This window comes from Methylosinus sp. PW1, assembly GCF_000745215.1.
In the GTDB taxonomy this organism is placed as follows: Bacteria; Pseudomonadota; Alphaproteobacteria; order Rhizobiales; family Beijerinckiaceae; genus Methylosinus.
This window is the reverse complement of the sequence record NZ_JQNK01000002.1, coordinates 507,402-600,655: the sequence shown is the minus strand read 5'-3', so window position 1 is coordinate 600,655 and position 93,254 is coordinate 507,402. Positions and strand designations below refer to the sequence as shown.

Sequence of the window (93,254 nt, the reverse complement as noted above, 5' to 3'; positions counted from 1 at the left end):
ACTGCAAGCGAGGACTCCGACAGGAGGAGGCGGAGGAGGGGCGGCGTCAGACCGAGAAGCTGGAGCCGCAGCCGCAGGAAGCGGTTGCGTTGGGATTCTCGACGCGGAACGACTGGCCCATCAGATCCTCGACATAATCGACGCGCGCGCCGGCGATATAGGCGGCGGAGATCGAATCGACGACGAGCCGCGCCCCGTCGCGCTCGACGACGATATCGTCGGCCTTGGGCTCGGTCTCGACCGTATAGGCGTATTGCAGGCCAGAGCAGCCGCCGCCGTCGACCGAAAGCCGCAGCGCCTTGGCTTCGGCCTCGCCGGCGAGAATGGCGTGAATGCGCTCGGCCGCGCGCTCGCTCATCTCGATCTTCGCAATCGTCGCCGTATCGGTCATTTGGGCGCGCCTTCCTCTTTTTTGGCTTTTGTCTCGCCGGCCTCGTCGCTTGCGCTCCCCGGGGCGGGCGGGATATGCGAAGCGAAAATATGGCCGCCCGCGTGACCTTGCAATGACAGGAGAGACGATTGGCGATCGAAGATCCCGGCGTCCGTGGCCGCGCCCCTCACGCCAGCGACCCTTCGGCGTCGCGCGGGCGCCTCTTTCCCGAATCGGCCTCGCCGACGCGCAGCGAGTTCCAGCGCGACCGCGACCGTATCATCCATTCGACGGCCTTTCGCCGCCTCGCGCATAAGACGCAGGTCTTCGTGCCGCTGGGCGGCGACCATTTCCGCACGCGGCTGACCCATACGATAGAGGTGGGGCAGATCGCCCGCGCGCTCGCCCGCGCTCTGGCGCTGGACGAGGACCTCGCCGAGGCGGTGGCGCTCGCCCATGACCTCGGCCATACGCCCTTCGGCCATGCCGGGGAGCATGCGCTGCAGCGATGCATGGAGGCCTATGGCGGCTTCGACCATAACGCCCAGGCTCTGCGCGTCGTCACTTTGCTCGAGCGCCGCTACGCCCGCTATGACGGGCTGGACCTCACCTTCGAGACGCTGGAAGGCCTCGTCAAGCACAATGGACCTTTGCGCGGCCCGCGCTCGCATCGCGCGCTCGCTCCTTATGTGGCGGAGTTCGACGCGCTGTTTCCGCTCGAGCTGGACACATTCGCCGGGCGGAGGCGCAGGCGGCCGCGCTCGCCGACGATATCGCCTATGACGCCATGACATAGACGATGGGTTGCGCGCCGGCCTGTTCTCGCTCGAGGATATCGAGGCCGTCCCCTTCATCGGCGTGATGCTGGACGAGATTCGCGCCGTCTATGGCGCGCTGGAGCGTTCGCGCGTCATTCACGAGCTCGGCCGGCGGGTCATCACCCGCTTCGTCGAGGACGCCATCATCCAATCGGAGAAGCGCCTGCGCCTCGTCGGAGCGAAAAGCGTGGAGGATGTCCGTCGCGCCGGCGTGGCGACGATCGCCTTCTCGCCGCCCATGGCCGAGGCGGACCGCTCGATCAAGGCCTTTCTCTTCCCCAAAATGTATCGGCACGAGAAAGTCGTGGGCGTCTGGGATCGCGCCGAGCAGGTGATCTCGCGGCTTTTCCCGGTCTATTTCGACGATCCGGCGCAAATGCCGCCGGAATGGGCCGAGCTCGCCCGCGCCGAGGAGGGCGCCTCCCGCGCCCGCCATGTGGCCGATTACATCGCCGGAATGACCGACCGCTATGCGCTCGAATATCGCAAGCTGTTCGGGGAAAAGATGTCGCTGGGCTGAGGGCGGACCACAGCGCGCCTTGACGGAGCCCCTTGCGCGCCCGACCTGCTGGTTCTGACCCGGGAGGCTCCCATGCTCGTCATCGAATTCGTCGGCGTCGCTCCAGAGGGAATGACCGCGCAGGTCATCGATCGGATGAACACCGACATCAGCGACGTGCGCAAGGCCGTCACTCACGCCAAATCACTGTTCTCGAATGTGATCGTCCAGCGCAAGCATAAGCCGCTACCGCATGGCTTCCGCATATTGGACGGCGACGGGCGGGAGGTCGCGAGCTGGAGCATAGACGAGTGAAAGGGCGAGCCTGAAGGCTCGCGGTCCAAGGGCAGCGGTCGGACCGCGAGCCTTCAGGCTTGCAACCCGATCGGCCGCGGCTGTCGGGAAGGATGCGTTCCGCTCCCCATTCTGCTAAACCCCCGGCCGCAATCGCCCCCGGCCCGGACATTCGATGAACATCTTCTCCGACTTCCACGTCGCCATCGCCGCCATTCTCGATTCGATCAAGGCCTCCGGCCGCCTGCCGGAGACGCTGGATTATTCGCGTTTCGTCGTGGAGCCGCCCAAGGACGCCGCCCATGGCGATCTCGCCACCAACGCCGCCATGGTCTTCGCCAAGGAGGCCAGGCCAATTTCGCCAATCCGCGCGCAGCTCGCGGTGGAGATCGCCGCTGCGCTCGCCGATCTGCCCAATGTGGCCGAGGCCGAGGTCGCCGGACCGGGCTTCATCAACATCCGCCTGAAGCCGAGCCTCTACGCCGATGTTCTGCGCGCCGTGCTGACCGATTGCGAAGCCTACGGAAGGCCGCAGGGCAGGGGAGCGCTCGCGGGCAAGATCAATGTCGAATATGTCTCGGCCAATCCGACCGGGCCGATGCATGTCGGCCATGGCCGCGGCGCCGTGTTTCGGCGATGCGCTGGCCAATCTTCTGGCCTTCGCCGGCGCGGAGGTCACGCGCGAATATTACATCAATGACGCCGGCGCTCAGGTCGACGTTCTCGCCCGCTCGGCCTTTCTGCGCTATCGCGAGGCGCTCGGCGAGACGATCGCCATTCCAGAGGGGCTCTATCCGGGCGACTATCTCAAAAGCGCCGGCGAAGCGCTGGCGAAGCAATATGGCCGCGCGCTTTTGGACAAGAGCGAGAGCGAATGGCTGGAGCCGGTCAAGGGCGCGGCCATCGACGCCATGATGGCGATGATCCGCGACGATCTCGCCGCGCTCGACATTCGCCATGAGGTCTTCTTCTCCGAGCGCTCGCTGCATGAGAAGATCAATGGTCTGTCGGAGATCGACAAGGAGATAAACGAGCTGCGCGCGCGCGGCCTCGTCTATGACGGCCGCCTGCCGCCGCCCAAGGGCCAATTGCCGGATGATTGGGAGGATCGCGAGCAGACCTTGTTCCGCTCCACCGATTTCGGCGACGACGTCGATCGTCCGCTGAAGAAATCCGACGGCTCCAACACCTATTTCGCGGCCGATATCGCCTATCACAAATCCAAGATCGACCGCGGTTTCACCACGCTCGTCGATGTGTGGGGCGCGGATCATGGCGGCTATGTGAAGCGCATGACCGCGGCGGTCGCCGCGCTTTCGGACAATAAGGTCACGCTCGATGTGAAGCTCTGCCAGCTCGTCAAGCTGATGCGCAATGGCGAGCCGGTAAAAATGTCGAAGCGCTCCGGCGATTTCGTCACTCTGCGCGAGGTGGTGGACGAAGTGGGCGTCGACGCTGTGCGTTTCATGATGCTCTATCGCAAGAATGATGCGCCGCTCGAATTCGATCTCGCCAAGGTCATAGAGCAGTCGAAAGACAATGCGGTCTTCTATGTGCAATACGCCCATGCGCGCGCCAAATCCGCCGTGCGTCAGGCGCTCGGCGCTTTTCCCGATCTCGATCTGACGCCCAACGCGCTCGCCGCCGCGCCGCTCGATCTGCTGCAGGACGAAGGCGAGATCGCGCTCGCCAAAGCCATTGCGCAATATCCGAGGTTGATCGAATCGGCCGCCGCGGCGCATGAGCCGCACAGAATCGCCTTCTATCTCTACGATCTCGCCAGCGTCTTTCATTCGCATTGGAACAAAGGCAAAGATCGGCCACAATTACGCTTTGTTAATGCAGATGATAGAAATTCGACCTATGCGCGGATGGCGTTGGTCGTTTCTTTGACTTGCGTCCTGGCGTCGGGTTCGAGACTCCTAGGCGTGAGCGCCCCCGACGAGATGCGGTGATCGCGGCCGGCGCTTTGCAAGAGCGCGGCGCGCGCTCGCATCCGGGAATGGCGACGTCGCGTCCGTCGGGTAGTGAGCAGGAAGGTGCATCATGCGCGAGGCGACGGCCCGAGGGCCTTCCATCGACATCAGCGAGTTCGAGCGGCGCCTGCGTGGCGGCGAGCCGCAGGAGAATCAGCCGGGCAGGGGCGAGGCGAAGACCGATCCGCTCGCCGAGCTGGCGCGTCTGCTGCATGGCGATGAAGCGGCCGCCGCGGCCGACCCTTACGGGCGAGTCTTCGCCGACCAGCAGCGCCGGGAGCCGTCCGTGAGCCAGAGAGACAGAGACGTTTTCGATACGGCCGAGCTGCGCGGCGCCTTGCCGCCGGTTTCGCCGTCGCAGAGGTCGCCTTCGCCCATGTCGCCGCCGCCGCTTTCTCCGGCGGCGCAGCAGCAGTCGCAGTCCGACGACTATTACGCCGTGCGCTCGCCCGACGAGGGTCAGTGGGCGCATCAGGATCAGCAGGATTATCTCGATTATGGCGTCGAGGACGAGCCCTATGACGAGCCGCGCGAGCGCAGGGGCTTTTTCGGCGCTTTGCGCGATCGGCTGCGTCCCTGGCATGCGGTGGTCGCGCTCGCCGGCGTCGGCGCGGTGAGCATCGGCCTGGCCTTGGGCCATCGCGGCGGCGTCGTGGCCCCGCAGGAGCTGGCCACCATCAAGGCGCCGGAAGGACCGGCCAAGGTGCAGCCCTCCACCGTGGCCGAAGCCGCTGCGCCCCAACGCGGCGCGGCCGTGCTCGACCGCAATCAGACCGCTCCGGTCAAGAAGGTCGTCTCCAGGCAGGAGCAGCCGGTCGATCCGGCGGCGGCAATGCGCGTCGTCAAGCTCGGCGACGGACCGGTCGATGCGCCGCACGAGGCCGCCCCGGCCGGCGGCCCCAATAATCCCTATGGCGCGGAGCCGCGGCGGGTGAAGACCGTCTCGGTCCGGCCCGACGGCACCGTCATCGATCATGACGCGCCGACGCCGGCGATCGCTCGTCCCGTCAATGTCGCGCCCCCGGCGCGGCCGCCGTCCCTCGCCGCCCGGCCGAGCGCCGTCGACGCCGCGGCCGAGCCGCCGACCGCGACGCCCAAGGGTCCGGCCAAGCCCGCCACGACCCCCAAGGTCGCGCAGCCGCCGCGTCCCAAGCCCGCCGCCCCGGCGGCCGCCGCTCCCGAGCAGACCGCCGCCCTCGAATCGGCGCAGCCGGAGGCCGCGACCGGCGGCGATGGCGGCTTTGCCGTGCAATTCGGCGCCGCCGGCTCCGAGGACGAGGCGCGCCGGCTGATGCAGACGGTGAACTCCAAATACAGCGCCCAGCTCGGCGGCAAGCGGCTCGGCTTCCGCCTCGCCAAGGTCGGCGAGAAGAGTGTCTATCGCGTCCGCGCCGCCGGCATGAGCCGCGAGGCCGCGGTCGGCGTCTGCGAGAAGGTCAAGGCCTCCGGCGGCTCCTGCTTCGTCGCCGCCAATTGATGGAGACAGCGGCTCCGTGACGCGCGCTTTCATCTGCGGCTGCGCCGGCCTCGCGCTCTCGCCGGAGGAGAAATCCTTCCTGCGCGAGGCGCGGCCCTGGGGCGCGATCCTGTTCAAGCGCAATGTCGCCTCGCGCGAGCAGCTTTCCGCTCTCACGGCGGAAATTCGCGATGCGCTGGGGACGGACGCCCCCATTCTCGTCGATCAGGAGGGCGGGCGCGTCCAGCGTCTCGGTCCGCCGGTCTGGCGCGCCTATCCCTCCGCCGCCGCCTTCGAGCGGCTGGGGCTTCCGGCCGAAGAGACCGCCGCTCTCGTCCGGCTCGGCGCGCGGCTGATCGCCCATGATCTGCGCGAGGTCGGCATCGACGTCGATTGCCTGCCGGTGCTCGACACGCCGGTGGACGGCTCGCACAATATTATCGGCGACCGCGCCTATAGCCGCGTTCCCACGGAGATCGCGCGGCTCGGCCGGGCGGCGGCGGAGGGGCTGCTCGACGGCGGCGTTCTGCCGGTCATCAAGCATATCCCCGGCCATGGGCGCGCGCGGGCGGACAGCCATCTCGAGCTGCCCGTCGTCGAGGCCTCCCGCGCCGAGCTGGAGGCGCAGGATTTCATTCCCTTCCGCGCCGACGCCGATCTGCCGCTGGGCATGACCGCCCATGTCGTCTATCGGGCCATCGATCCCGAGGCCCCGGGCACGCTCTCCAAGGCCGTGATTGAAGGGATCATTCGCGGCCTCATCGGCTTCGACGGCCTGCTGATGACCGACGATCTCTCGATGAAGGCGCTCTCCGGCGGCTTCCGCGCGCGCGCCGAGGGGGCGATCGCCGCCGGCTGCGATGTGGTCCTGCATTGCAACGGCGATCTCGCCGAGGCCCGCGCCGTGGCGGAAGGGGCGGGCGATCTCGCCGGCCGGGCGCTGGAGCGGGCGCGCGCCGCCAAGGCGAAAATCGCCGCGCCGAAGGAATTCGATCCTGTGGACGGCGCCCGTCAGCTCGACGCGGCTCTTGCGGCCGGCGTCTGATCGGCCCAATCTCTCGCCTTCCCGATGGGCGGAGGCGTGAGACGACGCCGTGAGGCGATATGGCGCAGGATTTGGCTTTCGACATCGCCGGAGAACATGAGCGCGCGGAGGCGGAGCCCGCCTTCCTCGTCGATGTCGACGGCTTCGAAGGCCCGCTGGACCTGCTGCTAGAGCTCGCCCGCCGCCAGAAGGTCGATCTCGCCCGCATTTCCATTTTGGCGCTGGCCGAGCAATATCTCGCTTTCGTCGAGGAGGCGCGGCGCGTCCGGCTCGAGCTCGCCGCCGATTATCTGGTGATGGCCGCCTGGCTCGCCTATCTGAAATCACGCCTGCTGCTGCCGGAGCAGCCCAAGACGGGGGAGGAGCCTTCGGCCGCAGAGCTGGCCGCGGCGCTCGCCGATCGTCTGCGCCGGCTGGAGGCGATCCGCGCGGCGTCCGACAAGCTTCAGGAGCGCGCGCGGCTCGGCCGCGACATGTTCCTGCGCGGCGGGCCGGAGGGCATAGAGACCAAGACGAACTCGACCTTCACGGCCAGCCTCTATGATCTTCTGTCGGCCTACGCCCGCCAGCGGCAGAAGCAGGCGATCTCCAAGGTCACGCTGCGCCAGCGCAATGTCTGGTCGTTGGCCGAGGCGCGCGAGACGCTGGAGCGGCTCGCTGGAATCGCGGCCCAATGGACCGCGCTCGACGATTACCTGCTGGATTATTGTGTGGATATTCAAACCGCGCGCACCGTCCGCGCCTCGTCTTTTTCCGCTTCGCTGGAAATGGTGCGGGAAGGGCGGTTCGACATTCGCCAGGACCGCGCCTTCGCGCCGATCTGGCTGCGTCGGCGCGATACGGAACTAGACCGCGAGCCTTCGGGCTCTTTGAGCGAAGCCTCGGAGCCGTGAGCCACAGGGCTCATGATCCAAAGGCGAGGGAGAGAAATTTGGCGCGAGCCTTGCGACCCGTCGAGCTGTTCCAGGACGACGCCGCCCCCGATGAAGAGGCGGCGGCGCTGCGCGAGGCCTCGCGCATCGCCGAGGCGCTGCTTTTTGCGGCCAGCGAGCCACTCGAGGAGACGGAGATCGCCCGCCGCCTGCCGGACGGAATGGACGTCGAGGCCGTGCTGACCAGGCTGAAGCAGGATTACGCCGACCGCGGCGTCACGCTGACGCGCGCCGGCCGCAAATGGTTCTTCCGCACCGCCGCCGATCTCGGCTGGGTGCTGGCGCGCGAGCAGGTGGAGCAGAAGAAGCTCTCCCGCGCCGCGCTGGAGACGCTCGCCATCGTCGCCTATCACCAGCCGGTGACGCGCGCCGAGATCGAGGACATAAGAGGCGTCGCCGTCGCCAAAGGCACGCTGGACGTGCTGCTGGAGACCGGCTGGATTCGCCTGCGCGGCCGCCGCCGCGCGCCGGGGCGTCCGCTCACCTATGGCACGACCGATGCGTTCCTCATGCAGTTCGGCCTGGAGCAGATCGGCGATCTGCCCGGCCTCGACGAGCTGAAAGGCGCCGGCCTCTTCGACGGCCGTCTGCCCAAGGGCTTCGACGTGCCGCAGCCGACCGACGACGCCACGCTCAAGGAGGACGAGGATCCGTTGGAGGGCGACGCCGAGGCGGCGCTCGAGATGGATTTTCTGCAGGAGCCCGACGCGCCGGAGGAGCCCGAGCCGATAGAGGAATAGGGCGCTTTTGCCCAGTCTCGCCCGGGCCAAGTCGAAATCCTACCTAAAGCGTCGGAGAATTCGACGCAGGGCGTCTCATCCAACTTGTTTTTGCGCGTCCGGCGTCCTAGGTTCCGAGAAGTTTCGGCCGGCCTCGCCGGTCCACGAAAGACGAGTGGGAGGTTCACGCCATGGGCGGTCTGTCGATCTGGCATTGGATTATCGTCGGCGGCGTGGCCTTCATATTGTTCGGCGGCCGCTTCAAGATTTCCGACGTCATGGGCGACGTCGCCAAAGGCATCAAGGCCTTCAAGAAGGGCCTCGCCGAAGACGACACCGAGGCGAAGGCCGAGGAGCCGGCGAAATCGCTGGAGCATCAGCCGCTCGCGAGCCAGACGACGCTCCACGCCGATAAGACGGCCGAAGCGAAAAAGGCCTGACGCCACCCTTGTTTCGCCTGCCGTGCGCAGGCTCTCGAGAAGACCATGTTCGATCTCGATCCCGGAAAGCTGATCGTCATCGGCATCGTCGCGCTCGTCGCGATTCCGACCAAGGACCTGCCGCGCGTGTTGCGTCAGATCGGCCAGATCACCGGGCGCATGCGGCGCATGGCGTCCGAGTTCCAAGGCCAGTTCATGGATGCGATGCGCGAGGCCGATCTCGCCGAGGTTCAGAAAAATTTGAAGAACGAGGTCGATTCGGCCTTCACTGGCGTCGGCGATGTCGCCTTCGATCCGCTCAAGCAGGCCCGCGAGCAGATCGTCGGCGCGATCGAAGGCCCGCCCGCTCCGCCGCAAGATGGTGAGGCCAAGGCGGCCGAGAGCAGCGTTGTCGCTGAGAGCGTCACGGCCGAGAGTCATGCGGCCGCGCCGGCGCCGGCCGTCGAAGCGCAGGCCGATGTCCACGCCTCCAGCGAGCCGGCCGCGAGCGAGCCCGCGGCGACGACGAGCGGGGCCGAGACGACGCCCGAAAGCCAGCCGATATGACCGACGCCGATATCGACGCCACCAAGGCGCCGCTCCTCGAGCATCTGATGGAGCTGCGCGAGCGGCTCATCCGCGCGCTGATGGCGTTTCTGGGCGCCTTCATCCTGGCCTTCTTCTTCGCCAAGGACATTTATAATTTGCTGGTGGTCCCCTATACGATCGCCGTGGGTCCAGATGCGACGCTCATCTATACCGCGCCGCAGGAATATTTCTTCACGCAGATCAAGGTGGCGATGTTCGCCGCCGCTTTCGTCTCCTGTCCGATCGTGTTCGGGCAAGTCTATGCTTTCGTCGCGCCCGGCCTCTACAAGCACGAGCGGGCCGCCTTTCGGCCCTATCTCTTCGCCACGCCTATTTTCTTCGCGCTCGGCGCATTGGTCGTCTATTTTCTCGTCATGCCCAATCTGCTGCATTTCTTCATCTCGATGCAGCAGGCCAACGAGCCCGGCAAGGCGAAGATCGAGCTGCTGCCGCGCGTCTCCGAATATCTCTCGTTGATCATGACGCTGGTGCTCGCCTTCGGCGTCGTCTTCCAGCTGCCGGTGGTGCTGACGCTGCTCGGTCAGATCGGCATCGTCTCCTCGCAATTCCTGGCCGAGAAGCGCCGCTATGCGATCGTCCTCGTCTTCATCGTGGCGGCGGTGCTGACGCCGCCGGATGTGTTCAGCCAGCTGGCGCTCGCCATACCGGGGCTGCTGCTCTACGAGGCGTCGATCATTTCCGTGCGCTGGATCGAGAAGAAGCGCGCCGCGGCCGAGGAACAGCAAGCGGCGGGTTGACCCTTCGTTCCGCTCGAGGGACAAGGACCCTCATCCGACCCTCGCTGACGCGAGGGCCACCTTCTCCCACGAGTGGGAGAAGGATTCGCGCCCCTCGTTTTCGCGCAACGTCGGCCACTCCCTTCTCCCGCATGCGGGAGAAGGTGGCCCGGCGTAGCCGGGTCGGATGAGGGCACGCACCAGTCGTCGGATCGATTCTCATGCATGACATCAAATTCATTCGCGATAATGCGGAAGCTTTCGACAATGGCCGCCGCCGCCGCAATCTCCCGCCTCTGTCGGAAAGCCTCTTCGCGCTCGACGACGCGCGCCGCGCGGCGATCGCGGCCTTGCAGGCGGCGCAGGAGCGTCGCAACGCGGCCTCCAAGGAAATCGGCCTCGCCATGCGCGAGAAGGACGCCGCTCGCGCCGAGGCGCTGAAGGCGGAAGTCGCGAAGCTCAAAGAAGACTTCCCACAGCTCGAGCAGGCCGAGCGCGAGGCGAGCGCTGCGCTCGACAAGGCGCTGTCGGAAATTCCCAACACGCCGCTCGACCAGGTGCCGGAAGGCAAGGACGAGCACGACAATGTCGAGGTTCTGCTCTGGGGCGAGCCGCGGCAGTTCAACTATCCGCCGAAAGAGCATTTCGACATTGGCGAAGGCCTGAAGCTCATGGATTTCGAGAGCGCCGCCAAGCTCTCGGGCGCGCGCTTCGTCGTGAACAAGGGCGGGATCGCGCGGCTCGAGCGCGCGCTCGCGCAATTCATGCTCGATCTGCATACGGGCGAGCACGGCTATACCGAGGTCGCGCCGCCGCTGCTGGTGCGTGACGACGCAATGTTCGGCACGGCGCAGCTGCCGAAGTTTGAAGAGGATCAGTTTTACGGTCTGTCAATAAAAATCGAGCCTCCTTCCGCTTCAACTGTAAGTGGACTGGCTGATGTAGAGTCGGATTACAAATTATCCGTTAGCGGTGGTGTAGCGAGCCTCGACGACATAATAATCGGCCTGGAGACGTCTGATATCCCTATAGATGTCAAATGGGAAAGTTCGCTTAAGGTTTTAAGAAACACCGCGGAGCTCCTTCGGGCATCGACGACCTCTGCGACGGAGCTGCTACGTTTCATCATAGAGAGCGAAGCTGGCATCAAAGCCAGTCGCCGCTGGCTCATCCCCACCGCCGAAGTCCCGCTCACAAACCTCGTGCGCGAATCCATCCTCGACGAATCGCAGCTCCCTCTGCGCTTCACCGCCGGCACCTATTGCTTCCGCGCCGAGGCGGGCGCGGCGGGGCGCGACACGCGCGGCATGATCCGCCAGCATCAGTTCTACAAGGTCGAGCTCGTCTCCATAACGACGCCCGAGCAATCGCTCGAGGAGCATGAGCGCATGACCGGCTGCGCCGAGAAAGTGCTGCAATTGCTCGAGCTGCCCTATCGCAAGGTGACGCTCTGCACCGGCGACATGGGCTTCGCCTCGCAGAAAACCTATGACCTCGAGGTGTGGCTGCCGGGGCAGGGGAAATATCGAGAGATTTCCTCCTGCTCGGTCTGCGGCGATTTCCAGGCCCGGCGCATGAACGCCCGTTTCCGCCCCGCCGAGGGCAAGGCGACGCGCTTCGTGCATACGCTCAACGGCTCCGGCGTCGCCGTCGGCCGCGCTCTGGTCGCGGTGCTGGAGAATTATCAGGAGGCGGACGGCTCCGTCACAGTGCCGACGGTCCTGCGCCCCTATATGGGTGGGCTGGAGCGAATCGCCGCGGCGCGGTAGCTGGGGCGTGACCCTTCTCCCGCGTGCGGGAGAAGGTGGCCCTCGCGTTAGCGAGGGTCGGATGAGGGTCCTTCCGCTTTGCGCATCGCTTCGTGTCCTTCGACTCACTGAAGGCATGGACCCTCATCCGACCCCGCTTCGCGGGGCCACCTTCTCCCACGAGTGGGAGAAGGACTTGCGCCCGCCGATTGCTATAGTCCTTCGAGAATGAGTGACGATGCGCATCCTCATCACCAATGACGACGGAATCCATGGCGCCGGCCTCGCGCTGGCCGAGCGCGTCGCGCGCAGCCTCACCGACGATGTCTTCGTCGTCGCGCCGGAGAGCGAGCAATCCGGCGTCGCGCATTCGCTCTCCATCAATGATCCGCTGCGTCTGCGCGAAATCTCCTCGCGGCATTTCGCCGTCAAAGGCACGCCGACCGATTGCGTCATCATGGGCGTGCGCAAGCTGCTCGCCGACAGACCGCCGGATCTCATTCTCTCCGGCGTCAATTCGGGCCAGAATCTCGCCGAGGACGTCAGCTATTCCGGCACCATCGCCGGCGCCATAGAGGGCACGCTGCTCGGCATTCCCTCCATCGCGCTGTCGCAGGTCTATGATTTCTTCGCCGGGCGCCGGCACATCCACTGGGATTGCGCGGAGACGCATGCGGCCGACGTCATTCGCAAGCTGGTCGCGGCCGGCATTCCGCCGGGCGTGCTGATGAATGTCAATTTCCCCAATTGCACGCCGCAAGAGGTGAAAGGCGTCGCCGTCACCATGCAGGGCCAGCGCTCCAATGATCTGATGCATATCGAGGATCGCAAGGACGGTCGCGGCATTCCCTATTATTGGATATGCTTCCGGCGTGGCAATTTCACGCCGGGGCCGGGCACCGACCTCGAGGCGGTGGAGGCGAACAAGATTTCGGTGACGCCCCTGCGCCTCGATTTCACCGACCATCCGACCTTGACGCGGCTCTCCGCCGCTTTCGAATAGGAGCCAAATGGAGGAGCGTGCGGACGAGGGACAGTCGATCGAGGCACGCGCGGCGCTTCTCCTGCAATTGCGGCGCGCCGGCGTGCGCGACCTCTCCATCATGCGCGCCTTCGAGACGACGCCGCGCGAGCTGTTCGCGCCGCATCGCTTCCGCGATCTCGCCGCCCGCGACATGTCGCTGCCGATCGGCTGCGGACAGACAATGCCGGCCGCCGCCGCTCTCGCGCGCAGGCTCGAGGCGCTGCGAATCGAGCCGAATCATCGTGTGCTGGAAGTGGGGACGGGCTCCGGCTTCGGCGCGGCGGTGCTGTCGCGGCTCGCGTGCGAGGTGGTGACGATCGAGCGTTACGAGACCTTGGCGATAGAGGCGCGGCAACGCCTCGCCGAGCTCGGCTGCGCCAATGTCGAGGCGCTGTTCGGCGACGGGCTCGCCGCCGATGAGACGCGCGGATATTTCGACCGCATCATTCTCCATATGTCTTTTCACGAGCAGCCGCCGCATGCGGTGATGGCCGCGCTCGCGCCGGGCGGGGCGGCGATCTTCGGACGCTATGCGCCGCCGGCTTCCGAGGATGCGCGGCCGTCGGAGCGGCTCGCGCTCTCGCATCGCGACGGCGAGGCGCTGTGGACGACGAGCGATCTTTGGTCCTGCCGGCTCGGCTCGGCGCTCGACGGGCGCGCGAAAGCTCTGTGAAGGCTCGAAATTTACCTAAAATCCGCGTCGCGTCGCTGAACCCGCATTCATCTTAAACGCTCCCTTAACCGGGCTGTGGCTAAATGACCACAGTGAGGATAGCGTTCGAGTGTAGGTCGCGTCATGGCAATTGAGCGTCGTGTTTTTCTGTCGCGAGTCGCAAAGCGGCTCATGTTCGCCGCCGGCGCCGCCGGCCTGCTCGCCGGTTGTTCCGACGCTTCCCGTTTCTCCGATCCTTTCACCAATCCTTTCCAGGATTCCGCGCCGACGAGCCGCGTCGATCGCGCGCCGACGGGCACGATCTCGCAGCCCGTGCGCCGCAGCGTCGTCGAGCGCCAGCCGCTCGCTCCGCCGCCGGCCGTGAGCCAGCCCGCGCCCGTCGCCGCCGCTCCTGCGCCGGTTCGGGCCGCTGCGCCGGCGCCTGCGCCCGCCCGCGTGGCCGGGGCGTATAATCATTGGAGCGCCGAGGGCGGCACGCCCGTGGTCGTCGCCGACGGCGAATCGGCCGGCGTGATCGCGACGCGCTATGGCGTGCCGCTCGACGCGCTGCTGCGCGTCAATGGCTATGGCAAGCCGGCCGAGGTGCATTCCGGCTCGCGGCTGGTGATCCCGATCTATCGCGCTTCCGCCGCTCCGGCGGCGCCCGTGGCCGCAGCGCCGGCTCCTGCGCCCGTCCATGTCGCCGCACAGCCGAAGCCCTTGCCGCAGCCTGCGGCCAAGACGGCGGATGTGCGTGATCGCAAGACGGAGAAGAAGGCCGCCGCTCCCGTCGAGCCGAAGAGGAAGACCTCCAGCGTCGAGCCCGAGCAGGAGCCCGCGCGCCCCATCGTGGCCGAGCGTCCGCATGCCGCGCCTGTCCGCCAGGCGCAGATCGAGGCGAAGCCGGCCAAGGCGGCTCCGGTCAAGCAGGTCGAGGCGCAGCCCGTGCGGCTCGCGCCCAAGCAGATGGTCGCTCAGGCGCCCGTGCTGAAGCCGACGCCCGCGCAAAAGCCGCAGGCCGAGGCGCATCCGGCCCGCGCGCAGCTCGCGCAGCGGAAGGAGCCCGAGCCCGCGAAGACGAAGGCTGAGCCGCAGCGCAAGCTGGCTCAGGCCGAGCCCGCTCGCAAGCCGGAGCCCGAGGTCCGCGCCGAGAAGATCGCCAAGAAGAAGCCCGAGCCGGCTCAGCCGAAGGAGATCGCCCGCGCGCCGCAGGCCGAGAAGCCGCAGCGTTTCGCCGAAGCCGCGCCGGCCCCGCAGCCGCAGGCTCAGCGAAGCATCGACAAGACGCCGACCGCCTCGATCCCGCCGCAGGCGCAGCCGGCCGAGGAGAAGTCCGCCCCCGCGGCTTCCGCCGACGCTCGGCCGGAGTTCCGCTGGCCGGCGCGCGGCCGCATTATCCAGGGCTTCAACACGGGCGGCAATGACGGCATCAACATCTCCGTGCCGGAAGGCACGCAGGTGAAGGCGGCCGAGGGCGGCGTCGTCGCCTATGCCGGCAGCGAGCTCAAGGGCTATGGCAATCTGGTGCTGATCCGCCATCCCAATGGCTTCGTCTCCGCCTACGCCCATAATGGCGAGCTCGATGTGAAGCGCGGCGATCAGGTGAAGCGCGGCCAGACGATCGCCAAATCCGGCCAGTCGGGCAATGTCGGCTCGCCGCAGCTGCATTTCGAGCTGCGCAAAGGCTCGACCCCGGTCGATCCGACGGGCTATCTCGCCGGGCTGTGAGCCGAAGGAATCTCAGGCGTTCGCGAGACACTTGCGCCGGAGTGGGGCGACGGGCGGCACGACGCGCCCGTCGCCCGTTTTCTTTTCCGGCGGGAGCCTCTATAGGGACGTCCGGGTTGGGCGATAGGGGAAAATTCGGCAGTGAAACGTCTCATCTCTCTCGCGGCGGCCATTCTTTTCGTCACGCCGGCGCTCGCTATCGATCCCACCGGAATTCCAGTCTGCGACGCATTCTTGAAGCGGTATGAGGAATGCTCGGTCGAGCTGCCGCGCGCCAATATCCACGCCGCGCAGAAGGAGCTGCTCGAGGGCGCGATGAGCCTGCGCGCCAACGCCTCCAATCCCGAGCTGCGCCCGACATTGGAGAAGTTCTGCGCCGACACATTCGAGGCGATGAAGACCTCGAGCGACATCAAGGCCTGCATGTCGAAGTGAGCCGCCATTCAATGGATCGGTATGGTGATCGCATTGCGCAGGGCGGATTCGGCGGCGAAATAGCCGTAGCATTCCGCCGTGTGCAGAGCGGTCCAATTGTTGACGGTGAGGAAATTCGCCTTGGTGTCGTAAGTGTGGTCGCCGATGCGATCCGGGCTCCTCACCCCGGGGCCGACGAAATGCGCCAGCTCGTGAATGATCGTCTCGAGCATGAAATTATCGGTCTTCGTCAATAGCTGTCCGACCGGAAAGAAGATCGTGTCCTCGCGCAGATTCTTGGCGCCTTTGTAATTGTCGTCTCCGGAGAGGCGCGGCTTGCCGTCCGGGCGGCGCGCCTGCCAGCCGCCGTAGAATGTGTAGGCGACATAATCGAGCGCTGCGATCGTGCCGTCGGCGGGGTCGGGCTGGAAATAGCCGACGCCCCAGCCGAACATCGGCGCCTGCAGCAGCGAATGGGTGATGACGGTGGTCATCGAATCATAGAGCCGCTTGGCGCGCTGCAATTGCGCCAGCTTCGTCGTCGTCGGCTCTTTCTGCGTGTGGAAATATTTGTCGAACAGAGCGAGCTGCCCTCTGCCGATGTCGTGCAGGGAGGGGAAGGGATCGTTGCGCCCCGCCGGCGCGCGGCGCAAATAGTCCGAAGCCATGTCGATATTGAGCTGCGCCATGGAGATCCAATGGCGCGCGCGCGGCAGCAGCGAGCCGATGCGCTCGACGAATTGGGCGTTCTGCTGCGCCGTGGCCTTGGGCGGCGCCGCCTTGGGGCCGGCCTTGGCGGGCGCGGCCTGTCCGCCGCTCTGGCCGTTCAGCGCGTGAATGGTCGGCCCGTCGGGATCGACTCGTCCGTCCGACCAGCCGAGCTGGCGGTTCTGATATTTCTCTATCGCGGCGATGGTGATCGGCCCGACGATACCGTCGACGTCGAGCTTCAAGATCGGCCCGCCATCTGCCGGGCAGACGCCATTGAGCGCCGATTGAATCGTTCGCACGTCTTCAGGCCGATTGCGGCCGCCGCGGCCGACAGAGCCGCCGATCGAAAAGCCGGGCGCCGGCGGCGGATCGCAGCTGGAGCAGCCGCCATTCGATAATTTCATGAGAATTTGCTGGGCCATGGGTCAATTCCCTGCAGGAGCGCTGGATCGAAATCGCGAGCGGCGCCGTGGCGTCACTGACCTCGACATTAGCCGGGCTGGTCTTCGCGTCCTGTGCGCGCGCTCACAGTCGCGACGGCGGCGCCATTCGCGCGACGCGCCTGCGGACATCTGCGGATGCGCCCTAGCGCCGAGCCCTCGGCGCGCCAAATAGTAAGGTCATGCGTTCTCTCTGCCTGCGCTGGCTGCCGAATTTCATCACCATCGGGCGTCTCGTGCTGACGCCGGCCGCGATCGACATGATCGTCGGCGATCATTGGCGCGCCGCCTTCGCGATCTTCGTTCTCGCGGGAGCGTCGGACGCGCTGGATGGCTGGCTGGCCAAGACCTTCGATCTGCGCACCGAGCTCGGCGCCGTCCTCGATCCCATCGCCGACAAGGCGCTGATCGTCTCCATCTACGCGACTCTGGCGATCAAGGGCGTGCTGCCGCCATGGCTCGCTCTGCTGGTGATCTCGCGCGATGTGATGATCGTCGGAGCGGTATTCGTCTCCTGGCTGATGGCTCGTTCGATAGACCTCAGCCCCTTGCCGGTCTCCAAGGCCACGACGGCGGCGCAGCTTTTGCTCGCGGCCATTGTGCTCGCGGGCGAGGCCTTCGCTATTCCGCTCCATGGCGTGGACAGCCTTGTCATGGCCGCGGTCGCGGCATTGACCGTCGCTTCCGCCAGCGTCTATCTCTGGCGCTGGGTCAAGCTCATGGGACCAGACGATGTCGGAGCGTGAGATGGAGGAGGCGCGCGTTCTGAACGGGCTCGACCGGCGGCTCGCCTTTTGGACGGCGGCGATTCTTCTCGTCTTCGCGCTGTTCTATTTTCTGAGCCCGGTTCTCGCGCCGTTTCTGGCGGGGCTCGCGCTCGGCTATCTGCTCGATCCGGTCGCCGATCGGCTGCAGACGCTCGGCCTCTCACGCCTCGGCGCCTCTTTTGTCATTTTGACCGTGTTCGTCGTGCTGACGGCGACGATCGTGCTGCTGGTCGCGCCGGTGCTCACGCGGCAATTCAGCGAGTTCCTCGAGAGCCTGCCCGGCTATCTCACCACTCTGCAGGGGCTGCTCACGCGCGTCAGCCGCGAGGCCACCGGCGATTTCATGCGCAGCGTCTATGAGAAGCTCGGCCTGCCGGTTTCCGACGCCTCGCTCGACACGCAGAAATATGTGAACGACCTCGCCAGCGAGGCCGCGCGCATGGGCGCCGCCTTCTTGAAATCGCTGGTCTCCGGCGGCGCGGCGCTCGTCAACATGGTCTCGCTGGTGGTGATCACGCCGGTCGTCGCCTTCTACATTCTGCTCGACTGGGACGATATGGTCGCGACGCTCGATCAGCTGACGCCGCCGCGCTATCGCGACGATGTGCGCGCCATCGCCCGCGACATAGACAGAGCGCTGGCCGGCTTTCTGCGCGGCCAGGCGCTCGTCTGCCTGTTCCTGGGCCTGTGGTACAGCATCGGCCTATCGCTCATCGGCCTGAATTTCGGCTTTCTCATCGGCGTCAGCGCAGGCGTGCTCAGCTTCGTGCCCTATGTCGGCTCGATCACGGCTTTCGTCCTGTCGATCATCGTCGCTCTGGTGCAGGGCTGGCCGGATTGGCGCCTGCCGGCCATGGCGGTGGCGGTCGTCTCCACGGGCCTCTTTCTCGACGGCAATGTGCTGTCGCCGCGCCTCGTCGGCGGCTCCATCGGCGTGCATCCCGTGTGGCTGATGTTCGCTCTGCTCGCTGCGGGATCGCTGTTCGGCTTCACCGGCCTGCTGCTGGCGGCGCCGGTCGCGGCGGCGCTCGGCGTCATTCTGCGCTTCGCCGTGCGGCGCTATCGTCAGAGCGCGCTGTTTCTCGGCCCGGCCGCGCCGGGGGAGAGCTGAGCCCATGCCGGAAGGCGATTCTCGCCGCGGGTCCGCCCAGCTCTTCTTCGATCTGGCCGGCGAGCCGCGCTATGGCGAGGCGGATTTTCTGATCTCCCCCGCCAATCGCGCGGCCTATGAGATGATCTCGCGCTGGCCGGACTGGCCCGATAGCGCGCTGCTGCTCGTCGGCCCGCCGGGATCGGGCAAGACTCATCTCGGCGCCATTTTCGCGCGTCGCAACGACGCCGTTCTCGTGTCGCCGACCGAGATTCCCGAGCCCGGCCGGCTCGCCGGCGCCGCGGCGATGCTCGACGGGCTAGAGGCGGTGACGGATGAGACAGCCTTGTTTCATTTGATGAATTTTCTACGGGAAAGCGGCGGGTCGCTGCTCGTCACCTCGCAGCGGCCTCCGTCTACACTGAAAATCGCGCTTCCCGACCTATTGTCGCGTTTGCGTCGTGCGCCGGTCGTAGAAATCGGCGCGCCGGACGATTCTCTGATTCGCGCCGTGCTGGAAAAGCTGTTTCGCGACCGTCAGCTGGCGGTCGAGGCGACGCTGGTCGACTATGTCGCGCTTCGGCTCGAGCGCTCGCTCGAGGCGGCTCGCGCCTTTGTGCGCATGCTCGACGAGGAGGCGCTGGCGCGCGGCCGTCCGGTCACGCGCGCGCTCGCGGGCGAGCTTCTCCAGCTCATCGACGCCTCGCGCGGCGCGTGAGGGCTTTCGGATGGTGGAAAATCTGTCAGAATCGCGCCGGCGGGCGAGAGGTGGAAAAAGCATGACGAAGCACATCCAGGACAATCTCGAGGCCGAGCGCACCGGGGCCGATATTCCCGTCATGGACCAGCCGGGCGAGATTCTGGAGCGTCCCGAGGAGCTCGCCGCTCTGCCGCAGCGCTTCATCAATCGCGAATTGTCCTGGCTCGAGTTCAACCGCCGCGTTCTCGAGGAGGCGTCCAATCGCAATCATCCGCTGCTGGAGCAGCTGCGCTTCCTCTCCATCTCCGCCAATAATCTCGACGAATTCTTCATGGTGCGCGTCGCCGGCCTGCGCGGCCAGGTGCGCACCGGCGTCGCCACTCTTTCGCAGGACGGGCTGACCCCGGCCGAGCAGCTGGTGAAGATCAACGAGCGCGTGGCGCTGCTCACCACGGCGCAGACGCGGCGCTGGCGCGAGCTGCGCCGCGAGATCGAGGATGTCGGCATCGTCATCGTGGAGCCGGGGCATCTCTCCAAGGGCGACCGCGAATGGCTGGAAGACCATTTCCTTTCGCGCGTCTTTCCGGTGCTGACGCCGCTCGCCATCGATCCGGCGCATCCTTTCCCCTTCATTCCCAATCTCGGCTTCACCCTCGCGCTGGAGCTGGTGCGTCCGGGGGATCGCAAGACGCTCCATGCGCTGGTGCGCCTGCCGCCCAAGATCGAGCGCTTCGTGCGTCTGCCGAGCGCGGGCGGGCAGGGGCGCGAGCGCTTCATGCTGCTCGAGACCTCGATCGCCATCAATGCGCAAAAGCTCTTCCCCGGCTATCAGCTCAAGGGGCAGGGCATTTTCCGCCTCATTCGCGACAGCGATCTCGAGGTGGAGGAGGAAGCCGAAGATCTGGTCCGCCTGTTCGAGACGGCGCTGAAGCGTCGCCGCCGCGGCTCGGTCATTCGTCTCGAGGTCGCCTCGGACATGCCGGAGGCGCTGCGCGCCCTCGTCGCCGAGGAGCTCGATGTCGGCGATGACGAGATTTTCGTGCTCGATGGAATGCTGGCGCTGAACGATCTCTCCGAGGTGGTCGCGCTCGATCGGCCCGATCTCAAGTTCAAGCCCTACACGCCGCGCTTCCCCGAGCGCGTGCGCGACAATGGCGGCGATTGTTTTCTGGCCATCAAGCAGAAGGACCTCGCGGTCCATCACCCTTACGAATCCTTCGACGTCGTCGTGCAATTCCTGCAGCAGGCGGCGCGCGATCCCAATGTGGTCGCGATCAAGCAGACGCTCTATCGCACCTCCTCCAACAGCCCCATCGTGCGCGCGCTGGTGGAGGCGGCGGAGGCCGGAAAGTCGGTGACGGCGCTGGTCGAGCTGAAGGCGCGCTTCGACGAAGAGGCCAACATCCGCTGGGCGCGCGATCTCGAGCGCGCCGGCGCGCAGGTCGTGTTCGGCTTCATCGAGCTGAAGACGCATGGCAAGCTGTCGATGGTGGTGCGGCGCGAGGGCGGCGGCATCGTCACTTATTGCCACGTCGGCACGGGGAATTATCATCCGGTGACGGCGCGCGTTTATACCGACATCTCGCTCTTCACCGCCGATCCGGCGATCGGCCGCGACGTCTCTCGCATCTTCAATTTCATCACCGGCTATGCGGAGCCCGCCGGGCTCGAGCGCATGGCGGTGTCGCCCATCTCGCTCAAGACGCGGCTGCTCGAGCATATCGAGCAGGAGATCGGCTTCGCCAAGGCCGGCAAGCCGGCCGCGATCTGGGGAAAATGCAACGCTCTCGTCGATCCCGAGATCATCGACGCGCTCTATCACGCCTCGCAGGCGGGCGTGTCGATCGAGTTCGTCGTGCGCGGCATCTGCTGCCTGCGGCCGGGCGTGCCGGGCCTTTCCGACAATATCCGCGTGAAATCGATCGTCGGGCGCTTCCTCGAGCATGCGCGCGTCTATTGCTTCGGCGGCGGCCATACGCTGCCGCACGCCAAGGCCCATGTCTATATTTCCTCGGCTGATCTCATGCCGCGCAACCTCGACCGCCGCGTCGAGGTGCTGATGCCGATCACCAATCCGACGGTGCATCAGCAGATTCTCGATCAGATCATGCTGGCCAATCTCATCGACAATGAGCAGAGCTATCGAGTCTTGCCGGATGGCTCTTCGTTACGCATAACACCCCCGGAGGGCGAAGAGCGGTTCAACGCCCATAAATACTTCATGACCAACCCGAGTCTCTCTGGCCGTGGCAAGTCTCTCAAGGAATGGCGCCCGCGATCGCTCCTCAAGCCGCGTGAGGAATGACGCGGCGGAGGTCGAGGCCGCGGCGCATGCGGAAGCAGCGCAGCGGCCTGTCGCGATCGTCGACATCGGCTCGAATTCTGTGCGCCTCGTCGCCTATTCGGCGTTGGGGCGGGCGCTGACGCCGATCTTCAACGAAAAGGCCATGTGCGGTCTCGGGCGCGGCGTCGTCACGACGGGCCGGCTACCCGATGACGCGATTCGCAAAGCGCTCGCGGCGCTGCGGCGCTTTCGCTCGCTCTGCGAGATCATGGAGATAAGCGACGTAGAGGTGATCGCGACCGCGGCCGCGCGCGACGCCGTCAATGGCGCCGCCTTCCTCGCCGCCGCCCAGGAGGCGATCGGCCGCGAGATTTCGCTGTTGTCGGGCCGACGCGAGGCGGAGCTTTCGGCGCTCGGCGTCATCTCCGCCATACACGAGCCGGATGGCGTCGTCGGCGATCTCGGCGGCGGCTCGCTCGAGCTCATCGATCTGCAAGACGGCGAGATGGGCGAGGGGGTCACGCTGCCGCTCGGCGGCCTCGCGCTGATGGACGCCGCCAGCCGTTCGACCCGCCAGGCGGCGCGCATCGCCCGCAAGGCGATCGACGAGGCGCTGCCTCTGCAGCGGCTCAAGGGGCGGACCTTCTACGCCGTCGGCGGCACATGGCGCGCCTTGGCGCGGCTGCATATGCGCCAGCGCAATTATCCGCTCGACATGATGCATAATTACCGCATCCCGACCAGCGATGCCGCGGAATTCGCCAGCCTGCTGGAGCGTGTCGACAGCGAGGCGCTGGCCGATATCGCCGCGGTATCGGCGGCGCGCCGTCCGCTGCTGGCCTATGGAGCGATCGTGCTCGACGAGGTGATTCGCAAGGCCCGGCCCAAGGAGATCGTCATCTCCGCCGCCGGGGTGCGCGAGGGCCTGCTCTATGAGCGCCTGTCTCCGCAGCAGCGCGCGGCCGATCCGCTGGTCGCCGCAGCGCGTGAATTGGAGCGCGCCATGGCGCGCGCGCCCGGCTATGGCGATGAGCTCATCGCCTGGACCGATGCGCTGTTTTCCTCCTCCGGCCTGCCGGAGACCGAGGATGAGGCGCGGCTGCGCCACACGGCCTGCTTTCTGTCGGATGTCAGCTGGCGCGCCCATCCCGATTATCGCGCCAATCAGGCGATGAATGTGATCGCCAATTCCGCCTTCGTGGCTGTCGATCATCCGGGCCGCGCCTTTTTGGCGCTGGTGGCGGTGCTGCGCCACGCCGGGCCGGACAGCGAGGGCGCCCTGCCGGTGCGCGGCCTGCTGTCGCCGCGCCTGCTGGAGCGCGCCCGCGTGCTCTCGGCGGCGCTGCGGGTCGCTTATCTGCTGACCGCGGCCATGCCCGGCGTCTTGCCGCGCACGCCGCTGGTCACGCATGAGGGGAGATTGATTCTGTCGCTGCCGCCGGAATTCGCCGATCTCGTCAGCGAGCGGCTGGCCAGCCGGTCCAAGGCGCTCGGCCGTCTCATCGGGGCCGAGGCGGTCATAGAGGCCGCCGCCCCCGTCCTCTGACGGAGGCGGCGCCCTTCATCAATAGGCCGCGCGGGGCGCGACGCGCTCGCTCGTGCTCACCGTGACGGCGCCGGCGTCGGCCGAGCAGGAGAAGCGCAGCGTCTTGGCGACGGCGGTGTCGAGATTGGCGGACGAGCCGCTGGAGATCGGCACAATGAATCGCGTCGTCGCCGTGCTGGCGTTGGCGGCCTCGAGCGTCGGCGCGTCGAAGACGATCACCGTCAGCCGGCAGGCGCCGTCGCCGCCGACGAAATAGCTCAGCACATGTTTCTGGCCCGCGTCGAAGCTGGCCGCGGCGAGCGGCTTCAGCGTGACGGGCGCAGCCGCCGCGCCAAAGGGCTCGGCGTGCAGGGCCACGCCCGCCGTGAGGCTCAGCACAGCGGCGAGGGCCAGAGCGAAGATGCGTTTGCCTGCAGTCATCATGGTCTTGTCCTTCCTCGAAATCAGCGGCGGCGCTGGAAAGCGCCTCCTGCGACCGCCGCTCCTCGACCGCGCCGAAGCCGCGTCGAGCTCACGTTGCGTCGCAACATGATCGTATGTTGCGCCGCAGCAGCAAAAATTCAAGGCGCGGTTTGTCGCAGGGCTGCTTCTATAGAACCATTCGATTTGGCAATGAATTCAGCTCTAAAGATGAGTTGTGCGTCGCAAAATGGATGGGTTCTTACGGGCTGGATGGGTTGGCAAAGAGCCACCCATCCCTATCCGTCAGGATAGGGATGGGAATAGGTGAAAGAATGGGGAGTCTGCCTACCCCGAGGCGGGCTTCAGCGCGTGGCGCTCTCGTCCAGCTCTTGCCAGTCGAGGGTGACGACCCTGCCTTTTTCGACCGCGAGGGCCAGCCGTCCAGCCTTTAGCTGCAGGGCCTTGTCGCCGAAGATCGCCCGCCGCCAGCCGGACAGGGCAGGGACATCCGCCCCATCGTCGGCCGCCATGGCCTCGAGGTCTTCGACGGTGGCGATCATCTTGGTGGCGACGCCCGTCTCTTCGGCGACCTGCCGCAGCAGCACCTTGAGCAGCTCGACCGTGGCGCCGCTGGAGCTGCCGCGCTTCTCGCGCTCTATGCGCGGCAGGGTGGCGGGGTCGCGCTCCAGCGCTCTTTCCACTGCGGCGACGATTTCCGCCCCCGAGCGGGAGCGCTCGAGCCCACGTGGGAAGGCGCGCAAATTGCCCAGAGCCTCCTGCGTGCGCGGGGCGGCGAGGGCGATCTCGATCAGCATATCGTCCTTGAGCACGCGCGAGCGCGGCACGTCGCGGCCCTGCGCCTCGGCCTCACGCCAGGCGGCGAGCTCCATCAGCACGGCGAGGTCGCGCGGCTTGCGCACGCGATGCCGCAGCCGCTCCCAGGCGTTCTCCGGGCTCTGCTCATAGGTCTCGGGCGTGGTCAGCGTGCGCATCTCGTCGACGAGCCAGTCGAGCCGGTTGGAGCGCTCGAGCCGCGCGCGCAAATGCGTATAGATCTGCCGCAAATGGGTGACGTCGGCGATGGCGTAGTCGATCTGCGCCGTGGACAAGGGCCGCTTCGACCAATCGGTGAAGCGGGAGGATTTGTCGAGGCTCTCCTTGGCGATGGCTTTCACCAGCTCGACATAGGAGACCTGATCGCCGAAGCCGCAGACCATGGCCGCGACCTGCGTGTCGAACAAGGGCGCGGGAATCAGCCGCGCCAGTCGCCAGACGATCTCGAGGTCCTGGCGCGCGGCGTGGAAAACCTTGACCACGCGCTCATTGGCCATCAGCTCGAAAAAGGGCGTGAGGTCGAGCCCCTCGGACAGGGTGTCGACGGCGAAGGCCTCCTCGGGCGAGGCCAGCTGGATGACGCAGACCTTGGGCCAGAAAGTCGTTTCCCTCAAAAACTCCGTGTCGACGGTGACGAACGGATGTCGGGCGAGACGGGCGCAGGCGGCGGCGAGATCTTCGGTAGAGGTCAAGAGGCTCATCGACATGCAGTCTTAGAGTACTTTTTTGTGGTCCTGAAGGGCTTGCGTGCATGTTTTCGCATTCTTGCCGCATGTTTTCGACTGATTTTCCCGGCGGACCGCCCGAGCTCCCGCTTCTCGCGGCAGCCCGCGGAGGGCGCTCGACGACGGCCAATCTGTTGAGCCGTTTCGGGAAATGATCTATCCGGGAGGGGATGAGGACGTCTCTCCTCCCATTCTATGCGCCCAGCCCGAGCGGCGCGCGTCGCGATGCGCAGTTTTTCCGATTGCTCTCGAAGCGGCGAAATGAAATCATAGTGAAATAGTCAACTATACGGAGCCCTCGGCCACATGGCGCCCCTCGCTTTCGTCTCCACCTCGTTTCAGTCTCCGCTTCGGCTCGCTCTGGCGGCGGCTTTCTCCCTCGTCTGCGTCGCGGCCGAGGCCAAGGGCGACGCCTGGGCGTCCTGCCGCGCCGCCGATCCCGACAAGCGCATAGAAGGCTGCGGCGAGGTCATCGCCCGCGGCGACAAGGAGACCAAGCCGAACCGCGTGGCGGCCTATGTCAATCGTGGCGGCGCCTATCACGCCAAGGGCGATTTCGAGCGCGCGCTCGCCGATTTCGACAAGGCGCTGGAGATAGACCCGTCCTCCTCCGTCGTTCTCGCCGATCGCGCCGCCGCCTATCGCGCCAAGGGCGATTTCGACCACGCCATCGCCGATTACGACAAGCTCCTCGTCGCGCAGCCGAAATCGGCGGCGGCCTATCTCGGCCGCGGCGGCGCCTATCAGGGCAAGGGCGATCTCGACAAGGCGATCGCCGATTACGACAAGACGCTGGAGCTGGACAAGAAATCGGCCGCCGCTCTGGCGGGTCGCGGCCGCGCCTGGCGCGCCAAGGGCGATCTCGACCACGCGCTCGCCGATTTCGACGCGGCGATCAAGCTCGAGCCCAAATCCGCGCAGGCCTATCTCAATCGCGCCGCGCTCTATCAGGCCAAGGGCGATCTCGACCATGCGCTCGCCGATTACGACAAGGCGATCGCCAGCGACGGCAAGCTCGCCATCGCCTATAATAATCGCGGGCTGACGCTGCACGCCAAGGGCGATTTCGACCGCGCCGTCGCCGATTTCAGCAAGGCGGTCGGGCTCGATCCCAAATATGCGCGCGCCTATCTCAATCGCGCCAACGCCTATCGCGGCAAGCATGATCTCGAGCACGCCAAGCCCGATCTCGAGCAGGCGCTGACGCTCGATCCCAATCTCGCTGCAGCGAAAAAGGGGCTGGACGAGGTGACGAAGCAGCTCGCCGCCCGCGCCGCGGCCGCGCCGGCGCAATAATCCTGCGATGCGCTCTCGTCGTCAGCGCGACGGCGAGGGCGCCTCGTCTATGGCGAGGAAGAGCCGCTCGACGCCGGTCCCGGCGATCGGCGGCGATCGATGCGGAAGGGCGCGAAGCTCGGCGCTCGCCGCCTTTTCGCCGCGCATGATCGCGACCCAGCCGCGCTCGAGCCGCCGAATCGAATTCTCCGCGAGCGGATCGGCGTCCGGCCCCGGCGCGACCCATTGCGTACCCGGACCGCGATAGGTGGTCACGAGCCGAAAGCGCACGAAATCGACGTGGAACAGCCGGCAGGCGTCATCCGCGATCGTCTCCAGCCTTACGCGCAGCTCTCCGGCCCGCGTCGCCTCACGATAGAGACGCGCGAGGCGCATAACGTCGCTCGCCAACCATTCGGCGAGCCACTTCGGCGCGAGGGCCGCCTCGTCGAGAGCGTCGAGGAGCGCGCGCGGCAGCGTCTCCTCCGCGCCGGTCACGCGCAACCGCAGAGGCTGCGCGAGACTCATCGCATCCAACGCTTCGGCGATCCGCGGCTCCAATTCTCGCGGCAATAGGCAGATGGAGCGGGATTGCATCAGTCGGCGAGCGGAGCTGGACGGCGGCGCGGCCGCCTCGTCACGCAGCATCGGCGCTCTCCCAAGCGGGGAAGGGATCGACGAGCGAGCGATAGGCGGAGGCGTCGAAACGCTTCGGCTTTTGCGGCCCGACGAGGCAGGCGTCGAGCGCGGCGCGAATCGCGGCCTCGTCCATGCCGATTCCGATGAAGACCAGCTCCTGCCGGCGATCGCCCCAGACCTCGTCCCAATTGCGCTCGAAATGGCGTTTCCAATCGGGGTGGTCGGGCCAATGCTGCTTCGGCACGGCGATCCACCAATAGCCCATGGCCGTCACGCGGGCGATCACGCCGGCGATCGAGAATTCGCCGACCCATTTCGGCCGGGTGGCGAGCCAGAAATGCCCCCTGGCGCGCACCAGTCCCGGCCAGGTCGCATTGATGAAAGCGTTGAATTTTTCGGGGTGGAACGGACGCCGCGCCCGATAGACGAAGCTCTCTATTCCATATTGCTCAGACTCCGGCGCATGCTCTTCCGGGCTGTAGAGCGCCTTGCGCCATAGCGGATGGCGCTCCGCCTTCTCCTCGTCGAAGAGGCCGGTGTCGAGAATGGCGTCCATCGGCGCCGCGCCGAAATCTGTCTCGACGATGCGCGCGTCGGCGTTCAGCGACTTCACCACTTTGCGCACCAGCGCCAGCCGCTCGTCCGACACCGCCGAGGCCTTGTTGAGGACGATGACGTCGGCGAATTCGATCTGCTCGACGAGGAGATCGACGAGGGTGCGGTCGTCGTCCTCGCCGGCGACCTCGCCGCGGTCGCGCAGAAAGTCGTTCGATCCATAGTCCTGCAGCAGGCTGGCCGCGTCGACGACGGTGACCATCGTGTCGAGCCGCGCGAGATCGGAGAGGCTGGCGCCATTCTCGTCGCGAAAGGAGAAGGTGCTGGCGACCGGCAGCGGCTCGGCGATGCCCGTGCTCTCGATCAGCAGATAATCGAAGCGGCCTTCCTCGCCGAGGCGCCGCACCTCCGCGAGCAGATCGTCGCGCAAGGTGCAGCAGATGCAGCCATTGGTCATTTCGACGAGCTTCTCGTCGGTGCGCGACAGCTCTGCGCCGCCTTCGCGGATGAGGTCGGCGTCAATGTTCACCTCGCTCATATCGTTCACGATGACGGCGACGCGCCGGCCCTCGCGATTATTGAGAACATGATTGAGCAGCGTCGTCTTTCCGGCCCCGAGAAAGCCGGAGAGGACGGTGACGGGGAGGCGAAGGTCGGGGTTCTGAGCCATGGCGCGCCATATGTTATGTTATAACATATAGAGGCGTAGCTGAGCGGGATAGCGGCGTCAAGCGGAGGCGAGGATGAGCCGGGGATTCGCCTATGTTTCGTCTATGCACGCCTACATATGCATGTTATATACGAATATTAGCATGTAATTTTAGGAGATACGCATAGAAAATAAGCTTCTAGACATGTTTGACGAGGGTTACCGAGAAGCCGGCATATCTCCTTCCGTTCGCGCCGAGGCTTTCGATGATTTCCTGACGATGAAGTCGATTGCCGCTAAGCGGACATGGACCTTCGGGAATGGTCTGGGCGCGAACGCCGGCGCCGTTTGCATGGGAGGCCATTCCAAGGAACTGGTTCGCAATTTGTGCGTCCGCATCGACGCCCTCACCCTCGCGCAACTCGATGCAGTCACAGACGTGATGGAGTGCTCGAAGCAAGAGTTCGTCTTGGAAGCCGTGTCGAGCGCAATAGCAAAGGCTACAACTAATCTGCGCGCGCAAGGCCTCTCTCAGCCATTGGAGCAATCGCTGCGGACTCAATTAGAGAAAGCCGAGTTGAGCTACGAATTTTCCGATGACGCCAAAGGCGGAGCGCTGCGCTATCGCGGCGAACTTATTCTCAATCGGGATTCTCGAAAGCATGAAAATACGGTCAATGCGGTCAGAAATCTGATCGCGAACGGCGAATAAGTCGCGCCAATTCGCTAGAAGGCGTAGTCCGCGGTGGCGGAGTGCGGACTACGCCGAATGTTCGAGCCCGGCTCGTCGTGGAAGTCTCGAGCCGGCTAGACCTCAGGCGCCGAGTGGTGGGCGTAGGGCCTACTTCCCCTTCGCCGCCACCAGCACCTCGGCCGCATGGCCGGGCACTTTCACCTTGCGCCAGATTTTCTCGATCTTGCCATCCGGGCCGATCAGAAAGGTCGAGCGCTCCACGCCCATATATTTGCGGCCATACATGCTCTTCTCCACCCAGACGCCATAGGCGGAGAGCATCTCCTTGCTCTCGTCGGAAGCGAGCGGGAAGGTCAGCTCATATTTGGCGCGGAACTTGTCGTGCTTGGCCGGCGAATCCGGCGAGACGCCGACCAGCGCAGTCTTCGCCTTGGCGAAATCCGCCTTCAAAGCGTTGAATTCGATCGCCTCCTTGGTGCAGCCGGAGGTGTCGTCCTTAGGGTAGAAGTAGAGCGCCAGCTTCTTGCCGGAAAAGCCGGAAAGAGAGAGCTTCTCGCCGCCGGCGCCCGGCAGCTCGAAAGAGGGGGCGGCGTCGCCTTCGCGCAAGCCTGTGGATTTCTTCGCTTCGGTCACCGCGCCTTCCTTTCGTCTCATCCGCCGTTACAATCGGCAGCATGCAGAGGATGGCGCGCTCCGCAAGGGATTCTGGTGAAAATCCCCAGTTGCGCGCCATTCGAGTTGTGATCTTCTCGACGCCGTGCAGATTCGGCGCCGGCGCGCGCGGAGCGGCGCGGTCGAACCGAAGGGCTGGCGCTTGACGCAGAGGATAGACGAGAGTCCGGCGGTCGGAGCGCGGGCGCCGCGCTTTTTATTGGGATTTTTCCAGCGCGGCTCGACCGCGGTTCGGCTGCGGGGCTTTTGCGTGGTGCGTAGCCTTTCCATCGTGGCGGTGACGGTGCTGCTCGGCATCGTGCTCACTGTCGGCGCTTTTTTCGCCGCGCTCGCCCGCGGTCCCATCGCCTCCGACTGGCTCGCGCCAAAAATCGTCGAGGCGCTCGACGATCTCTATGTGCATCGCTACCAATTCGGGCTCAGCTCGGTGGCGATCGCCAGCACGGATCACGGCCTCACCTTCACCGTGAACGGCCTCGCCGTGAAGAGTGGCGAGCGCACCATCCTCGCGGCGCCGCGCGCGCAATTGTCGGTGGACCCGCGGGCGCTGCTCATCGGCCGGCTGACGCCGCGCCGGCTGGACGTGCTGGACCTCGAGCTGAGGCTCGAAGTGCTGCCCGACGGCGTGGTGGCGATCTCTGCGCCGGGCGCCGATCCCGTCGCCATACCGCTCGACGCGCCATCACCGGCGGAGCCCGCCGCGGAGGCGCAGGCGGCGCCTGTCGTCCCATCGCTGCGGCAGGCGGCGGGCGCCTTGCGCGCGGTGATGAATTTTATCGTCGATCCCGAGAGTCCGGTCGCCGCCATCGACAAGATCGGCGTCTCCAACGCCCGCCTCGTGATCGACGATCGCACGTTGGAGAAGACGATCGTCTATGACGATCTCACTTTGAGCTTCGACAAGATCGCCGGCGCGCGGCGGCTGCGCCTCGGCGCCACCGGCTCCTCCGGCCATGTCGGCGCCGAGGTGGAGGCCAAGGGCGGCATGGGCGAGCGGCGCACGCTGGACGCGCGCCTGCGCAGCCTCTCCATGGAAGAGATCGCGCTGGCGGCGGGAGCGCGCGCTCTGCCCTTCGACACAGACGCGCCTCTATCGCTCGATCTGCATTTCGCTCTGGCGGACGACGGCCGCGTCATCGAGGCGAGCGGGAAATTCGCCGTCGGCGAAGGCTTCCTCCGCCTCGAGGAGCCGGACGCCGAGCCTTTCATGCTGCAGGAGCTGTCCATCTCCGGCCGCTGGGACATGGAGCGCCGGCTGCTCGCCATAGAGCCGGTCGAGATCCGCACCAGCGTTGCGCGGCTGAGCTTCAAAGGCGCGCTGACGCCGCCGGCGGAAGGGTCTGGCGTCGTCGGGCTCTCCTTCGTTCTCGCGCGGCCGGGCGCCTTTCTGCCGACGCGCCATGGCGAGTCGGCGCTCGTCGTCGAGAACGCCGGCCTCACCGCGACGCTCGATCTCCTCGCCAAGAAATACAAGGTCGAGCGCGTCTTTCTGGACGGGCCGGAGGTGCACGCCACGGCGACCCTCGATGTGGATGGCGCGCAGCCGGATGGGACGCATCTCAAATATGCGATCCATGCGACGCAGACGCCGCTGCGCTCCGTGCTGCGCATCTGGCCGACGCAGGTGGCGGCGCCGACGCGCATGTGGATGGACGAGCATATCACCGCCGGCGTGATGCGCAGCGGAACGCTCACTGCCGATCTCGATCAGCAGGCGATGACCGCCGGGCGCTATGAGCGGCCGCCGCCGGACGCCGCCTTGCGCGGCGATTTCGATCTCGACAATGCGACGCTCGTCGACGCCGTTCCGGGCCTGTGGCCGATCAACGGCATGAACGGCCATATCGCGCTCACCGGCCGCACCGTCTCCTTCGTCGCCTCCTCCGGCGTTATGGAGAGCGCGCCGGGCCGCAAGCTCGCCATAACGGAAGGCGTGTTTCGTGCGCCCTCGCTCGGCTTCGATCCGGCGCCCGCCTGGATCGAATTGAAGCTCGCCGGCGGCGTGGAGGCGGTCGCCGATATTCTCTCGCTCAAGAGCGTCGCTCCGGCCGCCAGCCTGCCCATGGACGCCAATCAGCTCAAAGGGCAGATCGAAGGCAAGCTGCGCATCGATTTCGAGCTCGGCCTCGCGGCCAAGGAAGAGCATACGCGCATCACGGTCGACGCCGAGACGAGCAATCTCACCATGGAGCGCTTCATCGGCAAGGAGCGGCTGGAGGGCGCGGCGCTGCGGCTCGTCTCGGATCGTGAGGGGCTGCGCGTCACCGGCGCCGGCCGCGTCTTCGGCGCGCCGGTGACGCTCGATCTGCGCCGCGCCGCCGGCGAGAAGGGACAGGCGCAGGCGCAATTGTCCTTCTCGCTCGACGACGCCGCGCGCCTGCGCGCCGGCTATGGATTTGCCGGCGTCTCCGGCGTCGTCGGCGTGCAGGTGCAGACGAGGCTGCCGATCGAAGATTCCGAGTCGCAATTCGAGATCGACTTCTCCAAAGCCGCGCTCGATCATCCCTTGCCGGGCGTGACCAAGCCGCTCGGCAAGCCGGGCCGCGCCAGCTTCACTCTGGTGAAGCGGCCGGACGGCTCGGCGCTCGAGCAATTGCAGGCGGAGGCGGGGCCGCAGCAATTTTCCGGCGTGGTGGAGCTCGGCCGCGACGGCGTGCTGCGCTCGGCCAAGCTCTCACAGGCGAAGCTTTCGCCCGGCGACGATATGCGTCTCGAGATGACGCGCGGCGGCGATGCGCTGAAGCTCGTCGTGCGCGGCGCAAATATCGATGCGCGTCCGCTGCTGCGTTATCTCTCGCAACCATCCTCCGAGCCGCAAGGCGCAGCGGCGGCGGGCAAGCCGCCGACCTCGGACGATTTCGATCTCGATCTCAAATCGCCGATCGTCACCGGACACGGCAAGCAGATCCTCTCCAATGTCGATCTGCGCTTCGAGCGGCGCGGCGGCAAGCCGCGGCAATTGTCGCTGACCGGCAATTTCGGCCGCGAGCCCTTCGCGGCGATGCTGACGCGCCATCCGAGCGGCGCGCCGCAGATCGATCTCTCGACCAGCGACGGCGGCGCCTTTCTCTCCTTCCTCGATCTCTATCATCGCATGGAGAGCGGCGCGCTGTCGGCGACGCTATTGCTCAATCCGGGCCGCTCCGACGGCACGATGCGCATTCATGATTTCTATCTGCAGAACGAGCCGGCCATTCGTCAGCTCGTCATGCAGGGCGCCGCGCGCACGGATGACAAGGGCGCCGCGCATTTCGATCCAGACTCGGTGAAATTCGCGCGCGTGCAATCCACCTTCACCTGGGCGAATGGCCGCCTCACCCTGCGCGACGCTGTGATGTCCGGGACAGAAATCGGCCTGACGGTGGACGGCTATATCGACATGGCGCGCGATCGCATCGACGTGTCGGGCTCTTTCGTGCCGGCCTATGGGCTCAATAATCTCGTGTCGAATATTCCGGTCATCGGCTTCATGCTCGCGGGCGGCCAGCACGAGGGCGTCTTCGCGGTGAGCTTTCGCGTGAGCGGCGCCTTCAGCGCGCCGGTGCTGACCGTCAATCCGCTATCGGTGATCGCGCCGGGCCTGCTGCGCAAGGTGTTCGGCATAGTGGACGGCACGGGGACGGGCCGCCTGCCGGAGAGCGCGCCGGCGCCGCGGTAGAGGGCGCCGCGAGAGCGGCGTCATCTCGCATGGCGGCAGATCGGTCCGCCGGGCTCCGGGGCGTCTCGCAGCGTCGCCATCAACGCCGAGACGCTGCCGCAGGCGAGGAGCAGGAGAAGCGCGAGCCACGCTAGGGCGGCTCGCGCGTGGACGGGCGGGGCGCTCCACATGCGCTTAGTGGTGATGGCCGCCGCCGCCGCCGCCCACCGCGCCCACCGCCTCGTCGTCTGACGGCAGCTGGCCGACGCGCTTGAGAAAGGCCGCATGCTGCTCGGGCGTATGGTTGGCGTGGACGCCGCCGAGCTTCTTGTAATCCTCATTGGCGGCGACGGCGGGCTTCGGTGAACTCGTCGAATTGCAAGCGGCGAGCATGAGCGCGCCGCCGATAACGACGATAGAGAGTGACGCCTTCATCGTTTCTTTTCTCCGGTAATTATTTCGTAGCCTCAAAACGTGATCGACGAGGTGACGCCGAATGTGCGCGGCCCTTGCGTCGATATTCCGACATTGGTCGGCGAGGTGGATGAGCCGAGCGAGATGCTCCGCCAGGGACGGTTGTCGAAGAGATTCTTGCCCCAGAGCGTGAGGCTGTATTTGTTGTCGCTCGTCTTCAATCCGAGCCCGGCGTCGAGCATCACATAGTCGGGCTGCCAATACTGTACGATCGAACGCGGATGAGTGAGCTGCGACTTGTCGAACCAGGAGGCGTTCAGATAGGTGAAGGCCGTGATCGGCTGGTTTCCCCAATCCCCGACTCCCGCGAAGACGTTTCCGATCGAGCGCTCATAGCTGTAGCCGCCGTTGATCTGCCATTTTGGCAGCTGGTTGATGCGCGTGTTGCTGAGCGACATCGTCGCGGGGCCGCCAGAGAAGGCCCAATCTTCGGGCGTGGGCGCCTCCGCATAGCTCACGAAGCGCGCCTCCGTGTAGGCGCCCGAGAGGTTGAACGTCAGCCCATCGAACGGGCGCCATTGCTCGACGAATTCGACGCCGCGCAGCCGGACATGCGGCGCATTGCCGAGATAGGCGACGGTGATCGTGGCGCCGTCCGCGAGCGTCTGAACCTGCGATTGGCCGATCTGGAAATCGTAGAGATCGTTCCAATAGAGATTGACGTTGGAGATGAGCGCGCCGTCGAACCAGTTGGTCTTCGCGCCGATCTCATAATCCCAGGACGTCTCCGCCTTGTTGAAGGCGGGCTTCCATCCCAGAGGGGTCACCGAGAGCGTTTTCGAGTCTCGCCGATAGTTGGGGGTGTTCTGCGTGTTCACCGCGGGCTGCTTGTCGCCACGGCCGATCAGAGCGTAGATCTGCACATTCTCGTTGACCTGATATTTCGGATTGATGATGCCGATGACCGCATTGTGGCCCTTGGTCGCGCCTCCCGAGTCGGACCAGCCGTAGCTCGCGTGGTAGGCGAGGGCGCGGTCCTGCTCGGCGATCGAGACCGGAACATAATAATTGTAGGTGGGGCGGAACTTGTTCGACGAATATCGCAGGTCCCAGCTGTCGCGCAGGCCGAAGGTGAGATCGAACTGCTCGGTCGCATGCCAGGTCGCCTGCCCGAATGCAGCCTGCTGAATATCCCCCGCCTTGTTCAGCCACCAGGAAATATTGCCGGGTATCGCTGCGGGATCATTATACCATTTCGGCGCGTCGTAGCCGAATGTCGAATGATGCATGCGGTCCTGGAGGAATTCCCAATAGGTGAATGTGCCGACCGTCCATTCGAGCTCCTGCTCTTTGGGCGAGGACAGCCTGAATTCCTGAGACACCTGCCAGCCGAATGTGTCCATATCGTCGCTGCCGATATTGAGCAGCTGGTCGTCCTGCGAAGCATAGTTTTTGAACGAGCCGAAGCCGCCAGCGGTGATCGACGTAAATATGTAGTCGCCGACGGCGACATTGAGCTCGTTGGAGGCCATGCCCACATGGGTCGGATTGCGGTTCATGGCCGCCCGGTACGGCGTGTTGGGGTCGATCGTCCAGATCGGCTTTCCGAGGCGCTGCTGGACTCTTTGAAAATATGTCTGAGCGGGCCGGGTCCCATTCGCATAGACGAGGGAAGTGTCGCCGATCGCCGCGGTGAGATAGCCGTTCTGCTCGTTGGAGCCGTTGTAGGTCAGGCTGAGCCGATCGCTCCAGCCGTCGCCGACGCCGAAGAGCTGAAAGTGGACGCCGAGACGGTTGGTGTCGAGATAGGTCGTGCCGGACCTCGCGTCCCGAATCCAGCCGTCGCCCTTGTCGAGGTAGAAAGCCAGCCGGTAGGCGAGCGCATCGTCGATGAGCGGGCCAGTGGAATTGATGGTCTGCCGGATATGATTGTAATTGCTGTAGCTCGTTCGAAGCGTGGTCTTCGGGACGAATGACGGCAATTGCGTATGCATGATGATGGAGCCGACATTGGTGTTTTTCGTTCCCGCCGTTCCCGTCGGGCCATAGAGCACCTCGACGGAGGAGAGGTCGACGAACTCACCCCATTGAAAGCCGGCGAAGCTCCAATAGACATTGTCGACGATATAGCCCGTGTCGGAGGGCGAGCCCGTTCCCGCAGAGGCTGCCGCTATGCCGGCGCCGCGGATCGTCATGCGCGACTGTCGTGGCTGGACCAGGTTCGGGCGATAGCCGGGAACCCTTCGGGAAATGTCGGTCACCGTCTCGATCTGCTGCTCCTCGATCACCTTGTCGGTGACGACGGTTCCCGATCGCGGCGTCTTGATCAGCACCTGCTCCTGGAGCTTCTGGGCGGCGGCCTCGGCTCCGAGCACTTGCACGTCTTGAATCTGGGCGGAGAGGGGTCCACCGTCGCCCTGGCTCGGCGCCGCCGCCTGTTGCGCAGCCGCCGCGGGCGCTTGCGCGAACGCTTCCTGGACCGGGACGCTTGCGGAAATCCCCACCAGAAGAGACGCCAGTGACACGCTGGACGTCAGACGTCCGCGTACAAATTCTCCCCGAAACCACATTGTGCTCATCCCCTAGCGTTGTGACGAGGATCGAGCTCCCCCGAGCGCGATCCTCCTTCGTGCGCCGCGTCCGAGGGCCTTCTCCCAAGGCCATCGGTCGCTTCGTACGATGTCTTACCTAGTAAGGGGAATTACGCATTATGTCTATCGACTTAATGTGATTTTGGCGAGCAAAGGCGAGCAGGATTCGAATGCGCGTCAGCAGCGCGCCGTGAATCGCTATGATTGCAGGCTTTTGACGGACATCCCGCACGGGCCGCGAGTAGATAAATCTATCTTATGGATAGATTTATGTGTGTGTCGACGAAAAATAGGAAGATCTACTCCGCGACCCGCTCCAGCAGCACATGCTTCTTCTTGCCGAGCGACAGCTTGGCGACGCCTTCGACGAAATCCGTCTCGCCGAGCACAGCCTTCTCATCGGTCACAGGAGCGTCGTTCACGCGAAGTCCGCCGGCCTTGATCTGCCGCCGCGCCTCGCCCGTGGAGGCCACGAGCCCCGCTTTCACAAAGGCGGTGAGCACGCCAATGCCCGCCGCCGCCTCGCTCGCCGCGACAGCGATCTTGGGCAGGGAGAGCGCGAGCGCGCCTTCCTCGAAAGTGCGGCGCGCGGTCTCGGCGGCGAGCTCGGCGGCCTCGCGCCCATGCAGCAGAGCGGTCGCCTCTGTGGCGAGAATCTTCTTCGCCTCGTTGATCTCGGCTCCGCCCAGCGCGCCGAGCTTCGCGATCTCGTCCAGCGGCAGGAAGGTGAACAGCTTCAAGAAGCGGACGACGTCCGCATCCTCCGTATTGCGCCAATATTGCCAATAATCGTAGGGCGCGAGCATCGACTCGTCGAGCCAGATGGCGCCCGCCGCCGTCTTGCCCATTTTGGCGCCGGAAGAGGTGGTGAGCAGCGGCGCGGTCAGCGCATAGAGCTGATGCGTCCCGAGCCGACGGCCGAGATCGACGCCCATGACGATATTGCCCCATTGATCGGAGCCGCCCATTTGCAGGCTCGCGCCATAGCGCTTGGCGATCTCGGCGAAATCATAGGACTGCAGGCACATATAGTTGAATTCGATGAAGGACAGCTCCTGCTCGCGATCGAGCCGCAGCTTCACCGAATCCATCGACAGCATGCGATTGACCGAGAAATGCCGGCCGACATCGCGCAGAAAGTCGATGTAATTGAGCTTGGTCAGCCATTCGGCGTTGTCGAGCAGAATGGCGTCGGTCTCGCCGTCGCCGAAGCGGAGAAATTTCGCGAAGGTCTTTTGGATCGCCGCCTTGTTGGAGTCGATCGTCTCTATGGAGAGAAGCTTGCGGCTCTCGTCCTTGCCGGAAGGGTCGCCGACGCGCGTGGTGCCGCCGCCGACCAGCGGCAGCGGCTTGCCGCCCGTGCGCTGGAGCCAGGACAGCAGCATGATCGACAGAAGGTTGCCGATGTGCAGCGAGGCCGCCGTGCAGTCGAAGCCGACATAGGCGGTGAGTTCGCCGGAGCGCGCCTTTTCATCCAGCCCCTCGAAATCGGAGCACTGATGCACGAAGCCGCGCGCGATGAGCGTCGCGAGGAATTCTGATTTGGGGCGGAATGCGTCGGACATGGGGGCAGGGTGTTACGGGGAAAGGGGGCGGGGCGCAAGATAGAGCGTCGCGAGCCCGCAGCCGAGGCGTCGATCTCGCCGAGACGGCCCTTCGCGCGCCGAGCATGGCATAATTCATATTATATCTGTGCGATTTTATGACGCCATTCGTGGCGATCGTCCGCCGGCCCAGAGTAACAGAATGTATATTTTCCCTACAAAACATGCGCATTTGTCGTCCGGCGCGCTGTGTCCAGGCTGTTGCATATATTTATAATTTCTATCATATTAATATTGTTAAAGGGCGGGAATGACGAAATGCGAACGATCGGCGCCACCAGAAATCTACGGACATGGCTTTGTTCCTCGGCGTCGCCTGCGCCGTTGCTGCTCGGGCCTCTGCTCGCTTTCATGGCTCCTTCCGGCGCTTTCTCGCAGGACGCGCAGATCGAGGATGTGCGGGTCGGCGGCCCGGCGCAGGAGGGGCTGTCGCGGCAGGAGGAGCGCGTCCTGCTGAAGGCGCCGCGCTCGGCGGCGATCATCAATGGAACGCGCGCGACGGAGGAGCATCTCGATCGCCTCTCCGATTTCTCGCAGCTGGCTCCCAACTATCGCCCCAATATCGCCAATCCCCAGACGGGAACGCCGGCCCTGCGCGGCGTCGGCGTCGGCGCCGGAACCGGAAATGGTGCGGAGTCGGAGACGGGATTCATCGTCGACAATGTGTTTTTCAAGAATGTCGGCTTCCAATGGGCCGATTTCGTCGAGCTCGAATCCTTCGAGGTCGGCCTCGGCCCGCAAGGAACGGCGGGCGGCAAGAACACGACTGTCGGCAACATCATCATTCGCACGCAATTGCCGTCCTTCGAGCGCAAGGCCACTCTGGAGACGTCTTTCGCCAATTACAGCCATGTCGTCGAGAAGCTGAATGTCACCGGCCCGATCATCGACGACAAGCTCGCCTATCGCTTGACTGCCTATTTCGACAAGGGCGATGGCTGGATCAACGACAAGGTGACGGGCGCCGGCTATCTCAACAACGACCGCTGGGGAATTCGCGGGCAGCTCTATTATGTCGGCGACGATATCACCGATCGTGTGATCTTCAGCTATGGAACCTCGCACGAATATATCGGCGCGAATCACCATACGGGCGTGATCGGCAATTCCGTTCCGATCTATGCGAACGGCACGGTCGGCGCGTCATTCGCCCAAAACTTGTGGAACCGGCTTCATCTCGTCATGACGACGGTCGATCCTTATTCGCCGGAGTTCACGCACAGCGCCGCCTTCAGCCAGCAGACCGTGAGCGCCTCCAATGAGCTGAACTGGCGTATCGGCGACAATACGCTGACCTCCATCTCGGCCTGGGCCTTCTATGTCGATCATCCCAATTACACCTACAACAACGAGAATGAAGAGCTCGAGCTGACGAGCGGATTCAGCGACCCGCATGTCGCGCAATATTCCCAGGAGCTGCGCCTCGCCTCGCCGAAGGAACAGACGCTGGAATGGCAGTTCGGCCTCTTCACCTTCTATGAGCGAATCTGGTCGTTCAGCCGGACCGATTTCGGCAGCAACGCCGCGCGATGGTTCGGCACGACGACCACGGATCCGCAATTGCTCAATCGCGTCGAGCAGCACACCGATGGCGCGTCACGCACCTTCCAGGCGGCCGCCTACACGCAGGAAACTCTACATGTCGACGATCGCCTCGCGCTGACCTTCGGCCTGCGCGACAGCTATGAGATCAAGGAAGGCTCGGTCTTCGCTTGGGAGAAATATTGGAACACCGCCTACACCATCGCTCAGACCGATACGGCGGTGCGCGGCGGGGGCGGCGGCGGATATTACGACACCGGCGGCCAGACGCGCGCGCGCAACATGCTGACCGGCGTTTTCAACCCGTCCTATAAGGTCGACGACAATATTCTGCTGTTCGGCCTGATCGGCCGCGGCGAGAAGGCGTCGCAGGTCAATGTCTCGGCGAGATCGGTGTGGTCCGGCGCGAATTTTCTCGGCTGGCAGCCGCTCTTCACCAAGCCGGAGCAGAATTGGGATTACGAGATCGGCGTCAAGACCAATTGGCTCGACGAAAAGCTCATCGCCAATTTCAATTTCTATTGGACCGACATCTTCAATTTTCAGTCCAATATGGTCGATACGAGCTTCATTGCGTCCAATGGCCAGCCGCTTCGCCAGACCTATCTCGGCAATGTTCCGCATGTGCGGCTGAGAGGCTTCGAGTTCACGGGCCGGTGGAGCCCGATCGAGCGTCTCTGGCTGCGGTTCAACGGCGCTTACACCGAAGCGCGCTATATCGATTTCGCCAAAGCCGCGCCGCCGTCCGATTGGGTATGGCCGACGCCCAGTCCCGCGCCGGCGGGCTTCCTCACCGCGCCTCTCACTCTATCGCGATCGAACACGCGCTGGGAGCTGCTGCCGAAATGGGCGGTGAATGTCGGCGCCAATTACGAACATCCGCTCGGTGCGATCTTCAAGGATTTCGGCGGCTTCGATCAGCCCGTCACCGCCTTCGGCTATTTCAATCTGGCTTGGCAGGATCGGATGCAGATGACCGATCCACATTCCATCATTCAATATTGGCAGCCGGCCTATTCGCTCATCAACGTCGGCCTCGGCCTGCGCACAGACGACGGCCGCTACAGCTTCCAGCTCTGGAGCAAGAACATCACCGATCAGAGATGGATCAAGACCTGGACCGCGGGCACGCCGACGGCGCCTGCCACCATGCAGATACAGGATTTCCCGAGGACCTTCGGCGGGACGCTGCTGGTCAAGCTCGAATGAGGACGGAGCCGCTATGCGCAAAAACGCGAGCGGCGCGCCTCAACGGCGCGCCGCTCGATTTATCTCGATGGCGATTACACGTCGAAGCCGCCATCCCCGCCGCCGTCGTCGAAGCCGCCGGCGTCCGTGTCGTAATCGGCGCTCTGCACATCGGGGCCGCCGGGGTCGGGGCTGTCATAGCCGGCGTCGGGGTAGGGTTGGCTATTGCCGCCCTGATCGCCGTAATAATTGTTGATGATCGTGTCGCCGCCGCTGCTCGCGTGGTCGAAGCCCGAGCCTATGCCGAGATTGCTCCCGGCTCCGCCGGCGCCGCCATGGAACAGGCCGCGGATCGAGTCGGCGAGCAGCACGCCGCCGGCGACGCCCGCCGCCGTGCCCAGCGCGCCCTTCAGAAAGCCGCCGCCGGGGGCGGCCGCAGCTTGCTGGGGCGGATAGCCTTGCGTGGCGTAGCCGGGAGGCGGGGGCGGAGCATAAGCGGGGCCGCCGGCCGGGGCCGCGCCCCAGGGACCGCCTTGCTGCTGCGGATAGCCGGGCTGCTGGCCATAGCCGGGAGGCGGGGCCGGACGCGGCGGGGGCGGAGCTTGGCGCTGAGCGCCGCCGAACAGACCGCCCAAAAATCCGCTGGACGGCTGCGGACGGCTCTCGAGGTCGCGCACGCGGCCTTCCAGCTCCTGCAGACGTTGATTGGCCGCCTGCAGCGCCTGATCCTGCACCAGAACGGTCTGCGCCAGCAGATAGGGCGCGCCCGGCTGCGACTTCAGCTGCTCGGCGATGAAACTCTCCGCCTCCTGATCGCGCTGAGCGCCGGCGGCGCTGCGCGTACGCTCGAACAAACCGGCGAGCAGTTGGCGTTCTTCGGGTGACATAGGTCTCTCCCAGTTGGAACCAGCCCTCTTCGCGGGCGTGGCGCCCGTGATATGGGAGCGCGATTTCGCTCTGCCAAGGTCTGCCGCTACGTTCCCGCCCATGTTTTACGGGGCCGCGAACGCCCCGAGTCAGTCGCCGGCGAGCGCCATGTCGTCGCGGTGGATGATCTCGTCCGGGCCTTTGAAGCCGAGCAGCCCCTCTATGTCGCGGGACGAGCGGCCAATGATGCGGGCGGCGTCCAGCGCGTCGTAAGTCACCAGGCCGCGGCCGATTTCGCCGCCCGAAGGATTGCGGATCACGACGCAATCGCCGCGCGCGAAGCCGCCTTCCAGCGCGGTGACGCCGGCCGGCAGCAGGCTCTTGCCGGAGAAGAGCGCGCGCGCCGCGCCTTCGTCCACATGCACGACGCCCTTGGGCTCGAGCGAGCCGGCGATCCATTTTTTTCGCGCCGTCACCGGCGAGGAGGGGGTGAGGAACCAGCTGCAAGGCCCGCCTGCGGCGATTCGCGAGAGCGGCGCCTCCACGCGTCCGTCGGCGATGACCATATGGGCGCCGCCCGTGGTCGCGATCTTGGCCGCCTCGATTTTGGTGCGCATTCCGCCGCGGGAGAATTGCGAGGCCGCGCCGCCGGCCATCGCCTCCACCTCGGCCGTGACCCGTGGCACCACCTCGAGCAGCTTCGCATTCGGATCGCTCGCCGGCGGAGCGGTGTAGAGCCCATCCACATCGGAGAGCAGCACCAGAAGATCGGCGCTCGCCATCGTCGCGACGCGCGCGGCGAGGCGGTCGTTGTCGCCGTAGCGAATCTCGGAAGTCGCGACCGTGTCGTTCTCATTGATGACCGGCACGGCGCGCAGCGCCAGCAGCCGGGTCAGGCATTCGCGGGCGTAGAGATAGCGGCGGCGCTCCTCCGTATCACCGAAGGTGACGAGAATCTGCCCGGCGGTGACGCCGAGCTCGCCGAGCGTCTCGGCCCAGATGCGGGCGAGGGCGATCTGCCCGACGGCCGCGGACGCCTGGCTGTCCTCCAGCGGCAGCGCGCCGGAGGGCAGGCCGAGCACGCTGCGTCCCAGCGCCACCGCGCCCGAGGAGACGACGAGAACGTCGGCGCCGCGACGGTGCAGAGCGGCGATGTCCGCGGCGAGCCGCGCGAGCCACTCGCGCTTCACCTTCGCCTCGCGCGGATCGACGAGCAGCGAGGAGCCGACCTTGACGACGATGCGGCGGAAGGAATCGAGGGAGGGACGTTTCACGGGCGATCGGCTCATTCGAGATGCGGGACGGTGGGACTTATAGCCCGTCTGCGCGGAAAGCCCACCCCGCGCCGCATGGCGAGAAGAAACGGGACCGAAACGCGCGAGAGATTTTCCGCCGCGCATCCGACACCGGGCCGTTTCATTCTGCGCGCTCTGACGAAGACCAAGGAAATTCCATGCCTGACAAAATTGCTTTGACGCGACGCGGCCTCGTGGCTGTTGCGCTCGCCGGCTCGGCGACCGCGGTCCTGCCGGATCCCGCCGCTCCCGAGCCTGCCCCCGGGCCGCTGACGGCGCCGGCGGAAGAGGGGCCATTCTATCTCGATCTCGATCTCCAGCGTGCGGACATAGCCGAAGGGCTCGCCGGCGTGCCGCTGGACATCGCCTTCGCGGTCCAGGACGAGACCGGCGCGCCGCTGCCGGGCGCCCGAATCGATGTTTGGCATTGCGATGCGCAGGGGCGCTATTCCGGCTTCCCCGGCCAGGGCGAGGACGGGCGGCTCGATCTCTCGGGCAAGACCTTTCTGCGCGGAAGCCAGATCGCGGGGGCGGACGGACGCGCGCGCTTTTCCAGCGTCTATCCGGGCTGGTATCCCGGCCGCACCACGCATATTCATTTCAAGATCATCGATGGCGGAACGGCGCGTCTCACCTCGCAGATTTTCCTGCCGGATGCGCTGAGCGAATTCCTCTACGCCAATCTCGGCGATTATGCGCGCGGGCGGCTGCGCGACACGCTGAACTCGACCGACGGCATAGCGCTCGCCGCCGGCGAGACGACGCGTGGCGAGCTGCGCGAGGCGGCCGGCCGCTATGTCGTGTCGCTGCGCGCGCGGATCGACCGCAAGACGGTGCGCGCCGTGCCGACGCCGCCCTTCATGCCGCCGCGCGGCGATCGTTTCGCCGGACCGCCGCCGGGGGGATTTCCGCCCGGTGGCCCGCCGCGCCGTCCGGCGCCGCAAGGGGCGGAGCGTCTGCGCGGGCTGCTTCCCAAGGCGTGAGCCGATCGCTCATGGCGCAGCGCGATTGCGCAGGAACACCACATAGCCGAGAAAATTCGGCCGCGTCGCCAGCGCGGCCGGAGGCGCCCATCGCGCCCCTTCGGCGAGGCCGAGCCGGAAGGGAATGCGAAGCCGCGAGAGCCGCGCCAGATAGGCGTCGATATTCTCGACCGTCTGCGCGCCTTTGTAGGTCTGGAAGACCAGCTCGTCGACGCTTCCCGAAAGCGCGTTCAAATCCTCGGGCGAGGCCCGCGACGCCCAATCCATGAGGCCGGTCACGCCGAGCGCGCAGCCTCGAGGCAGCTCCCGCCGCAGCGCGCGCAGGAAGGCGGCGTAACTCTGCAAGCCGCGCGTCGCCGCGTCGAAATCGATCTGCACGCCGGCGACGCCGCCCGGCTGCGCGCGCCAGGCGTCCAGCCGGCGGCGAATCTGGGCGACGATCTCCGGCGGCCAATCGAGGCTGCGGACGCGATAGGCGAGCCAGAGAGCGGCCGTGTGCGGGCCGGGCTCGACCCCGCCTTGCGCCTTCATGCGGATGAAGCCGTCGCGATCCGGCCCGATCTCGCCCGAATGGAGATAGATGGTTTTCGCCGTGGCGAGCTCGGCGCGCCTTTTGACGCCGGCCCAGAGCCAGAAGGCGTCATGATCCGCCGCCTGCACCAGCGGCTCGCCGATCGCCGGAAAGGCGCAGAGCAACGCGCAGAGCGCGAGGAGAAGAGCCCGCGCTCTCACCAGTAATATTGCAGCCCGCGCGCCCATTGCGTCGCGCCATAGCGTGATTTCAGCGTTTGAAACCAGGTCTTTCGTTGCGTCTTGTCGACATCCTTGCCGCCGCAATCATTGCTGCCCGCCGGGGCGTAGCAGTTGATGGCGCGATAGAGCGCATAGGCTCGGTCGGCGTCCTTGGTGGCCGGATCGGCGATCAGCCGCTGATAGACATCGCCCCGCGAGAAAGGCTCGCCGGGGAAGATGGCTTTGGCGCCGCCCAGCTCGTCCGCCGCCGGACGCCATGCGTCGAAACGGGCGAAACCGGAGTGACGGACAAAATCGCCGAGGCAGAGCTGCCCATGCGCGGAGCGCGGATCGGCGGCGAGCTCCGCCACCACCGCCTTGGGCGCTGGGCATTTATAGGGCTCATTGGCGGGCGAGGAGAGGAAGATCGCCGATTTGGGGAGATCGGACACTTCCGGCGCCTCGGCGTCGTCCTTCGCGAGGCCTTCGGCCGTAAAATCGCGCAGGAAATTCGCATATTGGCCGCGCGTCGCCTCCTTGTAGAGCAGGAGGAAGCGGGCGAGCTTGCGCTCCTCCGCGCTCGCCTGCGGATCGGCCACGGCCATGCGCAGCAGGATCGGCCCGGCCGTGTGGCGCAGCAGAATCGCGCGAATGCGCGGCGAGGAGAGCCGCGTCTCCGGCAGGAAGACCTTGTTCGCCATGCCGGCGCGCTCATAGCTCAGGGCGAGGCCCAGCTCGACCGCCTCTTTCCACAAGGGATTGGAGACGGTTCCGCGCAGCTTCGCCCAATGCTCGATCGCCTGGGGATATTGGCCAGAGGCCATCAGCGCCTGGCCGCGCAAGGTCTCGCGGCTGAAAGCGAGATAGGAGCGCGGCGCCGCGATGGGAGCGCCGAGCGCTTGCAGCGTCGCCGCGAAATCGGCGTCGGCGTAATAGGCGCGCGCAGCTTTCAGAAAGCCGAAGAGATCCTCGCGTCCGGCGAAGGCCTGCGCCTGCGCGTCCAGCTCCGCGGCTGCGAGATGCGTCTCCTTGCCGTCGGAGCGCAGCTTCATCAAATCCTGCGTCGCCAGCAGGAGCGGCTCGCGGCTCGCATGGTCTTTGGCGGTTGTCAGATATTTGGCGTCGATCTCCTGCGCCAGATCGACGCCGTCGAGACCGACCTTGGCGCCGCTCCCCTGCGCGATCTGCCGGCCATATTCGGCGGCGAGGCGCTCGTCATCCGCCGCCAGCCAATAGACGCGCCGCAACAGTCCCTGCGCCGAGGCGGCGTAGCGCCCCGTGGAATAGGATTTCAGATAGGTCTGAAAGGCGGCCTGAGCCGCGGTGAGCGTCGCGCGATCGGTCACATTGGGCGTCGCGGTCGCGTCGAAATCGGCGAAGGCGCCGATTTGCGCCTTGTTGAGCAGAGCGCGGGCGGTCATGTAGCGCGCCGCCTCGCGCAGCCAGGCGTTGCGCGCCGAGTCGAGCTTGCCGAAGCGCTCCAGCGCGCGATCGAAATCGCCTTCGTAGAAAGCGTCGGCGCCGATCAGATAGGACGCGAACTCCTGCCCGGCGGCCGAGGGCGCGACTTGCGCGAGCGCTTTTTGCGCGGCCGCGTCGGCTTTCTCATTGCGGCAGGAGGGAGCGATCTTGTCCCGCGCCGCCGTCAGCGCACGGCGCTCTTCGGCGGAAAGCGCGGGCTCCGCCTCGACCGCGGCCGTGAAGGCGGCCCGGCCGGAGTCGAGCGAGACGCAGCGCGTTCCCTCGCCATCGGCGAAAGCGCTCGCGGCCTCGTCCTTGCGGTCGCGCGCCGCCGCGCCTTTCCGGCAGGCGTCGGTGAAATCGGGCCGAAAGAACAGCACAGAAGAATAGAAGTCGAGCTTCTCCTCGCCCTTTGAAATCGCCTCGTCCTTCGGCCGCAGCGCCGGATCGGCGTCGATCATCAGAAAGAGGAGATTGAGACGTGTGTCATTGCCCGGATCGAGGAAGGGCATGCCATTCTGCTCGGCATAGCTCTTTTGATCGAGCGCCCAGCGTCCGGGCGTCGGATCGCCGCCGCCACAGGCGCGCGCCGTCCCGGCGGAAATCAGAAATGCGAGAATGGCGGCGCCGGCGAGCATGGAACGCATCGAAACATCCCGATCACGAAATGCACATCGATATCGCGCTTCGCCGAAAGCCCGGCTGCGCGATCTTTGTTGGGCTGAATTTTGGGAGGAGCTGGCAGGAGTGGAGGGACTCGAACCCCCAACCCCCGGTTTTGGAGACCGGTGCTCTAGCCGATTGAGCTACACTCCTGCGGTGACGGCGCGCCGTCGGGGCTCTCAATGCCGCATCGCGGCCGAGGATGCAAGCGCCGGGGAGGGGCCTCGGCGCATTTTGCGGGTCAAGAATTGCCGCCCGACAGCACGGTGACGGCGCGGCGGTTCTGCGACCAGCAGGAAATATCGTCGCAGACCGCGACCGGACGCTCCTTGCCATAGCTGATCGTGCGGATGCGGCCGGCGGAGAGGCCGCGCGAGGCGAGGTAGTTCTTCACCACCTCGGCGCGGCGGGCGCCGAGCGCGAAATTATATTCGCGCGTGCCGCGCTCGTCCGCATGGCCCTCCACGGTGAAGGAATAGCGGCCGTAGCGCTGCAGCCAGTCGGACTGCTTGTCGAGCGTCGCCTGCGCGGTGGGCGTCAGCTCGCTCGAATCGGTCTCGAAATAGACGCGGTCGCCGACATTGACGACGAAATCCTGCGGGCTTCCGGGGGCGGCGTAGCCGCCACGTCCATTGGCCCCGCCGGCGAGCGCTGCGTTCTCGTCCTCGGCGTTTTTGGCGCAGGCGCCGAGCGAGACGGCCGCCAGAACGGCGACGGCGAAGCGCAGGGCGCGCGCGGCGGAAAGCAATGCCATTTCCTCTAAGCTCCTCTGACGACGGGTCTCTGCTGTCGCCAGTCCTATCTGCGCAGGGGTTAAGCGAAGGTTCCGTCAACCTTGACGAAAGCTTTGCGCGCCTCGATGCGGCGCGCGAAAGCGCGGTAAGGTTAACGTGAGCTTGATCGTCGACGCGGTCCGTGGCGGCAGTGAGGCGAAAAGGCGGCGCGAAAGGCGATGCGCCTTGTCCCACAGGGAATTGCGTATGGGGAATGCGGGGGCTGGACCGCCGCCCGGATCATTGTTAGCACTTTCTTCATCATGAGGCGGAGGGTGCTGGAGACGATGCGCGATCTGAAACGCTCCGCCCTTCGCTTTTTCGGGCCGTTCTGCGCGGCGATCGGCGCGCTGATGCTCGCCGGCTGCGTCGATACGGCGGTCGAGATCGGCCATCCGCGGGCCGAGCAGCTCGCCCAGCGGCAGCATCCGGCGCCGCGGCCCGGCGTCAGCCCCATGGCGCGCCCGTGGCGCTCATCAGCCTGGAAGGCGCGCCGGAGGATGCGCTGGCGCGCTTCCGTCCGGCCTTCGCCCGCGCGACGGAGAGCCGAGACATCGCCGCTTCCGAGGAGCCGGCGGCCGCCTATCGCCTGCGCGGCTATCTCACCGCCTATGCGAGCGCGGAAGGGGCGACGCGCTTCGCCTATGTCTTCGATGTCTTCGACCGCAATGGACGACGCGCCCGCCGCCTCACCGACGAAGTGGCCGTCACCGGCGCCGGCGATCCCTGGACGCTGCTCGACGATCGCGCGTTGGCCGCGGTCGCGGCGCGGGGCGCCGACGAGCTCGCCGCCTTTCTCTCCGATACGCCGGAGGCCATAGCCGCCGCGGCGGGCGCCGAATCGGGCGTGACGATCGCCGCCGCGACGCGGGGCGAGCCGACCGCCGCGCCGACTGCCGCCAGGCCGTTGGGCTTCGCCGAAATCAAGTGAGGCGGTGTCTGCTGGGCCGATAAGTGGCGCCGAGGCTTTCACCAGACTTTCATCCAGGCGCATTGACGACCCGACCAGGCTTATGTATCGAATTAGCTACATAAGGCCGCGAGGGCGATAGCCCGCGCGCCAGGGGATGGGGTGCCCCCTACAACCGCCGAAGAGGCTGATGACTCCTGCTCGATGCCGATGATCGGAAGATCATCGAACAAGGGCGCTTGCGCGCTCGCAATGCAGGAGGAAGCAGATGAATCAGGATCTCTCGGTTTTCGTCACCCCTTTCGCTCTCGTCATCGGATGCGCGCTGATCGCCGCCGGCGGGCTCTACTTCATCGAGATTCAATTTCTGAAGTCGCGCGTCCAGGCGATCGCGGCGCTCGTCGCGGGCTCAATCGTTCTCGCCGCGCTCGAGGTGGTGCTCGCCGGCAGCAGCGTCTCCTTCTTCAAGGCGCAGCAGGTGCAGACTTCCGCCTGTGAGCTCGAGGGCGAGTCGGCGCATCCAGAGGCGCGCCTCGGCGTGGATGTCAATGTCATCCACAAGCATATTCTCGGCTGCATGCAGGAGGCCGGCTATGAATGGGCTCCCGCGCATCGCAATTGCAAGGATGCGCCGGTCGCAACCAATGCCTATTGCTATCTGCCGGCCACCGGCTTCGAGCGCGCGATCACCGCGTTTCAGCTGAGATTCGAATAGCCCGACCGCGGCGGCGAGTCTAAGCTCGCCGCTCGCCTCGTGCGGGGCGCTTGCCGGTTGGAGGGCTTGCTCCATTTGACCTCGAGACTGAGGGGAAGGCGGCGCCCCGTCGGGAACAGACGGGAGACGTGCCGATGAATGAGGATATCGCCGCCTTCGTGGCTCCGCTGACGCTCATGCTCGGCGGCGGATTGCTGGCGCTGGGCGCTCTGTCCTTCATCGGCATCGATTATTTCGACAGCAAGTTCAAGGCGCGCGTCGCTTTCGCCGTCGGTCTCGCCTTTATCGTCGCCACCGAATTCGTCTTCGTCACCGGCAGCAGCAGCGGACGCTATTTCGCCGGGCTGAAGATCGACGTCACCGATTGCGAGCTCGACGGCGAGAGCAAGCTCCCGGAGGAGCGGCACAAGAACAGCCGAGTATTGCACGATCATATCGTCGCCTGCATGGAGCGGCTCGGCTATGAATGGAACGCCGAGCACGAGCACTGCAAGGAGGCGAAGATCGCCACCAACTCCTTCTGCTATCTGCCGACGCGGCCGGTGGCGCGGGCGATCGTGCGCTTTCAGACCGCCTTCGAGTGATCGGAAGCGCTCAGGCGCTGTCCACCGCCTCGCCGGGAACGAAAGCGTCGAAGGCCGCCCAGAACTGCTCGCGCAATTCGTCGCGCTCCATCAGCAATTCGTGACGCGCGCCGGGAACCTCTATCAGGCTCGCGACCGGCAGCCGCTGAGCGAATCGCTCGATCGCGCGGGAGGAAATGATGCGGTCGCGCCCGCAGAGAAAGGCCATCACCGGCGAGCGCACGGCGCGGGCGTATTCGGGCGCGGCGAACTGCTTCATCAGCCGAAAGGCGGCGTTGACCCAGCCGACCGTTGGATCCCCTATGGCGAGATGCGGCGCGGCGCGCACGATGTCGGCGTTGCGGGAGAAGCGCGCGGGATCGGAGGTCAGACGATTGCCCTCGAAGGGCAGCTCCTCCAGCGATTTCGGTCCGCCGCCCGGCACATACATGGCGCCGAGCCCGAACATGTCGAGCGTGTCGGCGATGGCGCGCGCGCCGATCGGAAAGCGCAGCCCTTCGAAATCGACCATTGGCGCGGCGACGATGACGCGATCGAAAGGCGAGCGCGCCGAATGGACGCGATCGAGCAATATGGCGCCGCCCATGGAATGCGCCAGCGCATGCCAGGGGGAGGGGCATTCGAGCGCCAGGACGTCGGTGATGAAGGCGTCGAGATCGCGCTGATAGAGCGCGAAATCATCGACATGGCCCTTGCGCGGATCGGAAAGGTCGCGCTCCGAGCCGCCCTGTCCGCGCCAATCCAGCGTCACCACATGAAGGTCGCGGGCGAGCAGATCATTGATCGTCTCGAAATATTTTTCGATGAACTCGGCCCGGCCCTGAAACAGCGCCACTGTGCCGATCGCCCCACGCGGCGGCGCGAAGCTCGCCGCGCGCAGGCTGCGTCCGTCCGCCGTGCGAATGGCGTAGACCTTCGCATTGGGCGGCACGGGATTGTCGGGCGTTCCGATGAGCTGCGATTCGGTGAGCGGCATGTCGGGCGATCCTGCTGCGGCGGGAACGAAAGGCGCTGCCCGCGCCTCTCGCCCCGTCTATCGCATGTCTCGCCCGGCCGCGCAAAAGGCGAAGCTCAGAACTTCACCGTCAGCCCCGCATAATAGGAGCGGCCTTGTCCCGGCACGGCGCCGAAGACGCTCGTCTTCTTGTAATCGGCGTAGTCGAAGCCGCCGAGCGGCGAATAGTAGCGAACGTCGGCGATATTGGTGACGCCGAGATCGATGCGGAATGCGTCCCATTCATAGGCGGTGCGCAGATTGACGAGGCCATAGGAGGGCGTCTTCAGCTCGTTGCGCGCTGTGCTCACATGCGTCTTGCTGTCGACCAGCTGCAGCTCGACGGCGCTGCTCCAGCCGCCGAGCTTGTGCTCGAGAGCGAAGCGGGCGTTGAGCGGCATGATGTGATAGAGCCCGTCGCCGCGATCGAGATTCTCGCCATAGACATAGCCGATGACGCCGGAGAGCGTGAAGCTGCCGACATCGGGCGCCTCATAGAGCTTGCCGCGGCCGGAGAGATCGAAGCCATAGAGCTCGGCCTTGTGATTGCGGAACTGCAGAATGGGAAACCAGCGTCCATTCTTGTCGCTGAAGCCGCCGATGCGATCGGCGTCGATGAAATTCTCGACATAGCTGAAATAGGGCGTCGCTTTCACCTCCCAATCATGGGCGACGGGATCGCGCCAAGCGGCCGTGAAGCTCACTGTATGCGCGACCTCGGGCTTCAGATCGAGATTGCCGACATAGCCATTGGCGTCGCCGAACCAGCCGATCATGCTGCTCGCCATGCCGCCGACGCCGAACACATAGCGCTCATAGAGATTGGGCGAGCGTGTCTTGCGCGAATAGCCGAGCTCATATGTGCTCGTCTCGTCGGCCTGGTAGCGGACGAGCGCGGTCATGTCGAAATTCACGTCGGTGCGCGCATGGCTGCGGGCGTTGAAGAAACGCGCCGCCGTCGCGTCTGGATTGGCCATGCCCATGCCCATGCCCATCATACCCATCATGCCCATGGGGACGGGATTGCGCGGATCATAGGCGCTGGCGTCGCCCGTGCTCATCCATACGATATCATTGCGCACGCCGAGCGATGTCGTCCATTGCGGCGACCATTTCGCCTCCCATTCCGCGAATGTGCCGATGCGGTCGCGCTGGCCGCCATTGATGTTCCAATAGGTCCCCGGACCCATCATCATGCTGCCGATGATCGGCGGCCACCAGTCGTTCAGATGATAGCCGTGGAACTCGTTGCCGATGCGCAGAAGATTGGAAGAGTCGAGCGGAATATCCGCCTTGACCAGATATCCATAGTCCGTGCCGGAAGCGTCCATCGGCATGTTGGCGGGCTGCTTGTCGTAGAGAAAGCCCATCTTATGCGCCGTATGATGCCAGAAGGCGCGCGCCTCGAGCTTGCCCCATTCGAACGCGCCCTCATAGCCGGCGTCGACCGAATAGCCGCGATTATAGATCATATCCATGCGCTGATTGACGAAGCCCTGATAGGGAATGTTCTGGTATCCGCCGCGCAGCGTGAAGAGATGTCCGTCGTTCTGATAGGCGAGAGTCGCCGAATGATTTTCGGAGATGAAGCCGGTGGAGAGGACCTTCGGTCCATTGTCGCCGGCGTGATAATCGGAGCCGCGCGTGTAGCCGCCATTGTAGAGCAGGCTGAAATGCTCGGTGGCGACATTGGCCGTGCCGGAGACTCCGAAGCTGCTGTTGGAGCTGCGGAAGAAGCCCGAGATCGATCCCGAGGCGAGAACGCCGGGCGCGACCGATGGAACGAGGCCGGGCGCCGAGGCGACGCGCGGATTGGCGAAGATCGGCGGCTTGGGCGTCACTGATATCGTGCCTGCGATCGAATCGCCGCCCTTGCTCACCGGCGTCACGCCGGAGAGCACCTCGATCTTTCCGACATTGTTCGGATCGATATAAGAGAGCGGCGGATTCATGTGATTGGCGCAGGCCGAGGTGATCTCGACGCCGCCGAGCAAAATCTTGATGCGATCGTCGGCGAGGCCGCGCAGCGTCGGCAGGCGCGACACGCCGCCCGCCTCGTAGAGGTCGACGCCCGGCGCCGAATAGAGCAGTTGCGCCGTGTCGCTGGCGTTGGCGCGCTGCGTATCCAGCGCTTCGCCGCTGATCTCTGTCGCGCCGATCGGCGTGAAGGGGCCGTCGGCGTGGCGCGCTGCGGCGCGGAGCGCGCGCGCGCGCTCCGCCGCCACGTCGATCGGCGGCAAGGGAACCGCTCCGGCGTCATTGCGCGTGGTCTCGTTCTGCGCGAGCACGATGGCGACGCTGCGTCCGTCGCGCGTGAGGCGATAGCCTATGCCCGTGCCGGCGAGCAGACGATCGAGCGCGTCTTCCAGCGTGAAGGCGCCGGTGAGGCCGTGTGTCGTCAGATCGCGCGTCAGCCGCGATTTATAGACGAGCTGCGCGCCGGTGGCGTCGGCGAGGCGATTGAGCGCGGCGGCGATGGAGCCCGCCGGAATCTCATAGCTGCGCACTGCGGCGGCGAGCTCCGCCTCCGGCATTGCGACATGCGCGACGGCCGGCTCTTGTCCGAAGACGAGAGCGCTCAGCGCCGTCGCTATGGCCGTCGCGCCCATGTTTCTATTCTCGAGACGAAAAAATCGCCGCTGCATCCGCCCTTCTCCGAGTTTTTATCGGGAACGAAAACGTCCCTCTATGAACTCTGACGAATGGAGCGCGCGAACACGCACGTCCGTGCGACGAAAAAATGCGGGCGCATGGTGCGGCTTTCTGTCTCATCCGCGCAGCGCCACGAGATAATCGCCGATGTGAATCGCATCGAGCGCGAGCGAAGCCTCGATCGCGCGCAAAGCGCCGATCGGATCGGCGGCGTCGAACACGCCGGTGACGCGCAGCCGCCGCGTGGAATCGCTCGCCACGATGATGTAGCCGCGGTGATAGCGTGAGAGAATATCGACGACTTCGCCGAGCGGACGATCGACGAAGATGAGCTTGCCGCGTCGCCAGGCGGTGGCGTCCGGCACGGCGACGGGGATGGGCGCGCTCGTCGGCGTCGCTGGGCCGAAGTCGCATTGGCGTCCTTCCTCGACGATCGTCTTCTCGCCATGGCTTGCGACAGCGACCTTATGCTCGGCGACCGTCACGCGGGCGCCGTCATTCTCGAGCGCGATATCGAAAGAGGTGCCGAGCGCCGTCACCGATCCGCCCGCCGCCGTGACGACAAAGGGCCGCGCGGCGTCCGGCGCGACATCGAAAAACGCTTCGCCTTCGAGCAGCGTGAGCGCGCGCTCGCCGGCGGCGTAATGGACGGCGATGGCAGATTTTCCGCCGAGCTGGATCTTGGAGCCGTCCGCGAGCGCGACCATGCGCGTCTCACCGGCGGCGGTGCGGAAATCGGCGCTCCAGAGCAGGCGCAGCGTGTCGAAGCTCGCCACGGCGGCCAATGTCGCGGCCAGCGCGACGGCGTAAGCCATGCGTCGCCGCCGCCGCGCCGCCATCGCGTCGATACGGCGCGGCTTCAGCGCTTTCACCTCGCCGCAGAGCGCGCAAATATAGGCGAAGGCCGCGGCGTTGGCCCGATCGGCGATCCAGGCCTCGAAGGCTGCGATCTCGGCGCTCGACATGTCGCCGGCGTCGCGCCGCACCCACCAGGCGACGGCGGAGTCCTGCGAGGCGCTCTCCTGCGGCGCGGGATATTCGTGGGCGGCCATAGATCGAAACTCGCTCCTCACACATACAGACGAACGACGGCCGGAATCGCGGATGCCTCGCCCGGGAATTTTTCTACTGCACCGCGCTTCGGCAGCGCTTAATGGCGATGCGCAAATGCCGGTCCACCATATTGCGGGAAATGCCGAGCCGCCGCGCGATCTCGTCCTGCGGGACGTCGTGATGCATGCGCAGCACGAAGACCTCGCGACATTTGGGCGGCAGCGTCTCGATCGCCGCCGTGAGGTTCTGCGCGCGGCGGCCGGCTTCCAAAGCCTCGTCGGCGGAGGGCTCGTCCGAGGGCGCGTCATAACTTTCCGGATCGGCGACGAAGAGCTTGCTCTCGAGCTTGCGCCGGCGCGAAAAATCCATCGCCAGATTGACCGCGGTGCGGCGCAGATAGGCGGGCGGATCGGCGATCTCCTCGGTCATGTCTCTATGCATGACGCGCAGAAACGCCTCCTGGACGATGTCCGGGGCGTGATCGGGACCGACCCGCCGCGTCAGCAGCCGCGTCAGGTCGCGTTGGGTGCGCGCGAAGAGCTCGCGCAAAATCGAAAATCTCGTGTCGGGCATCGGCGCCATCCGTCGCGGCGTCGCCCGGGCGCGGGGGCGTCCGGTGCGTCGATCGGCGTATCGAAACGGCGGCCGCGATCGCGGCGCGCCGCGCGATCAGGCGAGGGGAGGGGCGCGGGACGACCAGGAGCTGGCCCAGCCGACGGGTCCGTGCTGCGGCGGCGCTGTCGAGGCGTAGGCGACGAAGGCGAAAGCGACCGGCGCCGCGAGGACCGGCTCCTGGGACGGCGGTTCGGCGAGGCTCGGCAGATCGCGGCCGGAGACGCAGAGAATGCAGCAGGGCGCATGATCGCGCTCTGCCGGCGGCGCGCCGTCTCTGTGCGGCTCGCAATAGGCGGAGGCCGAGACGCCGCCCGCCAAAGGCGCGTCATGCGCTCGGACCAGCGAGGCGGCGACGAAAGCCTGGAGCGCGAAAAGGCAAAGCGCCAGCGCCGAGACGAACGCGCGTCTCGCCGCGGAGACGTCCGACCAGCGCCGTGACCTCAGCTTCGCCATGAGTGAAACTAGCGCCGGGAAATTTCCGCGGTCAATGCGATCGTCGCGCTCGCGGCGAAAACTCGGGGCCTGTCACAAAATTGCGACACCCGCGCCGGCGCCTCTTGCAGGCCGCAAAAGGCGCTCCCACATGGAATTCAGCGCGGGCCGTAGCGGACGCGCTTCTTCCCCGGCGCGAGCGGGGACGAGCATCCCGATCGCGCTTCCACTGTCGCTTCTAGGAGGACAATGACATGCGTCACTTCGATCTTTCCCCCCTCTATCGCTCGACCGTCGGCTTCGATCGTCTCTTCTCGTTGCTCGACCAGGGGCCGGGCGCGGAGACGGCGCCGACCTATCCGCCTTATAATATCGAGCGCACCGGCGAGAACGACTATCGCGTCACCTTGGCCGTCGCCGGCTTCGCGCGCGAGGATATCTCCATCGAGACGCGCGAGAACACGCTGACCATCAAGGGCGCGAAAGATCCGCAGCCCGAGACCGGCGGCGTCAAGCGCGAGATGCTGCATCAAGGCATCGCCGCCCGCGCCTTCGAGCGCCGCTTCCAGCTCGCCGACCATGTCGTCGTGACCGGAGCGACCCTCGCCAACGGCTTGCTGCATGTCGATCTGGTCCGCCAGATTCCCGAGGCGCAGAAGCCGCGCCGCATCGAGATCGGCGGCGGCGTTCCGGCGCAGACGATCGACGCCAAAGCCGCCTGACCGCAGGCCGCATCCCTCGCTTGCAAAAAATCGAGGCGTCCCGAGAGGGACGCCTCTTTTTCGTTCAGCCGCCCGGAGTCGGCTGGGCTTGCTCGCCCGCGGGCGGCGCCTTGGATTGCTCCGCCGAGACCGGATTGGCGGGAGCCGCAGGGGCGGGCGGCGGCGCGGCCGGCGTCGCTGGAACAATGATTTGAGGCGCCGGCGCCGCCTGCTGATGGCCGACGGCGGCAGGTTCTGGCGCCGCCGCATGCGGCGGCTCGGGAGCAGCTTGGACCGGCGCGGCGGGGGCGGCGGCTGGCGCAGGGGCCAGCGCCGGAGCCGCGCCTTGCGGCGGGGTCGGCCCGGATTGCTGCTGCGCGGGCGCCTTGCGCTCGGCGGCCGGCTTCGCGGAATGGGGAGCCGTCGGACGAAGCTGCGGAGCGGCGGCGCGCGCCGGCGGCTTGGTCGCCTCGGAGGGCGGCGAATGGGGCGGGCGCTGCGTCTCGGCGTTCTCCGGCCGGACGGCGGCCACGCCATTGGGCGCATGGGCGCGCGAAGGCGCCTCCACGCGTCGCGCCGGACGGCGGGGCTCGCCGCCGAGGCCGGGCACGACCAGAGGGTCTTCCGCGGCGCCGGCGCGCGGCGCGTCATAGGGTTCCGGCCCTGGCGGTCCGCGATAGGCGGCGGGCGGCGCTTCGACGAAGCCCGGTCTGACTTCCTCCGGCCCGATGCGCCAGGACCGCAAAATCTCGCCCTCATAGGGGTCGATCAGAAAGCGCCGATAATGGCCGCGGCGATCGACGCCGGTCGCCACCACCTGATCGCCGCGCCGGCCGAGCCCGCCGACGAGACGAAATCCCTCCTCGCCCAAAATGCCGGCGATCGCGCGAGGCGTGGCGTTGGGCGCGGGCTCCGGGATCGGCTGGTGAAAGGCGTAGCCGAACGGACGAAAGAAGAAATCCGCCGCGGCCGGCGTCGGCGCCGCCATCGGCGCGAGGCTCGCCATCGCGAGCAAGAGCTTCGGCCGCAGTCTCGATAGCGTCATGAACCGCTCCACATCCATCTCATCGTCTGGCCCCGTCTCGATTGCCGAGCTTGGGCGACCATTGCGGCGAGCTTTGGACGCAAGCGGCGCGCGCCGGCGACGGAATGCGCCGGGAATTCGGTTTTGTAGCGGCAGATTGCTTGTGCGGGGGACGCAAATCTGGCAACAATATTTCCCGCCGATATGTCAGCCATGCTGACCATTCTGCGCCAATGTCGCTCGCGGCACCCTGCGAGCGACGCTATGATTTCGACGACCAAGGACGGGGGAGCGGGCGCGGCGATCGGGCCGGGCGGCCCCCGGACTCGCCCGGGAGACGCCGCCATGACCGCGATCGACGCCAGAGACCCCCTCCTGCCGCAGGCTCAGGGCCTCTACGATCCGTCCAAGGAGCACGACTCCTGCGGCGTCGGCTTCGTCGCCAATCTGCACAACGCCAAGAGCCACGAGATCGTCGAGATGGGTCTGCAGATCCTGCTCAATCTCGATCATCGCGGCGCCGTGGGCGCGGACCCCAAGCTCGGCGACGGCTGCGGCATTCTCGTGCAGATTCCGCACCAGTTCTTCAAGGACGAATGCGCGAAGCTCGGCTTCGCCCTGCCGGAGCCCGGCCATTACGCCATCGGCCAGTTCTTCCTTTCGCGCGATGACGCCGAGCGCGCCAAGGCGAAGGAATTCATCGAGGCCGCCGCCGCCGCCCAGGGCCTCGTCGTGCTCGGCTGGCGCGACACGCCGGTCGATTCGAGCGACCTCGGCGCGGCGGTGAAGGCGGTCGAGCCGGTTCACGGGCAGGTCTTCATCGGCCGCGGCCCCTCTGTGACCGACGACGTCGATTTCGACCGCCGCCTCTATCTCGCGCGCAAGACCGCCTCCAATGAAATCTATGCGCGTGGGCCGGCGGCGCGCGAGCATTATTCGGTTTCCGTGTCCTCGCAGACGATCGTCTACAAGGGCATGGTGCTGGTCTCGCAGCTCGGCGAATATTTCCTCGATCTGAAAGACCCGCGCTTCATCAGCGCCATCGCGCTCGTGCATCAGCGCTTCGCGACGAACACTTTCCCGTCCTGGCGCCTCGCGCACCCTTACCGCTTCGTCGCGCATAATGGCGAGATCAACACGCTGCGCGGCAATCTCAACTGGATGGCCGCACGTCAGGCTTCTGTCGCCTCGCCGTTGTTCGGCAATGACATCGAAAAGCTGTGGCCGATCTCCTATGAGGGGCAGTCGGACACCGCCTGCTTCGACAATGCGCTCGAGTTTCTCGTGCAGGGCGGCTATTCCCTCGCCCATGCGGTGATGATGCTGATCCCGGAGGCCTGGTCCGGCAATCCGCTGATGGATAACGACCGCAAGGCCTTCTACGAATATCACGCCGCGCTGATGGAGCCCTGGGACGGCCCCGCCGCCATGGCCTTCACCGACGGCCGTCAGATCGGCGCGACGCTGGACCGCAACGGCCTGCGCCCGGCGCGCTATCTCGTGACCGAGGACGGGCTCGTCGTCATGGCCTCCGAGATGGGCGTGCTGCCGATTCCGCAGGACAAGATCGTGCAGAAGTGGCGCCTGCAGCCGGGCAAGATGCTGCTCGTCGATCTCGAGCAGGGACGCATCGTTTCCGACGACGAGATCAAGAAGGAGCTCGCCTCCTCGCATCCCTATAAGCAATGGCTCGAGCGCACGCAGATCGTGCTCGAGGATTTGAAGCCCGTCGAGCCGCGCGCCTCGCGCGCCGATGTGTCATTGCTCGATCGCCAGCAGGCCTTCGGCTATTCGCAGGAGGAGCTCGATCTCCTGCTCTTCCCCATGGCCGTCACCGGCCAGGAGGCGGTCGGCTCCATGGGCACGGATACGCCGATCTCGGCGCTCTCCGACAAGCCGAAGCTGATCTACACCTATTTCAAGCAGAACTTCGCGCAAGTCACCAATCCGCCGATCGATCCGATCCGCGAGGAATTGGTGATGAGCCTCGTCTCCTTCATCGGCCCGCGCCCGAACATCCTCGATCACGAGGGCTCGGCGAAACGCAAGCGGCTCGAGGTGCGCCAGCCGATCCTCACCAATGAGGATCTCGAGAAGATCCGCTGCATCGGCCATATCGAGGACAGCTTCGACACCAAGACGCTGGACATCACTTATGACGCCGCGACCGGCGCCGCCGGCCTGCGCGAGGCGCTGAACCGGCTCGGCGAGCGCGCCGAGAAGGCGGTGAACGGCGGCTATAACATCATCATCCTCTCCGACCGCATGGTGGGGCCGGATCGCATTCCGATTCCGGCGCTGCTCGCCACGGCGGCCGTGCATCATCACCTCATTCGCCGCGGATTGCGCACCTCGGTCGGTCTCGTGCTCGAGACGGGCGAAGCGCGCGAGGTGCATCATTTCGCTCTGCTCGCCGGCTATGGCGCGGAGGCGATCAATCCTTATCTCGCCTTCGAGACGCTCGAGGCTTCGACGGCGGAATTCCCCTCCGACGTCGATGGGCCGACGGCGATCAAGCGCTTCATCAAGGCGGTCGACAAGGGCCTGCTGAAGGTCATGTCCAAGATGGGCATCTCGACCTACCAGTCCTATTGTGGCGGGCAGATCTTCGACGCCGTGGGCCTCGCGCAGAGCTTCATCGACGAATTCTTCTGCGGCACCACGACGCGCGTCGAGGGCGTCGGCCTCGATGAGATCGCGGCCGAGACGGTGCGCCGTCACAAGGACGCTTTCGGCGACGTCGCCATCTATCGCGACGCGCTGGATGTCGGCGGCGATTACGCCTTCCGCATTCGCGGCGAGGCGCACAGCTGGACGCCGCATACGGTGTCGCTGCTGCAGCATGCCGTGCGCGCCAATGCGCAGGACAAATATCGCGCCTTCGCGCAGCATTTGAACGCGCAGGACGACAAGCTGCTCAATCTGCGCGGCCTGTTCCGCGTCAAGACGGCGGAGGAGGATGGACGCGCGCCCGTGCCGCTCGACGAGGTCGAGCCCGCGAGCGAGATCGTCAAGCGCTTCTCCACCGGCGCCATGTCCTTCGGCTCCATCTCGCGCGAGGCGCATACGACTCTCGCCATTGCGATGAACCGCATCGGCGGCAAGTCCAACACGGGCGAAGGCGGCGAGGAGCCGGAGCGCTTCAAGCCGCTGCCCAATGGCGACAGCGCGCGCTCGGCGATCAAGCAGGTCGCTTCTGGACGTTTCGGCGTGACGGCGGAATATCTCGTCAATTCCGACATGATCCAGATCAAGATGGCGCAGGGCGCAAAGCCCGGCGAAGGCGGCCAGCTGCCCGGCGACAAGGTCGATGCGGTGATCGCCAAAGTGCGCCATTCGACGCCGGGCGTCGGCCTCATCTCGCCGCCGCCGCATCACGATATTTATTCGATCGAGGATTTGGCGCAGCTGATCTTCGATTTGAAGAATGTGAATCCGCGCGCCGACGTCTCGGTGAAGCTCGTCTCCGAGGTCGGCGTCGGCACGGTCGCCGCCGGCGTCTCCAAGGGCCGCGCCGATCATGTGACCATCTCCGGCTATGATGGCGGGACGGGCGCCTCGCCGCTCACCTCCATCAAGCACGCGGGCAGCCCGTGGGAGATCGGCCTCGCCGAGACGCATCAGACGCTGGTGCTGAACAATCTCCGCGCGCGCATCGCTGTGCAGGTCGACGGCGGCTTGCGCACGGGCCGCGACGTCATCGTCGGCGCGCTGCTCGGCGCGGACGAGTTCGGCTTCGCGACGGCGCCGCTGATCGCGGCGGGCTGCGTGATGATGCGCAAATGCCATCTCAACACTTGCCCCGTGGGCGTCGCGACGCAGGACCCTGTGCTGCGCAAGCGCTTCGTCGGCCAGCCCGAGCATGTCATCAACTTCTTCTTCTTCGTCGCCGAGGAAGTGCGCGAGCTGATGGCGCAAATGGGCTATCGCCACTTCGACGAGCTGATCGGCCAGATGCAGATGCTCGACAAGGAGAAGGCGCTCGCCCATTGGAAGGCGAAGGGACTCGACTTCTCCAAGCTGTTCCACAAGCCGGCGGGCGAGGGCGCCGCGATCCGTCACAGCCTCACGCAGGATCACGGCCTCGACAAGGTGCTCGACAACAAGCTCATCGAGGCGGCGCGCGCCTCGATCGACCGCGGCGCGAAGACCTCCATCGAGACGGCGATCCGCAATGTCGATCGCTCGACCGGCGCCATGCTGTCGGGCGAGGTCGCGCGCGTCTACGGGCTCGCCGGCCTGCCGGAGGACACGATCGACATTCGCGCCGCCGGCACAGCGGGACAGAGCTTCGGCGCCTTTCTCGCGCGCGGCGTGACGCTGCGTCTCGAGGGCGAGGCGAACGACTATGTCGGCAAGGGACTCTCGGGCGGCAAGGTCGTCGTCTATCCTTCGCGCGAGGCCAAGCAGATCGTACCGGAGAAGTCGATCATCGTCGGCAACACCGTGCTCTATGGCGCCGTGGGCGGCGAGGCCTATCTGCGCGGCGTCGCCGGCGAGCGTTTCGCCGTGCGCAACTCCGGCGCCTATGCGGTCGTCGAGGGCGTCGGCGACCATGGCTGCGAATATATGACCGGCGGCGTCGTCGTCGTGCTGGGGCCGACAGGCCGCAATTTCGCGGCCGGCATGTCGGGCGGCGTGGCCTATGTGCTGGATGAGGATGGCGGCTTCGCCGAGCGCTGCAATCTCTCCATGGTCGATCTCGAGCCGGTGCGCGACGAGGAGACCGCGATGACGCAGGCCTATCATCAGAGCGGCGATCTCGAGCAGCATGGCCGCGTCGATGTGATGAGCGACATGACGCGCTTCGACGCCGAGCGCCTGAAGCATCTCATCTCCAATCATCTGCGCTACACGGGCTCGACGCGCGCGCGCGCCATCCTCGACGATTGGGAGGGCTATAAGCCGAAGTTCCGCAAGGTGATGCCGGTGGAATATCGCCGCGCGCTCACCGAGCTTCTGGCGCGCAGCCAGAGCGGCGAGAAGCTGAAGGCGGCCGGCGAGTGAGGCGAACGCGCCGGCGTCACGCCGCCGGCGCTTCGACTCTTATGTGAAGGACTTCCGGCGGCGCGCCGAAGCGGACCGGAAGCGCCGTGCATCCCAATCCGCCGGAGACGATGAGATGCCTCTCGTCCTCGACGATATGTCCATGGACATAGCGATTGCCATAGAAGGACGGCACGATCGGCGCCCAGCCGAAGATCCGCACCTGGCCGCCATGCGTATGGCCGCAGAGCGTCAGCGCGACACGCTCGGGCACGCGCGGAAAAATGTCGGGCTCATGCGCCAATAGGATCACCGGATCGTCGGTCGTCACCTCGGCGAGCGTCCCCGGCAGATCGTCCAGCCCATTCCATTTGCGCCGCCCGGCGGGTATCGCGAATTGGTCGGCCAGTCCCGCGAGCCAGAAGGGGCGAGCGCCGCCGGTCAGACGCACCGCCGCATTCTCATAGACAGGAATCCCATTGTCCTCGAGCGCGGCGCGGGCGGCCGTCTCGTAGCGTCCGCGATGCTGCACGGTTTCGTCGTCCCACATGTCGTGATTGCCGAGAATCGCATGGACGCCGAGCGGCGCTCTGAGCCGTGACAGCGCCCGCGCCCATTGCGGCGCCGGAATCGACGTCGCGAAATGATGCAGCCCGGCGACATAGTCGCCGAGCAGCACGATGACGTCGGGCCGCAGCGCATTGATGCGATCGACGATCGCATCAATGCGCTCGATCGACATCCATGGCTCGCAGGCGTGCAGATCGGAGAGCGCCGCGATCTCGAGGGCGAAGCCCTTCGGCCAGACGCGCGGCGCAATGTGATAGCGAGCGACGCGCGGCGCCATCAGCGGCTCATAGCCGAAGGCGTAGGCCGCTCCCGCGAAGGCGGAAGCCGCCCCGGCGATCGCGCCTCTCAGAAAGGCGCGCCGAGTCAGCATGAGCATTGCAATTCCCTCATGAGCAGTCGCGCGACATTGAAGCCGACGAATGCGTCGGTTTCGAGTCGCGCCGCTCTGGCGCCGATCGGCTCATCGCGCAGGGAAGGGGCCTTCGTCGAGGAAATAGCCATAGGCCTGCGTGGAACGCTGCGGAATAGGATCGACCGCAGTATAGGCGCCGGGCCGATAGGCGCGATCATAGGGATTGCCCGCATGCGGATAATAGGCCGACCGCACATAAGGCGTGGGAGCGATGTCGCTCGCGCGATAGCGGATGGGCTGTCGCCATTGCGTCGCCTCTTCCGTGGCCACGTGGTAGCGTTGGGGCGCGACGGAGGCGCGGGCGTCGTCCTCATGCGGATAATAGGTCGTCGGCTCGGCATAGGCGAGGGGAGCGACTTCGCCGCCGCGATGGCGAATGGGTCGCCGCCATTGCGTCACATCTTCCGTCGGGACGCGATAGCGCTGCGGCGCGACGACGGCCCCTGCGTAATTCTCTTGCGGATTATAGGCCGGCTCCGCATAGGGGACGGCCGCCGCCTCAGTGGCGCGATAGCGAATGGGCTGCGGCCATGACGTCGCTTCTTCCACGGCGACTCGGTGGCGACGGGGCGCGATGGCGGCGCGGCCGTCGCTCGGCTCCTCCTCGCGCCAATGGCGCGCGTGACGCGCGGCCGGATGAAACGGCCGAAAATTCGCGGTCGCCCGCGGCGCGAAATCATTGGGGCCGAGCCCGCGAATGACGACCGGTGGTTCGCGCGCGCCGGCGTAGGAGGACGCGGGAACGCCCGCGAGCGCGGCCAGCAGGGCCGCAGACAGAATCGTCGCACTGATACGCATAATCGACGCCTTTCGTCTCGAAGCGGAGCGCGACGGGATGGAAATATGCGCCGACGTCTCAAATCGGCGCGGCTTCCCGTCGCGCGCCTCATCGGAGCAAGGCGCGTTCCCAATTCATTAACCTTGGCGTGTCAGCCGAGCTTGGCTTTCAGCGCATGGCTCGCGAGCGTCTTGCCGAGCGACCACACCGCCCCCGGCGCGTGATGCGCGTCGGCGATGACCTTGTCGAAGGAGCGCTCGATCCAATCGCAATCGAAATCGTCGATGGTGAGCGGCGGCAGCAGCTTGATCGTGTGATTGCCATGGCCGGCGACCTGCGTCAGCACCTTGTGCTGCTCGAACAAAGGTATGCTGATGAGCTGGCAGAAGAGGCCGGAGTTGACGGTCTCCAGCAGGTTCCATGCGGCTTTCAGCTTCAGCGAGCGCGGCTCGCCAAACTCGACTCCGATCATCAGGCCTTTGCCGCGCACATCGGCGACGAGCTCGTAGCGCTCGGCCATGGCGCGGAAGGAGGCGAGCAGACGCTCGCCCCTGGCGGCGGAATTCTCGACGAGCTTCTCGCTCGCCATGACCTCGAGAGTGGCGAGGCCGGCGGCCATTGCGAGATCATTCTTGCCGAAGGTGGAGCCGTGCACGACCGCGCGATCCATGCGGTCGAACATTTTGTCGAAAATCCATTTGCGCGTCAGCACCGCGCCGACCGGCACATGGCCGCCCGACAGCGCCTTGGCGACGAGCAGGAGATCGGGCTCGACGCCATAATGCTCCACGGCGAAAAATTTTCCCGTGCGGCCGAGGCCGGTCTGAATCTCATCGGCGACGAACAGAGTCCCATATTTGCGGCAGAGCGCCGCAGCCTGCGCGAGATAGTCCTGCGCCGGCATGTTCACGCCCTTGCCCTGAATGGGCTCGACGAAAAAGGCGGCGACGTCGCGATGGCGCAGCGCCTCCTCGAGCGCGGCGAGATCGTCGAAGGGAATCTCACGCGTATCGGGGAGCAGCGGGCCGAAGCCCTTCTTGAAAATCTCGTCGCCATTGAGCGAAAGCGCGCCATAGGTGAGGCCGTGGAAGGAATGCGCGCAATGGAGAATGCCCGGACGGCCCGTCGCCGCGCGCGAAAATTTGATTGCCGCCTCGACCGCCTCCGTGCCGGAATTGGCGAAAAAAACTTTCTCCATATAGGGCGCGAAGCCGAGCAGCCGTTCTGCGAGCAGCGCGGCGGGCACCGACACGTCGAGTTGCACGAGATTGGGAAGCTCGGCGCCGAGCACGCTCATCAGCGCCTCGCGCAGCGCGGGATGATTGCGGCCGATCGCGAACACGCCCCAGCCGCTCAAGAGATCGAGATAGCGCGCGCCGGCGCGGTCATAGAGATATTGGCCGGAGCCGCGCACGAATCCGACGTCATAGCCGATGGTCTTCAGCACACGCACCCACATCTCGTTGAGATGCTGCGAGTGCAATGCGAAACGCTCGCTCTCCCGCTCGGCATAGAGCGAGGCGAGATCGAAATTCGGGGCGCCGTCACGTTGCGCCAATTCACGATCGTCTCGCGGTGTGATGAAGCTCATTCGTTCGAAGTCCGTGCTTTCAAGGGCTGCGTGCGATCTTCTCGCGGGAATTGCGGCTCGTCGGCTGCGCCACCATCGGGCGGCGACGCACTATGTCGCGGCTTCGCGACGGCCGCAACATATGGACGAGCATATTGTTTCGCGCCGCTCTGTCCAGCGCCGCGCGCGCCCCGAGGGGCCGAGCCGCTCGCAAATGTGGCCGAAAGCCGCTCTGGCGCCCAATCACGCCGCTTTGATGGCGAAGATCGAAGCCGAAACATGCGCGCGAGGAGCCCCAAAGAGCCGTGATCGCGCATTGGCGACGCTCGTACGGTATTTCGCGTAACCTGCGCCGAGGTCGCGGAACGCCAAGCATTTTCGGGCTTTGTATCCACAGCGAAGGCGCACGAAACAAAAAAGTCGGTTGGAGGAAAGCGTGGCGATGATATCTTAACCACAGTGATTCACGGGCGAGCGTCGCGATTCGAGTCTTCGAAGGCGAGCGGAGCGCATTCGTTCCGAATCGGCAGGGGGAGTTGGTCTGTTGGGCGCAAAAATTTCATTCCAGAATGAGTTGAGCGCGTCGACCATCAATGTCGAAAATGGTGAAGCCGGACTCGATCTCGTCGAAGTGTCCGGAACCATCAAGTGGTTCGACGTTTCGAAGGGATACGGATTCGTCGTTCCCGATGATGGCGGCGCAGATATTCTCTTGCATGTGACCATCCTACGCCGTTCCGGATTCCAGTCCGCCTATGAGGGCGCGCGCGTCGTCTGCGAGGCGCAGAAGCGCGTGAAGGGCATGCAGGTGTTTCGCGTCGTCGGCATGGACGAGTCGACGGCCGTTCATCCTTCGCAGAACGGCGCCGTCCGCACCCATGTCCAAGTGACGCCGTCGAGCGGCTATGAGATCGCCATAGTCAAATGGTTCAACCGGGTGAAGGGCTTCGGCTTCCTGACCCGCGGCGAGGGCACCGACGATATCTTCCTGCATATGGAGACGGTACGCCGCTATGGACTCGCCGAGCTGAAGCCCGGGGACAGCGTTCTGGTGCGCTATGGCGACGGCCCCAAGGGCCTCATGGCGACCGAAGTGCGGCCACTCGAATCGGCGCTGCCGGCCTCTCATTAGAGGCCGAGCGACAGGCGCGTTTCCGGGCCGCTTTTTATTTCCCGACCGCAATGGCAGAATGGCCGTCGAAGCGCTGGCGTTTCGACGTTGTCTCGATGCGCTCTGCGGCCTGGATGCGGCGAGGGTGAGCATGTCTGGTGAGGTGTCGCGGAGCGTTTTCGGCGTCATAGCCGCGTTTTTCGTCCTTCTCTTCTGCGCGGCCGTTCCCGGCCATGCGAAGGAGCCGGGATTATCGCCGCCGCCCGCAGTCAAAATGGCCATAGAGCCGATAGAGATCGTCACCGCCTCCGGCGCGCATCGGCTGCGCGTCGAGGTGGCGCGCACGTCCGACCAGCGCGAGAGAGGCCTGATGTACCGCGCCTCGCTCCCCGCGGACGGCGGCATGCTGTTCGATTTCCACGAGGAGCGGCCGGTCGCCATGTGGATGAAGAACACGCCGCTGTCGCTCGACATGGTCTTCGTCTCGCGCGCCGGAAAGGTCGTCTCCCTGGCGCTCGCCGCAGAGCCCTATTCGGAGCGCGTCATCTCCTCCGGCGGGCCGGCGCTCGCCGTCATCGAGCTGGCCGCCGGCGCGGCGCAGCGCCTGTCGATCGCGGTCGGCGACACCGTCAAACATCCGATTTTCACGAGGTAGCGCGGTCGGCGCGCGCGCTCGCGCTTGTGAGCGACGCGCCCTCGTGCTAGCGAGGCGTTCGGCGGAAATGGGCTCCGCGGCCTATACGCGAGACGGGGTATGGCGCAGCCTGGTAGCGCGGAAGTTTTGGGTACTTCAGGTCGCAGGTTCGAATCCTGCTGCCCCGACCATTGGCGCGGAGCCCCGCCACAGCGCCGATTTTTCGTTTCCGGCCGGCTCACGAGCCGGCTCTCGCCGAGGCCGATATGACCGCACGCATTCACCGCCCGTCCCCCAGCGCGACGCAATCCGGTCCCGGGCCGGCCAAGCCCTGGGTCCTCGAATACGAGAACGAGACCCCGCGCGAGCTCGATCCGCTGATGGGGTGGACCGGCACGTCGGACGCCAAGGCGCAGATCAGGCTTCGCTTCGCCACCAAGGAAGAGGCGATCGCCTATGCCGAGCGCAAGGCGCTCGTCTATCGCGTCGAGGAGCCCAAGCCCGGCGCCCCTTCGCGCCGCATCCTGTCCTATGCTGATAATTTCAAGACGCAGCGCGTCGGCCAGTGGACGCACTGACGGCCGCCGTCACGACCCCGTAGCTCAGCCGGATAGAGCAACCGCCTTCTAAGCGGTAGGTCGCAGGTTCGAATCCTGCCGGGGTCGCCAAGAAAAGCAAGCAGTGCGGTCGACGGCCGCCGGATCATTGCGAAAGGGAAGGGCGCCTCGACGACAGCGCCCGAGACGCCGCCGGCCGAACATGCTAATTTGCGAGCGCCGACTCCGTAGCTCAGCTGGATAGAGCAACTGCCTTCGAAGCAGTAGGTCGTAGGTTCGAATCCTACCGGGGTCGCCAGCCGCCTCGCCCAACGTCACTTCAGCGTGAACGGCACGATCACATCTATCGAGAACATGCCGGTCGAGCGTCGATAGCCGCTCGCGCCGAAGAAGGGCGCCGCGCCGGTCAGCGAAGCGTCGTAGCGCAGCTCCGGCCGCAGGGACAGGCCGGTGATCGGCAGGCCTTTGGGAATCTCCGGCGTGATCGTCAGCCCGGCGGTGATCTCGAGATAGCTGGTTCCGCGCCCCTCTGGCTGGAAGATCGCCGAGGGCGCATAGAAACCGTGCTCTATGTTCGTGTAGTCGAAATAGCCGGGATAGGCGCCGACGAAGAAATTATTATGATCGCGCCAAAATTCGACGCGGCCATTGAGCTGCAGCGTTTCGTCGATTTTGTAGGACACATATTGCGCGACGCCATAGCCATTGACGCCGCGCGGGCGACGCGGAATGAGCGCGGCGTTGAAGCCGAAAATATCCGCGAGCCGGCTCAGCGCGCCTTCGGACAGTCCCGTGATCGAGAGCGGGTTCCATCCATCGTCGCGAATGTAGTTTATGTCCGTGCTGAGAGTTAGCCGATCCGTGACCTTCCAGGTGAGCGTCACATCATTGCTGTAGGACAAGGTCCGATTGGGATTGCAGGCGCATTCGTAAGGAATGTTCGGCCAGCCGACGCCGAGCGGATCGAGCTGCATCGGATCTTCTGGTCCGATGTGCGTCGTCCCCAGAATGGTCAGCCTGTCGTCGAAGGCCTTTATGCGCAGGCCGGCCTGGAAGGAGGCGGCGCTATTGTTGTCGCCCGGCCAGCCGAGGCTGGCGCTGTCGCCCGACATGACGCTCGCATGGACATAGAGCCAGGAGGTGAGATCGGACGAGATCATCACGCCGGTCTGCTTGAGCGGAATGCCGAAATTGAAAATATAGGAATGGCTGTAGAAAATGCTGTCGACCAACTCGGCGCCCTCGAGCGTGACGAATTGGCCGATCTTCACATCGAATCCATTGTCCGTGATCCACGGCAGATGCGCGGTCGCGAAGGCCTGCAGAATGTCGAGCTGCGTGCGGTCGCGCATCGCATAATCGAGCTCGCCGAGAAAATGCGTGTAGCGCGCATCGGTGCCGACCATCGTCTGAATTTTGAAGCCGAAGTCGAAATCCTTCGTCGCCTTTGGATCGGGCAGGCGCTGCATGGTGAGCACGCCGGCGTTGAATTGCGGCTGATTGGCGCGATCGGTGAACAGATGGCCCCAATTGAGCTTGTTGAACGGATTGTCGAAATTGAAGGTGGAGCCGGCCTCGACGAAGCCCGTCACCGTCAATGTGTCGAGCCAGGACGGCGGCGACTTGGCTTTGCTGTCGGATTTCTTGTCCGAGCCGGATGACCGCGCGCGCGAGGCGGGCGATGCAGGCCATCCGAGCAGCGCGCTGGAATCGTCCTCTTGCGCCGATGCGGCGACGGCGAGCATCGCCGCGACGCCGCCGGCCATGAGAGCGGTCATGAGGAGGCGCCGCCAGGTCGCGACCACGGGCAGGAAAGCCTCTTTTTCGAAAACATAGATTGAAACGAGTCGACGAAAAGCACTTTCGACCGCGCCGAAAAATCCGGCTGCGAATGCGATGCCTATCCGATTCCGCCAGAGCGCGGGAGTCGGTTATTCCACGGCGCCGGCATGCGGCGCGGCGAGATAATCGCGCGAGCGCATCTCGATCAGCCGCGACACTGTGCGTGCGAATTCCTGCGCCTCATGTCCCGTCGGCGCGTGATAGAGATCCTGCGCCTCGCTCTCGGCGGAGAGAATCAGCCGTGTTTTCTTCTCATAGAGAATGTCGATGAGCGTGATGAATCGCTTGGCCTCGTTGCGGCGATCGAAATTCATCTTCGGAACCGCATCGATGAATATCGTGTCGAAGGCCTCCGCGAGCGCCATGTAATCGGCGGCGCCGGTCGGCCGCGCGCACAGCTCCTCGAAGGAGAAGCGCGCGACGCGCCCCGCCGCCTGCGGAACGGCGATATCGCGGCGCGCGACGCGCAGCGTCCTCGGCGCGCCCATGGCGACGCCGCTCAGCTGCAGAAACAGCGCATCCATCGCCGCGCAGGCGCATGCGTCGGCGGGTGTGAAGAAAGTCTCGCCGAGCAGCGTTTTCTCGAGACGAAAATCGGCGCGCGCATCGAGGCGCAATTGATCGAGCCTGTCCTCGATCAGCGCGATGAAGGGCAGGAAGAGATCGCGATTGCGGCCGCCTTCGTAGAGCCGGCGCGGCTCGACATTGGAGGTCGCCACCATGATGACGCCGTCCTCGAGCAGCCGCGTGAACAGACGCGCGAGAATGGTCGCGTCGGCGATATCGGTCACGGCGAATTCGTCGAAGCAGAGCACGCGCGTCTCGCGCGCGATCTCCTGCGCCACATGCGCCAGCGGATCGGGAGCGGCGCTGCGGCGCGCGGCGAGCAGGCGCGCGTGAACCTGCGCCATGAAATCGTGAAAATGCGCGCGGCGCTTGGCGGCGAGCGGAAGCTCGGCGAAGAAGAGATCCATCAGCGTCGTCTTGCCGCGCCCGACGAGGCCGTGAATGTAGAGTCCGCGCGGACCGCCGCAGGGCGCGCGCCGTCCGAGCAGCCCACGCAGCCGCGCCGCGAGACCGCCATGCGAAGGGGCGGCGGGGCGACGCGTCAGCTCGCGCGCCAGCGCTTCCAGCCGCTCGAGCGCGGCGAGCTGCGCGGGATCGCGCTCCAGCGCGCCGCTGGCGACCAGCTTCTCATAGCGGGCGAGGAGGGGGCGCGGCGCCGTCATGCGCGGCGCCTCGTCGAAGAGGTCACAGCCGCCGCATCCTGCCATTGGCCGCCGCGAAGGCGCCTTCGCGCAGCTCGCAATAGAGCAGGCGGCGGGCGTCCACCGGCCCCGGCATGACGATCTTGCCATGCGGCACGCGGGCGAATCCGAGGCGGGCGTAATAGTCGAGATCGCCGACCAGCAGCACCAGCCCGTGACTGGCGTCGCGGGCGGCATCCAGCGATTTCTTGACCAGCGCCTCGCCGAGCCCCTGCGAGCGAAAGGCCGGCTCGACCGTCAGCGGGCCGAGCAGCAGCGCCGGGGTCTCGTCCACGAGAATGGCGGTCATGCGATTCGCGCCGACCAGCAGCGTGCCGACATGGGCGACGAAGGAGAGGGAGAGATCGGCTCCGACGCCCTCACGCAGCCGATAGGCCGTGCGCGCATAGCGACCCGGACCGAAAGCCCGCTCCTCGAGCTTTTCGATTTGAGGCGCATCGGCCGGCGTCTGCGGCGAGAAGCGGATGACGAGATCGATCATGGCTGCGCATAACATGGGCCGCCCGGTCGGCAAAGACCGCGACCGGCCCGAGTCTTGCTGAAAAACGCGCATGGATGCGATCGAGATCAGACCAGCGACGCCAGGGGACGCCGAGACGATCGCCGCCCTCCATGTCGCCTGCTGGGCGGAGACCTATACGCCTCTGGCGCCGGCGGAAATTCTAGCGGAATACACGCTGGAGACGCGCCTCGCGCAATGGCGTGAGACCTTGGGCGGCGGCGGGCCGCAACAGCCGCCGCCGAGCGTGTTTCTGGCGCTGCGGGAAAACGTCGCCATCGGCTTTGCGGCCAGCGGCGCGCAGCAGAGCGCTATTCTCGGCGAGCGCGGCTATGCCGGCGAGTTTCAGGCGATCTATCTGCTGAAGGAGGCGCAGCGCCTCGGCGCCGGCCGTAGCCTCATGCGCGTCATGGCGCAGGCGCTGCGCGAGCGCGGGATCGAATGGGGGAGCCTCTGGGTGCTGCGGCATAATTTCACGGCGCGGAAATTCTACGAGAAGCTCGGCGGTCGCAAGATCGGCGTCGAAGGCGCTTGGCGCGGCGTGCCGGAGGTCGCCTATGGCTGGCGCGATCTCGGCCTGCTCATCGATCCGCCGCCCGCCAAGCCTTGGTGACTCGCCTTGGCGGACGAATTCTCGCTGCGCGCCGCGACGGCCGAGGATGCGCAAACGCTCGCCGCGCTCAATCTCGCCTGCTGGCGCGAGACCTATGCGAGCCTGCTGCCGGCGGAGAATTTCTCGGCCCTCACGCTCGAGGAGCGGCTGGATCATTGGCGCGAGGTCTTTCAGTCGAGCGGAGCGCGCATCGTTCTGGCTTTCGATGCGGGCGGAGAGGCTGTCGGCTTCACGCATTGGCGCGCGCATGAATTCGTTCTCGGCGGCCGGCTGGGCCGCGGCGGCGAGATTTGCGCTATCTATCTACGCCACGCCGTACACAGACGCAGCCTCGGCCGCCGGCTGATGCGGCAGATGTCGCAGGAGATGCGCGCCAGCGGCCTCAAATGGGCGAGCCTCGTGGTGCTGCGCGACAACCTCCCCGCCCGCCGCTTCTATGAGGCGATGGGCGCGCGCCGTTTCGGCCGCGAGCTCTCCTGGCGCGGCGTTCCGCAGGTCGCCTATGGTTGGCGGGATGTGGGGAGGCTGGCTGTTCACCAATAGGGAGAGACTTTCGCGCCGCCGAAAACCTCGGCTATGCGCGCCCGCGTCGCTGGAGTCGCGTCCTCGGGCAGGGCGTCGAGCGGGAAGAAGCCCGCCTCGGCGATCTCATGGTCGGGCGGGCGCGGCGCGGTCTGACGAAAGGCGCGCGCGACGAAAAACGCCACATGGTCGCGCTTGGAGATGCGGCGGTTGAGATAGACGCCGCGCAGCTCCGCCGGCGCCTCCAGCTCTATATTGCCTTCCTCGGCCAGCTCGCGGGCGAGCGCCTGCTCGAGCGTCTCGCCCGGCTCGACGCCGCCGCCGGGCAGATAATAGCCGGAGATATAGGTGTGCCGCACCAGCAGCACGCGCCGGTCCGCATCGACGACGAGGCCGCGGACGCCGAGCGTCATCGGCCGTAACACCGTCGCCGCGAGCACGATCAGCCGCGTCGTCAGCAGCGTCCGCCAGCCGGACTCGCTCATCGGCCCGGCGCCTGTGCGGCGGCCGTCGGTTCAAATATCTGGCGTTCCATGGTTCGACACTCTAGAACCGCTCCAAATCGTCGCCGGCGCGACGTCGACAGCTAACTAGCGCCGCCGTTCCGCCGCGCGCAAGGAGCGTCAGATTGAAATCCTTCAGCGACCTCACGGAACGCGAAATTCTCGCCGTCGCCATCGCCTCGGAGGAGGAGGACGGCCGCATCTATCAGAGCTTCGCGGAAGACCTCTCCGAGCGCTATCCTTCCTCGGCCAGCGTCTTCGAGGAAATGGCCGAGCAGGAGGCCGCCCATCGCCACGCGCTGCTCAACCTCTATCAGAAGCGTTTCGGTCCCAATCTGCCGCCCATTCGGCGCGAGGATGTGAAGGGCTTTCTGCGCCGCAGGCCGATCTGGCTGACGCGCAATCTCTCGCTCGAGACGATCCGCAAGGAAGCGGAGGTCATGGAATATGAGAGCGCGCTCTTCTATCAGCGGGCGGCGGCGCGGGCGACCGACGTCGGCGTGCGCAAGCTGCTCGGCGATCTCGCCGCGGCGGAGCAAGGGCACGAGACTCTCGCCATGCGTCTCGGCGCGCAAATTCTCACGCCCGGCGCGAAAAAGGAGGAGGATCTCGCCTATCGGCGCTTCTTCATCCTGCAATATGTGCAGCCGGGCCTCGCCGGGCTCATGGACGGCTCGGTCTCGACTCTGGCGCCGCTCTTCGCCGCCGCCTTCGCCACCCATAATAATTGGGAGACGTTTCTCGTCGGCCTCGCCGCCTCCATCGGCGCCGGCATCAGCATGGGCTTCGCCGAGGCGCTCTCGGACGACGGCTCGCTGACCGGCCGCGGCTCGCCGATCCTGCGCGGCGGCGTCTGCGGGCTGATGACGACGCTCGGCGGCCTCGGCCATACTCTGCCCTATCTCGTGCCGGATGCGATCCCCGACAGCTTCGCCATAGCGACGACCATCGCCGGCGCGGTGGTCTTCTTCGAGCTGTGGGCGATCGCCTTCATCCGTGCGCGCTACATGGACACGCCTTTCCTGCAGGCCGTGTTTCAGATCGTGCTCGGCGGCGCGATCGTGCTCGCGGCGGGCATTCTCATCGGCGGCGCGTGAGGCTAGCCAATGGCGTTTCTGCTCGCTCATCTCTCCGACGCCCATATCGGGCCGATCCCGCGGCCGAGCCTGCGAGAGCTCGCCGGCAAGCGGCTCACCGGCTACGCCAATTGGATCAACAAGCGGGCGCAGGCGCATGACATGGGCCTGCTCGGCCGGCTCGTCGAAGACATGGCGGCGCAAAAGCCCGACCATGTCGCGATGACCGGCGACATCGTCAATATCGGCCTCGACGCCGAGATAGAGGCCGCGCGGCTCTGGCTCTCCGGCCTCGGCAGCCCGGAGAATGTCAGCTTCACCCCCGGCAATCACGACGCCTATGTGCCGGCCGCCGTGCCCCGTATCGCCGAGACCTTCGCGCCTTGGACGACATCGGAGGAGGGGGCGGGCTTTCCCTATCTGCGGCGACGCGGCGGGGTGGCGCTCATCGGGCTCGACTCGGCCGTGCCGACGGCGCCTTTCGTCGCCTCCGGCCGGCTCGGCGCGGAGCAGCGCGAGAAATTGGCGGCGCTGCTCGACAAGACCAAGGCCGAAGGGCTGGCGCGGGTCGTGCTGCTGCATCATCCGCCGCATCGCGGCGGCGCCAAGATTTTGCGCGGTCTCGACGACGCCGCCGAGCTGGAGGCGATCATCGCCCGTCACGGCGCCGAGTTGATCCTGCATGGCCATAATCACAAGATCAGCCTGCATCGCCTGCCCGGCGCGCATGGGGAGACGCCGGTCGTCGGCGTGGCCTCCGCCTCGGCCAAGGCCGGCGCGCATTATCCCCGCGCCGCCTATAATCTCTATTCCATCGAGCGCGAGGGCGACAAAATCGCCATCTCCGCCCGCTCGCGCGGATTGGGCGCGGACGGCGAGACGATCGAGGAGCTGGACGCGCTGGCCCTTTAGAGTGTTTTCGAGCGAAGTGGGAACCGGTTCGCGTGAAGAAAACACGACCGAACACGGAGATAGAGAGTCATTCCGGTTCGAGCTGAACCGGAAGGACTCTGTAGAGGCTCAGCGCGTCAGATAGGGGATGGCGTAGACGCCGAGCCGCCACAGCAGGAAGAAGAACGCGGCCGCGCCGGCGCCCTGCGCCAGAAATAGAATGGCGCGATAGAGCGTCTCGCCGATTCCGCCGGGCCGGGGCAGGGCGGGGAGGCTCACTCGCGGGGCCGCCAGCCGCTTTTTCTTCGCCGCCTCCTCGGTGAAGGCGCGGGCGCCGCCCTGTCCGGCGAAGTCGAAAGCCAGCGCTTTCTCCCGCTCGATCAGCCGATGCGCCATATATTCCGTGATAGCCTCCACCAATGTCGCAATATTTTCGCTCTCGCCTATGGTGACGCGGCCGTTGCGCGTGTCCTGCAGAAAGCGATAGGTGCGGCGGTCCCGGCCCATCTCGACGAAGCCGACGTGATCGATGAAGAGCCGCGGGCGATCGCCATGCGAGACGCCTATGTCGAAGAGATCGCAATCCTTCGGCGCCTGGGCGAGGACGGGATCCAGATGGTCCCGCAATATTTCGAGCCGGGCGATCTCGGCGTCGCGGAGATCGGCGAGAACGCCCGAGCGCTCGGCGTTGGCGAGCCGCGCCCGCCGCATCGCGCCGGTCAGATTGGCGACGCGGGTCTCCTTGGTCTCCGTGGCCAGCGCGCGCTGGCCGGAGCCCCGCTCGGACCGCCTATCCGTCACCAGCGCCGTCGGGGCGGGCGCATCGCCCGTCGTCGCCGGCTGGCCCTCCCTTTTGGATTCGTCCATCTCACTCATTCGCACGAAAGACCGCATGGCCATCTCATTCATTATACCTTCTCGCGACCGAGTTTCGACCGGAAAGAGCCGCTCACAGCGAAGCTTCGGCCGGGGCTTCGCTCTCATGTAACGAGCCATTATCGGAGGCGAGCGCGTCCTGGTTAGACCGCAAAGGCGGATAAAGCATGGCCGTCGTTACGAACGCGCCAATAGGATGTCGGGAATAATACTGATAATTCGACGCGAATATTAGACGTTTCGGCCTCTGTTCCGATGATGTTCCTTGTGCGCGTCTCGCCGACCGCGCCGCGGAAAAATGGGGCGTCGACGGCCGAGCTTGCGGAGAGTCGACATTTGCGCCGCCATCCGGCAAATCTCCGGCCGACGAGAGCGGGCGCCCGCGATTCGCGCGCAGGAGGAGGCCGCAGCCCGCTGCTGGCCGCGCGCAAGCTGGAGACCCCTATGGCGCCTCACAAAGCCGGCCTGCCGACGGCAGGCGCGCGATTTGGGCGGATCGCATTCGGCGCGATCTGCTCGCTCGTTTCGGCCACGGAGGCGGGCGGCGGCCATGAGCATATGCTCGTCGCCGGCTTTTTCGCCGCGACGGCGCTGCTCCTTTTGCGCCCAGCGCTGGGGCGCATCCGCCAGGGCGTCGATTTCGCCATTGATTTCCTCGCCATTGGCGCGCTCGCCTTGCTCTGCGATCCCGCGGGCGTGCTGTGGCGCGCGCCGGAGACGCTTTCCGGCCTCTTCACCTTGACGCCGATCGGCGCGGGCTCCGCAGTCGGCCTCTATCTGCTCGGCGTCTCCATTCTGCCCGGCTCGCCTTTCGCGCTGCGCGCGGCGCTGTTCCTTCTCCCATTCCTGTTCAGCCTTTTGGTCGCGCTCGGCTCGCGGGTCGTCGGCGAATTGGGCGGGCTGCTCTTCCTCGGTCTCGACGTTCCGCAGACGGCGCGCGTCATCGCGGCGCGGACGCTCATCGTTTTTCTGTTGAACGAGGCCGTCATCGTCGGCGCGCCGCTGGCGCTCGGCCGCTATCTGCCGCAGCAATGGCGCCCGCATGGCGTGCTGTTCCTCGCCGCGCTGATCGCCGCCGTCACGCCGGAGATTGCCAGCCTCGGCGCACATCCGCATGTCGCCTTTCTGCCGGCGCCGGTCGCCATCATCGTCGCGGCGCTGCTCGCCGCCGCGGCGCAGGCCGGTCTTTGGGGCGAGACCTATCTCGTCACACAGGCCATGGCGGGAATGCTGCGCGGGACGCCGTCTCTGCCGGTCATCGTGCTCAACGACTGGAAGACCGGCGCCGCCAAGGGCGCCGTCTATGGCTTCGTCTTCATGGCGCTGCTGCTGGTCGCCGGGCTCATTGTGAGCTTCCCGCCGGCGCTCGGGCTTCTCGTCGCGGCGGGTCCGGTCGGCGGCGCGCTGATCGGCGCGGCGACATTCCCGCTGCTGCGCGCCATTGTCGAGAGCACGGATTCGACCCCGCCATTCTACGCGAGGCTGCGGCTCGAATATGAGCGGACCGCCAATTTCCCGCGCGGCCTCGTCGCCGGCGCGGCGGTGGGGCTCGCGCTGCTCTTCGGCCTGCCGCACGAGGAGGGCGGCGCGCGCTTCCTCTTCGGCGCCGGGGCGGGGCTTCTCGCCTATGCCGGCGTGGACATGGGCTTCGATCTCTACGCGCTTCAGCAGAAGCGCCGGCAGCATTTGCGCAGTTGGCGCGTCTATGCGCTGGGCGCGCTTTTGGGCGGGCTCGTCGGCGGGGCGGTGGCCTGGTATCTCGACGCCGATCAGCTCTCGACGATCGCCAAGAAATTCTTCGCCTATATCTCGCTGAGCTACGCCGCCGACGGTCGGCCGGTCTCCGATTACGTCATCCGCCCGCTCTTCTCCAAATGGGGCGCGACTAATCTCGGCTTCGTCGATGGCGGCGTTCGCCTCTTCTTCGACGAGTCGCTGTCGGGCGTCATCCAATGGGTGTTCGCCGCGCCCTTGTTCTCGATCAATCTTTTCTTCCTGACGGCGCTGGTGCGCCGCAGCCTCGCGCCTTTGCGTCAGCTCGCGAGCTGGGAAGGTCTCGACATGCTGGTCGAGAACGCCGTGCGCGTGCTGCGCTGGGGCCTATGGATGGCGCCGGTCATCTATTCCTTCCTGAAGGCCTCGCCCGATCCTGCCTGGTACAATCAGGACGGCCTCATCCGCACCATCGTCGCCATATGGATGGATCACGCGCTGCCGGACCAGGATTTCCGCGCCTGGAGCCTCGACATATTCACGGCTCTGCTCGCCTATGACGCGATCCGCGTGCTGATCTGGTTCGACCATATGGGCCTGCGCGTCGCGACGCTGGTGAACCTCTCCTTCGTCGGCGGCGATGTCGCGGACGAAAAGGCCGCGCGCTTCATCGGCAAGGCGCAGAAGAGCCGCGCCATACCGGAAGGCCTGCGCCGCTTCGCGACCTGGGCGCCGCTGCTGCTGCCCTTCTACATCCCACGCGGCGCGGAATGGGATCAGGCCTGGGGCGCGGCCGAGCGCATGACGCATCTGAGGCCGCCGTCCTATTCCTACCTCATGGGCGGCTATATGGCCTATGCGGGCGCGCTCTCCATCGCGCTGGTGATTTTCCTGCTGATCCAGCTCGCCAAGGCCGGCAAGCTGCCGCTGGAAGGAATCACCGGCGCCGGCGGCGCGCCCGGCTCAAGGCCTTTCGAGCTGACCAATGGCCTCGTCACCAGCCAATGGTTCGAGGATGGCCAGGGCGCGATGCGCGTCGAGGGCGTCGCCCGCGGCGGCCCGCCGATCGATCTCACCCGCAGGCCGGACGATCACGCCCATCCGCGCGGACGCTTTCTGTTCTTCCGCGAGCAGGGTCGCGATCTCTGGTCGCTCGGCTCCGCGCCGACCTGCGCGCGCTGCGAGAAAGTGTCGCTGGAGAGCGAGGGCTGCACTTTCCTCTACGTGCTGATGGAGCAGGGCGGCTTCGCCATAGAAGCGAAGATTTCGCTCGCGCCGGACGAGGCCGTGGAGATCACGCGCCTGCGCCTCGTCGATCTCGAGCAGCGACCGCGCAAGCTCACGCTCGCGACGCTGCGCGAATGGGTGCTGAACGAGACCGGCGTCGAGCAGCGCGACGCCGCCTATAACGCGATTCATATCGGCACATGGTTCGTCGGCGGTCTCAACGCCATCATCGCGCAGAACCGCCTGCTGAAGGGCGGCGCGCGCCGTGACGTCGATCGGCGCCTCTCGCCCGAGGTCGGCTTCCATGCGATCGGCGCCAGCGAAGGAACGCGGCTTCGCGTCGTCGGCTATGAGGATGTGAAGGCGCGCTTCTATGGCCTCGGCGCCGCCGGATCGCCGGACAGCCTCAGAAATGGCGATCAGCCGCGCGAGCCGTCCGACGAGGGCCTGCTGTTCGGCTTCGAGCCGATCGCCAGCCTGCGCGCGGAGCTGGAGATCGCGGCGGGCGGCGCGGCGGAGATCGTCATCGTCGATGGCTGGGCGCGCGACATCGCTTCGGCGACGCGGACGATCGCCGCGCATCTCTCCCGCGACTTCGATTTCGCGAGCGTGGAGGCGGCGCTGGCGCGCAAGCGCGCGCTGCTCCATCCGCCCGCGCCGACCGAGCATCGCTACGCATTCGCCGAGGACGGCCGCAGCCTGACGCTGCGCCCCGACACGCCGCGGCTCTACGCTCATGTGATCGCCAATGCTGTGGGGCAGGGCGCGGTGCTCGGCAATCACGGCGATATTTATTCCTTTCACGGCAATTCGCGGCTCAACAGCCTGACGCCCTTCCGCATGGGCGAGGGCCGCATGACGCCGGCGGGCCAGGCCATCTATGTCTACGACCTCGCCCGGCAGGACGCGCATTCGGCGACCTTCGCCCCGCTGCGCCGACGCGACGCCGAGCATGAGGTCGAGTACGGCCTCGGCTATGCGATCTATCGGTCGAGCCGCGACGATCTCGAGCTCGAGCTGACCGTCTTCGTTCCGCCGGACCAGCCGGTCGAAATCAAGCTGCTGCGCATCGTCAACCGCCACGATCACGAGCGTCTGCTGCAGATCACCCCGGCGATGGAGATCGTCCTCGCCGAGACGCCGAACGAAAGCCTCGGCCGCGTCGAGGCTCTCGCGGGCGAGAATGAGCGCGCGCTCTACTTCCGCAACCCGGACAATAATTTCGTCCAGGGCTGGGCCTTCGTCTCCACGTCGGTTCCGGCGGAATTCGCCGAGACGTCGCGGCGGCGCTTCCTCGGCCATGAGAGCCGCGACCCGGCGCTTCCCTATATGGTCGAGCACGGCCACCCCGACGCCGGCGCGCCGGAGCATCAGCGCAAGGTGGCGAGCTTTTCCGGCGCGATCGACGTTCCCGCCAATGGCGAGTCGCTCGTCGTCGTCGCCATGGGGCAGACGCCGACGCTCGAAAGCTCCAAGATTCTCGCCGCTCTCGCCAGCGACCCGGCCTATGCCGTGCGCGCGCTGGAAGAGACCAAGCGCGATTGGGACGCTCGCCTCGGCGTGCTGCGCGTGAAGACCAATCGGCCGGAATTCGACCGGCTGGTGAATGACTGGCTGCCCTATCAGCTGCTCGTCTCGCGGCTATGGGGCCGTTCCGGCCCGGCGCAGCGCTCCGGCGCGACCGGTTATCGCGATCAGCTGCAAGACGTGCTGCCGCTCATCCATCTCGCGCCGGAACTCGCCCGCGCGCAGATTTTGAAGCATGCCGCGCATCAGTTCATCGAGGGCGACGCCGTCAAATGGTGGCATGACGCGCCGGACGGCGGCTGCGGCATCGCCGACCGCACCCACGCCTCCGACCCGCATCTGTGGCTGCCCTATCTGACAGTCCGCTATGTGAAGGGAACCGGCGACGACGCCATTCTCGACGCGATCGAGCCCTTCCTCGAGGCGGAGCTGACGCCGCCCGATCGGGAAGGAAACGCCAGCGTGCCGCTGACCTCGCGCGACAAGGACACGTTGCTCGGCCATTGCGCGCGGGCGATCGACTATTCGCTGGATCGCTTCGGCGCCCATGGCCTGCCGCTGATGGGGACGGGCGATTGGGACGACGGGCTCAATCTGCTCGGCGCGCAGGGACGCGGCGAGAGCGTCTGGGTCGGCTTCTTCCTGCACGGAATTCTGGCCGATATCGCGCCTTTGTTCGAGGCGCGCGGCGACGCCGAACGGGCGGCTCGCTATCGCGCGCGCGCCGAGGCGTTGCGCGCTGCGCTCGATTCCTGCTGGCGGGGCGATCGTTTCCTGCGCGCCTATGCGGATGATGGAAGCGAAGTCGCGCCGATGAGCGCCATGACCGCCTCCTGGCCGATCCTCTCGGGCGCAGTGGATTTCGCGCGCGGCAAGGAGACTCTCGACAATGCGCTGGCGGCGCTCGCACGGCCGGATCGCATATTGCTGGTGACGCCCTTCTTCGACGAGAACTCGCGTCCCTATCCCGGCCGCAGCGCCGAATATCCGCCGGGCGTGCGCGAGAATGGCGGCCAATATTCGCATGGCGTCTCCTGGCTCGTGGACGCGTTGACCCGCCTCGCACTGGAGGCCGCCGCCGGCGACGATCACGCGCAATCCGACGCGCTGTTCGCGCGTGCGTGGGACGCCTGGTTCGCGATCTCGCCGCTGTCGCGTCTCACGACGCCGGAGCAGGCCGACATATACGGCCTCGCGCCGCATCAGCAGCCGGCCGACGTCTATGAGGGCGAGGGCTATGAAGGCCGCGGCGGCTGGAGCTGGTACACGGGCGCCGCCGCGCGCATGCTGTCCGCCGCCTATGGGCTGCTCGGCCTGGAGATGATCGACGGCGACCTCAGCCTGCGTCCCGACGCCTTCGAGCCCAAAGGCGAGTTGAAGCTCGAGAGCGTCACCTGGCGCGGAAAGAGCTTCTCGGCCTGAAGCGTATGTTTTCACCATGAATCGGCGTCCGCCGCGCGCGGCGCTTGTGGACAAATTGATTTCATTTTAGCGTTTCGTAGCTCGATCAGCAGCTTGCGCTCGGGCCTCGATGCGGCGTTTTCTTCATGAGCTCATGGGCGCGTATCTGCTCCTGTGTCGCGGCGCTGTCGTTTCTGCATTCGACAGCGTGCCGCGCCGGCGCGTTTCTGCAAAAGCCGGGCGAGGGGATCGTCATCCTCTCGACGAGCTTCGCCGACGCCCATAAGGCCTATGACTCGCGCGGCAAGCTCGTCGCCGCGCCCTCCTATGCCAAATTCGAGACGCAGGCCTATGTCGAATATGGCCTCATCGACGAGATCACCTTCGTCGCCGAGTTGAGCTATATGCGCTTCCGCGGCGCCAATGAGCAGCGCCAGCTCGAGCAATTGCAATATCTGACGGCGGAAGCGATCGCCGGCGCGCCGCTCTATCTGCCGCCCGGCCTGGGCGGCGGCGCGCGCTATGAGGGGCTAGGCGCCGGCTGGATCGGTGGCCGGCTGCGGCTGCTCGAATGGGGCGGGACCATTCTCTCCGTGCAAGGGAGCCTGCGCGCGGCGACGCCCGCCGCGCAGACCTATCTCGACATGAAGCGGCGATTGCAGGAGGATGTGCGTCTGCAATTGGGCTGGCCAATCGAGATTTTCGGTCTGTCCGGCTTCAGCGACATGCAGCTCGGCTATCGCTCTCTCGGCCAGAGCGGCGATGAGATACGCGGCGAGATGACCTTCGGCCTGCGGCCGTTCGACGGCGTGCTGCTGCTGGCGCAGAGCTTTCTATCCGTTTCCCCTTGGAATGGCTCCGCGCCCTTCATGTCCTCGCAAAAGGCTCAAGTGAGCGCGGTTTACGACCTCACCCGCGAGGTCGCCGTGCAGCTCGGCGTTCGCGCCTCGCTGCGCGGCGTCAATGATTCCGCCGAGCGAGGCCTGCTCGGCGCCCTATGGTATAGGTTCTGAGAGGAACCGCCGGGCGAGGAGAAGATGACACGCTGTTTCGGACTCATTCTGGCCGGCGGCCAGGCGCGGCGCATGGGCGGCGTCGCCAAGCCACTGATCGAGGTCGGCGGCGCGCCGATCCTCGAGCATCTCCTCCGCCGGCTCGCGCCGCAATGCCTGCGCCTCGCGCTCAACGCCAATGGCGATCCGGGACGCTATGCCGATTTCCATTTGCCGATCGCGCCGGACGAGGTGGAGGGGTTTGCAGGGCCGCTCGCCGGCGTGCTCGCCGGTCTCGATCATGTCGCCGCGCATTTCCCCGATGTTCCGCTCATGCTGAGCGTTCCGGCGGACACGCCTTTCGTTCCTCTCGATCTCGCGGCGCGGCTCGCCAGCGCGCGCGCCGAGGCGAAGGCGGAGATCGCCGTCGCCAAGTCCGGCGATCGCGTGCATCACGCCGTCGCTCTATGGCCGGTAGCGCTGCGCGAGGAACTGCGCCATGCGCTGGTGAAGGAGGATTTGCGCAAGGTCTCGGGCTTCATCGAGCGTTACGCCAATACGCAGGTGGATTGGCCGGTCGAGCCCTATGACCCGTTCTTCAACGTCAACCGGCCGGAGGATGTAGAGCAGGCCGAGCGCATCGCGGCGTGCCTCGAGGCTCAGCGGTCGTAGACGAATTCGACGCGCCCGATGATGTTTTCCACCGGCACGAAGCCCACGCCGCCTCTCGTCGTCGGGACTCTCGAATCGGCGGCGTTGTCGCGATTGTCGCCGAGCACGACGAGGTTCCCAGCCGGCGCCTCGATGACCGGCGTCGTCGACAGCGGCGGCGCCACGCCTTTCGAGCAGACGAGCTTTTGGTAGATCCTATAGCGGTGCCCTTCGGGAAGCTGCTCCTCGACGAAACGGCTGTCGCAATCGTCCGCCTCCGGCACATCCGACGGACGGTCGAGCACGCGACGCGGGACGCGCGCGCCATTGATCCACAGCTCATTGCGGAGAAGCTGCACCTTGTCGCCGGGCAGTCCGACGACGCGCATCACCAAGTCACGGCCGTCGATCACGCGGAACACGATGACATCGCCGCGTATCGGGACGTGATCGGGCCACCGGCCGGAGATCGGGAGGGGAAGCAAATCATAGCTGAAGCGCGAAAGACCATAGGCGAATCTGTTGGTCCAGATCGTCGATCCCTTGTCGATCGTCGGCTCCATTGACGCGCTGACCATATGAAAGATGCGAAAGACCGGGCCGACATTCGGCAGGCATGCCGCGACGGCGAGAAACAGCAGAAAGCCGACGCCCGTCACACGCAGAAATAGACGTCGATCAGCGATGTCCGCCGGGTCGGCCGCGTCGAAACTCATCGTGAAAATCCCGCGAATATCGAAATTCCGCGTCGGCGCGCGACGCCGGCCGAAGACTATCGCGAGACACGGCCCGAGTCACGGGCGCGCGAGACGCCTCACACGAACCCCGGATCGATCGTCCCCGTCCGCTCGAGCCAAGCCGGCGTCGGCAGATCCTGCCCGCGCAGGAAATAGAGATTATAGAGCTTCGAGGCGTAGCGCGTGCCGAGATCGGCGAGGATTGTCACGATCGTATGGCCGGGGCCGAGCTCCTTGGCGAGGCGGATCGCGCCCGCCACATTGACGCCCGACGAGCCGCCGAGCAGCAGGCCTTCATTCTCGGCGAGATCGAAGAGAATGGGCAGCGCCTCCGTGTCCGGGATCTGATAGGCGAGATCGATCGGCGCGCCTTCGAGATTGGCGGTGATGCGGCCTTGGCCGATGCCCTCGGTGATGGAGGAGCCCGAGGCCTTCAGCTCGCCGGTCGTGTAATAGGAATAGAGCGCCGCGCCGAGCGGGTCGGCGATGGCGATCTTGATGGAGGGCTTGCGCTCCTTCAGCGCTATGCCGATGCCGGCGAGCGTGCCGCCCGTGCCCACCGCACAGACGAAACCGTCGATGTCGCCGTCCGTGTCTGCGAAAATCTCCGGCCCGGTGCCGCGAATATGGGCGTCGCGATTGGCCACATTGTCGAATTGATTGGCCCAGATCGCCCCTTCGGGAGTCTCCTTCGCCAGCCGCTCGGCGAGGCGGCCGGAGAGCTTCACATAATTATTGGGATTGGCGTAAGGGACGGCCGGCACCTCGACGAGCTGCGCGCCTTGGAGACGGAGCGTGTCCTTCTTCTCCTGGCTCTGCGTCTCCGGGATGACGATGACGGTGCGAAAGCCGAGCGCATTGGCGACCAGCGCGAGGCCGATGCCGGTATTGCCGGCCGTGCCTTCGACAATGGTTCCGCCCGGCTTCAGCGCGCCGTCCGCAATGGCGGCCTGGACGATGGAGAGCGCGGCGCGGTCCTTCACCGAGCCGCCCGGATTCATGAATTCCGCCTTGCCGAGAATGCGGCAGCCGGTGGCCTTGGACGCCGCCTTCAATTCGATGAGCGGGGTATTGCCGATCGCTTCGATGACATTGGCGGCGAATTTCATGTCGGACCCGTCCTTTACGCGCGACCAATCCGCGCTAGCCGATAGAGTGTGTGGAAGCAAGGTTTATTCCTATTCGCTCGCCCTCCGCTTCTCCAAGCGGAATGTGGCGGCATGAGTCGCCCGCTCGCCCGGCCCGAGGATCCGCATGGACGGCTTCTCATAGAGATCGCCGGAAAAATCCTCCGGGTCGCCATGGCCGGTCCAGGCCTCGATGCAAAGGAAAGGGGCCGGCGGCCGCGCCCATAGCGCGATATGGGGAAAATCCTCGAGCTCGACCGCGAGCGCCAGCCCTTCGCCATTGTCGTAAAGGAGACGACGGCTCGCCGCGCCGAGAAAGCACAGAGCCTCCTGCTCGAGAAGCGCGTCGGAAAGCGGAAGCCGCCGCTCTTCCAACGGGATGGCGCGGCGGCGGGCGGAGAATAGCCCACCCGGCGCGATGACCGGAACCTCGCCGCTCTCTTCTGTCTCGAAATGGATCGCATGCGCCGCCGCCGAGCCGTCCAGCGGCCAGCGAAACCCCGGATGCAGGCCGAGCGCATAGGGCAGGGGCCGCGCGTCGCGATTGGAGGTCGTGAGCGAGACGCGCAGCTCCCCCGGACGCAGCGAGAAATGCGCCTCGAGGCGGAAGGCGAAGGGATAGAGCGTGCGGCTCTCCTCGTCCTCCTCGAGGCTCAAAGAGACCGCCGTCTCCGACCGCTCCAGCAGAGTGAAGCGCTTATGGCGCGCGAAGCCGTGCAGGCCGAGCGGAAAACGGGCGCCGTCGACGCGGATTCCGTCGCGCGTCCAGCCCACCACTGGAAACAGCAGCGGCGCCGTCTGCGGCCAGACCTCCGGCTGCGGCTCCCAGACGAGATCGACGCCGCCGGCGCGCCAGGAGACCAGCTCGGCGCCGAGAAGGGAGATTTCGGCCCCATCGTCGGAGCCGGCCGCGAGGCGAATCGTTTCGGTCATGCCCCGATCGTAGCGAGCGCGACCCTGGCCGGGGAGGGCGCGGCGGCTTTTCCGCGAGGGGAAGAACGTAAAGGCGGGGGACGGCTTCTGCGCCGCATTGACCGGCCGGACCGTGGCCGCGATGCTTTTTCTTCACGATTCGCTTCTCGCCGCCGGGCCTTCGATGCTGGACAAAATCGCCGGGAGCGACCGACCGCTGTTTCTGGGGGTCGAGCGCTCGATCGCAGGCCGCGCCTGGCGCGCCCGGCTGCGCCGGCATGACGAGGCCCAGGCGGCCGCAATCGCCCAGATTCACGGCCATGGCGACGCGCTCTCGCGGGTCCTGGCGGGGCGGGGGGTGACGCAGGAGAGCGCCGCCGCCTTCCTCGATCCGACGCTGCGCGCGCTGATGCCCGATCCGCTGCTGCTGCAGGACATGGAGGCCGCCGTCGAGCGCCTCGCTCGGGCCGTGGAGGCGGGCGAGCAGATCGCCGTCTTCGGCGATTATGACGTCGATGGCGCGACCTCCTCCGCGCTTTTCGTCGAGTTTCTGGAGGCGGCGGGCTGCCCGCGGCCCTTTCTCCATATTCCCGACCGCATTCTCGAGGGCTACGGCCCCAACGCCGAGGCGATCGGCGAGCTGAGAGCGCGGGGCGCCAGCCTGCTGGTGACGCTGGATTGCGGCACGACCAGCCACGCCGCGCTCGCCTCGGCCCGCGCGTCAGGGCTCGACGTCATCGTCATCGACCATCATCAGGCGCCGGAGGTCCTGCCGGACGCGATCGTCGTCAATCCCAATCGGGCCGACGATCTCTCCGGCCTCGGTCATCTCTGCGCGGCCGGCGTCGCCTTTCTCGCCCTCGCGGCGCTGGCGCGCGAGCTGCGCCGGCGCGGACATTGGACCGACGCCCGGCCGCAGCCCGATCTCCTCGCCGGACTCGATCTCGTGGCCCTGGCCACGGTCGCCGACGTCGCGCGGCTGCAGGGCCTCAACCGCGCCTTTGTGGTGAAGGGCCTCGCGGTCATGCGGAGCCGCGCGCGCATCGGCCTTTCGGCGCTGCTGGACGCCGCGCGCGTGGACGGGCCGCCGCGCGCCTATCATCTCGGCTTCGTGCTCGGGCCGCGCATAAACGCCGGCGGCCGCATCGGCGACGCAGCGCTGGGCGCGCGGCTGCTGACGCTGCGCGATCCCGTCGAGGCCGCTCGCATCGCCGCCGAGCTCGACCGGCTCAACATCGAACGGCAGGCGCTGGAAAAGGCCACTCTGGAGGAGGCGGAGGCCGAGGCGGACCGCCAGCTCATGCGCTCCAACCGGCTGTCCTGCCTCGTCGTCGCAGGCGAGGGATGGCATCCCGGCATTGTCGGAATCGTCGCCTCGAGGCTAAAGGACAAGTTCAAGATTCCTGCCTTTGTCATTGCGAAGTCAGGGGAAATTTGCTCAGGCTCAGGTAGAGGCTCGAGTGGCGTCGATCTCGGCCGCACGGTGCGGCTGGCTGTCGACGAGGGCCTTCTGCAAAAGGGCGGCGGCCATGCGATGGCGGCCGGCGTCACGGTCGCGAGCGCGCGAATCGACGCCTTTCGCACCTTTATGAACGACGCGCTGGAGGAGGATGTCGAGCGCGCCCGCGACGCCGACGCGCTGCTCGTCGACGGCGCGCTGACGGCGCGCGGCGCGAGCGTCGAATTTATCCGCGCGCTCGAGCAGGCGGGACCTTTCGGCGCCGGCAATCCCGAGCCGGTCTTCGTCCTGCCGGACCAACGCATCGTCGATGCGGCGGTGGTCGGCTCCGCCCATGTGCGGGCGCGGATCCAATCCGGCGACGGGACGAGGCTCGACGCCATCGCCTTTCGCGCCGTGGGAACGCCGGTCGGCGATGCGCTGCTGCAGGGCCGCGGGCGGATGCTGCATATCGCCGCGCGACTGGGCGCCAATGTGTTTCGCGGCGCCGAGCGCGTGGAGACCCGCATCGTCGATCTCGCCCGGCCGGATCGCGAAACATGGTGAATGCGCGAATAATCGCGAAGATATTGGCGCATCTCGCGATTCCGGCGCATGGGCGCATTGGGCGAATCTGTGGCGGGCGGCGAAGCTCTCGTCGCAATTTGGTCGCAATCGCCCTTTCTCATGGCGAAGCTCGAGGATGCGGGAGAGGGAGCGCGACGCGCGTTAACTCTCGAGTAATTCGGGCGCGAGACATTGAGGCGTGCGGTCGCGCCGAAGCAGCGTGGTTTTCGGGGCTCCCGCATGCGTGGCCTCCCGAGGCCGCGCCAGCGAAGCGAACCGTCCCCCATTTCGAGCGAATGCGCGCCTGACATGAGATCGAGATCGAGACTGCCGGAACTTCGCTACTCCTTCGCGCTTCTCGGCCTTTGCGCGCTCGCGGGCTGCTCGTCCGCCCCGCCGGCCGTGCATAATAAAATCGCCCGCTCACAGGTCGACCCGCGCTATGGCGTCGCGCCGAGCCCACGCGTCGTCGCGGATGGCGAGGAAGTGCCGCGCGGCGGCGGCTACTATATGGTGGGCAAGCCCTATCAGATCGCCGGCAAGACCTATTATCCGAGCGAGAGAGCCTATACGGCCACGGGTCTCGCCTCCTGGTACGGATCGGATTTTCACGGACGCAAGACGGCCAATGGCGAGGTGTTCGACAGCGCCTCGATCAGCGCCGCGCATCCCACCCTGCCGCTGCCGAGCTATGCGCGTGTGACCAATCTCCGCAATCACCGCTCGATGATCGTGCGCGTCAATGATCGCGGCCCCTATCATGGCGGCCGCGTGATGGATGTCTCGCAACGCGTCGCCGAGGCGCTGGATTTCCATCGGGTCGGCACGGCGCGGGTGAAGGTCGATTTCGTCGGCCGCGCCGCGCTCGAAGGCTCCGACGACGTCAAGCTGCTGGCGACGCTGCGCGAGGACGGCCGTCCCGCGACTCTGCCGGGCGGGGCGCCGATCATGGTGGCGACCAATCTGCGCGAGACGCCGAGCCGCGTCGCGCGGCTCGAGCGCTCCGAAGAGACGCAGCAGACGGAGCGCGCTGAACGCGCGTCCGCCGCCCGCGCCGAGACGCGCGAGGAGGAGAAGAGCGCATCGCGGGCCGAAGCGCAGAGCACGGCTCGCGCTGAAGCGCATGAGGAGAGGGCGATTTCTCGCACCGAAGCGCGCGAGGTCGAGAGCCCGCGCCGGGCCGAGGCGCGCGCGGTCGAGAAAGAGCCGGTCTCCACCATTCCGACGCCCATCTCGGCCAAGGCGCAGGCCATGGCCAAGAGCGCGCCGCTGCCGCCGTCGCGGCCTTTCGACCTCGGAACGGCGTCGCCGCGCAATCTGCGCTTGCGGCAAGCGCTCAATTAACCTCGACGGCGCTCTGAACGGCCGCGCGCCGCGCGAGGCCGTTGCTTTCTGCCCTCCGACGCGCCACATTTCAACGGAACTCATTGCGTGAGGCCGTCGACGCGCTTCGACGGCGCATCGAACGAAGGCGAAAGACGCGTGCCTGTCTCCCTTCCCAAAACCCTCGCCAAAACCCTCGCCCGCTTCGGCTTCGTCCTGGCGGCCTCCTTCATCGCGCCGACGGCGGCTTTCGCCGAAGGCTTCCAGACCACCGCGCCGCGCGCCATTCTGGTGGACGCCGGCACACATACGGTGCTGCTGGAGAAAGCCGCCGACGAATATGTGACGCCGGCCTCCACCGTGAAGATCATGACCGCGGAGGTCGTGTTCCGCGAGATCGCGGAAGGGCGGCTGAAGCTCGACGACGAATTCACCGTTTCCGAGCACGCCTGGCGCGCCGGCGGCGCGCCCGCTGGCGGCTCGGCCATGTTCCTCGCCGTCAACAGCAAGGCGCGGGTCGAGGATCTGATCCGCGGCCTGGTGATCGATTCCGGCAATGACGCGGCCATCACGCTCGCAGAGGGCGTCGCCGGATCGGAAGAGGCTTTCGTCGGCCGCATGAACAAGCGGGCGTCCGAGCTCGGCCTCACCCGGTCGATCTTCGGCAATCCCTGGGGGCAGGCCGGGCCGGACCAGAAGGTGACGCCGCGCGAGATGGTCCAGCTCTCCGCGCATATCATCAAGACCTATCCGGACCTCTACCGCTATTTCGGCGAGAAGGAGTTCACCTGGAACAAGATCAAGCAGCAGAACCGCAATCCTCTGCTCACCATGAGCATCGGCGCGGATGGGCTGAAGACCGGCAATATCGACGATTCCGGCTATGGCATGGTCGGCTCCGCCGTGCAGGACGATCGCCGCCTCATCGTGGCCGTCTATGGGCTGCGCACGGCCAAGGACCGCGCCGAGGAGGCGCGCAAGATCCTGCAATGGGGCTTCCGCAATTTCGAGGAGAAGTCGCTGTTCAAGGCCAATGAGACCGTCGGCTCGGCGCAGGTCTATGGCGGAACCGCCGGCTCCGTGCCGCTGAGCGCGTCGAACGACATCAAAGTGCTGCTGCAGCGCGGCGGCTCGGAGAAGCTCACCGGCAAGATCGTCTATGAAGGACCGCTGATCGCGCCGGTCGAGGCGGGGACCAAGGTCGCCAAGCTCGAGATCCGCCGCGGCTCGACCGTGGTGCTCGAGCAGCCGCTCGAAGCCGCCGAGACGGTCGAAAAAGGCTCGCTCCCGAGCCGCGCCTTCGACGCGGCCTATGAATATGCGGCCGGCGCCATTCACAACAAGCTGTCGAAGAAGCAATGAGCGCAGAGCCGCCGCTCGGCCCGGCGCGTGGGCAGGACAAGGGCCGCGCCGGCAAGTTCATAACGCTGGAGGGCGGCGAGGGGGCCGGCAAGTCGACGCAGATGCGCCGCTTGCAGGAACGCCTCGCGCAGAGGGGCGTGGAGGCGATCGCCACGCGCGAGCCCGGCGGCTCGCCGCATGCCGAGGCGTTGCGCGAGGCGCTGCTCGGCGGCAAAGCCGCCTCGCTCGGCCCGCTCGGCGAGGCGATCTTGTTCTCGGCGGCGCGCATCGATCATCTCGACCGTCTGATCAAGCCGGCGCTCGCCCGCGGCGCCTGGGTGATCTGCGACCGTTTCGCCGATTCCACCCGGGCCTATCAGGGCGCGCGCGGCGGCGTCGATCCGCGCCTCATCGCTTTGCTCGAGCGCGTCGCGTTGATGGGCTCGTCGCCCGATCTGACCATCATCCTCGATCTGCCGCCAGAGATCGGCCTCGAGCGCGCGCATCGGCGGCGTCCGCCGGACGAGGCGGCCGATCGCTTCGAGCGCGAGGGGCTCGAGTTTCACCTCGGCCTGCGCCAGGCCTATCTCGACATAGCGGCGAGCGAGCCCGGCCGCTGCTGCGTCGTCGATGCGCTGGCGCCCGAGCAGGAGGTGGCCGAGGCCATTTGGCATGTCGTCGAAGCGCGCTTTTTTCGGCCCGAGATCGTCATTCCCTTGAAGAGCGTGATGGCGTGAAGCGCGACGCCGAGGCTCCGCCGGAAAGCGATCGTTTCGCCGATTTTCCGCATCCCCGCGAGACCCACGCCCTGCTCGGCCATGACGGGGCCGAGAGCGAGCTGCTCGACGCCTTTCGCCGCGGCAAGCTGCCCCAGGCCATTCTCATCGGAGGGCCGGAGGGGATCGGCAAGGCGACGCTGGCCTGGCGCCTCGCGCGCTTCCTGCTGGCGCATCCCGACGCCGCCGCGCCCGAGGCGGCGAGCGCACGATCGCTGTTCGTCTCAGAGGAGAGCTTCGTCAGCCGACGCATAGCGGCGTTGGCGCTGCCCGATCTCTTCCTGTTGCGCCGCGAGTGGAACGAGAAGACCAAGAAGCATTTCACCGAGATCCGCATCGAGGATGTGCGCCGGCTCATTCATCTCTTTCACCAGAGCTCGGGCGAGGGCGGCTGGCGCGTCGCCATCGTCGACAGCGTCGACGATCTCAACCGCTCCAGCGCCAATGCGCTGCTGAAGCTGATCGAGGAGCCGCCGGCGCGCTCGCTGTTTCTGCTGGTCGCGCATCAGCCGGGCCGCGTTCTGCCGACCATCCGCTCGCGCTGCCGCAAGCTCAATCTCGCGCCTTTGGCCGAGCCGGACGTCATCGCCGCGATCCGCGCGCTGGGCGCGCCCTGGAGCGCAGCGCCGGCGGAGGCGCTGGCCGGCGCGGCGGCGGGGGCGGAAGGCTCAGTGCGCGAGGCGCTGCGTCTGCTGGATGGCGACGGCGTCGCCTTCGACACGGCGCTGCGGGCGATGTTCGCGCGGCTGCCGCAAGTGGATTGGCTCGCCGTTCATTCGCTCGCCGACCGGCTCGCCGGACGCGACAATGAGCAGGCCTATGAGACCTTCATGAGCGGGCTCTATCGCTTCCTCGATTCCACCGTGCGGACAAAGGCCCACGAAGGCGCGAGCGCGACGAGCCTCGCCCCTTACGCGCGCGCCTGGGAGCGCATAGGCGAAGCGGCGCGGGATACGGAAGTGTTCAATTTCGACAAGCGTGGGCTCATTCTGCAGGTGTTCGCCGATCTCGAAGAAGCGGCGCGCCGATAGAGGCTTTCCTTGGACGTCATTCCGACCTCGAAAGGCTTCCCGCCGGTCTCCCGCGCCGACGCCCGCGTGCTGATCCTCGGCTCTTTGCCCGGGCAGGTCTCGCTGGCGCGCGTCCAATATTACGCGCAGCCGCGCAACGCTTTCTGGCCGATCATGGGGCGACTGTTCGGCGTCGCGGCGGAGCTTCCCTATGAGGAACGCCTCGAGCAGCTGATGGAGAAGGGCGTCGCTTTGTGGGATGTCTGCGCGCAGGGGCGACGGCCGGGCAGCCTCGACCAGAAGATCGACGTCGCCAGCGTCGTCGTCAACGACATAGCGGGCTTTCTGACCGCGCATCCGCAGACGGCCCTCGTCTGCCTCAATGGCGGCAAGGCGGGCGATCTCTATCGCCGGATGGTCGCGCCGACGCTCCTCGCATCGGCGCCGCCCAGCGTGATCTTGCCTTCGACCAGCCCGGCTCATGCGGCCATGAGCTTCGATCGCAAGCTCGAACATTGGCGGGCGGCGCTCGCGCGCATGATCTGATCAGGAATTTTGCTGCGCCGCACGCCTTCCGCTTTCCCGCCGCGGCAAAGCGCGCTAGACCCTTGGCCCATGGCTGAACGTCCGACCTTCATGATCACCACCGCCATTCCTTATGCGAATGGCGCCCCGCATATCGGTCATGCGTATGAACGCATCGCGACCGACGCTTTCGCGCGCTTCAAGCGGCTCGACGGCTTTGACGTGCTGTTCGTGACCGGAATGGACGAGCACGGCCAGAAGATGCAGCGGACCGCCGAGCGCGAGGGGCTGACCCCGCAGCAGCTCGCCGACCGCACCGCCGGCCAATTCCAGACCATGGGCGAGACGCTGAACGCGCTCGCCGACGATGTCGTGCGCACCACGCAGCCGCGCCACGCGGAGGCGGCGCTCGAGATATGGAAGCGCATGGAGGCGGCTGGCGATATT

At 66.2% G+C, this 93,254-nt stretch carries 78 protein-coding genes, 4 tRNA genes, 2 pseudogenes and 1 riboswitch (1 of these 85 only partly in view); of the genes and pseudogenes, 50 read left to right on the top strand and 34 right to left on the bottom strand.

Annotated elements, in window-relative coordinates:
* Positions 1–46: 46 nt before the first annotated feature.
* On the bottom strand, positions 47–391 hold the full coding sequence (gene erpA / locus K369_RS03305; RefSeq protein ID WP_036287358.1) for an iron-sulfur cluster insertion protein ErpA: 345 nt from the start codon (positions 389–391) through the stop codon (positions 47–49).
* A gap of 128 nt (positions 392–519) precedes the next feature.
* Here erpA and K369_RS03300 point away from each other — a divergent pair.
* The 15 genes and pseudogenes from K369_RS03300 to K369_RS03230 all read left to right on the top strand — a co-directional run bounded on the left by K369_RS03300 (position 520) and on the right by K369_RS03230 (position 15,440).
* A pseudogene (locus tag K369_RS03300) lies at positions 520–1,708 on the top strand (deoxyguanosinetriphosphate triphosphohydrolase).
* 72 nt (positions 1,709–1,780) lie between these two features.
* Positions 1,781–2,002, top strand: a complete 222-nt coding sequence (locus tag K369_RS03295) for a hypothetical protein (protein ID WP_018265144.1) — start codon at positions 1,781–1,783, stop codon at positions 2,000–2,002.
* Positions 2,003–2,156: 154 nt separating this feature from the next.
* Positions 2,157–3,936: pseudogene (gene argS, locus K369_RS03290) on the top strand (arginine--tRNA ligase).
* Positions 3,937–4,027: 91 nt separating this feature from the next.
* A complete protein-coding gene (locus tag K369_RS03285; protein ID WP_036287354.1) occupies positions 4,028–5,434 on the top strand; it encodes an SPOR domain-containing protein in 1,407 nt (468 codons plus the stop codon).
* A gap of 16 nt (positions 5,435–5,450) precedes the next feature.
* A complete protein-coding gene (gene nagZ / locus K369_RS03280) occupies positions 5,451–6,458 on the top strand; it encodes a beta-N-acetylhexosaminidase (protein ID WP_051948857.1) in 1,008 nt (335 codons plus the stop codon).
* A gap of 59 nt (positions 6,459–6,517) precedes the next feature.
* Positions 6,518–7,351: a ScpA family protein gene (locus K369_RS03275; protein ID WP_036287349.1), complete on the top strand. Its 834-nt coding sequence runs from the start codon at positions 6,518–6,520 to the stop codon at positions 7,349–7,351.
* Positions 7,352–7,389: 38 nt separating this feature from the next.
* Positions 7,390–8,130 (top strand): SMC-Scp complex subunit ScpB, encoded by a 741-nt coding sequence (gene scpB / locus K369_RS03270; RefSeq protein WP_036287344.1) that lies wholly within the window; start codon positions 7,390–7,392, stop codon positions 8,128–8,130.
* A 170-nt stretch (positions 8,131–8,300) separates the two neighbouring features.
* The gene (locus tag K369_RS03265) at positions 8,301–8,549 is read left to right on the top strand and encodes a twin-arginine translocase TatA/TatE family subunit (protein WP_024879880.1); all 249 of its coding nucleotides are present in this window, start codon (positions 8,301–8,303) and stop codon (positions 8,547–8,549) included.
* Between the two features lie 45 nt (positions 8,550–8,594).
* Positions 8,595–9,095 (top strand): protein translocase TatA, encoded by a 501-nt coding sequence (locus K369_RS03260; protein ID WP_036287340.1) that lies wholly within the window; start codon positions 8,595–8,597, stop codon positions 9,093–9,095.
* Positions 9,092–9,874: a twin-arginine translocase subunit TatC gene (gene tatC, locus K369_RS03255; RefSeq protein ID WP_036287337.1), complete on the top strand. Its 783-nt coding sequence runs from the start codon at positions 9,092–9,094 to the stop codon at positions 9,872–9,874. The genes K369_RS03260 and tatC overlap by 4 nt, the downstream gene beginning before the upstream one ends.
* Positions 9,875–10,074: 200 nt before the next feature.
* The gene (gene serS, locus K369_RS03250; RefSeq protein ID WP_036287335.1) at positions 10,075–11,622 is read left to right on the top strand and encodes a serine--tRNA ligase; all 1,548 of its coding nucleotides are present in this window, start codon (positions 10,075–10,077) and stop codon (positions 11,620–11,622) included.
* Between the two features lie 217 nt (positions 11,623–11,839).
* Positions 11,840–12,604 carry a 5'/3'-nucleotidase SurE gene (gene surE, locus K369_RS03245; protein ID WP_018265455.1) on the top strand — a complete coding sequence of 255 codons (765 nt, stop codon included), beginning with the start codon at positions 11,840–11,842 and terminating at the stop codon, positions 12,602–12,604.
* 7 nt (positions 12,605–12,611) lie between these two features.
* Positions 12,612–13,298, top strand: coding sequence for a protein-L-isoaspartate O-methyltransferase (locus tag K369_RS03240; protein WP_036287331.1), 687 nt, complete (start codon positions 12,612–12,614; stop codon positions 13,296–13,298).
* 171 nt (positions 13,299–13,469) lie between these two features.
* Positions 13,470–15,005 (top strand): peptidoglycan DD-metalloendopeptidase family protein, encoded by a 1,536-nt coding sequence (locus K369_RS03235; protein WP_084570404.1) that lies wholly within the window; start codon positions 13,470–13,472, stop codon positions 15,003–15,005.
* A 141-nt stretch (positions 15,006–15,146) separates the two neighbouring features.
* A complete protein-coding gene (locus K369_RS03230; RefSeq protein ID WP_036287325.1) occupies positions 15,147–15,440 on the top strand; it encodes a hypothetical protein in 294 nt (97 codons plus the stop codon).
* Positions 15,441–15,448: 8 nt separating this feature from the next.
* Here K369_RS03230 and K369_RS03225 read toward each other — a convergent pair whose 3' ends face one another.
* Positions 15,449–16,552, bottom strand: a complete 1,104-nt coding sequence (locus K369_RS03225) for a peptidoglycan-binding domain-containing protein (RefSeq protein WP_036287323.1) — start codon at positions 16,550–16,552, stop codon at positions 15,449–15,451.
* A gap of 200 nt (positions 16,553–16,752) precedes the next feature.
* Here K369_RS03225 and K369_RS03220 point away from each other — a divergent pair, with 200 nt between their 5' ends.
* The 5 genes from K369_RS03220 (at position 16,753) to ppx (ending at position 22,957) form a co-directional block, all read left to right on the top strand.
* Positions 16,753–17,316, top strand: coding sequence for a CDP-alcohol phosphatidyltransferase family protein (locus K369_RS03220; RefSeq protein WP_036287320.1), 564 nt, complete (start codon positions 16,753–16,755; stop codon positions 17,314–17,316).
* Positions 17,303–18,448 (top strand): AI-2E family transporter, encoded by a 1,146-nt coding sequence (locus K369_RS03215; protein ID WP_051948850.1) that lies wholly within the window; start codon positions 17,303–17,305, stop codon positions 18,446–18,448. Before K369_RS03220 ends, K369_RS03215 begins: the two co-directional genes overlap by 14 nt.
* Positions 18,449–18,452: 4 nt before the next feature.
* Positions 18,453–19,145, top strand: a complete 693-nt coding sequence (locus K369_RS03210) for a DnaA ATPase domain-containing protein (protein WP_036287314.1) — start codon at positions 18,453–18,455, stop codon at positions 19,143–19,145.
* Between the two features lie 61 nt (positions 19,146–19,206).
* Positions 19,207–21,432, top strand: a complete 2,226-nt coding sequence (locus K369_RS03205) for an RNA degradosome polyphosphate kinase (protein WP_036287311.1) — start codon at positions 19,207–19,209, stop codon at positions 21,430–21,432.
* Positions 21,422–22,957 carry an exopolyphosphatase gene (gene ppx, locus K369_RS03200; protein WP_036287309.1) on the top strand — a complete coding sequence of 512 codons (1,536 nt, stop codon included), beginning with the start codon at positions 21,422–21,424 and terminating at the stop codon, positions 22,955–22,957. Before K369_RS03205 ends, ppx begins: the two co-directional genes overlap by 11 nt.
* Before the next feature lie 18 nt (positions 22,958–22,975).
* Here ppx and K369_RS03195 read toward each other — a convergent pair whose 3' ends face one another.
* Positions 22,976–23,380: a hypothetical protein gene (locus K369_RS03195; RefSeq protein WP_036287306.1), complete on the bottom strand. Its 405-nt coding sequence runs from the start codon at positions 23,378–23,380 to the stop codon at positions 22,976–22,978.
* A gap of 341 nt (positions 23,381–23,721) precedes the next feature.
* Positions 23,722–24,894 (bottom strand): ribonuclease D, encoded by a 1,173-nt coding sequence (gene rnd, locus K369_RS03190; RefSeq protein WP_036287779.1) that lies wholly within the window; start codon positions 24,892–24,894, stop codon positions 23,722–23,724.
* A gap of 330 nt (positions 24,895–25,224) precedes the next feature.
* On the opposite strand from rnd, the gene K369_RS03185 reads away from it, so the two are divergent.
* On the top strand, positions 25,225–26,214 hold the full coding sequence (locus K369_RS03185) for a lipopolysaccharide assembly protein LapB (RefSeq protein ID WP_036287302.1): 990 nt from the start codon (positions 25,225–25,227) through the stop codon (positions 26,212–26,214).
* Positions 26,215–26,235: 21 nt separating this feature from the next.
* Here the strand turns inward: K369_RS03185 and K369_RS03180 are convergent, their stop codons facing one another.
* Complete coding sequence (locus K369_RS03180; RefSeq protein ID WP_036287300.1) at positions 26,236–26,841, bottom strand: DUF1826 domain-containing protein; 606 nt, start codon at positions 26,839–26,841, stop codon at positions 26,236–26,238.
* The gene (gene zigA / locus K369_RS03175; protein ID WP_036287297.1) at positions 26,831–28,057 is read right to left on the bottom strand and encodes a zinc metallochaperone GTPase ZigA; all 1,227 of its coding nucleotides are present in this window, start codon (positions 28,055–28,057) and stop codon (positions 26,831–26,833) included. Before zigA ends, K369_RS03180 begins: the two co-directional genes overlap by 11 nt.
* 184 nt (positions 28,058–28,241) lie before the next feature.
* Here zigA and K369_RS03170 point away from each other — a divergent pair, with 184 nt between their 5' ends.
* Positions 28,242–28,748 (top strand): hypothetical protein, encoded by a 507-nt coding sequence (locus K369_RS03170; RefSeq protein ID WP_156967650.1) that lies wholly within the window; start codon positions 28,242–28,244, stop codon positions 28,746–28,748.
* A gap of 129 nt (positions 28,749–28,877) precedes the next feature.
* Here K369_RS03170 and K369_RS03165 read toward each other — a convergent pair whose 3' ends face one another.
* Positions 28,878–29,384 (bottom strand): peroxiredoxin, encoded by a 507-nt coding sequence (locus K369_RS03165; RefSeq protein WP_051948847.1) that lies wholly within the window; start codon positions 29,382–29,384, stop codon positions 28,878–28,880.
* A 160-nt stretch (positions 29,385–29,544) separates the two neighbouring features.
* Between K369_RS03165 and K369_RS03160 the strand changes: the two genes are divergently transcribed.
* Complete coding sequence (locus tag K369_RS03160; protein ID WP_245278068.1) at positions 29,545–33,060, top strand: DUF3971 domain-containing protein; 3,516 nt, start codon at positions 29,545–29,547, stop codon at positions 33,058–33,060.
* A gap of 174 nt (positions 33,061–33,234) precedes the next feature.
* On the opposite strand, the gene K369_RS03155 is transcribed toward K369_RS03160, so the two are convergent.
* The 3 genes from K369_RS03155 to tyrS all read right to left on the bottom strand — a co-directional run bounded on the left by K369_RS03155 (position 33,235) and on the right by tyrS (position 37,609).
* Positions 33,235–33,474 (bottom strand): hypothetical protein, encoded by a 240-nt coding sequence (locus K369_RS03155; RefSeq protein WP_036287289.1) that lies wholly within the window; start codon positions 33,472–33,474, stop codon positions 33,235–33,237.
* A gap of 32 nt (positions 33,475–33,506) precedes the next feature.
* Complete coding sequence (locus tag K369_RS03150) at positions 33,507–35,978, bottom strand: TonB-dependent receptor (protein WP_245278067.1); 2,472 nt, start codon at positions 35,976–35,978, stop codon at positions 33,507–33,509.
* 365 nt (positions 35,979–36,343) lie between these two features.
* Positions 36,344–37,609: a tyrosine--tRNA ligase gene (tyrS, locus tag K369_RS03145; RefSeq protein ID WP_036287285.1), complete on the bottom strand. Its 1,266-nt coding sequence runs from the start codon at positions 37,607–37,609 to the stop codon at positions 36,344–36,346.
* A 297-nt stretch (positions 37,610–37,906) separates the two neighbouring features.
* Here tyrS and K369_RS03140 point away from each other — a divergent pair, with 297 nt between their 5' ends.
* A complete protein-coding gene (locus K369_RS03140) occupies positions 37,907–40,399 on the top strand; it encodes a TonB-dependent receptor (protein ID WP_036287283.1) in 2,493 nt (830 codons plus the stop codon).
* Positions 40,400–40,473: 74 nt separating this feature from the next.
* Here K369_RS03140 and K369_RS03135 read toward each other — a convergent pair whose 3' ends face one another.
* Positions 40,474–41,265 carry a DUF2076 domain-containing protein gene (locus K369_RS03135; protein ID WP_036287280.1) on the bottom strand — a complete coding sequence of 264 codons (792 nt, stop codon included), beginning with the start codon at positions 41,263–41,265 and terminating at the stop codon, positions 40,474–40,476.
* Positions 41,266–41,394: 129 nt separating this feature from the next.
* On the bottom strand, positions 41,395–42,534 hold the full coding sequence (gene proB / locus K369_RS03130) for a glutamate 5-kinase (RefSeq protein WP_036287277.1): 1,140 nt from the start codon (positions 42,532–42,534) through the stop codon (positions 41,395–41,397).
* Between the two features lie 164 nt (positions 42,535–42,698).
* Between proB and K369_RS03125 the strand changes: the two genes are divergently transcribed.
* Entirely contained in the window at positions 42,699–43,523 is an 825-nt protein-coding gene (locus tag K369_RS03125; protein ID WP_036287274.1) for an intradiol ring-cleavage dioxygenase, read from the top strand.
* A 9-nt stretch (positions 43,524–43,532) separates the two neighbouring features.
* Here the strand turns inward: K369_RS03125 and K369_RS03120 are convergent, their stop codons facing one another.
* The 5 genes from K369_RS03120 to K369_RS27475 all read right to left on the bottom strand — a co-directional run bounded on the left by K369_RS03120 (position 43,533) and on the right by K369_RS27475 (position 47,580).
* Positions 43,533–44,282 carry a DUF3142 domain-containing protein gene (locus tag K369_RS03120; RefSeq protein ID WP_051948845.1) on the bottom strand — a complete coding sequence of 250 codons (750 nt, stop codon included), beginning with the start codon at positions 44,280–44,282 and terminating at the stop codon, positions 43,533–43,535.
* The gene (locus tag K369_RS03115) at positions 44,252–46,363 is read right to left on the bottom strand and encodes a hypothetical protein (protein WP_036287267.1); all 2,112 of its coding nucleotides are present in this window, start codon (positions 46,361–46,363) and stop codon (positions 44,252–44,254) included. Before K369_RS03115 ends, K369_RS03120 begins: the two co-directional genes overlap by 31 nt.
* A 92-nt stretch (positions 46,364–46,455) precedes the next feature.
* Positions 46,456–46,532, bottom strand: a tRNA-Trp gene (locus K369_RS03110).
* An 88-nt stretch (positions 46,533–46,620) separates the two neighbouring features.
* Positions 46,621–47,133 carry a peptidoglycan-associated lipoprotein Pal gene (pal, locus tag K369_RS03105; RefSeq protein ID WP_036287264.1) on the bottom strand — a complete coding sequence of 171 codons (513 nt, stop codon included), beginning with the start codon at positions 47,131–47,133 and terminating at the stop codon, positions 46,621–46,623.
* Positions 47,134–47,208: 75 nt separating this feature from the next.
* Positions 47,209–47,580, bottom strand: a complete 372-nt coding sequence (locus K369_RS27475) for a hypothetical protein (RefSeq protein ID WP_036287261.1) — start codon at positions 47,578–47,580, stop codon at positions 47,209–47,211.
* A 38-nt stretch (positions 47,581–47,618) separates the two neighbouring features.
* Here K369_RS27475 and K369_RS03095 point away from each other — a divergent pair, with 38 nt between their 5' ends.
* The 3 genes from K369_RS03095 to K369_RS03085 all read left to right on the top strand — a co-directional run bounded on the left by K369_RS03095 (position 47,619) and on the right by K369_RS03085 (position 49,361).
* Positions 47,619–48,083, top strand: a complete 465-nt coding sequence (locus K369_RS03095; protein ID WP_051948842.1) for a hypothetical protein — start codon at positions 47,619–47,621, stop codon at positions 48,081–48,083.
* 123 nt (positions 48,084–48,206) lie between these two features.
* Positions 48,207–48,269, top strand: a riboswitch (Fluoride riboswitch).
* 61 nt (positions 48,270–48,330) lie between these two features.
* Complete coding sequence (locus tag K369_RS03090; protein ID WP_026598630.1) at positions 48,331–48,777, top strand: hypothetical protein; 447 nt, start codon at positions 48,331–48,333, stop codon at positions 48,775–48,777.
* 134 nt (positions 48,778–48,911) lie between these two features.
* On the top strand, positions 48,912–49,361 hold the full coding sequence (locus K369_RS03085) for a hypothetical protein (RefSeq protein WP_036287258.1): 450 nt from the start codon (positions 48,912–48,914) through the stop codon (positions 49,359–49,361).
* A gap of 10 nt (positions 49,362–49,371) precedes the next feature.
* On the opposite strand, the gene K369_RS03080 is transcribed toward K369_RS03085, so the two are convergent.
* From K369_RS03080 to K369_RS03060, 5 genes are all read right to left on the bottom strand, one after another.
* Positions 49,372–50,337: an alpha/beta fold hydrolase gene (locus tag K369_RS03080; RefSeq protein WP_036287255.1), complete on the bottom strand. Its 966-nt coding sequence runs from the start codon at positions 50,335–50,337 to the stop codon at positions 49,372–49,374.
* 95 nt (positions 50,338–50,432) lie between these two features.
* The gene (locus K369_RS03075; RefSeq protein ID WP_156967649.1) at positions 50,433–53,000 is read right to left on the bottom strand and encodes a TonB-dependent receptor; all 2,568 of its coding nucleotides are present in this window, start codon (positions 52,998–53,000) and stop codon (positions 50,433–50,435) included.
* Between the two features lie 123 nt (positions 53,001–53,123).
* Positions 53,124–54,059, bottom strand: a complete 936-nt coding sequence (locus tag K369_RS03070) for a FecR family protein (RefSeq protein ID WP_036287252.1) — start codon at positions 54,057–54,059, stop codon at positions 53,124–53,126.
* Positions 54,060–54,132: 73 nt separating this feature from the next.
* A complete protein-coding gene (locus K369_RS03065) occupies positions 54,133–54,633 on the bottom strand; it encodes an RNA polymerase sigma factor (protein WP_036287764.1) in 501 nt (166 codons plus the stop codon).
* A 96-nt stretch (positions 54,634–54,729) separates the two neighbouring features.
* Entirely contained in the window at positions 54,730–55,128 is a 399-nt protein-coding gene (locus tag K369_RS03060) for a hypothetical protein (protein ID WP_036287249.1), read from the bottom strand.
* A gap of 233 nt (positions 55,129–55,361) precedes the next feature.
* Between K369_RS03060 and K369_RS03055 the strand changes: the two genes are divergently transcribed.
* Entirely contained in the window at positions 55,362–55,829 is a 468-nt protein-coding gene (locus K369_RS03055; RefSeq protein WP_036287246.1) for an Hsp20 family protein, read from the top strand.
* A 64-nt stretch (positions 55,830–55,893) separates the two neighbouring features.
* Here K369_RS03055 and K369_RS03050 read toward each other — a convergent pair whose 3' ends face one another.
* Positions 55,894–56,853: a hypothetical protein gene (locus K369_RS03050; protein ID WP_156967648.1), complete on the bottom strand. Its 960-nt coding sequence runs from the start codon at positions 56,851–56,853 to the stop codon at positions 55,894–55,896.
* Between the two features lie 324 nt (positions 56,854–57,177).
* Between K369_RS03050 and gltB the strand changes: the two genes are divergently transcribed.
* Positions 57,178–61,839 (top strand): glutamate synthase large subunit, encoded by a 4,662-nt coding sequence (gene gltB / locus K369_RS03045; protein WP_036287762.1) that lies wholly within the window; start codon positions 57,178–57,180, stop codon positions 61,837–61,839.
* Positions 61,840–61,855: 16 nt separating this feature from the next.
* Here the strand turns inward: gltB and K369_RS03040 are convergent, their stop codons facing one another.
* The 3 genes from K369_RS03040 to K369_RS03030 form a co-directional block, all read right to left on the bottom strand.
* Complete coding sequence (locus K369_RS03040; protein ID WP_036287760.1) at positions 61,856–62,758, bottom strand: metallophosphoesterase; 903 nt, start codon at positions 62,756–62,758, stop codon at positions 61,856–61,858.
* 90 nt (positions 62,759–62,848) lie between these two features.
* Entirely contained in the window at positions 62,849–63,598 is a 750-nt protein-coding gene (locus K369_RS03035) for a hypothetical protein (protein ID WP_036287238.1), read from the bottom strand.
* Positions 63,599–63,729: 131 nt separating this feature from the next.
* The gene (locus K369_RS03030; RefSeq protein ID WP_051948836.1) at positions 63,730–65,169 is read right to left on the bottom strand and encodes an aspartate aminotransferase family protein; all 1,440 of its coding nucleotides are present in this window, start codon (positions 65,167–65,169) and stop codon (positions 63,730–63,732) included.
* A 523-nt stretch (positions 65,170–65,692) separates the two neighbouring features.
* On the opposite strand from K369_RS03030, the gene K369_RS03020 reads away from it, so the two are divergent.
* The 6 genes from K369_RS03020 (at position 65,693) to K369_RS02995 (ending at position 67,748) form a co-directional block, all read left to right on the top strand.
* A complete protein-coding gene (locus tag K369_RS03020) occupies positions 65,693–66,280 on the top strand; it encodes a cold-shock protein (RefSeq protein ID WP_024879928.1) in 588 nt (195 codons plus the stop codon).
* A gap of 130 nt (positions 66,281–66,410) precedes the next feature.
* Positions 66,411–66,914, top strand: a complete 504-nt coding sequence (locus K369_RS03015) for a DUF192 domain-containing protein (protein WP_245278066.1) — start codon at positions 66,411–66,413, stop codon at positions 66,912–66,914.
* A gap of 93 nt (positions 66,915–67,007) precedes the next feature.
* A tRNA-Pro gene (locus tag K369_RS03010) sits at positions 67,008–67,084 on the top strand.
* Positions 67,085–67,159: 75 nt separating this feature from the next.
* Positions 67,160–67,471, top strand: coding sequence for an ETC complex I subunit (locus tag K369_RS03005; RefSeq protein ID WP_026191305.1), 312 nt, complete (start codon positions 67,160–67,162; stop codon positions 67,469–67,471).
* A gap of 13 nt (positions 67,472–67,484) precedes the next feature.
* Positions 67,485–67,561, top strand: a tRNA-Arg gene (locus K369_RS03000).
* Positions 67,562–67,671: 110 nt separating this feature from the next.
* A tRNA-Arg gene (locus K369_RS02995) sits at positions 67,672–67,748 on the top strand.
* A gap of 16 nt (positions 67,749–67,764) precedes the next feature.
* Here the strand turns inward: K369_RS02995 and K369_RS02990 are convergent.
* The 3 genes from K369_RS02990 to K369_RS02980 all read right to left on the bottom strand — a co-directional run bounded on the left by K369_RS02990 (position 67,765) and on the right by K369_RS02980 (position 71,041).
* On the bottom strand, positions 67,765–69,228 hold the full coding sequence (locus K369_RS02990; protein ID WP_245278065.1) for an outer membrane beta-barrel protein: 1,464 nt from the start codon (positions 69,226–69,228) through the stop codon (positions 67,765–67,767).
* 153 nt (positions 69,229–69,381) lie between these two features.
* Positions 69,382–70,521 (bottom strand): cell division protein ZapE, encoded by a 1,140-nt coding sequence (gene zapE, locus K369_RS02985; protein WP_036287748.1) that lies wholly within the window; start codon positions 70,519–70,521, stop codon positions 69,382–69,384.
* A 22-nt stretch (positions 70,522–70,543) separates the two neighbouring features.
* Positions 70,544–71,041 (bottom strand): GNAT family N-acetyltransferase, encoded by a 498-nt coding sequence (locus tag K369_RS02980; protein ID WP_036287231.1) that lies wholly within the window; start codon positions 71,039–71,041, stop codon positions 70,544–70,546.
* 70 nt (positions 71,042–71,111) lie between these two features.
* Between K369_RS02980 and K369_RS02975 the strand changes: the two genes are divergently transcribed.
* Positions 71,112–71,672 (top strand): GNAT family N-acetyltransferase, encoded by a 561-nt coding sequence (locus K369_RS02975; protein WP_036287229.1) that lies wholly within the window; start codon positions 71,112–71,114, stop codon positions 71,670–71,672.
* A 6-nt stretch (positions 71,673–71,678) separates the two neighbouring features.
* Positions 71,679–72,215: a GNAT family N-acetyltransferase gene (locus K369_RS02970; RefSeq protein ID WP_036287227.1), complete on the top strand. Its 537-nt coding sequence runs from the start codon at positions 71,679–71,681 to the stop codon at positions 72,213–72,215.
* Here the strand turns inward: K369_RS02970 and K369_RS02965 are convergent.
* On the bottom strand, positions 72,206–72,679 hold the full coding sequence (locus K369_RS02965) for an NUDIX domain-containing protein (RefSeq protein ID WP_036287225.1): 474 nt from the start codon (positions 72,677–72,679) through the stop codon (positions 72,206–72,208). The two genes, K369_RS02970 and K369_RS02965, sit on opposite strands and share 10 nt — an antisense overlap.
* A 143-nt stretch (positions 72,680–72,822) precedes the next feature.
* Here K369_RS02965 and mbfA point away from each other — a divergent pair, with 143 nt between their 5' ends.
* Together mbfA and K369_RS02955 are read left to right on the top strand one after the other, a co-directional pair.
* Positions 72,823–73,794 carry an iron exporter MbfA gene (gene mbfA, locus K369_RS02960; RefSeq protein ID WP_036287222.1) on the top strand — a complete coding sequence of 324 codons (972 nt, stop codon included), beginning with the start codon at positions 72,823–72,825 and terminating at the stop codon, positions 73,792–73,794.
* Between the two features lie 9 nt (positions 73,795–73,803).
* Complete coding sequence (locus tag K369_RS02955; protein WP_036287219.1) at positions 73,804–74,685, top strand: metallophosphoesterase; 882 nt, start codon at positions 73,804–73,806, stop codon at positions 74,683–74,685.
* A gap of 108 nt (positions 74,686–74,793) precedes the next feature.
* On the opposite strand, the gene K369_RS02950 is transcribed toward K369_RS02955, so the two are convergent.
* A complete protein-coding gene (locus tag K369_RS02950; RefSeq protein ID WP_245278064.1) occupies positions 74,794–75,531 on the bottom strand; it encodes a hypothetical protein in 738 nt (245 codons plus the stop codon).
* 453 nt (positions 75,532–75,984) lie between these two features.
* Between K369_RS02950 and K369_RS02945 the strand changes: the two genes are divergently transcribed.
* The 3 genes from K369_RS02945 to mobA all read left to right on the top strand — a co-directional run bounded on the left by K369_RS02945 (position 75,985) and on the right by mobA (position 83,072).
* Positions 75,985–81,429, top strand: coding sequence for a GH36-type glycosyl hydrolase domain-containing protein (locus tag K369_RS02945; RefSeq protein ID WP_036287745.1), 5,445 nt, complete (start codon positions 75,985–75,987; stop codon positions 81,427–81,429).
* 125 nt (positions 81,430–81,554) lie between these two features.
* Positions 81,555–82,421 (top strand): hypothetical protein, encoded by an 867-nt coding sequence (locus K369_RS02940; RefSeq protein WP_051948831.1) that lies wholly within the window; start codon positions 81,555–81,557, stop codon positions 82,419–82,421.
* A 24-nt stretch (positions 82,422–82,445) separates the two neighbouring features.
* Positions 82,446–83,072, top strand: coding sequence for a molybdenum cofactor guanylyltransferase MobA (gene mobA / locus K369_RS02935; RefSeq protein ID WP_036287212.1), 627 nt, complete (start codon positions 82,446–82,448; stop codon positions 83,070–83,072).
* On the opposite strand, the gene lepB is transcribed toward mobA, so the two are convergent.
* The 3 genes from lepB to K369_RS02920 form a co-directional block, all read right to left on the bottom strand.
* Positions 83,060–83,767, bottom strand: a complete 708-nt coding sequence (gene lepB / locus K369_RS02930; protein WP_051948829.1) for a signal peptidase I — start codon at positions 83,765–83,767, stop codon at positions 83,060–83,062. The genes mobA and lepB overlap by 13 nt on opposite strands.
* Positions 83,768–83,865: 98 nt before the next feature.
* Entirely contained in the window at positions 83,866–84,897 is a 1,032-nt protein-coding gene (locus K369_RS02925) for a cysteine synthase A (RefSeq protein ID WP_036287209.1), read from the bottom strand.
* Positions 84,898–84,966: 69 nt separating this feature from the next.
* Positions 84,967–85,848, bottom strand: a complete 882-nt coding sequence (locus tag K369_RS02920) for an aldose epimerase (RefSeq protein WP_036287206.1) — start codon at positions 85,846–85,848, stop codon at positions 84,967–84,969.
* Positions 85,849–86,011: 163 nt separating this feature from the next.
* On the opposite strand from K369_RS02920, the gene recJ reads away from it, so the two are divergent.
* The 7 genes from recJ to metG all read left to right on the top strand — a co-directional run.
* Positions 86,012–87,832, top strand: a complete 1,821-nt coding sequence (gene recJ / locus K369_RS02915) for a single-stranded-DNA-specific exonuclease RecJ (RefSeq protein ID WP_198033002.1) — start codon at positions 86,012–86,014, stop codon at positions 87,830–87,832.
* A gap of 309 nt (positions 87,833–88,141) precedes the next feature.
* Entirely contained in the window at positions 88,142–89,176 is a 1,035-nt protein-coding gene (locus K369_RS02910) for a septal ring lytic transglycosylase RlpA family protein (protein ID WP_036287203.1), read from the top strand.
* A 138-nt stretch (positions 89,177–89,314) separates the two neighbouring features.
* The gene (locus K369_RS02905) at positions 89,315–90,517 is read left to right on the top strand and encodes a D-alanyl-D-alanine carboxypeptidase family protein (RefSeq protein ID WP_245278063.1); all 1,203 of its coding nucleotides are present in this window, start codon (positions 89,315–89,317) and stop codon (positions 90,515–90,517) included.
* Complete coding sequence (gene tmk, locus K369_RS02900; RefSeq protein ID WP_051948826.1) at positions 90,514–91,233, top strand: dTMP kinase; 720 nt, start codon at positions 90,514–90,516, stop codon at positions 91,231–91,233. Before K369_RS02905 ends, tmk begins: the two co-directional genes overlap by 4 nt.
* The gene (locus tag K369_RS02895; protein ID WP_036287200.1) at positions 91,230–92,303 is read left to right on the top strand and encodes a DNA polymerase III subunit delta'; all 1,074 of its coding nucleotides are present in this window, start codon (positions 91,230–91,232) and stop codon (positions 92,301–92,303) included. Before tmk ends, K369_RS02895 begins: the two co-directional genes overlap by 4 nt.
* Before the next feature lie 9 nt (positions 92,304–92,312).
* On the top strand, positions 92,313–92,828 hold the full coding sequence (locus tag K369_RS02890; protein ID WP_084570400.1) for a DNA-deoxyinosine glycosylase: 516 nt from the start codon (positions 92,313–92,315) through the stop codon (positions 92,826–92,828).
* Positions 92,829–92,918: 90 nt separating this feature from the next.
* Positions 92,919–93,254 carry the start of a methionine--tRNA ligase gene (metG, locus tag K369_RS02885; protein WP_036287724.1) on the top strand. Its footprint extends 1,218 nt past the window's final position, so 336 of the gene's 1,554 nt are visible here — the first part of the coding sequence; it begins with the start codon at positions 92,919–92,921; its stop codon lies beyond the right edge, outside the window.

Excerpts from the sequence above, each read along its gene's own strand:
- erpA (WP_036287358.1), bottom strand. The coding sequence starts at position 391 with ATGACCGATACGGCGACGATTGCGAAGATCGAGATGAGCGAGCGCGCG.
- K369_RS03295 (WP_018265144.1), top strand. The coding sequence starts at position 1,781 with ATGCTCGTCATCGAATTCGTCGGCGTCGCTCCAGAGGGAATGACCGCG.
- K369_RS03285 (WP_036287354.1), top strand. The coding sequence starts at position 4,028 with ATGCGCGAGGCGACGGCCCGAGGGCCTTCCATCGACATCAGCGAGTTC.
- K369_RS03275 (WP_036287349.1), top strand. The coding sequence starts at position 6,518 with ATGGCGCAGGATTTGGCTTTCGACATCGCCGGAGAACATGAGCGCGCG.
- K369_RS03265 (WP_024879880.1), top strand. The coding sequence starts at position 8,301 with ATGGGCGGTCTGTCGATCTGGCATTGGATTATCGTCGGCGGCGTGGCC.
- K369_RS03260 (WP_036287340.1), top strand. The coding sequence starts at position 8,595 with ATGTTCGATCTCGATCCCGGAAAGCTGATCGTCATCGGCATCGTCGCG.
- tatC (WP_036287337.1), top strand. The coding sequence starts at position 9,092 with ATGACCGACGCCGATATCGACGCCACCAAGGCGCCGCTCCTCGAGCAT.
- serS (WP_036287335.1), top strand. The coding sequence starts at position 10,075 with ATGCATGACATCAAATTCATTCGCGATAATGCGGAAGCTTTCGACAAT.
- surE (WP_018265455.1), top strand. The coding sequence starts at position 11,840 with ATGCGCATCCTCATCACCAATGACGACGGAATCCATGGCGCCGGCCTC.
- K369_RS03240 (WP_036287331.1), top strand. The coding sequence starts at position 12,612 with ATGGAGGAGCGTGCGGACGAGGGACAGTCGATCGAGGCACGCGCGGCG.
- K369_RS03235 (WP_084570404.1), top strand. The coding sequence starts at position 13,470 with ATGTTCGCCGCCGGCGCCGCCGGCCTGCTCGCCGGTTGTTCCGACGCT.
- K369_RS03225 (WP_036287323.1), bottom strand. The coding sequence starts at position 16,552 with ATGGCCCAGCAAATTCTCATGAAATTATCGAATGGCGGCTGCTCCAGC.
- K369_RS03220 (WP_036287320.1), top strand. The coding sequence starts at position 16,753 with ATGCGTTCTCTCTGCCTGCGCTGGCTGCCGAATTTCATCACCATCGGG.
- K369_RS03215 (WP_051948850.1), top strand. The coding sequence starts at position 17,303 with ATGTCGGAGCGTGAGATGGAGGAGGCGCGCGTTCTGAACGGGCTCGAC.
- K369_RS03210 (WP_036287314.1), top strand. The coding sequence starts at position 18,453 with ATGCCGGAAGGCGATTCTCGCCGCGGGTCCGCCCAGCTCTTCTTCGAT.
- K369_RS03205 (WP_036287311.1), top strand. The coding sequence starts at position 19,207 with ATGACGAAGCACATCCAGGACAATCTCGAGGCCGAGCGCACCGGGGCC.
- K369_RS03195 (WP_036287306.1), bottom strand. The coding sequence starts at position 23,380 with ATGATGACTGCAGGCAAACGCATCTTCGCTCTGGCCCTCGCCGCTGTG.
- rnd (WP_036287779.1), bottom strand. The coding sequence starts at position 24,894 with ATGAGCCTCTTGACCTCTACCGAAGATCTCGCCGCCGCCTGCGCCCGT.
- K369_RS03185 (WP_036287302.1), top strand. The coding sequence starts at position 25,225 with ATGGCGCCCCTCGCTTTCGTCTCCACCTCGTTTCAGTCTCCGCTTCGG.
- K369_RS03180 (WP_036287300.1), bottom strand. The coding sequence starts at position 26,841 with ATGCTGCGTGACGAGGCGGCCGCGCCGCCGTCCAGCTCCGCTCGCCGA.
- zigA (WP_036287297.1), bottom strand. The coding sequence starts at position 28,057 with ATGGCTCAGAACCCCGACCTTCGCCTCCCCGTCACCGTCCTCTCCGGC.
- K369_RS03170 (WP_156967650.1), top strand. The coding sequence starts at position 28,242 with ATGTTTGACGAGGGTTACCGAGAAGCCGGCATATCTCCTTCCGTTCGC.
- K369_RS03165 (WP_051948847.1), bottom strand. The coding sequence starts at position 29,384 with ATGAGACGAAAGGAAGGCGCGGTGACCGAAGCGAAGAAATCCACAGGC.
- K369_RS03155 (WP_036287289.1), bottom strand. The coding sequence starts at position 33,474 with ATGAAGGCGTCACTCTCTATCGTCGTTATCGGCGGCGCGCTCATGCTC.
- tyrS (WP_036287285.1), bottom strand. The coding sequence starts at position 37,609 with ATGTCCGACGCATTCCGCCCCAAATCAGAATTCCTCGCGACGCTCATC.
- K369_RS03140 (WP_036287283.1), top strand. The coding sequence starts at position 37,907 with ATGCGAACGATCGGCGCCACCAGAAATCTACGGACATGGCTTTGTTCC.
- K369_RS03135 (WP_036287280.1), bottom strand. The coding sequence starts at position 41,265 with ATGTCACCCGAAGAACGCCAACTGCTCGCCGGTTTGTTCGAGCGTACG.
- proB (WP_036287277.1), bottom strand. The coding sequence starts at position 42,534 with ATGAGCCGATCGCCCGTGAAACGTCCCTCCCTCGATTCCTTCCGCCGC.
- K369_RS03125 (WP_036287274.1), top strand. The coding sequence starts at position 42,699 with ATGCCTGACAAAATTGCTTTGACGCGACGCGGCCTCGTGGCTGTTGCG.
- K369_RS03120 (WP_051948845.1), bottom strand. The coding sequence starts at position 44,282 with ATGGGCGCGCGGGCTGCAATATTACTGGTGAGAGCGCGGGCTCTTCTC.
- K369_RS03115 (WP_036287267.1), bottom strand. The coding sequence starts at position 46,363 with ATGCGTTCCATGCTCGCCGGCGCCGCCATTCTCGCATTTCTGATTTCC.
- pal (WP_036287264.1), bottom strand. The coding sequence starts at position 47,133 with ATGGCATTGCTTTCCGCCGCGCGCGCCCTGCGCTTCGCCGTCGCCGTT.
- K369_RS27475 (WP_036287261.1), bottom strand. The coding sequence starts at position 47,580 with ATGCTGCCGCTGGGCGAGCTGCTCGGCCCGCGGATGGCCGATCTCGAC.
- K369_RS03090 (WP_026598630.1), top strand. The coding sequence starts at position 48,331 with ATGAATCAGGATCTCTCGGTTTTCGTCACCCCTTTCGCTCTCGTCATC.
- K369_RS03085 (WP_036287258.1), top strand. The coding sequence starts at position 48,912 with ATGAATGAGGATATCGCCGCCTTCGTGGCTCCGCTGACGCTCATGCTC.
- K369_RS03080 (WP_036287255.1), bottom strand. The coding sequence starts at position 50,337 with ATGCCGCTCACCGAATCGCAGCTCATCGGAACGCCCGACAATCCCGTG.
- K369_RS03075 (WP_156967649.1), bottom strand. The coding sequence starts at position 53,000 with ATGCAGCGGCGATTTTTTCGTCTCGAGAATAGAAACATGGGCGCGACG.
- K369_RS03070 (WP_036287252.1), bottom strand. The coding sequence starts at position 54,059 with ATGGCCGCCCACGAATATCCCGCGCCGCAGGAGAGCGCCTCGCAGGAC.
- K369_RS03065 (WP_036287764.1), bottom strand. The coding sequence starts at position 54,633 with ATGCCCGACACGAGATTTTCGATTTTGCGCGAGCTCTTCGCGCGCACC.
- K369_RS03060 (WP_036287249.1), bottom strand. The coding sequence starts at position 55,128 with ATGGCGAAGCTGAGGTCACGGCGCTGGTCGGACGTCTCCGCGGCGAGA.
- K369_RS03055 (WP_036287246.1), top strand. The coding sequence starts at position 55,362 with ATGCGTCACTTCGATCTTTCCCCCCTCTATCGCTCGACCGTCGGCTTC.
- K369_RS03050 (WP_156967648.1), bottom strand. The coding sequence starts at position 56,853 with ATGACGCTATCGAGACTGCGGCCGAAGCTCTTGCTCGCGATGGCGAGC.
- gltB (WP_036287762.1), top strand. The coding sequence starts at position 57,178 with ATGACCGCGATCGACGCCAGAGACCCCCTCCTGCCGCAGGCTCAGGGC.
- K369_RS03040 (WP_036287760.1), bottom strand. The coding sequence starts at position 62,758 with ATGCTGACTCGGCGCGCCTTTCTGAGAGGCGCGATCGCCGGGGCGGCT.
- K369_RS03035 (WP_036287238.1), bottom strand. The coding sequence starts at position 63,598 with ATGCGTATCAGTGCGACGATTCTGTCTGCGGCCCTGCTGGCCGCGCTC.
- K369_RS03030 (WP_051948836.1), bottom strand. The coding sequence starts at position 65,169 with ATGAGCTTCATCACACCGCGAGACGATCGTGAATTGGCGCAACGTGAC.
- K369_RS03015 (WP_245278066.1), top strand. The coding sequence starts at position 66,411 with ATGTCTGGTGAGGTGTCGCGGAGCGTTTTCGGCGTCATAGCCGCGTTT.
- K369_RS03005 (WP_026191305.1), top strand. The coding sequence starts at position 67,160 with ATGACCGCACGCATTCACCGCCCGTCCCCCAGCGCGACGCAATCCGGT.
- K369_RS02990 (WP_245278065.1), bottom strand. The coding sequence starts at position 69,228 with ATGACCGCTCTCATGGCCGGCGGCGTCGCGGCGATGCTCGCCGTCGCC.
- zapE (WP_036287748.1), bottom strand. The coding sequence starts at position 70,521 with ATGACGGCGCCGCGCCCCCTCCTCGCCCGCTATGAGAAGCTGGTCGCC.
- K369_RS02980 (WP_036287231.1), bottom strand. The coding sequence starts at position 71,041 with ATGATCGATCTCGTCATCCGCTTCTCGCCGCAGACGCCGGCCGATGCG.
- K369_RS02975 (WP_036287229.1), top strand. The coding sequence starts at position 71,112 with ATGGATGCGATCGAGATCAGACCAGCGACGCCAGGGGACGCCGAGACG.
- K369_RS02965 (WP_036287225.1), bottom strand. The coding sequence starts at position 72,679 with ATGAGCGAGTCCGGCTGGCGGACGCTGCTGACGACGCGGCTGATCGTG.
- K369_RS02955 (WP_036287219.1), top strand. The coding sequence starts at position 73,804 with ATGGCGTTTCTGCTCGCTCATCTCTCCGACGCCCATATCGGGCCGATC.
- K369_RS02950 (WP_245278064.1), bottom strand. The coding sequence starts at position 75,531 with ATGGACGAATCCAAAAGGGAGGGCCAGCCGGCGACGACGGGCGATGCG.
- K369_RS02945 (WP_036287745.1), top strand. The coding sequence starts at position 75,985 with ATGGCGCCTCACAAAGCCGGCCTGCCGACGGCAGGCGCGCGATTTGGG.
- K369_RS02940 (WP_051948831.1), top strand. The coding sequence starts at position 81,555 with ATGAGCTCATGGGCGCGTATCTGCTCCTGTGTCGCGGCGCTGTCGTTT.
- mobA (WP_036287212.1), top strand. The coding sequence starts at position 82,446 with ATGACACGCTGTTTCGGACTCATTCTGGCCGGCGGCCAGGCGCGGCGC.
- lepB (WP_051948829.1), bottom strand. The coding sequence starts at position 83,767 with ATGAGTTTCGACGCGGCCGACCCGGCGGACATCGCTGATCGACGTCTA.
- K369_RS02925 (WP_036287209.1), bottom strand. The coding sequence starts at position 84,897 with ATGAAATTCGCCGCCAATGTCATCGAAGCGATCGGCAATACCCCGCTC.
- K369_RS02920 (WP_036287206.1), bottom strand. The coding sequence starts at position 85,848 with ATGACCGAAACGATTCGCCTCGCGGCCGGCTCCGACGATGGGGCCGAA.
- recJ (WP_198033002.1), top strand. The coding sequence starts at position 86,012 with ATGCTGGACAAAATCGCCGGGAGCGACCGACCGCTGTTTCTGGGGGTC.
- K369_RS02910 (WP_036287203.1), top strand. The coding sequence starts at position 88,142 with ATGAGATCGAGATCGAGACTGCCGGAACTTCGCTACTCCTTCGCGCTT.
- tmk (WP_051948826.1), top strand. The coding sequence starts at position 90,514 with ATGAGCGCAGAGCCGCCGCTCGGCCCGGCGCGTGGGCAGGACAAGGGC.